Raw genomic sequence first — 114,949 nt, 5'->3', positions numbered from 1 at the left:
GGTCTGCACGACGTGGCCCATGGCCTGCTCGCCGTAGTAGGACTGCCAGTTGGTGTTCGACACGAACGACGCGGCGGTGTTGAACGCCTGGTCCGGGTCGATCGCCGAGAAACCGAGCGACCCGGGCAGATGACCCTGGAGCCGCTGGAGCAGGTAGAGGAACAGGACGCTGACGGCGGAGAAGGCGAGGACACCGCGCAGATAGGCGGGCCAGCGCATCTCCGTGTCCGGGTCGGCGCCGATGCCCTTGTAGATCCACTTCTCGACGCGCAGGTGCTTGTCGGAGGAGTAGACCCGGGCCATGTAGTCGCCGAGGGGACGGTAGGCGAGTGCCAGTGCGGCCATGAGAGCGAGCAGCTGGAGCACGCCGGCGAGGACGGGGCTCATATCGGCGCTCAGAACCTCTCCGGGAAGACGAGGGCGAGGACGAGATAGCCCAGCAGGGCGACGGCCACGACCAGGCCGACGATGTTCTCGGCGGTCACAGCTTCGTCACCCCCTTGGCGACGAGGGCCACCAGCGCGAACACCGCGATCGTGGTGACGACGAAGGCCACGTCGGCCATCGTGAGCTCCTAGAAGAGGTGCGAATCGAACGGACGCTTAGAGGAGAACTCCTCTCCGGCCGGATTCGGCCACCGTTGACGCCTCCCATACGGGGCACGGCGCGCCTTTGACGCATCCCTGACGAGCCGCCGCGGAACCCTTGGCCGAAGGCCCGCGGAACCCCTGGTCGAAGGCTCGCGGACGGTGACGTGCCAAGGTGTCGGGACCGGACCGAGTGTCGGCGATCCCCTCACCCCCACCCCCGGGCTTACCCTCCGCCCGTGTTCAACGTGACGGGGATCCTGAAGCGGCTGGTGATCGGCCGGGCGATGCGCAGCGAGGAACTGCGCGAGACACTGCTGCCGAAACGGCTGGCTCTGCCGATCTTCGCCTCCGACCCTCTGTCGTCCGTGGCGTACGCGACGCAGGAGATCCTGCTCGTGCTCACCCTCGGCGGGCTGGCGTACCTGCACTTCACGCCCTGGATCGCGGGCGCGGTGGTGGCTCTGATGACGGTCGTCGTGCTGTCGTACCGGCAGGTGGTGCACGCCTATCCGAGCGGCGGCGGCTCCTTCGAGGTGGCCTCGACGAACCTGGGCCCCTCGGCGGGACTGGTCGTCGCCGCCTCACTCCTGGTCGACTACGTGATGACGGTCGCCGTCTCCGTCGCCTCCGGCGTCGACAACATCATCTCGGCCCTCCCCGGACTCGCCCACCAGCGCGTCCCGATGGCACTCGTCTTCGTCACCCTCCTCGCGGCCGTCAACCTGCGCGGCATGCGCGAGTCGGGGCGGGCCTTCGCCGCACCGACCTATCTGTTCATCGGCGGCGTGCTGATCATGGTGGTCACCGGACTGATCCGGTACGCCCTCGGGGACCCGCCGGTCGCCGAGAGCGCCGCCTACGGCATCACGCCGGACCCCGCCGACGCGCACCTGACGGGCCTGGCCCTGCTGATGCTGGTGCTGCGCGCGTTCTCCTCCGGCTGTACGGCGCTGACCGGCGTGGAGGCGATCTCCAACGGCGTGCCGGCGTTCCGCAAGCCCAAGTCGCGCAACGCGGCCACCACGCTGGCGGCCATGGGGGGTCTCGCGATCGCGATGTTCGTCGGCGTCACCACGCTGGCGCTGGTCTCGAAGGTGCACATCACGGACGACTCGTGCCGGCTGACGGGACTGGACGGTGACTGCGCCTCCTACATTCAGCGCACGGTCATCGCGCAGATCGCGGCGGCGGTGTTCGGCGGCGAACACAGCTTCGGCTTCTACTTCATCCAGGCCGTGACGGCCCTCGTCCTGATCCTCGCCGCGAACACCGCCTTCAACGGCTTCCCGCTGCTGTCCTCGATCCTCGCCCAACACCGCTATCTGCCACGCCAGTTGCACAACCGGGGCGACCGACTGGCCTTCTCCAACGGCATCCTGGCCCTCGCGATCGTCGCGGGCCTGCTGCTGTGGGGCTACCAGGCGAACGTGACCAGCCTCATCCACCTGTACATCCTCGGTGTGTTCACCTCCTTCACGCTCTCCCAGCTCGGCATGGTGCGGCACTGGAACCGTGAGCTGCGTGGCACGCCCGACGCGGCCACGCGGCGCCGTCACCACACGGCGCGCGTGATCAACGCGGTGGGCGCGGTCGTCACCGGACTCGTCCTCCTCGTCGTCCTGACCACCAAATTCACCGAGGGCGCCTGGCTGGCCGTCCTCGCGGCGGCCGTGCTGTGGTTGACGATGCGCGCGATCAGGCGCCACTACGACGCCACGGCGGCGGAGCTGGCGGTGACCGACCCCCGCGCCGAACTCGTACCGCCCAGCCGGGTGCTCGCGATCGTGCTCGTGTCCACCCTCCACAAGCCGACGCTGCGGGCGCTCGCCTACGCACACGCCATCCACGCCCACGGGCTGGAGGCGCTGACGGTCTCCGTCGACCCGGACGCGACGGCCGAACTGCGCAGGCGCTGGGAGGAGTACGGCATCGACGTACCGCTGAAGATCGTCGACTCCCCCTACCGCGAGATCACCAAGCCGGTCGTCGCGTACGTCCGCGCGGTACGCCGCGACAGCCCGCGCGACATCGTCGCCGTCTTCATCCCCGAGTACGTCGTCGGCCACTGGTGGGAGAACCTCCTCCACAACCAGTCCGCCCTGTGGCTCAAGAGCCGGCTGCTCTTCACCCCGGGCGTGATGGTGACGAGCGTGCCCTGGCAGCTCACCTCCTCGGCTCACCGCGACCGGCCGGCGGCCAGGGCCCCGGGTTCCGTCCGCCGGGGAGAGCCACAGGCCCCTCCGCAGGCGAGGCGCCGCTAGCCGAGGGCGGTCCCCCCTTGGCGCCCCCGTGATGCGCGACCAGCCGGTCTTAACGCAAGCTTGACGCGTAGGGCCCCTGGACGCGTGGGCCCGTGGATCACTCTCTGCATACGCTGATGGCGCCGTCTCCTCGATGGCCGGAACCGATCGAAGAGACGTACGTCAGGAGAGTCACCGATGGCCAGCACCGAGCCCGCCCCGCCGAGTCGTTTGCGGGCGTGGATGCTGGAAGGCCTGTCCGACATGGGCAAGGGCAAGGGCCGCCAGCTGCCGCGGCCGGCCACCGAGCCCGCGCCCGTGCACAAGGGGCAGCGCTGGTGGCGGGTCATGTGCCTGACCGGCGTCGACTACTTCTCCACTCTCGGCTACCAGCCCGGCATCGCCGCCCTCGCGGCCGGACTGCTGTCCCCCATCGCGACCATCGTGCTCGTCATCGTCACTCTGGCGGGGGCGCTGCCCGTCTACCGCCGGGTCGCGGAGGAGAGCCCGCACGGCGAGGGCTCCATCGCGATGCTGGAACGCCTGCTCTCCTTCTGGAAGGGCAAGCTGTTCGTCCTCACCCTGCTCGGCTTCGCCGCCACCGACTTCCTGATCACCATCACCCTCTCGGCGGCCGACGCCTCCACCCACCTGGTAGAGAACCCCCATCTGAACAGCGCGCTGCACGACAAGCAGATGGTGATCACCCTGTTCCTGGTGGCCCTGCTGGGCGCGGTCTTCCTCAAGGGCTTCCTGGAGGCGATCGGCGTCGCGGTGGTCCTGGTGGCCATCTACCTCGGGCTCAACGTCGTGGTCGCGGCGTCCGGAGTCTGGCAGGTGATCACCCACGAGTACGTCGTCACCGACTGGACCACCGCCCTGACCGCCGAACACGGGAACGTCTTCGCGATGATCGGGGTGTCCCTCCTGGTCTTCCCCAAGCTCGCGCTCGGCCTGTCCGGCTTCGAGACCGGCGTGGCGGTCATGCCGCACGTGGAGGGCGACCCCGGCGACACCGAACAGAAGCCGGCCGGCCGTATCCGCGGCGCGAAGAAACTGCTCACGACGTCCGCCGTGATCATGAGCGTCTTCCTGATCGTGACGAGCTTCATCACCACCGTGCTGATCCCGGAGAAGGAGTTCGAGCCGGGCGGCCAGGCCAACGGCCGCGCACTCGCCTACCTGGCGCACGAGTACCTCGGCAACGCCTTCGGCACCGTCTACGACGTCTCCACGATCGCCATCCTGTGGTTCGCCGGCGCCTCCGCCATGGCCGGACTGCTCAACCTCATGCCGCGCTATCTCCCGCGCTACGGCATGGCCCCGCACTGGGCACGCGCCGTCCGCCCCATGGTGATCGTCTTCACCCTGGTCGCGTTCCTGGTGACCTGGATCTTCGACGCCGACGTCGACGCGCAGGGCGGCGCGTACGCCACCGGTGTCCTCGTCCTGATCAGCTCCGCCGCCATCGCCGTCACCATCGCCGCCCGCAAGGCCCGCCAGAAACACTGGACCACCGCCTTCGCCGTCATCTCGGCGGTCTTCCTCTACACGACCGTCGTGAACGTCATCGAACGCCCCGACGGTGTGAAGATCGGCGCCTGCTTCATCGCCGGCATCATGCTCGTCTCCTTCCTCTCCCGGCTCGCCCGCGCGTTCGAACTGCGCGTGACCAGCATGACCATGGACAACATGGCCGAGCGGTTCGTACGGGACATCGCGAGCCGGCGGATCCGCTTCATCGCCAACGAGCCCGACAAGCGCGACATCACCGAGTACCGCGAGAAGATCGAGCAGATCCGCGCCGACCACGACCTCCCGCCCCAGGAGGACTTCGTCTTCCTGGAGGTCACCGTCGGCGACCCCTCCGAGTTCGAGTCCGTCATGAACGTACGCGGCGAAGTGCTGCACGGCCGCTACCGCGTCATCACCCTGGAATCCGCCTCCATCCCCAACGCCCTCGCCGCCCTGCTGCTCTACGTCCGCGACACCACGGGCGGCATCCCGCACATCTACTTCGAGTGGACCGAGGGCAGCCCCTTCACCAACTTCCTGCGCTTCTTCCTCTTCGGCCAGGGCGAGGTCGCCCCGGTCACCCGGGAGGTCCTGCGCGAAGCCGAGCCCGACCGCGCACGACGGCCACGGGTACACGTCGGCTGACTCCGCTCGCGCGGTCAGGCCCGGCCGGCCCCGCCCCCGGCCGGCCCTGTGCGGCGGCCGGCCCTGTGCGGCGGCCGACACTCCGGGAGCGGGTGAGAGGCCGGTAATAAAGCCGGCCGCGGACCGCTCACCAGGTCGCGCGCCTCCGGCGGCTTGGCAGACTGGTCGCGTGCCCCACCATCTGCTGCTCGCCGAGGACGACCGTGCCATCCGCCATGCCCTGGAAAGGGCGCTCACGCTGGAGGGCTACGAGGTGACGGCCGTGGCCGACGGGGTGGAAGCACTGGCCCAGGCCCACCGCACCCCACCGGACGTCCTCGTCCTCGACGTCATGATGCCCGGCATCGACGGCCTCCAGGTGTGCCGCGTGCTGCGCGCCGAGGGCGACCGCACTCCGATCCTGATGCTCACCGCGCTCGTCGAGACCGCGGACCGAATCGCCGGCCTGGACGCGGGCGCCGACGACTACGTCGTCAAGCCGTTCGACGTCGAGGAGGTCTTCGCCCGGCTGCGGGCGCTGCTCCGCCGCACCGGGAACGGCACCCTCGACGACACCCCCGCACCGGCGCCGCGGGAACCCCGGACCTCCGGCGCGCAGATCTCCGCCGCCGGACTGCGCATGGACGTCCAGGCACGCCGGGTCTGGCGCGGACAGCGCGAGCTGGAACTGACCCGGACCGAATTCGAACTCCTCGAACTCCTCGTCCGCAACGCCGGCATCGTCCTGGACCACTCCACCATCTACGACCGGATCTGGGGCTACGACTTCGGGCCCGGCTCCAAGAACCTCGCGGTGTACGTCGGCTATCTGCGGCGCAAGCTCGACGAGCCGGGGGCACCGGCACTCATCCACACCGTTCGGGGCGTGGGGTACGTCCTGAGGGAGGACTGAGTGCCACCACCCCTCCCCGGCCCGGCCGAACCCCCGGGGACGCCGCGGGCACGGACTGCTCGGGTGACCCGGTTCGCGGCGACACCCCGCCGGCTGCGCCGGGTGTCCTCCCTGCGCGCCACCTTCACCGTGTCCTTCGCCGCCGTCGCCGCCGCCGTCACGGTCCTGGTCGGGTTCCTGAGCTACGACGCCGCCGCCCGGCTGGTGCGCGTCGACCAGCAGACGGTCTTCGCCGAGGTCGTGCAGGACCTGCGCGACCAGGTCCGTGAACACCCGCTCCAGCCGCAGGACTTCGCCTCCCCCGACACCGACCACGACGGACCCCTCGACGACATCATCCGGCCCAGCCGCACCGACATCCAGGTGCTCGGGCCCGGAGGCGCGATGGTCGACCGCGGCAGTCCGCCCCTGCCCGTCAACGGTCACGACCGGGCGATCGCCGACGACGGCACGGCGGGCGAACTGGAGGAGCACAAGGACGTCGACGTCGACGGCGACCGCTACCGGATCGCGACCGTCGCGCTCGGCGGCGGACGGGGCGCGGTGCAGATCGCCCAGCAGTTCAGCGACACGGAGGACCTGCTCCGGGAGCTCCAGCAGCGGACCGTGCTGCTCGTCGGGGCCGTCGTGGTCGCCGCGGGGCTGTTCGGCTGGTGGCTGGCCCGGCGCATCACCCGGCGCCTGGTGCGGCTCGCCGGGGCCGCCGAGGACGTGGCGCGCACCGGTCGCCTCGGCATCCAGGTGCCGGTCACCGGCTACGACGAGGTGGCCCGGCTCGGCCGGTCCTTCGACCGGATGCTCGGCCGCCTCGCCCAGTCGGAGGAGGACCAGCGCCGCCTCGTCCAGGATGCGGGACACGAGCTCCGTACGCCACTGACCTCCCTGCGGACGAACATCTCGATGCTCCGCCGGATCGACGAGCTGCCGCCCGACGCCCGCGAGGAACTCGTCGCCGACCTGGCCCTGGAGTCCCGGGAGCTGACCGATCTGGTCAACGAACTGGTGGCCCTCGCGGCCGGCCAGTCCGACACCGAGCCCGTGCGGCAACTCGACCTCGCCGAACTCGCCGAGGACGTCGCGATCGTCGCGCGCCGTCGCACCGGCCGGGAGATCACGGTCCACGTCACCGGGGACACCGCGGTCGACGGCCGGCCGACCGCCCTCCAGCGCGCGGTCTCCAACCTCGTGGAGAACGCCGCCAAGTTCGACCGGGGCGGCAAGTCCCCGATCGAGGTCGTGGTGGCGGGTCCCGCCCCGCGGACCGGCGCGGGGCAATCCGGTGATCCCGGCGGTGGTACGGACATGAGTGCCCGGCCCGGGCCGGTCCGCGTCGAGGTGCTCGACCGCGGACCCGGCATCGGCGACGACGACCTCGTGCGGGTCTTCGACCGCTTCTACCGCGCCGCCGACGCCCGCAGCCTGCCCGGCTCGGGCCTCGGCCTGTCCATCGTCCGCGAGGTCGCCACGGCCCACGGCGGCACACCCTTCGCGTTCCACCGCGAGGGCGGCGGCACGGTGATCGGCTTCACGGTGGGTCGCTGACCTCGCATGCGGGGTCCGGTCCGGTGCCGGTCCGGTGCCGGTCCGGTGCCGGTCCGGTGCCGGTCCGGTGCCGGTCCGGTGGGTGGGTCGGGGCCGTGCCGGTACATCCCAGTCCGTCGCCGCTGGATCAGACGTGAGTGCATGAGGGAGCCGCTGCTCGATCCGAACGTAAGCGACGGACATCAGGGATGTACCGGCACGGCCCCTCGCGCGCGCTGCCGGCTGCGGGTGCGATATCCGCTTCTCAGCTCCGGCCGGGGCAAGATCCGCCGGAGGGGCTGGATCTTGCTCCGGCCGTGCAAGATCCAGCCCCTCCGGCGTTTGAGGAGCGGGGTCTGGGGCGGAGCCCCAGGGGTGGGACGGGTAAGGGCGGAGGGGGCGAAAACAACACCCCGCTACACCCGGAGCGCCGCCAACTGTTCCTCGAACGGGACCACCTTGAAGCCGTCCTCCCGGACGGACGCGGCCGACCGGACGGGAGCAGCCGAGCCGGACGAACCCTGGGCCGGGACAGCCGACGAGGACTGGGCCGGCACCGGGGGCCTTGCCGGGGCCGGTGCAGTGGACGCGCCCGTCAGGGCGGACATCAGTGCCGCCAGTTCACCCGCCGCCCGCTCGATCCGCTCGGCAAGCCCCTCCGCCCCCCAGTCCTCCGAAGCCGCGTACACCCCGGTGGGGACGATCACCGCCCGCAGATACGCGAACAGCGGCCGCAGCGCGTGTTCGAGGACGAGCGAGTGCCGCCCGGTCCCCCCGGTCGCCGCGATCAGCACGGGCTTGCCCGCCAGCGCGTCCTTGTCGAGCACGTCGAAGAAGGACTTGAACAGTCCGCTGTACGAGGCGGAGAACACCGGCGTGACGACGATCAGCCCGTCCGCCGAGGTCACGTCGTCGATCGCGGCGGACAGCGCCGGCCCGGGGAAGCCGTTGGTGAGGTTGTGCGCGATCTCGACGGCGAGATCGCGCAGTTCGACGACGCGCAGGTCCACGGGACCGGACGCCCGGCCGGCGGTCGCCGCCGCCAGCCGGTCGGCCAGCAGCCGCGTGGACGACGGAACGCTCAGCCCCGCCGAGACGACGACGAGCTTCATGCGACGGTCACCTCTTCCTTGGCGGCGGCCACCCGGGCCGCGTGGGTCGGCGCGTCCGGCACATCGGCCGGCCGCCCCTTGGCGAACTCCTCGCGCAGCACCGGCACGACCTGCTCACCGAGGAGGTCGAGCTGCTCCAGGACGGTCTTGAGCGGCAGCCCGGCGTGGTCCATCAGGAACAGCTGGCGCTGGTAGTCACCGGCGTACTCGCGGAACGCCAGCGTCTTCTCGATGACCTGCTGCGGCGAGCCGACGGTCAGCGGTGTCTGCTCGGTGAAGTCCTCCAGCGACGGCCCGTGTCCGTAGACCGGCGCGTTGTCGAAGTACGGCCGGAACTCCCGTACGGCGTCCTGCGAGTTGGGCCGCATGAAGACCTGGCCGCCGAGACCGACGATCGCCTGCTCGGCCGTACCGTGCCCGTAGTGCGCGTACCGCTCGCGGTAGAGCTCGACCATCTTCTTGGTGTGGTCGGCGGGCCAGAAGATGTTGTTGTGAAAGAAGCCGTCGCCGTAGTAGGCGGCCTGTTCGGCGATCTCCGGCGAGCGGATGGAGCCGTGCCAGACGAACGGCGCGACACCGTCCAGCGGTCGCGGCGTCGACGTGAACGACTGGAGCGGCGTACGGAACTTGCCCTCCCACGTCACCACGTCCTCGCGCCACAGGCGGTGCAGCAGCGCGTAGTTCTCGACGGCGAGGTTGATGCCCTGCCGGATGTCCTGACCGAACCAGGGATAGACGGGCCCGGTGTTGCCGCGGCCCATCATCAGGTCCACGCGGCCGTCCGCGAGGTGCTGGAGCATCGCGTAGTCCTCGGCGATCTTCACCGGGTCGTTGGTGGTGATGAGCGTCGTGGACGTGGACAGGACGAGCTTCTCGGTGCGTGCCGCGATGAAGCCGAGCAGGGTGGTCGGGGACGACGGGACGAACGGCGGGTTGTGGTGCTCGCCGGTCGCGAAGACGTCGAGGCCGACCTCTTCCGCCTTCTGCGCGATGGCGACCATGGCCTTGATGCGCTCGTGCTCGCTCGGCTCCCGGCCCGTGGTCGGGTCCGGAGTCACATCGCCGACGCTGAAGATCCCGAACTGCATGGTCGCTCACCCTCCATGTTGTTGACTGTTCAACTATACCTCCGAACCATCACCTCGCCCCAGGTATTCCGCGACTGTCAGTACCCCGCCCTACGATCCCCCCATGGCCGCCCCACGCCGTGACACCCGAGGCATCGTCGACGCCGCGGAGCTCTTCGCGCGCGTCCACTTCTGCCGCCACGAGCCCGCCGAACCACTGCGCCCCTACCTGGAGCACTACTGGCTGATCGACTGGGACCTCACTCAGCCGTACGCCTCGCACGTGGTCCCCCACCCGTCGGCCAACATCGTCTTCCAGCGGTACGCGGGACAGGACCCCTTCGGCGAGGTCGCCGGCATCGGACTCGACCTGTTCACCCAGAAACTGGAGGGGCGGGGCCGGGTGTGCGGAATCCAGTTCCGCCCCGGCGGCTTCCGCCCCTTCGCGCCGGACCGCCCCCTGTCGTCCCTCACCGGGCAGCGGCTCCGCCTCCCGGAGGTCCTCCCCGACTCCGGGAGCGCCGTCGCGGCCGTCCTCGACCCGGACGACGAGCAGGCCCGGGTGGCCGCCCTCGACACCTTCCTCCTGGACCTGGACCCGCGGCCGGACCCGCAGGCCGCCCTCGCGACGGCCCTGGTCGACCGCATCCGCACCGACCGCGCGATCCGCCACGTCGGCGAGTTCGCCGAGGCACAGGGCATGACGGTCCGCGCCCTGCAACGCCTCTTCTCCGCGTACGTCGGCGTCGGCCCGAAGTGGATCATCCTGCGCTACCGCATCCACGAAGCCCTGGAACGCGCCGAGACCGCCGAAACGGTGAACTGGGCGGCCCTCGCCGCCGACCTCGGCTACGCCGACCAGGCCCACCTGGTCCGGGACTTCACAGCGACGGTCGGCGTCCCCCCGACGGCCTACGCGAGCGGCCACCAGCCTTCCTGACCCCCTGGCGACCCCCTCGCTCGCCGAGCCCGTCACCTCTCCGGCAAAACACTTGACCGGACCGCACCTCATGCCCGACATTTATCTGCGTGACACAGACACTGCGCGACACACATGAATCCGGGCACCCGCCCGCCCATCCGCCCGCCCGCACCCGCTGGGCGATCCTCGGCGTCGTCCTCGCCGCCGACGTCCTGGACCTCCTCGACGGCACCATCACGAACATCGCCGCCCCGACCATCGCCCACGACCTGGGCGGCGGCACCGCCCTCATCCAGTGGCTCGGCGCGTCCTACGCCCTCGCGCTCGGCGTCCTCCTCGTCCTCGGCGGACGGCTCGGCGACAAATACGGCCGCCGACGCCTCTTCCTGACCGGCCTCGCCGGCTTCACAGCGGCCTCGGTCGCCTGCGGCCTCGCACCGACGCCGGAAACCCTCGTCGCCGCCCGCCTCGCCCAGGGCGCCTTCGGCGCGCTCGTCATTCCGCAGGGTTTCGGCATCCTCGGCGCGACCTGGCCCCGGAACGAGATCGGCAAGGCGTACAGCCTGTTCGGACCGGTGATGGGCCTGTCCGCCGTCGGCGGCCCGATCCTCGCCGGACTCCTCATCGACGCCGACCTCGCCGGCCTCGGCTGGCGCTCGATGTTCCTCATCAACATCGCCCTCGGCGGCGCCGCGCTCCTCGCCGCCGCCCGGCTGCTCCCCCGCGACACCGGCGACCGCACGACCACCGTCGACGCCCCCGGTTCCGCCCTCCTCGGCGCCACCATGCTCGCCGTGCTCACCGGCCTCATCCAGGGCTCGGCCCACGGCTGGACCGCGCTCCCCGTCCTCCTCCTGATCGCCGGCCTCGCGCTCTTCGCGGCGTTCTGCCACCGCCAGCGCACCGCGCCCAGCCCCCTGATCCGGCCCTCCCTCCTGCACAACCGCGGCTTCACCTCAGGACTCCTCCTCGGCGTCGTCTTCTTCGCCGCGGTCGCCGGTCTCCTCTACGTCGTCTCCCTCTTCCTCCAGCAGGGCCTCGGCCGCTCCCCCGCGGCTGCCGCCCTCGCCCTGATGCCCCTGTCGGCGGGCATCGTCATCGCCTCGATCGCCTGTTACCGCCTGATCGCCCGCCTGGGCCGCCGCCTCGTCCTCATCGGCTTCCTCGTCACGCTCGCCGGGACCGCCCACCTCCTCGCCCTGGTCACCACCTCCGGCACGGACACCGGAAGCTGGGCCCTGGTCCCCCCGCTGCTCGTCATCGGCCTGGGCATGGGCGCCTGCTTCGGCTCCCTCTACGACGTCACCATCGGCGACATCGCGCCCGAGGAGGCCGGCAGCGCGGGCGGCTCGCTCGGCGCGGTCCAGCAGCTCGCCAACGCGATCGGAGCCGCCGCCGTCACCACCGTCTACTTCCGGGCCGGCGGCGGCGAGACCCACGCCACCGCCGTGAGCCTCACCGTCGTCGCCGCCATCACCCTCCTGTGCTGCCCCCTCGTACGCCTGCTGCCGCTCAAGGCACCCGACGAACAGCACCACTAGGGAACGAGGACCAGCCGGCCCCGCAGCCCGCCCTCCGCGAGCCGCGCGTGCGCCTTGACGACCTCGTCGAGCGCGTACGTCTCGGCGACCCGGGTCGTCAGCGCCCCCTCGTCGACGAGCGCCACCAGCTCCGCGAGCCGGGCCCCATCGGCGGCGACCTCCACGGCACCGGTCCGCACTCCGCGCACGGACGCCGGGTGGGCCCCCGGGATGACTCCCATGAAGGCACCCCCGTCCCGGACCCACTCCAGCGCGTCCGCGCCCAGGATCGCCGCGTCCAGCACAGCGTCCACGCTCCCCGGAGCCACCGCGCCCGACACGAACCGGTCGGCACCCAGGGACCGTACGAGCTCCTCGTCGCCCTCCCGGGCCAACGCGGTCACCCGCACGCCGAGCCGGGCGGCGAGCTGCACGGCGTACCCGCCGACGGCCCCCGCGGCACCGGTGATCAGCAGGTTCTGCCCCGGCTCCAGCCCCAGCCCGTCCAGGGCCCGGTCCGCGGTCAGCGCGTTGAGCGGCAGGCTCGCCGCGTGCACAGCGTCGACCGAGCGGGGCGCCAAGGCCACCGCGTCGGCGTCGACGACCACGAGATCGGCGTGCGTGCCGAGGGTCTTGGCGGTCCCGTAAGCCAGCGCCACCACCTCGTCACCCACGTTCCACCCCGAGGCGACCCCGACCGCCTCCACCACACCCGCCACGTCCCAGCCGAGCCCCAGCCGCTTCCCCGCGCCCCCGAAGACACCGGCGCGCACCCCGGCGTCCACGGGGTTGACCCCGGCCGCCGCCACCTTGATCCGCACCTGCCGGGCCCCCGGCTCCGGCACGGCGACCTCGACGATCTCGACCGCTTCCGGTCCACCGAACGTCGTCACAACCGCTGCACGCATCCCAGCTCACCCCATCAGTAGGTCATCCACGGGTCTCTTTCCCGCTGCAACAACCCTAGGAAGAGTTACTATCCATTGGTAAGTAGGCACCTGAAGGTGCGTACGTCACCCGGAGGTGAGTCATGGCGACCACGACAGCGGCCCAGCGGCGCCAGCAGGCCCGTGTCGAGTACGACGCGTTCATCAAGAGCTGCCCCACCAACCAGCTCCTGGACCGCATCAGCGACAAGTGGGTCAGCCTGATCGTGAGCGCGCTCGCCGACGCGGGCGGACCGATGCGCTACAGCGACCTCGGCCGCAAGATCGCCGGCGTCAGCCCCAAGATGCTGACGCAGACGCTGCGTTCACTGGAGCGCGACGGCATCGTCTCCCGCACGGTCACCCCGTCCGTCCCGGTCCGCGTCGACTACGAACTCACGCCGCTGGGCGGCAATCTGAGCTGCCTGCTCACCGCCGTCAAGGACTGGGCGGAACACCACATCGAGGAGGTCGTCGAGGCCCGCGAGCGCTACGACGCCTCGTCCGAGGCCGCCTGAAACTCCCCGGACCGCAGCCGCGCGACCTGCTCGGCACTGAAGTCGACCGTGCGCCGCATGTGCCCGATGATCAGGGCGACCTCAGCGTCGTCGAGCCCGTCGAACAGGCCGTACCAGCCGCCGCCCAGCCGCTCCCACATCCGGCCGAACTCGGCGATCTTCTCCGGCACCGTCGCCACCAGCACCCGCCGCCGGTCCACCACATCGCGCTCCCGCACGACATAGCCCGCCTTCTCCAGCCGGTCCACCAGCCGCGTGGCCGACCCGGTCGTCAGCCCCGTCATCTCGGCGATCCGCCCGGTGGTCACCGGCCCCGCCTCCAGGCTCAGCAGATTCACACACTGCACATCCGTCGGATGCAGCCCGACATGGTCGGCGAGGGCCTGGTTGAACAGCGCGTACGAGGCCATGTACCGCCGCGACACGACCGCCAGCTCCCCCAGCAGCCGCTCCCGCGCTTCCTCAGCCATACCGGCCCCTTCCACCACACCAACGGAAATCGTACGTGCGCCGCCCGGCGACCAACCAGGACCCCGGGAAACCAACGCCCCCACCATCCCCCGGCACAGGCACCCACCCCACCTCCTTTCACCCCCACCCGACTCACCCCGGGGCTCCGCCCCAGCCCCCGCTCCTCAAACGCCGGAGGGGCTGGATCTTGCACGGGAGGGGCCGTGCCGGTACATCCCGAATGTCCGTCGCTTACGTCCGGATCGAGCAGCGGCTCCCGTTCAGAACTGACGTCTGATCCAACGGCGACGGACGGGGATGTACCGGCACGGCCCCGACCCACCCACCGGCCCGGACCCGCACCCCACCCCCACCCACCGGCCCGGACCCGCACCCCACCCCCACCCCCGGACCCGGACCCGCACCCGCACCGGCACCCGCACCCGCACCCGCACCCGGAACGCCAGCGCGAGCACCCCCGCACCCGGGGCTAGAACGCGTAAGAATCCCCGGTGTCCAGCGCCAGCACCCGCTGCCGGTCATTCGCGTGGTTCCGGTCCACCGACCCCCCACCCCACACCGTGTCCACCGCCATCGACACCTCCGAAGGCACCCCCCGCAGCCGCACCCTCACCCGGATCTCCTCCCCCAGCCCATCCGCGGGCAACGCCCCCGTACGGCACACCACCGTCCGCTCCCCCGCCCGCGCGCACCGGGCAGGCAACCGCTGCACATCGTGCAGCGGGGCCGACCACCGCAGCCGCACCGTCGCGTCGCCGACGGGATTCGGCCCATGGTTCCGCGGCGTCAGCCGGACATCGACCCGCCCGCCGGCCACGGTCACGTACCCGTGATAGGCGAGATCGGCCTCGGGCCCCACGACGGCCCCGGCCGCGGGACCGCCACCCACCAGCACAGCCCCCAGACTCAGCACACCCACCGCACACAGCATCCGCATGAGGCCATTTCCTTCGCTCGCTCGCCACCCGGAATGATCATCGGGTCATGGACCCGCATCAGGGGATGTATCCCACCCCTGACGCCCCGCAGGCGCCTGCCAACAGGTGACGCACCATCACGCCGGAGCGCGAGCAACGAGCCCACCCCCGCATGCCACAGTGACCGCATGCCGATCGCCCGCTCCGCCGCCCTCTTCGTCCTCGCCGCGTTCCTCGAGATCGGCGGCGCCTGGCTGGTCTGGCAGGGCGTACGCGAACAGCGCGGCTGGCTCTGGATCGGCTCCGGCGTGATGGCCCTCGGCCTGTACGGCTTCGTCGCCACCCTCCAACCGGACGCCGAGTTCGGCCGCATCCTCGCCGCGTACGGCGGCGTCTTCGTGGCCGGCTCCCTCGCCTGGGGCGTGGTCGCGGACGGCTACCGCCCCGACCGCTGGGACATCACCGGCGCGCTGATCTGCCTGGCCGGCATGGCCGTGATCATGTACGCCCCGCGCGGAAACTGACCGGCCACCGCCCTCGCGCGGAACCTGCCCCTCCCACCGCCGGCAAGCCCACCGCCGGACGACCCACCGCCGCGACACCTCGCCCCCACCCACCGGCGCCTCACCGCCCGCACACCCGTCCCCGCCCCCACCTATCCTTGCCGGAGAAGCCCCAGCCACCGCCAAGGAGCAGCCGTATGACCCCCGCCGCCGCGTCCCGTATCGCCGTCGTCACCGGTGCAAGCAGCGGAATCGGCGCCGCGACGGCCCGGCAGCTCGCGGCCGAGGGCTACCGCGTCGTCGTCACCGCCCGCCGCAAGGACCGCATCGAGGCACTGGCGGCGGAGATCACCGCGGCGGGCGGCCAGGCCACCGCGTACGCCCTGGACGTCACGGACCGCACCGCGGTCGACGAGTTCGCGTCGGCGTTCAAGACGATCGGCGTGCTGGTCAACAACGCGGGCGGCGCGCTCGGCGCCGACCCGATCGCGACGGGCGACCCGGCCCAGTGGCGCCAGATGTACGAGACGAACGTCATCGGCACCCTGAACATCACCCAGGCCCTCCTCCCGGCACTCACGGCCAGCGGCGACGGCACGGTCGTCGTCCTCTCCTCCACGGCGGGCCACGGCACGTACGAGGGCGGCGGTGGCTACGTCGCCGCCAAGCACGCCGAGCACGTCCTCGCGGAGACCCTGCGCCTGGAGATCGTCGGCACGCCCGTCCGGGTCATCGAGGTCGCCCCCGGCATGGTCAAGACCGACGAGTTCGCCCTGACCCGCTTCGGCGGCGACACCGAGAAGGCCGCCAAGGTCTACGCGGGCGTCGCCCAGCCCCTCACCGCCGACGACGTCGCCGAGACCATCACGTGGGCCGTCACCCGCCCGGCCCACGTCAACATCGACCTGCTCGTGGTCCGCCCCCGGGCCCAGGCGTCGAACACGAAGGTCCACAGGGAACTGTGATGACCGACCCGGCGTCACCCGAGGAACAACTCCCCACAGACGACGGGGAACAGGCCCGCCTCGCCCTGGAGAAGAAGCGCGAACGGTACGTCTGGTACTACCTCGCGTACTTCCTCTTCGGCATCCACATCATCGCCTTCGTCATGATCTACGCGGTCCTGCACGCGAAGTGACCCACCGGTCGGGGACCAACCCGAGCAACTCGGCGCATAACTCACAAGGGTGAACCGAATCGATCACCCGCACGTCGTCCGAACTCCCGACCTAGGCTCGCGCCACAACATCAAATGCGACGGCCCCCGGCCGGGACTGCCATCCCGGCCGAGGACCTGACCACCCAGGAAGATCGGACCTTCCCTGTGGCTGAACCTGACACTAGCGCTCGCCCGAAAACCCCCACCGGCCAACGTACGAGAGGGAGGCCTCAGGCCTCCGATGTGGAACTCCTGCTCAGTAGCCTCCGCGGCGTTCCGCAGGGCACCCCGTCGGTACCGGATGTGCTGGCCCTCCGAAAAGCAGGCCGGCGCGCAGTTGTCTTCTACTGCCGCATCTCCTTCGACCGGCACAGAGCAGATGGCCACGGCGTCGAGGACCAGGCAAGGCACTGCGCACGCATCGCTGCGCAGCATCACATGATCGCCGTCCACCGCTACGTCGACAACGACAAGACGGCTTCCAAGGCCGGCGTGCACCGACCTGAATTCGAAGCGATGCTCGCCGCCTTGGACTGCGGGGCGACGGCCGATGGATACCCGGTCGACGGCGTCGTGTGTGTCTCCGACGACCGGCTCTACCGGGACGTACACACCTTCGAGCGCTTCCTGGCATCCTTCACGGCTCACCCCACTCGCGCATACGCCGATGAACTGGGCGTGTACGACCTCTACGGCGAAGCCGGAACTCAGCGCGCCCTGTTGGGGGTTGCGGCATCACGCGCCGAGAGCAAGAAGCAGCAACAGCGGGCGACATTGAACCATCGTGCCCGCGCGGAGCGAGGAGAGCCTGTCGCATCGCGCCGCCCCTTCGGCTGGAACAGCGACAAAATTGCGCTGCACCCCAGGGAGTCGGAGGTGGTTCGCGACGGCGTGCGAAGCCTTCTCGCCGGGAAGACGCTCTCGGCCGTCACCCGGGACTTCGTCGCATCTGGCCATACCAGTTCAATGGGCAACCCATGGCAGCGTCAGACCGTCAAGCAAATTCTTCGCAATCCGCGCATCTGCGGATACCGCAAGCTCCACGGCAAGTTGATCTGCGGTCCCGACGGCAGCCCTGTGATCGGCCAATGGGATCCCATCGTGCCGCCGGAGGAGTGGAAGGCCGTAGCAGACCTGCTGGACCGAGAGCGTCACGCCGGCGGATGGAACAGGGCGGGCACGGCCTCGCGAGGCACCGGCAGGTATCTGCTCACCGGTCTCGCGCGATGCGGAAGACCGCTGGAGGACGGGCGGAGGTGTGACGCGACGATGCACGGCCACCCCACCAGCACGTCTTACGAGTATCGCTGCCGCCTCGCACTGGACGGAGGCTGCGGTCGCGTAAGCCGACAGGGCCCCGCAGTGGACGGACTGATCACTCAGTACGCCCTCGGGGCGCTGGCCCGACAGGCCAATCTTCGCGCGCGTCCCAGCGATACCTGGCCCGGCGAGATGAGACTGGAAGTCGTCCGGCAGCGAAGGGCGTTGCTTCAGGAACAGTGGCACGCGGAGGAGATCAGCGACGCGCTGTACTTCTCGGAACTGGCCTCAGGGGAAGTCGAGTTCAAGCGGCTCGTCAACGACCGGAAAGCCTGGACCGTCAGGCAACCGTCCGATGTACAGCGCTACGGCGACGCAGAGGCTGTCTGGGCCACGAGAAGTCCGGCCGAGAAGCGCGAGATCCTCTTCGGCCTGTTCGAGTCCGTGATCATTCTGCCGGGCAGGAGGGGTTCGCATCGCTTCGACCCCTCCACGGTCGTCCCCGTATGGCAGGAAGCGGACCCGGTCGTGCCGCACGCGTGACCACAACAATTCGGTGATGAAGGGGCCCCGACGTGCCACATGTCGGGGCCCCTTCCATCGGCTGACACAGCGTCCTAGGCCCGATTCCGCGCCTCAACCCTTCACGCAGACGACCTGCTTCAGCTTCGCCACGACCTCCACGAGGTCGCGCTGCTGCTCGATGACCTTCTCGATCGGCTTGTAGGCACCCGGGATCTCGTCCACGACGCCGGAGTCCTTGCGGCACTCCACGCCCTGCGTCTGGTCCTCCAGGTCCTTCGTCGAGAAGCGCCGCTTCGCCGCGTTGCGGCTCATGCGCCGACCCGCGCCGTGCGAGGCCGAGTTGAAGGACTTCTCGTTGCCGAGTCCCTTCACGATGTACGACCCCGTCCCCATCGAGCCCGGAATGATGCCGAACTCTCCGGCCCGCGCGCTGATGGCTCCCTTGCGCGTGACGAGCAGGTCCATGCCGTCGTAGCGCTCGATGTTCACGTAGTTGTGGTGGCAGCTGACCTCGGGCTCGAAGGCCGGCTTCGCCTTCTTGAACTCCTTGCTGACCACGTCCTTCAGGAGCGCCATCATGAGCGCGCGGTTGTGCTTCGCGTACTCCTGGGCCCAGAACAGGTCGTTGCGGTACGCCGCCATCTGGGGCGTGTCCGCGACGAAGACGGCGAGGTCACGGTCGACGAGGCCCTGGTTGTGCGGGAGCTTCTGGGCGACGCCGATGTGGTGCTCGGCCAGTTCCTTGCCGATGTTCCGCGAACCGGAGTGCAGCATCAACCAGACAGAACCAGACGTATCGACGCAAACCTCAACGAAGTGATTCCCTCCGCCCAGCGTTCCCATCTGCTTGACGGCCCGCTCCTGACGGAACTTGACCGCCTCCGCGACCCCGTCGAACCGTCCCCAGAAGTCGTCCCACCCGGCGGTGGCCAGGCCGTGGAAGCGGCCCGGGGCGACCGGGGAGTCGTGCATCCCCCGTCCGACCGGAATCGCCTCCTCGATCTTCGACCGGAGTCGCGAGAGGTCGCCCGGCAGGTCGTTGGCCGTGAGCGAGGTCTTGACCGCGGACATTCCGCAGCCGATGTCGACACCCACCGCCGCCGGGCACACCGCGTCCCGCATCGCGATGACGGAGCCGACCGTCGCGCCCTTGCCGTAGTGGACGTCCGGCATGACGGCGAGCCCCTTGATCCAGGGCAGGGTCGCCACGTTCTGGAGCTGGCGGAGTGCGACATCCTCGACCGACGCGGGGTCGGCCCACATGCGGATGGGAACCTTGGCGCCCGGCACCTCTACGTACGACATATCGTCCTCGATCCCCAGAAAAGCAACAGAAGTCTTAAATCGCAAAACCGGCGCCTAGGTCGACGTATGGGACAACGGACCGGCGTCCACGGCTCTGCGTGCGATACACATTGTCTCCAGGGGCCGCCCCCGTGCGGCAACCGAATAACCACAGGACACCCGGGCCGAAGCGCCGTCGGGAACCGTCGAGAGGAGCCTGACCGTGCAGCGGAAGGCGTACGTATCAGGCGCCGCTGTGCTCCTCGCGGCATTGCTGGCGGGCTGCACGGGCGGTTCGGACGAGGGCGGTTCGCCTCCGGACTCCAAGAGCGGCAACGTCGGCACGACGGCTCCGGCGGCCCAGCCGGGCAAGTACCGCACCCTCCCGCAGGCGTGCACGGCGGCCGATCACGACACCCTCGACGCACTGCTGCCCGGCATCCGGCAGAGCGCGGACGAGAAGCAGCAGGAGAAGCTGTACGAGGGTGAGGCCACGGTCACGTACAACACGGACCGGCGGGACGGCTGCAACTGGAAGGTGGAGTCCACCTCCGCCACCGATCACCTCTTCGTCGACTTCGAGCGCGTGGTCTCGTACGACACCGCGGTGAGCGACGACGACAAGGCCGAGGAGCTCTACACCGTCAAGGAGACGGCGGCAGACCTCCCCGAGCCGTCCGCGTCGGCCTCCGCCTCGAGCGACGACGTCAGTCCGAGCCCGAGCGACAGCACCGGCGCCCCGGCCGGCGACGGAGGCGGCAGCGACGAGGGCGACGGCAAGGGCGACGGCTCCGGCAGCCCTTCCGTCTCCGCCTCCCCGTCGGGAACGCCCACCGCTCTGCAGCCCCGCGTCCTCGACGGTCTCGGCGACCAGGCGTTCCTCGACGACAAGCTGAGCACCGGTTCGTCGACGGCTCAGCAGCGCACGGTGACTGTGGTGTTCCGCACGTCCAACGTGATCGTGACGATCGAATACGCCGAGCAGCCGACGGCTTCCACGGACACCCCGGACAGCGAAGAAATGCAGGACAGGGCGCGGAAGCTGGCCCAGGAGCTGGCCGACAAGCTCAACGACTAGCGGCCCCGCGGCACCTGCGGGCACCCCGGCGCAAACCCCCCGAACGGGAACCGCTCGGGTGCCCCACCGCGTACCGTGGCCCCTCGGACCCGACCGGTCGCACGTTCCATGTGCGGCCGTACCACGAGCGCCACGAGTGAAGGAACCATGCACCGACCAGTACAGCGAGTAGGCCGAGCACCGCGACTCACCCGCATCCTTGTCAGCGCAGCCGCCGTCCCGGTGATGCTCGTCGCCGCGGGCTGTTCCTCGGACTCCGACTCCGGCGACGACGCGCAGAAGAGCGCGAGCGTGACGCCGGACGCGAAGGTGTCCGAGAGCGCCTCGGCCGATGCCATCCAGCCCGCCGCGTACGCGACGCTTCCCGATCCCTGCTCGGTGCTGTCGAAGAAGACACTGGGCGAACTGGTCCCCAAGGGCAGCAAGTCGGGCAAGAAGGGCAGTTCGGACGACGCGGCGCAGCGCGGCAACTGCAACTGGAGCAGCCTCGACAACAACGGTGTGAAGGGCTCTCAGTTCCGCTGGCTGAACGTGGCGCTGCTGCGTTTCGATTCGGACACGCGTGGCTCGGGCGAAGAGCAGGCGCACGCGTACTTCGAGAAGCAGGTCACGGGCGCGCAGTCGGTCAAGGGCGCGAAGGGCGCCAAGTCCGAGCCGGTCGCCGGGACGGGCGACGAGGCGACGGCCGTGCGGTACGACCTGAAGAAGAAGGAGGGCTCCTTCAAGCAGCAGACGATCGTGACGCGCGTCGAGAACGTGGTCGTGACGCTCGATTACAACGGTGCCGGTCTCGCGGGTGAGAAGACCCCGGACGCCGCCGACCTGCTGAAGGACGCCAAGAAGGCGGCGAAGGAGGCGGTGGCCGCGGTGACCGCCGCCAACGGGGACGGCGGCGCGAGCGCGTCCGCTTCGGAGCCGTCCTCTTCGTCGAAGGCGTCGTCCGGCTCGAAGGCGCCGTCCAAGAGCGCCTCCAAGAGCGCTTCGCCGTCGAAGTCCGCGACGAAGAAGGACTGACCCGCCCCCGTCCGTTTTCGGGGCTCAACTCGTATCTTTGGCGGGACAGTTGCAGGGGCCCGGTCCTCTCGGGGGCCGGGCTCGTCCCATACCGCGCATCCGTACGCCACACACATGTGCCACTCTGTTGCGCGCAACAACACGCAAGCGGAGGGGAGTGCAGGTGGCCGCGCCCATACAGCTGACACGGATGCACAAGATTCTCATCGGCGTGGTCGTCGCCGGTGCGGTCGTCATCGCCGGGATCGGCTTCGCCGGTTCGTACGCGGCGGTCCGTGAGCTGGCGATCCAGAAGGGGTTCGGGAACTTCAGTTACGTCTTCCCGATCGGCATCGACGCGGGTATCTGCGTCCTGCTCGCCCTCGACCTGCTGCTGACGTGGATCCGTATCCCGTTCCCCCTGCTGCGCCAGACCGCGTGGGTGCTGACGGCGGCGACGATCGCCTTCAACGGCGCGGCGGCCTGGCCGGACCCGCTGGGCGTGGGTATGCACGCCGTCATCCCGATCCTGTTCGTGGTCTCGGTCGAGGCGGCCCGGCACGCGATCGGCCGCATCGCCGACATCACGGCCGACAAGCACATGGAGGGGGTCCGCCTCACCCGCTGGCTGCTCTCTCCGCTCCCGACGTTCCTGCTGTGGCGCCGGATGAAGCTGTGGGAGCTGCGCTCCTACGAGCAGGTCATCAAGCTGGAGCAGGAGCGCCTGGTCTACCAGGCGCGGCTGCGTTCCCGTTTCGGCCGCGCGTGGCGTCGCAAGGCCCCGGTGGAGTCGCTGATGCCGCTGCGCCTGGCGCGCTACGGCGTCCCGCTCGCGGAGACGGCTCCGTCCGGTCTGGCGGCGGCGGGCATCGAGCCCGCCGTGCTCCCGCCGGCACCCACACCGGTGGCGGTGCAGGCGTCCGTCCCGGCTCCCGCCGCTCCCGCGGCGCCCGAGCACCTGGAGCTGGAGTCGAACGGCGGCGGCGGACGGCAGCAGTCGCTCGAGGGCGGTCAGCAGGGTCAGTACCAGGATCAGTACGAGGGTCAGTACGAGGACCGGCGCCAGGCCCAGTACCAGGGCGGCCCGTACCAGGGGCAGGCGGAGGAGCCGGTCAGGAGCCCGTGGTTCGCCGCCCCCGATCCCCAGGAGATCCCGTACGACGGCGGCTACGACCCGTCGTTCGCGCAGGAGGAGCAGTACCAGCAGTGGTACGCCGAGCAGGAGTCGCAGGCGTACGAGCCCGGTCCGGAGGAGACCGGCACTTTCCCTATCCCGGCGGGTCCCGGCCGCACGCGGCAGCTGGGTGAGGGCGGCGGTCCGGAGCAGCTGCCCATTCCTTCCCCGCGGGAGGAGCAGTCGCCGCTCGCCGACGAGAAGTCCCGCGAGGAGAGCTTCTACCAGGTGTTCCGCCAGTCGATAATGCCCGGCCAGGGTCTGCCGACGAAGGGTGAGTTCGGCGGCAACGTCGAGGCCACGTTCGGCGTGACGCTCACGGACAGCGAGCTGCGGCGCTACATGAACCGCTTCCAGAACCGTTTCAACACGGAGCTGGAGGAGGACCACATCGCGTAGGCACGCCGACGCGTGAGCGTCTGAGCGTGTACGAGGAAGGGGCGCCCGGTGGTCACCGGGCGCCCCTTCCTCGTACGGCTGTGCTGTGTGCGGTTACGCGCCGAGCAGCTTGCGCACCCGGTCCTGTCCGACGGCGAGCAGCAGCGTGGGCAGGCGCGGCCCGGTGTCGCGGCCGACGAGCAGGTGGTAGAGCAGCGCGAAGAAGGTGCGCTGGGCGACCTTGATCTCGGCGGGGAGTTCCTTGGCGGTGGCGTCGGCGGGGAAGCCGGCCTGGACCTTGGGAACGCCGTAGACGAGGTGGGTGAGGCCGTCCAGGGACCAGTTCTCCTCCAGTCCGTCGAGGAGCAGGCGCAGCGACTCGCGGCCCTGGTCGTCGAGGGACTTCAGGAGGTCGACGTCGGGCTCGTCGCGGACGACGGTGCGTTCCTCGGCCGGTACCTGGGTGTTGATCCAGGTCTCGGCCTTGTCGAGCCGGGGCCGGACCTCGTCCAGGGAGGCGAGCGGGTTCTCGGGGTCGAGTTCGCTCAGGATGCGCAGGGTCTGGTCCTCGGCGCCAGCGGTGATGTCGGCGATGGAGGCGAGCGTGCGGTACGCCATCGGGCGGGGGGTCCTGGGCAGTTCCCCGGCGGCGGTGCCGACGGCGCGGGCGTACGCGGCGGCGTCCGCGGGCAGCACGGAGCCCTCGGTGACCTTGCCGGCGAGCTTGTCCCACTCGTCGTAGAGCCGCTGGATCTCCTGGTCGAAGGCGATCTTGAACGACTGGTTCGGGCGGCGGCGGGCGTACAGCCAGCGCAGCAGCTGCGGTTCCATGATCTGGAGCGCGTCGGCCGGGGTGGGGACCCCGCCCTTGCTGCTGGACATCTTGGCCATGCCGGAGATGCCGACGAAGGCGTACATCGGTCCGATGGGCTGCTTGCCGCCGAAGATCCCGACGATCTGGCCGCCGACCTGGAAGGACGATCCCGGGGAGGAGTGGTCGACGCCGCTCGGCTCGAAGACGACGCCTTCGTAGGCCCAGCGCATGGGCCAGTCGACCTTCCAGACCAGCTTGCCGCGGTTGAACTCGCTGAGCCGGACGGTCTCGGAGAAGCCGCAGGCGGAGCAGGTGTACGACAGCTCCGTCGTCGCGTCGTCGTAGGCCGTGACGGTGGTCAGGTCCTTCTCGCACTGCCCGCAGTAGGGCTTGTACGGGTAGTACCCGGAGGTGGAGCTGCCGTCGTCCTCGGCGGCGGCGCCCGATCCCTCGGCGGCTTCGAGTTCGGCCTCGTCGACCGGCTTCTGGCCCTGCTGCTTCTTGGCGGGGGCCTTCTTGGTCCGGTACTGGTCGAGGATCGCGTCGATGTCGCCGCGGTGCTTCATCGCGAACAGGACCTGCTCGCGGTAGGTGCCCGCGGTGTACTGCTCCGTCTGGCTGATTCCGTCGTACTCGACGCCGAGCTCGGCCAGTGCCCCGGTCATGGCGGCCTTGAAGTGCTCGGCCCAGTTCGGGTAGGCCGAACCGGCGGGGGCCGGGACGGAGGTCAGCGGCTTGCCGATGTGCTCGGCCCAGGAGTCGTCGACGCCCGGGATGCCGAGCGGAACCTTGCGGTAGCGGTCGTAGTCGTCCCAGGAGATCAGGTGGCGCACGGTGTACCCGCGGCGGCGGATCTCGTCGGCGACGAGGTGCGGGGTCATGACCTCGCGGAGGTTGCCGAGGTGGATCGGGCCGGAGGGGGAGAGGCCGGACGCGACGACAACGGGTTTGCCCGGGGCCCGACGCTCCGACTCCTCGATGACCTCATCCGCGTAACGGGAGACCCAGTCGGTGGTCTCGGTGCTCTGAGCCACGATGCGCACGTCCTTCTTTCTCATACGCCGGTACAGCTGACGCGACCATTCTCCCAGCTCGGCCCTCAACCGCGAAAACGGCTTTTCACCGCGTGGGATACTGGCTTTCCTTGTACTCAGCATCTCCGGAACCCGAGCAGAACGGCAGCCACTCCATGGCCTCGGTCACGTCCCTCACCGCTTCCGTCCATCAGCGCCTCGCGGACGCCCTCTCGGCAGCTCTGCCGGAGGCCGGTTCCGCGGATCCGCTGCTGCGCCGAAGCGACCGGGCCGACTTCCAGGCCAACGGGATCCTGGCCCTCGCGAAGACGGCGAAGGCGAACCCGCGCGAGCTGGCGACGCAGGTCGTGGACCGGGTCGAGTCGGGTGAGGTGATCAAGGACATCGAGGTCTCCGGACCCGGCTTCCTGAACATCACGATCACCGACCGGGCGATCGTCTCGAACCTGGCGGAGCGGTACGCGGACGGTGAGCGCCTCGGGGTGCCCCTCGCGAAGAACCCGGGCACGACGGTGATCGACTACGCGCAGCCGAACGTGGCCAAGGAGATGCACGTCGGTCATCTGCGGTCCGCGGTGATCGGTGACGCGGTCGTGCAGATCCTGGAGTTCACCGGTGAGTCCGTCGTGCGCCGGCACCACATCGGCGACTGGGGCACCCAGTTCGGCATGCTCATCCAGTATCTGATCGAGCACCCGCACGAGTTGGACCACAAGGGCGGCGAGGTCTCCGGCGAGGAGGCCATGTCGAACCTGAACCGTCTCTACAAGGCGGCGCGCTCCCACTTCGACTCCGACGAGGAGTTCAAGACGCGGGCGCGGCGCCGGGTGGTGGACCTCCAGGCGGGCGAGCCCGAGACGCTGGCCATGTGGCAGAAGTTCGTGGACGAGTCGAAGATCTACTTCTACTCGGTCTTCGACAAGCTGGACATGGAGATCCGCGACGCCGACGTGGTGGGCGAGTCCGGCTACAACGCCATGCTGGACGAGACGTGCCGGCTCCTGGAGGAGTCGGGCGTGGCGGTCCGCTCGGACGGCGCGCTCTGCGTGTTCTTCGACGACGTGAAGGGCCCGGACGGCAACCCGGTCCCGCTGATCGTGAAGAAGTCGGACGGCGGCTACGGCTACGCGGCCACCGACCTGTCCGCGATCCGCGACCGTGTCTTCAACCTGAAGGCCGACAGTCTGATCTACGTCGTGGACGTGCGGCAGTCCCTGCACTTCAAGATGGTCTTCGAGACCGCGCGCAGGGCCGGCTGGCTGAACGACGACGTCAAGGCGCACCAGTTGGCCTTCGGCACGGTGCTGGGCAAGGACGGCAAGCCGTTCAAGACCCGTGAGGGCGAGACGATCCGGCTGGTGGATCTGCTGGACGAGGCGATCGAGCGGGCGACGGCCGTCGTGCGGGAGAAGGCCGAGAAGGTGGGCCTGAGCGAGCAGGAGATCGAGGAGAACGGCCGGTACGTCGGTATCGGCGCCGTGAAGTACGCGGACCTCTCCACCTCCGCCGTCCGGGACTACAAGTTCGACCTGGACCAGATGGTGTCGCTGAGCGGCGACACGTCGGTGTACCTCCAGTACGCGTACGCCCGGATCCGGTCGATCTTCGGCAAGGCCGGCGACCGCACGCCGCTGGCCCACCCGGAGCTGGAACTGGCGTCGGCGGAGCGGGCGCTCGGTCTGCACCTGGACCGGTTCGGGGAGACGCTGGACGAGGTGGCCGCCGAGTACGCCCCGCACAAGCTGGCGGCGTACCTGTACCAACTGGCCTCGCTCTACACGACGTTCTACGACCAGTGCCCGGTCATCAAGCCGGCCCCGGCGCAGGAGGTCGCGGAGAACCGCCTCTTCCTCTGCGACCTCACGGCCCGCACGCTCCACCAGGGCATGTCCCTGCTGGGCATCAGGACGCCCGAGCGGCTCTGAGCATGTGCTCGTGAACGCGGCCCACGCCTCGCCGGAGGTGTGGGCCGCTTTCCTGTGTGCGCCCGGGTACCGCGCCAGGGGCGTTGTCAGTGCCGGCCCCTACAGTCACCGGCATGGCGACACTTCCCAATCCGCTTCCGCGGCTTACGGCAGACCCGAGCGGGCGCGTGCTCGGGCTCGAACTCCCGCCCGGGAGACTGATCGACGCTGGTGGTACCTCCCACGTCCTTGAGGCAGTGGGGGAGGACGACGGCCCGTGGCGCGAGCCGCTGCTGTGGCATGCAGAGGACGGTTCGGCTCCCGGAGCCTGGGCGGCGCTGGCCGCCCCCGCCCGGGCGTCCGGTCTGCTGCCGGTGCTGGTCGACGTGGGCGGCTCGCAGAACGGCCCGCAGGACTGGGAGTTGATGCCCGACGAGGTGTCGTACCCCGGGGACCACGACGCCGACGAGGTGCTGGCCGAGTTCTGGGAGGAGTACGCGGCGGACGAACTCGACGCGGACCAGGACTACCCCGGCAAGGACAGGGTGGTCGAGGTCTTCGGGGAGCAGCCGGCCCTGGACGAGACGATCGCGCCGTACGGGCCTCTCTGGCCGGGCCTGGCAGCGGCCATCGCGCCGGAAGCGGATCCGGACGCGCGCGCCGCCGAGATCGCCGACTCCCTCGCGGGCCACGGCTCGTGGCTGAAGCAGCCCCGGCTCGCGCTGGTTCCGGCGCGCCGCAGTGCCGACATCCCGGCGGCGCTCGGCTGGTCGGGCCCGCTGAACTACGAGAGTGACGTGGCGCGTCTGTGCGCCGTGCTCCGCTCCTGGGAGGACCGCTTCGGCATACGTGTGGTGGCCCTCACCTTCGACCAGTTGGTGCTGTCCGTGGCGGCCCCGCCGGCCACCATGGCGGAGGCCGAGGCGGTCGCGGCGGAGCACTTCGCCTTCTGCCCGGACAACATCACCCAGGGCCACCACACGACCTTGCGGGCATACGCCGAGCAGGAGGTGCTGGACGAGCGGGTGTGGTCGTTCTGGTGGGACTGACCGGCGTCGGGGCGTACCCCCGGCGGGGATCTGCCGGGGTCAGCCGCGCAGCCCTGTTCCCAGGCGGCGCAGCCCTTCCGCGATCTCGCCCGGCGTCTGTGTGACGAAGCACAGGCGCAGCGTCGATGTCTCCGGGGTGCCCGCGTAGAAGGGCGCGCCGGGCACGTACGCGACGCCCTGCTCCACCACTGGACGGAGCAGGGCCGTGGTGTCGTACGGCTCGGGCAGGCGGGCCCAGAGGAACATGCCGCCCTCCGGCCGGGTCCACGTCGACCCGGCCGGGAGGGCCGCGCCGATTCCGGCGAGCATGGCGTCGCGCCGCTCGCGGTAGACGGCCGCGACGCGTGCCACGTGGGCGTCCAGGTCGCGGTCGGCCAGATAGCGGGCGGCGGCGAGCTGGTTGACGGTCGGGGTGTGCAGATCGGCGGCCTGCTTGGCGACGGCGCACGCGCGCCGCAGTGCCGCGGGCGCCCGCAGCCAGCCCAGCCGCATGCCGGGCGCCATCACCTTGGAGAAGGAGCCGAGCAGCACGGTCCGGTCCCCGGCACCGTCGTAGGAGGCGATCCACGGGACCCGCTCGCCCTCGAAGCGCAGTTCTCCGTACGGGTCGTCCTCGACGACCCACAGTCCGCGTGCGGCGGCGACGCGGGCGATGGCGGCCCGCCGCTCGCCCGGCAGGGTGCGCCCGGTCGGATTCTGGAAGGTGGGCACGGTGTAGAGCAGCTTCGGCCGTTCCCGGTCGACCAGTTCGTCGAGCGCCTCGGGGTCGATGCCGTCGTCGTCGCCAGGCACGGGCAGCACCCGCGCTCCCGCGAAGGCGAACGCCTGAAGTGCCGCCAGATAGCAGGGGCTTTCGACCAGGACGGTGTCGCCGGGTTCGAGCAGGGCGGTGGCGAGCAGCGACAGCGCCTGCTGCGAGCCGGTGGTGACGAGGACGTCGTCCGGTCCGGTCGGCAGTCCGCGCGCGCTCGTCCGTTCGGCGAGGGCCGCCCGCAGCGCCGGTTCGCCCTCGGTCGTCGAGTACTGCAGGGCCCGTTCGGGCTCCTCGGCGAGAACGTCGCGGTACGCCGCCGCGATGCCGTCGGCGTCGAACAGTTCCGGGGCGGGCAGTCCGCCCGCGAAGTTGATCACCTCGGGGCGTGCCGTGACCGCGAGGATGTCCCGTACCGGCGAGCCGCCGATCGCGGTGGCCCGGGCGGCGAGCGGGGGCACGGGTGCGGTCGCGGTCGCGGCCGCGGAGTCGGTGACGGTCACGGTGACGGCTCCTTGTCGTTGCGGGCGGCGGCCCCGGCGCGCCGGGGCCGGCTCGTGCCCGCACCCTAGGCCGGTGTGTGCCCTCTACACCCGTCAATTCCGGGATGCGGACGGCAGATCGGCGCGGCGCGCGCGTCTAGGGCTTGACGCCCGTGGCGACGTACACGTTGATGTCGGCGTCCGTGACGTCGTTGATGTCGCGGTAGCGGACCTTCTCGATGTCGTCGAGCGTGGCCAGAAGGGCGGGGTCGGCGGCCTCCGGGACCGGGGCGTTGCCGTCGGGCCGCCAGTGGTGGGCGGGGACGACTCCGGGTTCGTCCAGTACCAGGCCGTTCTCGGTGAAGTAGCGCTCCACCTCCGCCTTCGAGCGCAGCACGAAAGTGAATCCCCGCTCGGTGTACGTCCGTTGGACGGCGCGGACGTTCTCGGCGTTCAGGTCCTCGGTGAGGTGGCTGAGGACGAGCCGGCTGCCGGACGGCAGCGCGTCCACGAGTCCGCGCACGATCGGGTACGCCTCGGCGTCCTCGACGAAGTGCAGGATCGCGACCAGCACGAGGGCGACCGGCTGGTCGAGGTCGAGGGTCTTGGCGGCCTGTTCGAGGATCTGCCCGGGCTGCTCGAGGTCCGCGTCGATGTAGTCCGTACGCCCCTCGGGCCCGCTGGTGAGCAGGGCGCGCGCGTGGGCGAGGACCACCGGGTCGTTGTCGACGTACACGACTCGCGCGTCCGGGGTGATCCGCTGGGCGATCTGGTGGACGTTCTCCTGCGTGGGCAGTCCGGTTCCGATGTCCAGGAACTGCCGGATGCCGTCCTCCGCGGTCAGTGTGGTCACGGCGCGGCGCAGGAAGTCGCGGTTGTGCCGGACGTCGAGGTAGCCGCGCGGGTTCGCGGCGAGTGCGGCGGCGGCCGCGTTCCGGTCGACCGGGTAGTTGTCCTTGCCGCCGAGGAAGACGTCGTAGACGCGGGCGGGGTGCGCCTTGGTGGTGTCGATCCTGCTTCTCAGCTCCGCGGGGTCCTGGCCGAGGGCGTCACCGGACATGAAACATCTCCCTGGAGAGTCGCGTCATTCAACGGGCAACAACCTAACTCCTGGCGGGACTTGATGGTGCCGTCACCCGGGGGGAGGGGCCGTCCGCCACTCGCTGTCGCCCAGTGGATAGTCGTACGCGGGCCGCCCCACGTTCCCGCTGGTCCGGAACGGCTTGCCGTGGTCGTCGACGCGCACGGTGCCGCTCTTCGTCCCGCTGGACCAGTCGAGTTCCAGGCACCACCTCACGTTGTGCGCCTGCGCGTCCGCGAACACGTAGAAGACCTCGGGGTCGGACTCGCTGACCTTGTAGGGGAAGTTCCGCTGTCCGCCCTTGACCGCGATCGCCGGCCGTCCCGCGTCGAGGTCCACGGTGAACGACTTCGTCTCCACCCCGCCGCCGCAGCCCACGCCCATCGCGTAGTCGTTCCAGGCGAGCGGCGCGCTCTTGCCCAGCACCCGCACGTGCAGCGCCTTCAGGACGACGGTCGCCTTCCCGGTGCCCTGCACGGTGAGCGCGAGCATCTGCTCCCCGCTCGCGACGCCGCCGAGCGCGGTGACCCAGCCGCGCGCGTCCGACTCGTTCGGCGGCGGGGGCACCTGCGGGGCGGGCCGGTCCACCAGATAGTGCTGGCTGCACGGGTCCTCGAACCTGTACGGGTCGACGGCGACGGCCGGTGCGCCGGCGCCGTCGCCTGCCGCGCCCTCTCCGACCGCTCGGTCAGCGGCGGCCCCGCCCCGGTCGACGGATCCACCTACGGACGGGACGGACGTCTCGGGGCCGGCACCGCGCGAGGCGGAGGCGGAGACCGAGGCCGAACCGTGGCGCGCGTCCGGGGTTCCGCCGGTCTCCCGCGGGCCCGTGGCGGTCGGGAGGCCGAGGGACACGGCCTCGCCCTCGGCGTCGTCGTCACCGCTGCCGGAGCCGAGCCGCACGGCCAGCGTGCCGGCCACGACCGCCGTCGCGACGACGGCACCCACCGCGGCGAGGACCACGGTCCGCCGGTTCCGCGGCCTGCTCCGTCGCACCGGCGCGGGACCGGGGGCCTCGCCCCCGGCCGACCGGCCGCCTTCCGCCGGACCGTCCGCCCCGCCGTCCGACGGACGACCGCTCGCACCCTCGGCCCCGGTCTCCGGGCCGACGGCGGCCTCCGCGGCTCCCGGGCCGGACCCGGCCCCTGGTGCTTTCGCCCCGGTCGGCGCCGCCTCCGGCCCGGCACCCCCGCCCGCGGGGCTCCCCGCCGCCGAGGCGGTATCCGGTCCCGGCCCTTTCCTCCCCCGCAGCGCGTCCGCCAGGACCCACCGCCGGTGCAGCTCCACCAACTCGTCCGGAGTGGCCCGGCAGGCGCGCGCGAGCCGCTCGACGGGCGCGTAGTCCGCCGGTACGGCATCCCCGTTGACGTACCGGTGCAGTGTGGACGTACTCACGTGCAGCCGTTTGGCGAGCGCCCCGTAGCTGAGACCGGAGCGCTCCTTCAACTCCCGGAGCAGTCCCGCGAACTCGTCCCCCGCCACCGTTCCTCCATCCCCCGTGTCCCGGACCGCGTTCCAGGGGGATGCCGTTCCCCCAGGTCAGACCCTGTGCCGGCGTTCCGGCGTCCCGTATCCCCCGCCGGGTGTGGCGGCCGGGACGGATCACCGCACAAGCTGTGGTCATCCAAGCACGCCGCTCTCCTCGACCGGTCGAGCGGCCGTTCCACCGGCGACACCACAGGGGGAATCACCCATGTCCGCACGCACCGCACGCACTCGTCTGCTCGCCGCCTCCACGATCGCGCTCACCGCGTTCGCCCTCACGGCGTGCGGCACCGGAAGCGGCGTCCGCGACGAGGGGCCGTCCGCCGCGGCCCGCTCCTCGGCACGGCCGAGCGACCCGGCCGCCGACGGAGGCGCGACGGCGAAGCCCGCGGGCACCGGCACGACCACGGGTTCGACGAACGGTTCGAAGGGCACCGGCACCACCACCGGCTCCTCGGGCGGCTCCACCGGAAAGAACGGCGCGGGCTCGACGGGCGGTTCGGGAGACTCCGCCGGGAAAACCGGTGCCGGCACCGGCACCAGGAATGTGGCGTGCGACGGCGCCACCACCCGTACGTCCGCGACGGTGGTCTCGCGCCCGCTCAACCATCTGCTGCTCACCGTCACCAACACGGGTGCGAAGAACTGCGACCTGACGGGCTATCCGATCGCCCGCTTCGGCGAGGCCCAGTCCGTGCCGCCGGTCGCCGAGGAGACCCATCCGCAGGCGGTCGTCACCCTCGCTCCCGGCGAGTCCGGCTACGCGGGCGTGCTGCTGTCGGCGGCGGACGGCAGCGGCGGCAACGGCTACACGGCCAGGACCCTGGAGATCGGCTTCGCCGCCGAGGGCAGGACCGCCCGCCCCGCCCTCCCCGCGAAGGGCGTGTACGTCGACGACAAGCTCACGGTGACGTACTGGCAGCAGGGCCTGGACGACGCGCTCGCGTACTGAGCGAGCGGCCTCGGAGGCGCAGGCGTTGTGTCGCGGACCGGCTGGCCGGGCGCGCGGGCACGGTCACCGAGCTGCTCATCGCGCTCGGGGAGCAGCGCTCGCTGCGGACGGACCGGGGTCCGGTGACCGGGGAGATCCGCCACGAGGTGCGGGGCATCGTGCTGTCGCGGCGCACGGTGGGCCTGGACGAGTGGGTCGACGCTCTGGCCCGGTCGCCGGCCGAAGCGGCGGCCTCGAACGCCCGGGCCCGGGAGGCCGTCGAACGCTCCCCGGCCTGACCGGCTCGGCCACCGCACCCCGGCGGCCGATACGACGCACCACCCGGCCGACTCCCGGTGCCGGGACCGGCACCCCCGGACCTTCCGGGTCGGCGGCTAGCGCAGGTTCCGGGCGACCTCGGTGGCCCAGTACGTGAGGATGTTCTGCGCGCCGGCCCGCTTGATGCCGGTCAGCGTCTCCAGGATCGCCTTCTCCCGGTCGATCCAGCCCTTCTCCGCGGCGGCCTCGATCATCGAGTACTCACCGGAGATCTGGTACGCGGCGACCGGCACGTCCACCGCGTCGGCGACACGGGCGAGGATGTCGAGGTAGGGGCCCGCCGGCTTCACCATGACCATGTCGGCGCCCTCCTCCAGGTCGAGCGCCAACTCCCGCATGGACTCCCGCGCGTTGGCCGGGTCCTGCTGGTACGTCTTGCGGTCGCCCTTCAGCGAGGAGCCGACGGCCTCCCGGAAGGGGCCGAAGAAGGCGGAGGAGTACTTGACGGTGTAGGCCAGGATGGCCACGTCCTCGCGGCCGATCTGGTCGAGGGCGTCCCGGATGACGCCGATCTGGCCGTCCATCATCCCGCTGGGACCCACGATGTGGGCGCCCGCGTCGGCCTGCACCTGGGCCATCTCGGCGTACCGCTCAAGGGTCGCGTCGTTGTCGACCCGCCCCTGCTCGTCGAGCACACCGCAGTGCCCGTGGTCGGTGGTCTCGTCGAGACACAGGTCGGACATCACGAGCAGCTCGTCGCCGACCTCGGCGCGCACGTCGCGCAGGGCGACCTGGAGAATCCCGTCGGGGTCGGTGCCGGGCGTCCCGACGGCGTCCTTCTTCGCTTCCTCGGGAACCCCGAACAGCATGATTCCGGAGACCCCGGCCTCCAGCGCCTCCACGGCCGCCTTCTTCAGGCTGTCCCGCGTGTGCTGCACGACCCCGGGCATCGAGCTGATCGGCACCGGCTCGCTCACACCCTCGCGGACGAACGCCGGGAGGATGAAGTCGGCCGGGTGCAGCCGGGTCTCGGCGACCATCCGGCGCAGGGCGGGGGTGGTGCGCAGCCGCCGCGGACGCGTACCGGGGAAGGATCCGTACTTCGTCATGGCATCTACGCTACGCCCGCCTCAGGGGCACCTATGCCGACGCTTTGTCGGGGACACCGTCCCGGAAAGAGCCCCTCGGGCGCTTGAGGAGCGGGGCCTGGGGCGGAGCCCCGGAGACAACGGACGGGCAGGGGCGGAGGGGGCGAGAAACACCCCGCCCGCCCCCCACCCGGCGTCAGGTGGTGCGTCGTCGGCGCGAGCCCGGCCGGCGCTCGCTGGGCCGGGTCACGGGATCCCCCGCGTCCAGCGCGGCGGCGCGCCGCCGCAGCCCGAAGTCCGCCAGCGCCTCCGCCAGCTTGTGCACGGAGGGCTCCGGAGCCATCACGTCGACCCGCAGCCCGTGCTCCTCGGCCGTCTTGGCGGTCGCGGGACCGATACAGGCGATCACCGTCACGTTGTGCGGCTTGCCGGCGATGCCCACCAGGTTCCGCACGGTCGACGACGAGGTGAAGAGCACCGCGTCGAAGCCGCCGCCCTTGATCGCCTCGCGGGTGTCGGCCGGCGGCGGCGACGCGCGCACGGTGCGGTACGCCGTGACGTCGTCGACCTCCCAGCCCAGCTCGATGAGCCCGGCGACGAGGGTCTCCGTGGCGATGTCGGCACGCGGCAGGAAAACCCGGTCGATCGGGTCGAAGACCGGGTCGTAGGGCGGCCAGTCCTCCAGGAGACCGGCCGCGGACTGCTCCCCGCTCGGCACCAGGTCCGGCTTCACGCCGAAGGCGATGAGCGCCTTCGCGGTCGACTCGCCGACGGCCGCGACCTTGATGCCCGCGAAGGCACGGGCGTCGAGCCCGTACTCCTCGAACTTCTCCCGTACGGCCTTGACCGCGTTCACCGAGGTGAAGGCGATCCACTCGTAGCGGCCGGTCACCAGGCCCTTGACCGCGCGCTCCATCTGCTGGGGTGTGCGCGGAGGTTCGACGGCGATCGTCGGCACCTCGTGCGGCACGGCCCCGTACGACCGCAGCTGGTCGGAGAGCGAAGCCGCCTGCTCCTTCGTCCGCGGCACGAGCACCTTCCAGCCGAACAGCGGCTTGGACTCGAACCAGGACAACTGGTCGCGCTGGGCGGCGGCGGAACGCTCACCGACCACGGCTATGACCGGGCGGCCACCGTCCGGGGACGGCAGCACCTTCGCCTGCTTCAGCGTCTGCGCGATCGTGCCGAGCGTCGCCGACCAGGTGCGCTGCCGGGTCGTGGTACCGGCGATCGTCACCGCCATCGGGGTGTCGGGCTTGCGGCCGGAGGCCACGAGCTCGCCCGCGGCCGCGGCCACGGAGTCGAGGGTCGCCGACACGACGACGGTGCCGTCGGAGGCGCCGACCTCGGTCCAGCAGCGGTCCGAGGCGGTCCGCGCGTCGACGAACCGTACGTCCGCGCCCTGCGCGTCCCGCAGTGGCACACCCGCGTAGGCGGGCACCCCGACGGCGGCGGCGATGCCGGGCACGACCTCGAACGGAACGCCCGCGCGGGCGCAGGCCAGCATCTCCTCGGCGGCGTAGGTGTCGAGCCCGGGGTCACCGGACACCGCACGTACGACCCGCTTGCCGCCCCGTGCGGCCGTCATGACAAGATTGGCTGCGTCCCTCGACGCGGGGTCACCAACGGTTGTTGACGTGCTGTCAACAACCGTCAGCTGAGGCGTGCCTGTGCTCTGGTACGTATCCGGCGAAGTGTCCGGATCCGTGTTCAGAACAGCGACGCCTTGTCTGGCGTGAACGCGTACCACGTCGAGCACATCGTGCTCGGCGACGAGGACGTCCGCGTTCGCCAGCGCCTCTACGGCGCGCAGTGTCAGCAGCCCTGGATCTCCGGGTCCGGCACCCAGGAAGGTGACGTGCCCGTGGTCCGGACCGGCGGGAAATTTGGTGGGGCTCACAGTGCTCGCTCCCCCATCAGACCGGCCGCGCCCTTGGCAAGCATCTCGGCGGCGAGTTCACGGCCGAGCGACATCGCTTCGTCATGTGTCTCGGGCACGGGACCGGTGGTGGACAGCTGCACCAGCGTCGAGCCGTCGGTCGTGCCGACGACGCCGCGCAGGCGCATCTCCTTGACAATCTGCCCGTCGGCCAGCAGGTCGGCCAGCGCGCCCACGGGTGCGCTGCAGCCGGCCTCCAGGGCGGCAAGCAGAGATCGCTCGGCTGTCACGGCGACCCGGGTGAACGGGTCGTCGAGCTCTCCGAGCGCGGCGACGAGGTCCGCGTTGTCCGCGGCACACTCGATCGCGAGGGCCCCCTGGCCGGGGGCGGGCAAAACGGTGTCGACCGGCAGGAAGTCGGTGACCTCGTCGATGCGGCCGATCCGGTTGAGTCCGGCGGCGGCGAGAACGACGGCGTCGAGCTCCCCGGAGCGGACGTACCCGATGCGGGTGTCGACGTTCCCACGGATGGCGACCGTCTCGATCGTCATCCCGTGACTGCGCGCGTACGCGTTCAGCTGGGCCATGCGCCGCGGCGAGCCGGTGCCCACGCGTGCGCCGTCCGGCAGCTCCGCGAAGGTCAGCCCGTCGCGGGCGACGAGTACGTCGCGCACGTCCTCGCGCACCGGCACGGCGGCCAGCGCGAGGTCCTCGGGCTGCGCGGTCGGCAGATCCTTGAGGGAGTGCACGGCGAAGTCGACCTCCCCGCGCACCAGTGCCTCCCGCAGCGCGGTCACGAAGACGCCCGTGCCGCCGATCTGCGCGAGGTTCTCGCGGGAGATGTCGCCGTACGTCGTGATCTCAACGAGCTCGACGGGCCGTCCGGTCACCTGGCTCACGGCATCCGCCACCTGCCCGGACTGGGCCATGGCGAGTTTGCTGCGCCTGGTCCCGAGCCTCAAAGCCTGCTCACTCATGCTCGCCCTCGGTTCTTGGCGTTCTCGGTGTTGTTCTCGGCCCGCGAGACGGCGGCGACCGTCTCCGGGTCCAGGTCGAACAGGGTCCGCAACGCGTCCGCGTACCCGGCACCGCCGGGTTCGGCGGCCAGTTGCTTGACCCGTACGGTCGGCGCGTGCAGCAGCTTGTCGACGACGCGCCGCACGGTCTGGCTGATCTCGCCGCGCTGCTTGTCGTCGAGGTCCGGCAGCCGTCCGTCCAGCCGCGCGATCTCGTTCGCGACGACATCGGCGGCCATGGCGCGCAGCGCCACGACTGTGGGGGTGATGTGCGCGGCCCGCTGGGCGGCACCGAACGCGGCCACCTCGTCGGAGACGATCCGGCGCACCTGGTCCACGTCCGCGGCCATCGGCGCGTCCGCGGAGGCGTCGGCCAGCGACTCGAGGTCGACGAGCCGCACACCGAGCAGCCGGTGCACGGCCGCGTCGATGTCACGGGGCATCGCGAGGTCGAGCAGCGCGAGCACCGGCGCGGGGCGCGGGGCCTCGGCGACGGGTTCGGGCCTGCGGCGCTCGGGGATGCGGCCGATGGTGGCGACGGTCGCGGCCAGCGCGGTGATGACGTCGGCGTCGGCGTCGGGCGCACGACGGCTGTCGCGGCGCTCGACGGTCCCGGTGCCCTTGTCCACCCAGGCCGCGTGCTGCTCCAGGGTGGCCGCGTCCATGCCGGCGACGGCCGCCTCGCCCATGACGGAGAAGCCGGTGTTGCCCTGCACGGCGGACAGGTCGAGCGGGCAGCCGTCCTCGGTTCCGAGACCGGTCGACGCGAGGTGCCCGGCCGGACCGGCCGACGCCTCGTCGCGTACGGCCGCGGGCGTTCCCGTACGTCCTTCGACGGCGGCCGCGACCGACTCGGCCGTCAGGACGATCCCGGTCGCTCCGGTGCAGGACACGGCGATGTCGGCACGTGTCAGCTCGACCGGTACCGAGTCCATCGGTACCGCGCGGGCCACCACGTCCGTGTCGTCGCCGCCGGTGAGGATCTCGGCGAGGCGCTCGGCGCGGTCCTGGGTGCGGTTGGCGATCACGATCTCGCCGACGCCGACGCGCGCGAGTGTCGCGGCGGCCAGCGAGGACATCGAGCCGGCGCCGATGACGAGGGCCTTCTTGTCCTTGGCCCAGGCCTCGACCGCCCGCCCGGCGGACAGCTGCTCCAGGCCGAAGGTGACCAGGGACTGTCCGGCGCGGTCGATTCCGGTCTCGGAGTGGGCGCGCTTGCCGACCCGCAGGGCCTGCTGGAACAGATCGTTGAGGAGCCGGCCCGCGGTGTGCAGCTCCTGCGCGATGGCGAGCGCGTCCTTGATCTGGCCGAGGATCTGGCCCTCGCCGACGACCATCGAGTCCAGGCCGCAGGCCACCGAGAAGAGGTGGTGGACGGCCCGGTCCTCGTAGTGCACGTACAGGTGGGGGGTGAGCTCCTCGAGCCCGACCCCGCTGTGCTGGGCGAGCAGCGTGGACAGCTCGGCGACACCCGCGTGGAACTTGTCCACGTCGGCGTACAGCTCGATGCGGTTGCAGGTGGCGAGCACCGCGCCCTCGGCGGCCGGCTCTGCGGCGAGAGTGTCCTGGAGCAGCTTGACCTGCGCGTCCGGGGACAGCGCGGCCCGCTCCAGAACGCTGACCGGAGCGCTGCGGTGGCTCAGCCCGACGACGAGGAGACTCATGCCGGCATCACGGCGGGAACATCCCCGTCGGGCCCTTTGCGGTTGTTCTCCTGCGCGGCGGTGGCGACGGCATCGGCCTGCGCCTCGGCCTCCTCGCCGGCCTTGCGCTGCTCGTGGAAGGCGAGGATCTGCAGCTCGATGGAGAGATCGACCTTGCGCACGTCGACACCGTCCGGGACGGTCAGGACGGTCGGCGCGAAGTTCAGGATGGAGGTGACTCCGGCGGCCACCAGGCGGTCGCAGACCTGCTGGGCGGCTCCGGCCGGGGTGGCGATGACACCGATCGAGACACCGTTCTCGTCGATGATCTTTTCCAGGTCGTCCGTGTGCTGGACCGGGATTCCGGCGACGGGCTTGCCGGCCATCGCGGGATCCGCGTCTATGAGCGCGGCGACACGGAATCCGCGCGAGGCGAACCCTCCGTAATTGGCCAGTGCCGCACCGAGGTTACCGATACCGACGATCACTACCGGCCAGTCCTGGGTCAGACCCAGTTCACGGGAGATCTGGTACACGAGATACTCGACGTCGTACCCCACACCGCGCGTCCCGTAGGAGCCGAGGTAGGAGAAGTCCTTGCGCAGCTTCGCGGAGTTGACCCCCGCCGCGGCCGCGAGTTCCTCGGATGAGACCGTGGGTACCGAGCGCTCCGACAGTGCGGTGAGGGCTCGGAGGTACAGCGGAAGCCGGGCGACGGTGGCCTCGGGAATCCCTCGGCTGCGGGTCGCCGGTCGGTGAGTTCGGCCAGTTGCCACGGTGCTCCTGCGGGTAGAGCGGGGCTTTAGGCGGTCACACGTACCTAGACCGCCCCGTCGAATGCAGGCTATGTCTTTGTGAACGCGTGCACAAAGACGGTGTCCGATTTGCCCGGCCAACGTGACCGGGGTCACGCATGCCCGGCGCGCACGTATGCAACCGGCGCACGGACGGCTTCGTTCCGCACTTGAAGGGGGCAAAACCGCACACTCTCCTCAACGAATCCCGCCCCCGAGACCAATCGCCGTCGATCCTAGGCGACGTTCCCGACCACTTGGACTACTCGGTCAGGTCACAAGTCGGGGCACATCACGGGCGCGGCCGGCGTCCCCGCACGGGATTCACCGGGCGAGGGCTTTGCGAAGGCGTTCCTCGTTCACGCGCCAGAAGGTGTGCTGGGCGCCGTCCACCAGCACGACAGGGATCTGTTCCCAGTACTGGCGGTGCAGTTCCTCGTCCTCGGTGATGTCCTTCTTCTCCCAGGGGACCCCGAGATCGGCACACACCTTCTCGATCACTTCCTGTGCGTCATCACACAGATGACACCCGGGCTTCCCGATCAACGTCACCAGGCGCTCCTCGGGCGCCCTGCTCTGCGTACGGCGGTCGCTGCGCCGGAACATGGGGCTCATACGCGCCATTCTCCCGCCCCGGACGCTCTGGCGGGCACGCTCCGCGCTTTGTGCGGCAACCGGCCCGCGCGCAGGGCCGACGCGCCGCGGCCACCACGCGTCGGATCGGTTGTTTAACGGCACGGTCGCGGAGAGTTCACAGCGTCGAATCCTGTCGACTCCGGAAGCACCGAACAGACTGGCTATGCTCACGACATGGCCGCTCTCGGATGGCTCACTCCCCGTAGGCGCTCCGCCACGGCGCGGAGCGTGTTGGCAGGCGAGGCCTCTGCGGAGGCAGCGCGCAAGTCCTCGCAGGAACTGGAAGAACTGGCACCGCCGGACGCCCCGGAGGTACCCGACTTCCCGGTGCTCGGCGACGACAAGGCCGCAGCCTTCTTCGATCTCGACAACACCGTGATGCAAGGTGCCGCCCTCTTCCACTTCGGACGGGGCCTGTACAAGCGGAAGTTCTTCGAGACCCGCGACCTGGCCCGGTTCGCCTGGCAGCAGGCGTGGTTCAGGCTGGCCGGCATCGAGGACCCGGAGCACATGCAGGACGCGCGCGACTCCGCGCTGTCGATCGTGAAGGGCCATCGAGTCTCCGAACTGATGTCGATCGGCGAGGAGATCTACGACGAGTACATGGCCGAGCGGATCTGGCCCGGCACCCGCGCCCTCGCCCAGGCGCACCTGGACGCCGGACAGAAGGTGTGGCTCGTCACAGCGGCGCCGGTGGAGATCGCCACGGTGATCGCGCGGCGGCTCGGTCTCACGGGCGCCCTGGGCACGGTCGCGGAATCGGTGGACGGGGTCTACACCGGCAAGCTGGTCGGCGAACCGCTGCACGGTCCGGCCAAGGCGGAGGCCGTACGGGCGCTGGCGTCCGCGGAGAGCCTGGACCTGGCCCGCTGCGCGGCGTACAGCGACTCGCACAACGACATTCCGATGCTCTCGCTGGTCGGGCACCCGTACGCGATCAACCCGGACGCGAAACTGCGCAAGCACGCGCGGGACTTCGACTGGCGGCTGCGCGACTACCGCACGGCGCGCAAGGCCGCGAAGGTCGGGATTCCCGCCGCGGCCGGGGTCGGTGCGGTGGCCGGCGGCACGGCCGCCGCGATCGCCCTGCACCGCCGCCGCCGCTGAGCCTCGTCCTCCGGTGCGCCCTGCCGGTGCGCCCTGCCGGTGCACCCTGCCGGTGCGTCGTGGGTCGGGGCCGTGCCGGTACATCCCGGTCCGTCGCCGCTGGATCAGACGTGAGTTCTCAACGGGAGCCGCTGCTCGATCCGAACGTAAGCGACGGACATCAGGGATGTACCGGCACGGCCCCTCCCGTGCGTGGACGGGTGCGGGTGCGTTTTCCCTTTTCCGTCCCGGCCGGCGAGAGTTTCAGCCCCTCCGGCGCTTGAGGAGCGGGGTCCGGGGCCGGAGCCCCGGGGTCGGGACGGGCAGGGGCGGAGGGGGCGAAAACCTGTCCGGACCTGGGACGGGAGCGCTCCTCCGCGAGGCAATCACGTGGTCCTACCCACACCGTGGGCGGCCCAGTCATGTTCACCGCAGGCGGGCACAACACGCCCTGTACTCAGACGGAACACGAACCGACTCGATCAACAAGCGGTCACCGTCCGGTACTTGAACAGGCAGCGAACCGCATCAGAAGCGACGTAATCGATGATTTTAGCAACTGGGTGTAGTGCTGCCTGTACGAAGCGTTATTCTCCTCAGACGCAAACCGGTACCCCTCCGTCGCTACGACGGGTGAAAGGTCCCGCACTGCACGTGATGGAAGCTCTGCCTCTGGGAGTCCCGTGTACTCACACGTCGGGGTTGACGCCTCGGGCCTGGCTACGCTGCGCGCAACGGTCCTGGACCGTCTGCGCGGCTTCGTCCCCACCGCGTACGCCGTCCCCGCTTTCGCCCTCCCCGCGCCCGTCGGCCCTTGCTACGCACTGGCCGACGGCAACGCGGCGGTCGGCAGGCGGGGCCGCTCAGGCTCGGCCACCACCGCACGCCGTCCGGCCGCGGACAGTGACAGCGCCCGGATGATGGATCTCGTGGAGCGCGCCCAGGCCGGCGAGGCCGACGCCTTCGGACGGCTCTACGACCAGTACAGCGACACCGTGTACCGCTACATCTACTACCGGGTGGGAGGTAAGGCGACTGCCGAGGACCTCACCAGTGAGACCTTTCTGCGCGCGCTGCGGCGGATCGGCACGTTCACCTGGCAGGGGCGTGACTTCGGCGCCTGGCTCGTGACCATCGCCCGGAATCTGGTCGCCGACCACTTCAAGTCCAGCCGTTTCCGGCTGGAGGTGACCACCGGAGAGATGCTCGACGCCAACGAGGTCGAGCGCTCACCCGAGGACTCCGTCCTGGAGTCGCTCTCCAACGCCGCGCTCCTTGACGCCGTGCGCCGGCTCAACCCTCAGCAGCAGGAGTGTGTGACGCTCCGCTTCCTCCAGGGGCTCTCGGTCGCCGAGACCGCCCGGGTGATGGGCAAGAACGAGGGGGCGATCAAGACCCTCCAGTACCGAGCCGTCCGCACCCTGGCCCGGCTCCTGCCGGACGACGTCCGCTGAACCCGCTTCGACCCGCAGTGATCCCGCACGTTCAGCGACACTCAACTCACCTTCCGTAAAAGTCTGTTGACTTCGCGGTCCGATCATCCGCCGTCCGTAACCCAAGTGCCGTGACGCTCGTTGTGCGGGATACAGGCTCCCTGTGGTCACGCCTTGGCCATCGCCGATCACCCGATCGTGCGGACACGGCCAGGGGGTGCAACCCTCAGGACCCCCTGGGGAGCCGACCGTCATGACGAGAGGAGGTGCCGCCAGTGATCGCGAACGTATCGGCACACCGGCGGGCGAACGCCTTCGCCCAGGCCCTGGAGGAGTCCGACCAGGGCACGGCGGCCGAGCAGCCCGATGGGTCGGCACCGTCCCGGGCTGCTACGGAACAGACCGAGCAAGGGCTGCTGTTGGCCCTAGCCACCGGTCTCGGCGAGCTGCCCAAACCGGAGCTGGACCCCGAGGTCAAGATCGTGCAGCGAGCCCAGCTCGTCGCCGCGATGGAGGCCATGCTGCTGGAAGGCACCGCCGCCGGAGGCGATGGTTGGGACCGTGCCGTGCCCGAGCAGCGGTCCCATCGGGCCAAGGGCACGCACCGGGCGACCGGACTGGGGAAGCTGCGGCCCCGGTCCCGGCTGTCCAAGGGGCTCGCCGCGGGCGGGCTCACCGTCGGTGTGGCCGCCGGAGCCTTCGGCGGTGTGGCCGCCGCGAGCTCCGACGCCCTGCCCGGCGACTCGCTCTATGGGCTCAAGCGCGGCATGGAGGACATCAAGCTGGGGCTGGCCCACGGCGACAGTGACCGGGGCGAGCTCTACCTCGACCAGGCCTCGAACCGCCTGAGCGAGGCCCGCCGGCTGATGGAGCGCGGCCGTTCGGGACAGCTCGACCACGAGTCCCTGGGCGAGGTCCGCCGTGCCCTGTCCGGCATGCAGCACGACGCCTCCGAGGGTCACCGCCTGCTGCACGAGGCATACGAACGGGACGGCTCACTGGGCCCCATCCAGGCCCTGTCCGCCTTCTCCCAGTCGCACCGCGAGGCCTGGGGCGCGCTGCGCGACCGGCTGCCCGTACAGCTCGGCGACGTCAGTGACCAGGTCTCGTCGGTCTTCGAGGCCATAGACGAAGAGGTCGGCCCGCTGCGCTCGCTGCTGCCCAGGACGCCCGCCCCCGAGGGCACCGGACGTCACCGGGGCAGAAGCGAGGAGTCCACCGGCTCGCCCGGCCAGGACACCCCGGCACCCAGCGCCACCAGCGGCTCCGCGAACGGAAGCCACAGCAGCGGCAAGCCCAAGCCCTCCAGCTCGGGCAGCAGCAGCGACGGCCTGCTCGGCGGCAACACCGGCGGCCTGCTCGACCCGCCGCAGGACGACACCAGCACCGCCCCGTCGTCCGACAGCAGCGGCAAGGGCAACGCGACGAGCGAACCCGACGTCACGCTCCCGCCCCTGCTGCCCGGTCTCCTGCCGGGCCTCGGCATCGACACGGAGGACAGCAACTAACCCCGCCACCCGGCCACGTCGATGGGGGCGCCCTTCTCGGGAAGGGCGCCCCCATCGACGTACAGGCATATCAGGACATGATCAGCAGAACCGTAACTGCATGATCAGAAGAACACGGACCTGCGCTGCACCAGCAGCTTGTACAGGGTGTGCTGGATCTGCTCCCTGACCTGGTCGGTCAGGTTGAACATCAGCATCGGGTCCTCGGCCGCCTCCGACGGATAGCCGTCCGTGCGGATCGGCTCGCCGAACTGGATCGTCCACTTGGTGGGAAGCGGGATCGCGCCGAGCGGACCCAGCCACGGGAACGTCGGGGTGATCGGGAAGTAGGGGAACCCCAGCAGCCGCGCGAGGGTCTTCGCGTTGCCGATCATCGGGTAGATCTCCTCCGCGCCGACGATCGAGCACGGAATGATCGGGGTGCCCGCGCGCAGCGCCGTCGAGACGAAGCCGCCCCGGCCGAAGCGCTGGAGCTTGTAGCGCTCGCTGAAGGGCTTGCCGATGCCCTTGAAGCCCTCCGGCATCACGCCGACCAGTTCGCCGCGTTCCAGGAGCCGCTCGGCGTCCTCCGCGCAGGCCAGCGTGTGGCCGGCCTTGCGGGCCAGCTCGTTCACGACCGGCAGCATGAAGACCAGGTCGGCGGCGAGCAGGCGGAGGTGACGGTTCGCGGGGTGGTTGTCGTGGACGGCGACCTGCATCATCAGGCCGTCCAGCGGAAGGGTGCCCGAGTGGTTGGCGACGATCAGGGCGCCACCCTCCGACGGGATGTTCTCGACGCCCTTCACCTCGACGCGGAAGTACTTCTCGTAGAGCGGCCGGATCAGCGACATCAGGACCTGGTCGGTCAGCTCCTGGTCGTACCCGAAGTCGTCGATCTCGTAGTCGCCCGTGAGCCTGCGGCGCAGGAAGGCCAGGCCTCCCGCGATGCGCTGCTCCAGGCCGCTACCGCCCTGCTGGGGCTGCTGGGGCGGATGTTCCTCATGCGTCACGGGAACATCATCCTGCGGGACGGTCCGCCCGGGCAGGGGCTGGACCTCGCGTACGACTACGGGCTCGCCCTTGCGCCGGTTCCCCGCTGCCCGGCGCCGCGCCGGGCGCTGCACAGCAGCCCCGCGCGACCGGTCGTCGTCGAACGGAATGACCTTGGCGTCCGCCATTGTTGATGCGCTCCTCAGTTGGCGCTCTGCGTCGGGGTGTGGCCGCCGCCCAGAAGAGGCAGGGCGGCGATCCGGTCCACGGCCCCCGCAAGGGCCTCCGGGGGCAGGAGTCCGGGCCCCCGGCTGTGGGCGAAGTCCGCGAAGGTCTCCGCCGTCGTGTACTTCGGCTGGTAGCCCAGGGTTTCGCGCATCTGGATCGTCGCGACCACCCTGCCGTGCGTGAGCAGCCGCAGCTGCTCCGGCGAGAAGTCCGTCACACCCAGGGTACGCACGGCCGTGCCGGCCCAGCTGAGGGCCGGCAGCAGCAGCGGGACCGTGGGCCGGCCCAGGCGCCGCGCGCACTGCGAGAGCAGCAGGACGCCGTCGCCGGCGATGTTGAACGTGCCGCTGTTGAGCGTGCCCCGCTGCGGATCGTGCGAGGCGAGCCGGAGCACCTCGATGACGTCGCTCTCGTGGACGAACTGGAGCCGCGGGTCGTAGCCGAACACGGTCGGCAGGACCGGCAGCGAGAAGTACGAGGCGAGCGGCGAGTCCGCGCTCGGGCCGAGGATGTTGGCGAACCGCAGCACGCACACGGCGACATCGGGCCTGCGGCGCGCGAAGCCGCGCACGTACCCCTCGACCTCCACCGTGTCCTTCGCGAAGCCGCCGCTGGGCAACGACTTGGGCGAGGTCGTCTCGGTGAAGACGGCGGGGTCGCGGGGCGCCGAGCCGTAGACGTTCGTACTGGACTTCACGACGAGCCGCTTGACCGTCGGAGACTTCTGACAGGCGCCGAGCAGCTGCATGGTGCCGATGACGTTGGTCTCCTTGACCGTGGTCCGGCTGCCGGAGCCCAGCGCCGTGCCCGTCACGTCCATGTGCACGACCGTGTCGACGGAGTACTCGGCGAGCACCCGCGCGATCGTCGGCTGCCGGATGTCGGCCTGCACGAAGTCGGCGCCGCCGATGTGGTGCTCGGGCGGCACCGCGTCCACGGCGATCACCCGGTCCACCTGCGGGTCACGCTGGATCCGTCGTACGAACCGGCCCCCCAGCTGTCGGGCCACCCCGGTCACGAGCACGACCTTCCCCAAGATCAGCGCCTTCCTTCCAGAACTGGACGTAGCTCCGCTCGTACCTGCCGCGTTCCCCGTGTGCGGCCAACTTAGCGGGTTGATGTTGCGCTGTGATGACCGCCCGATGCACGAAGTGACGACAGCCGCAGACGTACGACCAGACCAAGCCATTCGGCCCACAGACGTACGCGGCGCGTGTGGCTGAATCTATTCGATGTTCGAGCGGCTTTTCGGGGTCCTGCCTCTCGGATGCGGCCGCGGCCGAGACCTCGCGCCGGCCCGGTGGCCACCCGGACGGCCCCTGGCTCCGGCTCGGGTGCCGCTGCTCCCTCGCCCGCACGGAGGCCACCGCGGCCCGGTTCTTCGTCGGCGCCCAGCGGCTTTCGGCCTTCTCCCGGGGGCCGGTCCTCGGCCGGCCTTCCGAGTGGCCCTCTCGCGGCCAGGTATGCCTGTGGCCCCCCACCTTCGAGGTGGGGGGCCACAGTACGCGTTTCCGCGGCGCCGCTTACTTCTTGTTGCGACGCTGAACGCGAGTGCGCTTGAGCAGCTTGCGGTGCTTCTTCTTCGCCATCCGCTTGCGCCGCTTCTTGATAACAGAGCCCACGACTACCCTCGCTCACTTCTCTTTACTCGGTGCTGGGCTGCATGGGCCCACACGACCTATGAGGGGCCAGCCTACCCGTCCGAGAGCCGAGGTCGTAATCGAGGTGTTTCCGGGAGATCGCGAACGGTCTCCCGGAATCGCCGTCAGGCGGTCTCCACCCCCACATAGCTCTCACGGAGGTACTCGTGAACCGCTTGCTCCGGCACCCGGAAGGACCTCCCCACCCGGATCGCCGGCAGATGACCGCTGTGCACCAAGCGGTACACGGTCATCTTCGACACTCGCATCACCGAGGCGACTTCCGCCACGGTAAGGAACTGAACCTCGTTCAGAGGCCTCTCGCCTGCAGCCATGACACACCTGAACCTTCCGCACTCGACGGTCACCGGCTTCCCCTTCCGGTGACTCTTCGTCGTTGCGTGCTCACTCCCCAATGTAGGGGCGGGTGATGCGAGTGGGGAAGAGGGGATGCCATCGGCCGCCTACTGTGACAGACACGCTCGATTGAGTACATAGCGAGTAAGCGGTCGGTAGTAATCAGACCGCACAGCGTCATCAAGCGGAACGACGACGGACACCCGCCCCTCTGCCTCTCCGACGAACAGCGCGGGATCGTCCGTATCGGCGAGACCGATGGCCTCGAACCCCAGCTGACCTGCTCCGCAGACCCATCCGTGGTCTCCGATGACCAGCTCCGGGAGGGGTCCTCCGGCCTCGGCCGCGGCCGCCAGAACGGTCCGAACCGGCAGCGGCGAGTGGGTGTGTGCGCCGGTCGCACGACCGGCGGCCCCGGCCCCGGGTTCGCGCACCAGCGCGACGCCTTGTACGTAGTCGAGGTTGTACGTGCGTAGACCGAACCGGGTCGTTATGTCGACAGAGCTACCCTGCGCGGGGGTGAGGACGGTACATCCCGCCGCCGACAGCGCGTCCGCGAGAGCGGCGTAGAAGGTGATCAGCCGGTGCGGATGACCCGTACCGAGAAGCACAGGGTGACGACGGCGGGCGGCTTCACCGAGCCGTTCCGCGAAGGCGTCGAGCGCCGTCAGGGTCAGCTCCGGGTCGATCACATCATGCCCCGAAGTGTGCGAGGGATCGGCCGAAACTCCGCACTTGTCGGCCATCAACTCGATCAAGTCCCGCTGCCGCCAGGTCCATTCGGGATCAAGTCCGAGCAACAGACGGGGGTCGCGGGCAGCGAAGAGCCGATAGCTGCGCAGACTCTCCTCGCGCGAGGTGGCCACGGGCCCGGCCAGCCGGGCGGCCAGCAGATGTGCACGCAAAGCTCCGGTGCTCAACACGTCAGCGATGCTGACGCATCCGTCGACACCGCATGCACAAAAAGCAGGAAAAGCCCCACACTTGGCCTAATAGGCCATCGTGACGCCAGTGGCAGGGCAGAGGCACGAGGGTCCGCAACCATCTTTGGAACTCCCGGTCTCCCAACACACGTGCCCCAGGAGCCCGTTACCGTGGCGCCGCCCTCGGTCAGGGAGAAATCCCGTTCCCGCCCAGGCCCGAGGCGGGAACGCAGGCCTACGGCAACATCCCCCGCAGCGGGAACACGGCCCTGCGCGTGGCCACGATCGCCTGATCGAGACGGTCCGCCGGGTCGTACCCCGCCTCCCAGTCCTTCCAGGAAACCGGCCACCGTCCGTCCGTCATCCGCATCGGCGCCAACTGCCGGGTGCGGGCGAAGACATGCTGCCGCCAGCTCTCCGGGATCACCGTCTCGGGCTCGATGGGACGGCCCGCCGCGACGGCCACGAGATGCGTCCACGAGCGCGGCACCACCTCCACCACCGCGTACCCGCCGCCGCCCAGCGCCACCCAGCGCCCGTCGGCGTACTCGTGCGCCAGGTCGTGACAGGCGACCTGTACGGCCCGCTGCGCGTCGAGCGATACGGCGAGATGCGCGAGCGGGTCCTCGAAGTGGGTGTCCGCGCCGTGCTGGGTGACCAGCACCTGAGGCCGGAAGTCGGCGATCAGCTCGGGCACCACGGCATGGAAGGCCCGCAGCCAGCCCGCGTCCCCGGTACCGGCCGGCAGCGCGACATTGACCGCCGAGCCCTCGGCGCTGTCGGCCCCCGTCTCCTCGGGCCATCCGGTCTGCGGGAACAGCGTCCGCGGATGCTCGTGCAGGGAGATCGTGAGAACCCGCGGGTCCTCCCAGAAGGCCGCCTGGACGCCGTCACCGTGGTGCACATCGACGTCGATGTACGCGACCCGCTCGGCGCCCAGCTCCAGGAGGCGGGCGATGGCCAGCGAGGCGTCGTTGTAGATGCAGAACCCGGAAGCGCCGCCGGGCATCGCATGGTGCAGCCCGCCCGCGAAGTTCACCGCGTGCAGCGCCTCCCCGCGCCACACCGCCTCCGCCGCCCCCACGGACTGCCCGGCGATCATCGCGGACACCTCGTGCATCCCGGCGAACGCGGGATCGTCCATCGTCCCGAGACCGTACGACGGGTCGGCCGACGCGGGATCGGCGGACGCGGCCCGGACCGCCTCCACATAGTCCTCGCGGTGCACCAGTCGCAGGGTCGACGCCCCCGCCGGCTTCGCCGAGACGACGTCGACGTCCCGGTCGAGCCCGAAGGCGTCCACGAGTCGCCGGGTCAGGGCCAGCCGGACCGGATCCATGGGATGGTCCGGACCGAAGTCATACCCCGTTACTGCCTCGTCCCACATCAGCTGTGCGCGGCCGCTCATGCACGTCACCGTATCGGTCCGGTTGAGGATCGAACGAGCGGGCGTACCCCAAGGTCGCGAGGACCAGCACCATCGGTACGACCATGGCTCCGCGGTAGCTCCACGCGTCGCCCAGCGCGCCCACCAACGGCGAGCCGATCAGGAACCCGACGTAGTTGAAGATGTTCAGCCGCGCGATCGCCGTGTCCGACGCCCCCGGGAAGAGCCTCCCGGCGGCCGCGAAGGTCTGCGGCACGATCACACACAGCCCGAGCCCCACCAGCGTGAAGCCCAGCATGCCCACCCAGGCCCCCGGCGCGACCGCCACCACCCCGAACCCGAGCGCGGCGACCACGGCACCCAGCCGCACCACCGCCACGGCCCCGAACCGCCGCACCCCGAAGTCCCCGACGGCCCGCCCCACCAGCGTCATCACCATGTAGACGTTGTACGGAACGGTCGACAGCTGCTCCGAACTGCCCAGCACGTCCTTCAGATACTTCGCGCTCCAGTTGGAGACCGTCGAATCCCCGATGTAGGCGAACGTCATCACCAGGCACAGCGGAAGCAGCAGCTTGAAGACGAGAGGCCCGGCACCGGCACCGTCCTCGGTCGCCGCGTCCTTCCCGTCCGGGGCCGCGCCACCGTCGACGTACCACCGGCTCGCCACGAGAGCGAGCGGAAGCAGCACCAGCACGACCGGCAGGTACGACACGAAGAGCGGCAGATGCCAGTGCGCCCCGGCCCAGGCGAGCGAGGCACCCACGATCCCGCCCAGGCTGTACGCGGCATGGAAGCCGAGCATGATGCTGCGCCCGTACGACCGCTGGAGACTCACCCCGAGCATGTTCATCGAGGCGTCGAGAGCGCCGACCGCGAGGCCGAAGGCACCGAGGGCGACCGCCACCTCCACGAGCTGGTCACCGGCCCCGACACCGAGCAGGGCGAGCAGCACGACGGGCTGCGACCACCGCAGGACGCTGCTGGGGGGTATCCGCTTGACCAGGTGCTCGGTGGCGACGCTACCCACCCCGGCGAGGATCGGGACGGCCGCCAGGAACGCCGGCAGCAGCGCGTCGGAGATCCCGTAGCGGTCCTGGATGGCCGGGATGCGCGTCACGAGCAACGCGAAGGCGGCACCCTGAGCGAAGAAGCTGAACGCCAAAGAGGCCCTACCGCGCCGCAGCACATCTGTCATGGCGGCGAGCGTAGGGCCCCGGCTTACCGGTGGGTAGATCCAGCCGAAGGTGAATTTTGCTCAGCTCTTCGGAAGGAGACCGTTCAGTCGTCCGATCCGGCACCGGCGGCGAGCTCCCGCTCGAGCATCTTCTCCATCGGGACGACCGCGAAGCGCCCGCTGAGCAGGAAGGCGAGGACCATCGAGGCGATCATGACGACCGTGCCCAGCCAGACCATGGTGTCGATCGGCAGCGTGTAGGCACCCACGACCCGCGCGACGCACTCACCGAGCAGCACCGCGCCCCACACGAGGGAGAAGGTCCGCTCGGCCTTCCGGAACCCCTCCGAGCCGGCCACCAGCCGGTCCCAGGCCGCGCTCCTGGCCGGGTCCCCCTTCACGAGGAACGGCTTCATCGCCTGCGTCATCATCGGCCGCCCGAGCCGCACGGACACCAGGACACCGAGACCCACCGCGCTGCTGACCCCGCTGTCCTTGGCCAGCATCAGCCGCGGGTCACCGGCGACGAGGCTGAGGGCGAGTCCGACCACGTTGACGAAGAGGATCAGCCCGGCCAGGGCGTTGACCTTGCGCTCCTTCACCACGCTCCACACGGTCCGCACCGCCGGTACGACGCTGCTCCAGCCGAGCGCCGCCATCGTGCTCATACCGAACCCGTTCTTGAGCAGGTAGTACGACCCGACGGGCACCGCCACATCCACGATCAGCGGCAGGAAGCTCGGCCGGGGACCGGCGGTCTCCGCGGTGGACGCCGTCCCGGCGACCGCCGCGGCAGCGCGGTCGGTCTCTCCGGTGCTGAACTCGGTGGCGGTGATGCTCATGATCGGGTCCCTCCGTCGTCACTGTGTACGTCCCGTTTCGATGTACTCAGCTTCGCGGTCGGACCCCACCCGCCGACAGAAACGATCGTCCGGAGCTCGGCATGACATATGTCAGCCCCCGCCGATGGGTGCCGTCATACCAGCAGGTCAGCCAACTCCCCCATGTCGGAGAAGAGTTGAGTGGCACCGACCAGCCTGTCGGCCGGCGTCATCGCCGTGAACCCGTACACGTCCATCCCGGCCGCGTCGGCCGCCCGCACCCCCAGCGGACTGTCCTCGACGACGGCACACTTCTCCGGCCGTACACCCATGCGCTCGGCCGCGTGGAGGAACAGATCGGGTGCCGGCTTGCCCCGCCCCACGTCCTGCGAACTGAAGATCCGCTCGTCGTCGAACCAGCGGTCGAGCCCGGTCGTCCGATGCCCGACCCGGATCCGCCCATGACTCCCGGAGGAGGCCACGCAGTACGGCACTCCGTCCGCGGCCAGCTTCTCCAGCACCTGCCCGGCACCGGGAACGGGCTTCAGTTCCCGCTCGAAGGCGGCGAAGACCCGGGCGTGGAACACGTCGTCGAAGTCGTCCGGCAGCCGCTGCCCCGTGCGTTCCAGGACCATGTCGTGGATGCGGTGCATGGCGGAGCCCATGTAGTCACGCAAGGAGTCCTCGTACGAGGTGGGATGCCCCAGCTCGGTGAGATAGGCGGCCAGAAGGGTGTTGGAGATCGGCTCGCTGTCCACGAGGACGCCGTCGTTATCGAAAATAATCAGGTCGTAGCGCATAACAAAGACCCTAAACGCAGAAAACCCCCGTGACCGGTTTCCCGGTACGGGGGTTTTCTTCAAAATTTGTTCGGCGGCGTCCTACTCTCCCACAGGGTCCCCCCTGCAGTACCATCGGCGCTGTGAGGCTTAGCTTCCGGGTTCGGAATGTAACCGGGCGTTTCCCTCACGCTATGACCACCGAAACACTATGAAACTGTCAACCGGAGCCGTGGCATAGCTACGACGGTTGTTCGTGGTTTCAGAACCAACACAGTGGACGCGAGCAACTGAGGACAAGCCCTCGGCCTATTAGTACCAGTCACCTCCAGCGGTTGCCCGCCTTCCAGATCTGGCCTATCAACCCAGTCGTCTACTGGGAGCCTTAACCCCTCAAGGGGGTGGGAATACTCATCTCGAAGCAGGCTTCCCGCTTAGATGCTTTCAGCGGTTATCCCTCCCGAACGTAGCCAACCAGCCATGCCCTTGGCAGGACAACTGGCACACCAGAGGTTCGTCCGTCCCGGTCCTCTCGTACTAGGGACAGCCCTTCTCAATATTCCTACGCGCACAGCGGATAGGGACCGAACTGTCTCACGACGTTCTAAACCCAGCTCGCGTACCGCTTTAATGGGCGAACAGCCCAACCCTTGGGACCGACTCCAGCCCCAGGATGCGACGAGCCGACATCGAGGTGCCAAACCATCCCGTCGATATGGACTCTTGGGGAAGATCAGCCTGTTATCCCCGGGGTACCTTTTATCCGTTGAGCGACGGCGCTTCCACAAGCCACCGCCGGATCACTAGTCCCGACTTTCGTCCCTGCTCGACCCGTCGGTCTCACAGTCAAGCTCCCTTGTGCACTTACACTCAACACCTGATTACCAACCAGGCTGAGGGAACCTTTGGGCGCCTCCGTTACTCTTTAGGAGGCAACCGCCCCAGTTAAACTACCCATCAGACACTGTCCCTGATCCGGATCACGGACCCAGGTTAGACATCCAGCACGACCAGAGTGGTATTTCAACGGCGACTCCACACGGGCTGGCGCCCGCACTTCACAGTCTCCCACCTATCCTACACAAGCCGAACCGAACACCAATATCAAACTGTAGTAAAGGTCCCGGGGTCTTTCCGTCCTGCTGCGCGAAACGAGCATCTTTACTCGTAGTGCAATTTCACCGGGCCTATGGTTGAGACAGTCGAGAAGTCGTTACGCCATTCGTGCAGGTCGGAACTTACCCGACAAGGAATTTCGCTACCTTAGGATGGTTATAGTTACCACCGCCGTTTACTGGCGCTTAAGTTCTCAGCTTCGCCACCCCGAAGAGTGACTAACCGGTCCCCTTAACGTTCCAGCACCGGGCAGGCGTCAGTCCGTATACATCGCCTTACGGCTTCGCACGGACCTGTGTTTTTAGTAAACAGTCGCTTCTCGCTGGTCTCTGCGGCCACCCCCAGCTCACCGAGTAAATCGGATCACCAGTGATGGCCCCCCTTCTCCCGAAGTTACGGGGGCATTTTGCCGAGTTCCTTAACCATAGTTCACCCGAACGCCTCGGTATTCTCTACCTGACCACCTGAGTCGGTTTAGGGTACGGGCCGCCATGAAACTCGCTAGAGGCTTTTCTCGACAGCATAGGATCATCCACTTCACCACAATCGGCTCGGCATCAGGTCTCAGCCTTGATGTGTGACGGATTTGCCTATCACACGGCCTACACCCTTACCCCGGGACAACCACCGCCCGGGATGGACTACCTTCCTGCGTCACCCCATCACTCACCTACTGCAGGTCTGGTCCGTCGGCTCCACCACTCCCCTTTGCCCGAAGGCTCCGGGGCGGCTTCACGGACTTAGCATCGCCTGGTTCAATGTTTGACGCTTCACAGCGGGTACCGGAATATCAACCGGTTATCCATCGACTACGCCTGTCGGCCTCGCCTTAGGTCCCGACTTACCCTGGGCAGATCAGCTTGACCCAGGAACCCTTAGTCAATCGGCGCACACGTTTCTCACGTGTGTATCGCTACTCATGCCTGCATTCTCACTCGTGAACCGTCCACCACTGCCTTCCGGCGCGGCTTCACCCGGCACACGACGCTCCCCTACCCATCACAGCGGGCGTTGGCCCTATTGCTGCAATGACACGACTTCGGCGGTACGCTTGAGCCCCGCTACATTGTCGGCGCGGAATCACTAGACCAGTGAGCTATTACGCACTCTTTCAAGGGTGGCTGCTTCTAAGCCAACCTCCTGGTTGTCTGTGCGACTCCACATCCTTTCCCACTTAGCGTACGCTTAGGGGCCTTAGTCGATGCTCTGGGCTGTTTCCCTCTCGACCATGGAGCTTATCCCCCACAGTCTCACTGCCGCGCTCTCACTTACCGGCATTCGGAGTTTGGCTAAGGTCAGTAACCCGGTAGGGCCCATCGCCTATCCAGTGCTCTACCTCCGGCAAGAAACACACGACGCTGCACCTAAATGCATTTCGGGGAGAACCAGCTATCACGGAGTTTGATTGGCCTTTCACCCCTAACCACAGGTCATCCCCCAGGTTTTCAACCCTGGTGGGTTCGGTCCTCCACGACCTCTTACAGCCGCTTCAACCTGCCCATGGCTAGATCACTCCGCTTCGGGTCTTGAGCGCGCTACTGAATCGCCCTATTCGGACTCGCTTTCGCTACGGCTTCCCCACACGGGTTAACCTCGCAACGCACCGCAAACTCGCAGGCTCATTCTTCAAAAGGCACGCAGTCACGACGCATTGAGTAAACTCAATGCGCGACGCTCCCACGGCTTGTAGGCACACGGTTTCAGGTACTATTTCACTCCGCTCCCGCGGTACTTTTCACCATTCCCTCACGGTACTATCCGCTATCGGTCACCAGGGAATATTTAGGCTTAGCGGGTGGTCCCGCCAGATTCACACGGGATTTCTCGGGCCCCGTGCTACTTGGGTGTCTCTCAAACGAGCCGTTGATGTTTCGACTACGGGGGTCTTACCCTCTACGCCGGACCTTTCGCATGTCCTTCGCCTACATCAACGGTTTCTGACTCGCCTCACAGCCGGCAGACTGTGAAAGAGAGATCCCACAACCCCTTGCATGCAACCCCTGCCGGGTCTCACACATACAAGGTTTGGCCTCATCCGGTTTCGCTCGCCACTACTCCCGGAATCACGGTTGTTTTCTCTTCCTGCGGGTACTGAGATGTTTCACTTCCCCGCGTTCCCTCCACACTGCCTATGTGTTCAGCAGTGGGTGACAGCCCATGACGACTGCCGGGTTTCCCCATTCGGAAACCCCCGGATCAAAGCCTGGTTGACGGCTCCCCGGGGACTATCGTGGCCTCCCACGTCCTTCATCGGTTCCTGGTGCCAAGGCATCCACCGTGCGCCCTTAAAAACTTGGCCACAGATGCTCGCGTCCACTGTGCAGTTCTCAAACAACGACCAACCACCCATCACCCCGAACCAGTAGTTCGAGTGCACTGGGGCCGGCACTGAAGGCAGCCAACATTCGGCCGTACCTTCAGACACCCAACAGCGTGCCCGACACCCTCGCCACTCATGATCAGCTTTCCACGCTCCGAAGAACAGTACTTGCAGCCCGAGATGACTGAGAGTGCCGAATAATCAACGTTCCACCCATGAGCAACCAGCACCGGACATTCGCCGGTGTTCTGGCCTCTGACCTCACCCCGGAGGGATCGGTAAGAAGTGCTCCTTAGAAAGGAGGTGATCCAGCCGCACCTTCCGGTACGGCTACCTTGTTACGACTTCGTCCCAATCGCCAGTCCCACCTTCGACAGCTCCCTCCCACAAGGGGTTGGGCCACCGGCTTCGGGTGTTACCGACTTTCGTGACGTGACGGGCGGTGTGTACAAGGCCCGGGAACGTATTCACCGCAGCAATGCTGATCTGCGATTACTAGCAACTCCGACTTCATGGGGTCGAGTTGCAGACCCCAATCCGAACTGAGACAGGCTTTTTGAGATTCGCTCCGCCTCGCGGCTTCGCAGCTCTTTGTACCTGCCATTGTAGCACGTGTGCAGCCCAAGACATAAGGGGCATGATGACTTGACGTCGTCCCCACCTTCCTCCGAGTTGACCCCGGCAGTCTCCTGTGAGTCCCCATCACCCCGAAGGGCATGCTGGCAACACAGAACAAGGGTTGCGCTCGTTGCGGGACTTAACCCAACATCTCACGACACGAGCTGACGACAGCCATGCACCACCTGTACACCGACCACAAGGGGGGCACTATCTCTAATGCTTTCCGGTGTATGTCAAGCCTTGGTAAGGTTCTTCGCGTTGCGTCGAATTAAGCCACATGCTCCGCTGCTTGTGCGGGCCCCCGTCAATTCCTTTGAGTTTTAGCCTTGCGGCCGTACTCCCCAGGCGGGGAACTTAATGCGTTAGCTGCGGCACCGACGACGTGGAATGTCGCCAACACCTAGTTCCCACCGTTTACGGCGTGGACTACCAGGGTATCTAATCCTGTTCGCTCCCCACGCTTTCGCTCCTCAGCGTCAGTAATGGCCCAGAGATCCGCCTTCGCCACCGGTGTTCCTCCTGATATCTGCGCATTTCACCGCTACACCAGGAATTCCGATCTCCCCTACCACACTCTAGCCTGCCCGTATCGACTGCAGACCCGGGGTTAAGCCCCGGGCTTTCACAACCGACGTGACAAGCCGCCTACGAGCTCTTTACGCCCAATAATTCCGGACAACGCTTGCGCCCTACGTATTACCGCGGCTGCTGGCACGTAGTTAGCCGGCGCTTCTTCTGCAGGTACCGTCACTTTCGCTTCTTCCCTGCTGAAAGAGGTTTACAACCCGAAGGCCGTCATCCCTCACGCGGCGTCGCTGCATCAGGCTTTCGCCCATTGTGCAATATTCCCCACTGCTGCCTCCCGTAGGAGTCTGGGCCGTGTCTCAGTCCCAGTGTGGCCGGTCGCCCTCTCAGGCCGGCTACCCGTCGTCGCCTTGGTGAGCCACTACCTCACCAACAAGCTGATAGGCCGCGGGCTCATCCTTCACCGCCGGAGCTTTTAACCCCCACCCATGCAGGCAGGAGTGTTATCCGGTATTAGACCCCGTTTCCAGGGCTTGTCCCAGAGTGAAGGGCAGATTGCCCACGTGTTACTCACCCGTTCGCCACTAATCCACCCCGAAGGGCTTCATCGTTCGACTTGCATGTGTTAAGCACGCCGCCAGCGTTCGTCCTGAGCCAGGATCAAACTCTCCGTGAATGTTTACCGGTAATCCGGTGAAACATCATGAGAGCGGAACAACCGGTCGGAATAGGACCGGCGTTCACAGCGTCCTCGCTGATGCGCCTGCCCCCAAGGGGACAGGACTTTTTCAAAGGAACCTCGTCCCGACCGATCGGCCGGAGACGGGGTATCAACATATCTGGCGTTGATTTTTGGCACGCTGTTGAGTTCTCAAGGAACGGACGCTTCCTTTGTACTCACCCTCTCGGGCTTTCCTCCGGGCGCTTCCCTTCGGTCTTGCGTTTCCGACTCTATCAGACCGTTTCCGTATCCGATTTCCTCGGTGCTTTCCAGGTTCTCGCTTTCGCGTTTCCCTTTCCGGCGAGTCCGACTCTATCAGATCCTTTCGGGCCTGACTCCCAGTCAGCGGGGCTTTGTCTTCGCGGCTGTTGGGCCGTTCCGACGAGTGAGACATTAGCGGATTCCTGGCTCCCGAGCTAATCGGGGTGGCGTCCTTTCGAACGCGGAATCCTCATTTCGCAAACACGCATGAAAACGAGCCGGCGACGAGTCGTCGATCGTTGAATGGTGGTGCGGAATGGCTGTCCGGGGACCGACCGGAGTCGGCGCTCACGTCGGACAACTCGGAGAACACTACGGACGCGCCGGAGTCGTGTCAACTCCGGTCCGGACGGGACACCCGAGGCGTACGCTGACTGCCATGACTACGCGTACGTGCACCCAGCAGTGGTGGGCCGCCTGACGGCGGCCGTACTCACGTATGTACCCAACGGCCGCCGCCCTCGGCGGCCGTTTTTGTGTCTCCCTCCCGGGGAGCCGGCCGGTGGGCGCGGCGGCCTCGACCAGGAGGTGGAGAGATGACGCGGATCTTCAGCGGGGTCAAGCCGACCGGGCATCTGACGCTGGGCAACTATCTGGGAGCCGTGCGGCGCTGGGCCGGTGTCGATCAGCACCGGGCCGACGCCCTGTTCTGCATCGTCGATCTGCACGCGCTGACCGTGGACCACGATCCGGGGCGGGTGCGCAGGCTCAGCAGGCAGGCGGCGACCTTGTTGCTGGCCTCCGGGCTCGATCCGGAGCTGTGCACCGTGTTCGTACAGAGTCATGTGGACGAGCACGCGCGGCTGTCGTACGTACTGGAGTGCGTCGCGACGGACGGGGAGATGCGGCGGATGATCCAGTACAAGGAGAAGGCCGCGCTCGAACGGCGGCGCGGTGGGAGCGTGCGGCTGTCGTTGCTGACGTATCCCGTGCTGATGGCGGCCGACATCCTGGCGTACGGGAGCGACGAGGTGCCGGTTGGGGACGACCAGACGCAGCATGTCGAGCTGACCCGGGATCTGGCGGTGCGGTTCAACCAGCGGTACGGGCACACGTTCGTGGTTCCTCGGGCGACGCGTCCGGAGGTCGCGGCACGGGTCATGAACCTGCAGGAGCCGACGTCGAAGATGGGGAAGAGCGACGACGTCGGACCGGGTGTCGTCTATTTGCTCGATGAACCGGATGCCGTACGGAAGAAGATCATGCGGGCCGTGACGGACAGCGGCCAAGACATCGAGTACGACCGGGAGAAGCGGCCCGGGATCTCGAATCTGCTGGAGATCCTCGCGGCGTGTGAGGGTGGGAACCCCGAGGCCTTGAGCGGTGTATATGAGTCGTACGGCGCTTTGAAGAAGGACACCGCCGAGGCCGTGATCGAGCTCCTCAGGCCCGTACAGGAGAGGCACAAGCAGTTGTGCGCGGATCCTGCGTATGTGGAGGGGGTGTTGCGGGACGGTGCGGCGAAGGCCAGAGAGATGGCGCGGCCGAGGGTGGACGCGGCGTACGGGGCGATCGGGTTGCTGCCGGCGGCTGACTGAGAGCTGAGGGTCGACGGCCCTCAGGCTGTTGGTCTCAGGCTGCCGGCTGTCGGCGGGCAGGTGCCCTCGGCAGCGAGCCGCCCTCGGCATCGGGGCGGGTCGCTGCCGAGGACGTTCGCTCGGTGCCGGGGCGGGTTGCTCCGTGCCGGGGGCCGGGCGGCTCCGTCAGCTGTTGCCGGAGGCGAGTTCGCGGCTGCGGTCGCGGGCTGCTTCCAGCGCGGCGATGAGTGCGGCGCGTACGCCGTGGTTCTCGAGTTCGCGGATGGCGTTGATCGTGGTGCCGGCGGGGGACGTGACGTTCTCCCGGAGCTTCACGGGGTGCTCGCCGCTGTCGCGGAGCATCACGGCGGCGCCGATCGCGGACTGGACGATCAGGTCGTGGGCCTTGTCGCGGGGCAGGCCGAGCAGAATGCCCGCGTCCGTCATGGCTTCGACCAGGTAGAAGAAGTACGCCGGTCCAGAGCCGGAGAGGGCGGTGCAGGCGTCCTGCTGCGACTCGGGGACGAGGAGGGTCTTGCCGACGGCGCCGAAAAGGGCCTCGGCGTGCGCGATGTGCTCGGCGGTGGCGTGGCTGCCGGGGGAGATGACGGACATGGCCTCGTCGACGAGGGCGGGGGTGTTCGTCATGACACGGACGACGGGGGTGCCGGTGGCCAGGCGTTCCTCGAAGAAGGAGGTGGGGATGCCTGCCGCGCCGCTGATGACCAGGCGGTCGGCGGGGATGTGCGGGGCGAGTTCGTCGAGGAGGGTGCCCATGTCCTGGGGCTTGACGGTGAGGATCAGGGTGTCGGCGGTCTTGGCCGCTTCCGCGTTGCTGACCGGGGTCACTCCGTGGCGTTCCTGGAGTTCCTTGGCCCGCTCCGGTCGGCGGGCTGTCACCAGGAGGTCGGCGGGGGCCCAACCGCCTCGGATCATTCCGCTGAGCAGGGCTTCGCCGATCTTGCCGGTGCCGAGGACTGCGACTTTCTGAGTCATGGTTGCGGGTGCCCTCCGAGGGTTGGGTCGTCCACGTTCATCCTCCCACCGGGGTCATGGGGGCGGGTGGGCTGTCCGGTGGGCGGACGGCATCCGCCCACCGGTCCCGCCGGGCGTCCGCCGGGACCGCCGGGCGTCCGCCGGGACCGCCGGGACCCCCAGGCGCGGGACCCCCGGGGCGCGGGACCCCCGGGGCGCGGGACCCCCGGGGCGCGGGACCCTACGGCGTCCTGCGTCGCAGGGTCGCCGCTCCGAGTCCCAGGACCAGCAGCGCGCTCCCGGCCACGATCAGGGCGTCGCGTACGAAGGTCGCGGTCATGTCGGTGTGCCTGAGGACCTCGTTCATGCCGTCGACCGCGTAGGACATGGGCAGGACGTCGGAGATGGCCTCCAGGACGGGGTGCATGTTGGAGCGGGGGGTGAACAGGCCGCAGAGGAGGAGCTGGGGGAAGATCACGGCCGGCATGAACTGGACGGCCTGGAACTCGGAGGCGGCGAAGGCCGAGACGAAGAGGCCGAGGGCCGTTCCGAGGAGGGCGTCGAGGAGGGCGACCAGCAGGAGCAGCCAGGGGGAGCCCGTGGCGTCGAGTCCGAGGAGCCAGACCGCGAGTCCGGTGGCCAGGGCCGACTGGATGACGGCGAGCACGCCGAAGGCGAGGGCGTAGCCGGCGATCAGGTCGCCCTTGCCGAGGGGCATGGCGAGGAGGCGTTCGAGAGTGCCCGAGGTGCGCTCGCGCAGGGTGGCGATGGAGGTCACCAGGAACATCGTGATCAGCGGGAAGATCCCGAGGAGGGACGCGCCGATGGAGTCGAAGGTGCGGGGGCTGCCGTCGAAGACATAGCGGAGCAGGAAGAGCATCACGCAGGGGACGAGGATCATCAGCGCGATGGTGCGCGGGTCGTGACGGAGCTGACGCAGGACGCGGGTCGCGGTGGCCATGGTGCGGGAGGCGTTGAGCGCGCTCGGGCGTGACGCCGGTCCCGTCTGCCCGGATGCGCCGAGGCCCGCGGGTGCGGCCGCCGGAGTGGGGCTCGTGGATGCGGTCGGGCTCATCGTGCGGTCTCCTCGCGGGGGTGGGCGCCGGCGGACCGGGGTTCGGGGTCGGTGAGGGTCGGCGGTCGAGGTGTGCTGCTCGGCGTGGACTGCGCGGCCGCGACCGCCTCGTCGACGAGATGGAGGAAGGCGGCCTCGACGGTGTCGGAGCCGGTCCGTTCGCGGAGGGCGTCCGGGGTGTCGTCGGCGAGGATCCCGCCCTCGCGCATCAGGAGGAGCCGGTGGCAGCGCTCGGCCTCGTCCATGACGTGGGAGGAGATCAGGAGGGTCGCGTCGCGTTCTTCGGCGATGGCGTGGAAGAGGCTCCACAGATCGCGGCGCAGGACCGGGTCGAGGCCGACGGTCGGTTCGTCGAGGACCAGGAGTTCAGGGGTGCCGAGGAGGGCGACGGCGAGGGAGACACGGCTGCGCTGGCCGCCCGAGAGGTTGCCGGCGAGGGAGTCGGCGTGGGAGGCGAGGTCGACGTCGGCGACGGCGCGGGTGACATCGGCGTGGCGGCGTTCGGCGGCGGCCCGGCCCGGGTCGAGGATCGCGGCGAAGTAGTCGAGGTTCTGCCGGACGGTCAGGTCGTCGTAGACGGAGGGGGCCTGGGTGACGTAGCCGATGCGGGAGCGGAGGGCGCCGTCACCGGCCGGGAGGCCGAGGACCTGGAGGGTGCCGCCGACCCTGGCCTGGGTGCCGACGATCGCGCGCATCAGGGTGGATTTGCCGCAGCCGGAAGGGCCGAGCAGACCGGTGATCTGGCCGCGCGGGACCGTGAAGCCGAGTCCGTTCAGGACGGTGCGGGTGCCGCGGACGACGGTGAGGCCTTCGGCACGGACGGCGGTCTGGGAAGGGGGCACGGGTGTTCCTGTGGGGTCGGGCGGACGTGGACGAATAATCATCACTCGATGAATATTCCTCCCGTGCGGTGCGGCGGTCAAGAGCCGCGGCGTGCCGGTCGAACGACCGGAGCACCGTGCGGCGCAGGCGCGCGTCGGCGCGAACGGAACGGCTCCGTCCGCGGTGTCGCCGAACGATGCGCTCCCGCGTTCGCGTGACGGTTGCCCCGAGGGGCTGTGCGATCAACCGGCTTACCTGACAATGGATTTCAATGTGCGATACGGCTTCCTGCCGTACCGCCAGGTCCGCCGTGCCCTCCCCCGGCGCGGCACCCACGCATCTCCCACTGTCGACCGGAGGTGCTGTCGTGATGCGCAAAGCCGATCTGTTCGCGTCCCTCGTCGTCTTTCTGGTGGCGCTGCCCCTGTGTGTCGGGGTCGCCATAGCGTCCGGTGTGCCCGCCGAGCTGGGGCTGGTGACCGGGATCGTCGGTGGGCTGGTCGCCGGGATGCTGCCCGGGAGCAGCCTCCAGGTGAGCGGGCCCGCGGCCGGGCTGACCGTGCTGGTGTACGAGGCTGTGCAGTCGTTCGGGGTCCGGGTGCTGGGTGTCCTGGTGCTCGCCGCCGGGCTGGTGCAGCTCGGCCTCGGGGCGTTACGGCTCGGGCGATGGTTCCGGGCCGTGTCCGTGGCCGTGGTGCAGGGAATGCTCGCCGGGATCGGGCTCGTGCTGATCGTGGGCCAGGTGTACGCGATGGCCGACGCGACGGCGCCCTCCGGCGCGCTCGGGAAGATCGCCGGGCTGGGCTCGCTGGCCGGTGCCGCGGATCCGGTGGCACTGGCGATCGGCGGCGCCACCGTGGCCGTACTCCTGCTCTGGCCGCGGTGGCGGCGGGGCGCGCGGGTGGTTCCTGCGCCCCTGCTGGCGGTGGCGCTCGCCTCGGCCGTGACCGGGGCGTTCGATCTGGCGGTGCGACGGGTCGAGGTGCGGGGGCTGCTCGATGCCGTACGGCCGCCGTCCCTCACGGACCTGGGCCGGCTCACGGAAGTGGGCGTGATCGGGACGGTACTGGCGTTCGCGCTGATCGCCTCGGCGGAGTCGTTGTTCAGTGCGGCGGCGGTGGACCGGCTGCATCGCGGGCCGCGCACCGATTACGACCGCGAGCTCATCGCGCAGGGCGCCGGGAACGCCGTGTGCGGGATGCTCGGGGCGCTGCCGATGACCGCGGTGATCGTGCGGAGTGCGGCGAACGTGCAGGCCGGGGCGCGGACCAAGGTGTCGCGGGTGCTGCACGGGGTGTGGCTGCTGCTGTTCACGGCCGTGGTGCCCGCGGTGCTCGGGCTGATTCCGGTGGCCGCGCTCGCGGGGCTGCTGGTGCACGCGGGGTGCAAGCTCGTGCCGGTGCGGGAGGTGCGGACGCTGTGGCGTGGGCATCGCGGTGAGGTGGTCGTGCTGGTCGTGACCGCGGTGTCGATCGTGGTCGGGAACCTCTTCGAGGGTGTGCTGGTCGGGCTGGCGCTCGCGGTGGCCAAGACCGCCTGGGACATCAGTCATGTGCACGTGGAGACCGAGGACCGGGGCGCCGCGGGCATGGTCGTACGGGTGGTCGGCAACGCCACCTTCCTCCGGCTGCCGAAGCTGTTGGACGCTTTGGAGGCGTTGCCGCACGACCGTGACGTACGGCTGGAGCTGGGCGGTCTGCGGCATGTCGATCACGCGTGTGCGGCGGCCCTCGAGGGGTGGGCCGCCGGGCGGGATCACGAACGGGTCGCCACCAGCAGTTCCACGACGTAGGTCTCCTCCACGACCCCTTCCGGGAACGCCTCGAGGAGGTGGTTCCGTTCCTCGGCGAAGAACGCTCCGGTGGTCTCCTCGCCGAGGACCAGGAACGGGGAGTGGCTGCCGATGTTGGCGACGCGGGTGTCGATCGGGATACGCCGGCTCCAGCGGACCTGCCGATGGCCGAAGGAGAGGCGGCCACTGGGGTCGGCGGTGAGCGCGTGGGTGGCGCGAGCGACGCTGTCGTTCTTCTCGGCCTCGTGGTCCCAGTCGAGGAAACGCTCGGCGCGCCGGGCCGCCGCCGCGATCCACGGGACATCGAGCGCCTCGGTGTTCCACCACAGGGCCAGCGCCCCGCCGGGGCGCAGCACCCGCAGCGCCTCCGGCACCGAATGGCTCGGGTCGGTCCAGTGCCAGGACTGGGCGTAGGTGAGGAAGTCCGCAGAGGCGGAGGCGAGGGGCAGGGCGTTGCCGCTGCCCCGGACGATCGGGATGCGGGGGTGGGCGCGACGGAACTCGGCTGCCATGCCGGGGCCGGGTTCCACGGCGAGGACATTCGCGCCGCGGGCGTCCAGGAGTCCGGTCGAGATCCCGGTGCCCGCTCCCACGTCGACGACCCTGGCGCCGGCCAGGGAGCGGGCCGCGAGGGCTTCGACGGCGTCGAAGAGGGCCGGCGGATACGACGGACGGTTCGCGGCGTACTGCGCCGCGGCCGCGTTGAAGGAGTGGGCCCGGGCGGCGTGCGGTGAGGCAGGAGAGGAGGGAAGGGTCATGAGTTCATGGTCGGGCGTGGCGAGGGAGCTGGGGTAGGGGCTTTCCCTGACCTCTTGGGATCCCGGCCGGGCTCATCCTCGGGTGCGAAGCGTGGTTCGTCCCCGGCTCGTCACCGGTACGGGACCTGGTCCACCACCGGCTCGTCACCGGTACGGGACCTGCTTCGCCGCCGACTCGTCACCGGGGCGGCGGCCTGGTTCGCCGCCGACTCGTCACCAGTGCGGGATCTACTTCGCCGCCGACTCGTCACCGGGGCGGCGGCCTGGTTCGCCACCGACTCGTCACCAGTGCGGGATCTACTTCGCCACCGACTCGTCACCGGGGCGGCGGCCTGGTTCGCCACCGACTCGTCACCAGTGCGGGATCTACTTCGCCACCGACTCGTCACCGGGGCGGCGGCCTGGTTCGCCACCGACTCGTCACCAGTGCGGGATCTACTTCGCCACCGGGGCGCGATCCGGCTGCGGTCAGGTCCGGCGGCTCTTCCGCGACGGGTTGCCGGTGCGGCGCGTGGTGCGGCGCGTGTACTGCTCCTTCGCCGCCTCGTACTCCTCGCGGTGGAGCTTCTCGCCCGGGGCCTCGGTGAGGGAGCGGACGGAGTAGGCGAGGAGGGAGCCGACGAAACCGATGGCCAGCAGACCGCGAAGGGAGGCCTGGCGGTCGGGGTCGGGGCGCTTGGCGAAGGTCTCCGAGGTGTGGCGGAACGCGAGGGCGCTGCACACCGCGAACATCACCACGACCATCACGGTCACGGGCCTCCCGACATCCGCGATGGCCAGGCCCTGGTACGCGAAGCGGAGCACGAAGCAGGCGGCCACGGCGGCGGCGAGGGAGCCGACGGCCGCGCCGATGCGGCGGCCGGTGTAGCCGCCGTCGTGCTGCACCCAGGTCGTTCCGAAGAAACGCAGGGGCTCGGGCTGGGGCCCCGCGGGGGTGCCGGTTCCGGTGTCGGTCTCGTCGCTCACGCGACGATTATCGCTCCGGTCCCGGCTCCGGCGACCGCCGCGGGTGCCCTTGGGCGGGGGCGTCGGTCAGGAACACGCCGGGGCGACGTAGCCGTCGCTGCCCGTTTGGACGTATGCGTCGGAGACGAACTGCCCGTTCGAGATGTTGTCCCAGGTCTTGCTCGTCCCGTAGGTGCCGGTGACGGACTCTCCCGGGCACTGGCAGTAGATCGGAACACGCGAGCCGGCCGGCAGGGTACGGACAATGCTGAAGTGGGTGCCCGGACCACTGCGGACGTTCAGCTCGACGCCCGGCGCGACGGGATAGGTACGCAGCGCCGCCGACGCCTCGGACGTAGCCCCCGCCACCATCAGAAGCGCGGCAGTGGCCCCTCCGACCAGCATGGCCCGTCTGCCTGACACGATCTTCACAATCGTTCCCCTTTTGTCGTCAGGAGCAGCGCGGCGCGACGTAGCCGTCGCTGCCCGTCTTCACGTACGCGTCCGAAACGAACTGCGCGTTGGCGATGTTGTCCCAGATCGTCGAGGTGCCGTACGGACCGGTTACGGACTCTCCCGGGCACTGGCAGCGGATCGGAATGCTCGAGCCGGCCGACAGCGTACGGACGATCGGGTAATGGGTGCCCGGGCCGCTGCGGACGTTGACGTTGTGGCCCGGTGCGAGCGGGTACGTGCGCAGTGCCTGGGCGGCCAGCGGCTCCGCGTCCGCCGCGCTGGTGATGGCGATGTCTTCCGTGGCCATATCGATCTCCCCCGTTGATTGGTTCACGCCAAATTCATGCCGCGCGCCGAGGCTAGCAAGCCGTCGAGGTTTCGCACGAAGGATCGACTAGGCTCTGCGCGTCGCGCAGCGGACGGACCCACGGGGGTGAGTGATGCCGCCACAGCGCAGCACCGGTACGAACTCGGAAGCGGAACATCCGCGCTATGCCGGGCAGTACCTGCTGGAGGCGGAACTCGGCTCCGGTGGCATGGGGATCGTGCATCTGGCGCGCTCCGCCTCCGGGTTGCGGCTCGCCGTCAAGATCGTCCATGCCCAGTTCTCTCAAGACCCCGAGTTCCGGGGGCGGTTCCGTCAGGAAATCGCGGCCGCCCGCCGGGTCAGCGGCGCCTTCACCGCGCCCGTGGTGGACGCCGATCCCGAGGCCGAACACCCGTGGATGGCAACCCTGTTCATCCCCGGCCCGACCCTTGCCGAGCACGTGAAGCGGAACGGTGCGCTGTCGTCGGCCCGGCTGCGTCACCTGATGGCCGGACTCGCCGAGGCCCTGCGGGACATCCACCGGGCCGGTGTCGTCCACCGCGATCTCAAGCCCAGCAACGTACTGCTGGCCGACGACGGGCCGAAAGTCATCGACTTCGGCATCTCGCGCCCCGCCGACAGTGAACTGCGTACGGAGACCGGGAAGTTGATCGGCACCCCGCCGTTCATGGCGCCGGAGCAGTTCAGCAGGCCACGGCATGTCGGGCCGGCCGCCGACGTGTTCGCTCTCGGTTCGGTGATCGTCCACGCGGCCACCGGGAGCGGGCCGTTCGACTCGGACAGTCCCTATCTGGTCGCCTATCAAGTCGTCCACGACGAGCCGGACCTGACCGGTGTGCCGGATGACATGGTCGACCTCGTCTCGCGCTGCCTCGCCAAGGAGCCCGAGGAACGGCCCACCCCGGACGAGCTGATGACCGCGCTGCGCTCGGCGTCGGCCTCGTACGACACCCGGGCCTTCATCCCCGAACAGCGCGTCGGGAACGGGGAGTCGGCGCCACCGGCTCGGAAGTCGCGTCCGTGGCCGGGGCGTGAACGGCCGGAGGGCGCCGAGGACCGCACCCACGTGGCCGCCCGGAAGAGAGGCGGGCGGCGTCGGCGCCTGCCCGTCACCCTGGCCCTGGCGGGACTCGCCGCCGCCGCCGTCGCCGTCGGTGCCTTCGCGCGGTTCGGCGGGACGGAGACCCAGGCGGAGAAGCGGCAGCCGTCGAAGAGCAGCGTGTTCGAGCCGTGGGACGTGAAGCCGGACGCCGGCGGCGTGAAAGCAGCCGGGCAGCCGCAATGCACGTACGGCTCGCACCGGTTGTACTGCATCCGGCCCGGCGTACTGGCCACCGGTGTCGATCCCGCGAACGGCAAAGTGCTGTGGTCCCGGCCCGACCCGGGATGGCGGAGCGGAGACGTGACGAGCCCGCCGGTCCTGTCCGGTGGTCTGCTGCATGTCCTCAGCCGGGGCGGACAACGGCTGACGGCACTGGATCCCGCCACAGGAAAGACCCGCTGGGACCGCGACACCACGCGCTACGGCGGCGGGATCGCCCACATCGGTGCGGTCGTCCTGCTCACCGGACGGAACTCCGAAGTCACCGCGCTCGACGCGGCGACCGGCGAGAAGCTGTGGCAACACGCCCTTCCGGGACAGGCGTTGCCGAGATTCTCGTCCTACGGGGACGGCGTCGCGTACGCCGTCTCGTCGAACGGAGGGCCGACCCTGGTGGCGGCGGTCGATCCTGAGACCGGTGCCATGAGCTGGCAAAGGCGCCTGGATCACGGGCTGAGCCTCGTGCACGCGCGTGCCGGCGTCCTCTGGTTCACTGCCACCGACTCGCACCAGTACACGGACGCCGTCGTCCGGTACGACGTCGCTGACCGGACCGTCAAGCGCACCGCACTGCGCCTGCCCCTGCCGGGAGCACAGGCTGCCGTCCATGGGGACACGGCTTATCTGCTGGCCGACGGCGGCGCGCTGGTGGCCGTGGACACCCGGACCTCGGCACAGTCGTGGCGGGTGGAAACATCCGTCAGCTGGGCGTCGGCTCCCACCGTGGCCGACGACCGCCTCTACCTGAGCGCCGCGGACGGACGGCTCCTCGCGATCGACACCGTGCATGGAGCGCTGCTCGGTCAGACCAAAGCGCGCCTGGGCGGCAAACAGGGTTCGTTGGCCGACGTGCTCCCGGCCCCCCTCACCGCCGGCAACCACATCTACGCCACGGCCCCCGACGGCTCCCTCTTCGCGGTCGACGGGCGGGATCCCTCGGGCTGGTGACACGCGGAGGGGCCGCCCCGGCAGGAGCGGCCCCTTCACGGACTTCTGACGCGTGACCGTCGGCCCGGTGTCCGGGCCGGTGATCAGCCCAGCTTCGAGACGTCCCGCACCGCGCCCTTGTCCGCACTCGTCGCCATCGCGGCGTACGCGCGGAGGGCGGCCGAGACCTTGCGCTCACGGTTCACCGGTGCGTAGACGCCGTTCAGGGCGTCGCGGCGGGTGGCCAACTCGTCGTCGGACACGAGCAGTTCGATCGAGCGGTTCGGGATGTCGATGCGGATGCGGTCGCCGTCCTGGACGAGGGCGATCGTGCCGCCGGACGCGGCCTCCGGGGAGGCGTGGCCGATCGACAGGCCCGAAGTGCCGCCGGAGAAGCGGCCGTCGGTGATCAGGGCGCAGGTCTTGCCGAGGCCGCGGCCCTTGAGGAAGGACGTCGGGTAGAGCATCTCCTGCATACCGGGGCCGCCCTTGGGGCCCTCGTAGCGGATGACCACGACGTCGCCGTGCGTGATCTCCTTCTTGAGGATCTTGTCGACGGCCTCGTCCTGGGACTCGCAGACGACCGCCGGGCCCTCGAAGGTCCAGATGGACTCGTCGACGCCGGCCGTCTTCACGACGCAGCCGTCGACGGCCAGGTTGCCCTTGAGGACCGCGAGGCCGCCGTCCTTGGAGTAGGCGTGCTCGGCGGAGCGGATGCAGCCGTTCTCGGCGTCCTCGTCGAGGGCTTCCCAGCGCTCGGACTGGGAGAAGGCCTCGGAGGAGCGGACGCAGCCGGGGGCCGCGTGCCACAGCTCGATCGCCTCGGGGGACGGGGAGCCGGCGCGCACGTCCCACGTCTTCATCCAGTCGGAGAGGGACGGGCTGTGGACGGTGTGGACGTCCTCGTTGAGCAGGCCCGCGCGGTGCAGTTCGCCGAGCAGGGCGGGGATGCCGCCGGCGCGGTGCACGTCCTCCATGTAGTACGTGCGGTCCTTGGCGACGTTCGGGGCCACCTTGGCGAGGCACGGCACCCGGCGCGAGACCTCGTTGATCTCGTCCAGACCGAAGGGGACGCCCGCCTCCTGGGCCGCGGCCAGCAGGTGCAGGATCGTGTTGGTGGAGCCACCCATGGCGATGTCGAGGGCCATGGCGTTCTCGAACGCCGCGTGCGTGGCGATGTTGCGCGGCAGGACCGACTCGTCGTCCTGGTCGTAGTAGCGGCGCGTGATGTCGACGACCGTGCGGGCCGCGTCCTCGTACAGGCCCTTGCGGGCGGTGTGGGTGGCGAGGACCGAGCCGTTGCCGGGCAGGCTCAGGCCGATGGCCTCGGTCAGGCAGTTCATCGAGTTGGCGGTGAACATGCCGGAACAGGAACCGCAGGTCGGACAGGCGTTCTCCTCGATACGGAGGATGTCCTCGTCCGAGATCTTGTCGTTCACGGCGTCGGAGATCGCGTCGACCAGGTCGAGCGTGCGGACCGTGCCGTCGACCAGGGTGGCGCGGCCGGACTCCATGGGGCCGCCGGAGACGAAGACCGTCGGGATGTTCAGGCGCAGGGCGGCCATGAGCATGCCGGGCGTGATCTTGTCGCAGTTCGAGATGCAGATCAGGGCGTCGGCGCAGTGCGCCTCGACCATGTACTCCACCGAGTCCGCGATCAGGTCGCGGGAGGGCAGGGAGTACAGCATGCCGCCGTGGCCCATCGCGATGCCGTCGTCGACGGCGATCGTGTTGAACTCACGGGCGATGCCGCCGGCCGCCGTGATGGCCTCGCTGACGATCCGGCCGACGGGCTGCAGGTGGGTGTGCCCCGGCACGAACTCCGTGAAGGAGTTGGCGACGGCGATGATCGGCTTCCGTCCGATGTCCGCGCCGGGTACACCGGAGGCGCGCATAAGGGCGCGTGCGCCCGCCATGTTGCGGCCGTGGGTGACTGTGCGGGACCTCAGCTCGGGCATCGTCGCTCGCTCCTTCGGGGAGGCATGAGGAGGGTTATGACTGAAGTCGAGCGTACGCCGGTGCTCCAGGATCCGGACAGGCCGTCCGTATCCCGGGACATACGTCTCGAACAGCGGCCACCTTCGCATGGCATACCAGCACGTCAGCGACGTACTGACGGGGTGGAGCCGCCTCGCCGGCGGGTCCTCTCGCTCATGGGTTCGTCAGGTGTCCCTGCACCACCGGCGCCACCCTGGCCACGATGCGCTCCAGGTCCACCGAGGCGAGCGGCTCGACCTTGATCACATAGCGCAGCATCGCGACCCCTACCAGCTGGGCCGCCGCCAGCTCCACGCGCAGCTCCGCGTCCGGGACGTCGAGCCGGGCCGCGACGCGTCGCAGCAGCTGGGCTGCGACGAGGCGGCGGAAGACGGCGGCCGCGGTGTCGTTGTTCACCGCCGAGCGGACGATCGCCAGCAGCGGGGTGCGGCTCGTGGGGTTCTCCCAGACGCCGAGGAAGAAGCGGGTCAGGCGTTCCCCGACGCCGTCGAGAGGGCCCTCGACGATCGTGTCGGGGGCGCCGAGCGCGGGGGCCATGGCTCCCTCGACGGCCGCCTCGAAGACCTGTTCCTTGGTGCCGAAGTAGTGGTGGACGAGCGCGGAGTCCACGCCGGCGGACTTGGCGATGCCGCGGACCGACGTCTTCTCGTACCCGCGCTCGGAGAACTCCTCGCGGGCCGCCTCCAGGATGCGGTCGCGGGTGGCGGGGCCGGACTCCGTCTGCGTACGCGTGGGGCGTCCCCGGCCGCGGCGGGGGGCGGCGTCCGTCATCCCCGGGGCACCTTCACGGCGGACGCGAGGTGGAGCCGGGTGAAGGCGAGGGCCTCCGCCAGGTCGGCCTCGCGCTCGGCGCTGGACATCGCGCGGCGGGTGTTGACCTCGATGACGACATGGCCGTCGAAACCGGACTGCGCGAGACGGTCGAGGAGTTCGGCGCAGGGCTGGGTGCCGCGGCCCGGGACCAGGTGCTCGTCCTTGTTGGAACCGTTGCCGTCGGCGAGGTGGACGTGACCGAGGCGGTCGCCCATGCGGTCGATCATCTGCAGGGCGTCGGTGCGGGCGGTCGCGGTGTGGCTGAGGTCGATCGTGAAGTGCCGGTAGTCGTCCTTCGTCACGTCCCAGTCGGGGGCGTACGCGAGCATCTCGCGGTCGCGGTAGCGCCACGGGTACATGTTCTCGACGGCGAACCGGACGTCCGTCTCGTCGGCCATGCGCCAGATCCCGGTGACGAAGTCACGGGCGTACTGACGCTGCCAGCGGAACGGGGGATGGACGACCACGGTGCTCGCGCCGAGTTTCTCGGCGGCCGCCCTGGCGCGCTGGAGCTTGATCCAGGGGTCGGTGGACCAGACCCGCTGGGTGATCAGCAGACAGGGGGCGTGGACGGCGAGGATCGGCATCCGGTGGTAGTCGCTGAGGCGGCGCAGCGCGTCGATGTCCTGGCTGACCGGGTCGGTCCACACCATGACCTCGACACCGTCGTAGCCGAGGCGCGCGGCGATCTCGAAGGCCGTCGCCGTCGACTCCGGGTACACGGACGCCGTGGACAGCGCGACCTTCGCATCCGGGATGCGCACCACTGGTTCTGCCACGAGGGACAGCGTACGGGGTGCCTCCGGCGGTTGGGCGAGGGGCGGCGAGCTTGGCCGGGAGGCTCCTGCGGGCCCCCGTCGGGGGTTTGTTGGCCTCCGGCCGGAGGGCGGTCCGGCCTCCGACCAGGAGCGAATCGGCCTCCGGCCCGGAGTGCGGCGGGGGTCGGCCCGGAGGGCTCGGGGCCCCGGGCGGGGGTGCTCTCGTGATGGACGCCACGGCGCCGGCCGGATGGTCCCGTGACGGACGCCACGGGCACCGGCGGTGCTTTCGTGATCGACGCCACGGACACCGGCGGTGAGCCTCGGTGATCGACGCCACGGACAGCGGCGGTCTCCGTCATCGACGCCCATGGGCCCGGCGGGACGCTCCTGACGTGATCGGTGCCAGGACACCCCTGGGTGCTCCCGGCGTGATCGACGGGTCGTACACGCCCCGTCGCCGTGGGTGGGACGGGCGTCGGGCGGCCGTCCACCGTGCGGGGCAGGTCGCGCCGTTCCCCGCGCCCCTTTGCGGCGCCTTCCCCCGAGCCCGGTCCCGGGCGTCGCCGGTTCGGGCGCCCCCTGGCCCATACCGACGCATGCCTGTGGACGACTGCCCCTCGTCCGTGGCCGGTCGCGCCGTTCCCCGCGCCCGTTTGCGGCGCCCCTTTGCGGCGCCTTCCCCCAAGCCCGGTCACCGTCGTCGCGGGGTCGGGTGCACCCTCGCCGTGCCTGGGGAAGCCCCCTTCGGGAGCCTCTCCCGCTCCCCTTCTGTTCTGCTGTTTCCTACTCCGATGCCATCTGGTCCAGGCGGCGCAGGATGACGCCCTCGCGCAGGGCCCAGGGGCAGATCTCCAGGGTTTCCACGCCGAAGAGGTCCATGGCGCCCTCGGCGACCAGGGCGCCGGCGAGGAGTTGGCTGGAGCGGCCCGGGGAGACGCCCGGAAGTTCGGCGCGTTCGTCGGCCGTCATGGACGTGAGGCGGGGGACCCAGTCCTCCAGGGACCGGCGCTTGAGCTCGCGCTGGACGTACAGGCCGTCCGTGGAGCGCGCGGCCCCGGCGATGCGGGCGAGCTGCTTGAACGTCTTCGAGGTGGCGACCACGTGGTCCGGGGCGCCGAAACGGCTGAACTCACCGACCGTCCGGGCGATCTGGGCCCGCACATGGCGGCGCAGGGCCCGCACGTCCGCGGGGTCCGCCGGATCGGTGGGCAGCCAGCCCGCGGTCAGCCGGCCGGCGCCGAGCGGCAGCGACACGGCCGCGTCCGGCTCCTCGTCCATGCCGTACGCGATCTCCAGGGAGCCGCCGCCGATGTCGAGGACGAGCAGCTTGCCCGCCGACCAGCCGAACCAGCGGCGGGCCGCCAGGAAGGTGAGCCGGGCCTCCTCCGCGCCGGTGAGGACCTGCAGCTCGACATCGGTCTCGGCGTGCACCCGGGCAAGCACCTCGTCGGCGTTGCTGGCCTCGCGTACGGCCGAGGTCGCGAACGGCAGCAGGGCCTCGACACCCTTGTCCTCGGCGGCCTCCAGGGCGTCCTGGACGGTCTCGATCAGTTTGTCGACGCCTTCGGGGCCGATCGCCCCGCTCTCGTCGAGCAGTTGGGCAAGCCGCAAATCGGCCTTGTGCGAATGCGCGGGCAGCGGGCGGGCGCCGGGGTGGGCGTCCACCACCAGCAGATGCACCGTGTTCGAACCCACGTCGAGGACACCGAGTCTCATGTACGGAACGCTACTGCCCACACGGCGATTCACGTGGGGCGGGGCGAAGGCACACGTCGAACGGTGCTCCGCGGACAGTGGACGAGGCGTCCCCGGAACGGGCAGAAGCGACTTACCCTGGACGCGTGCCAAAGACGAAAAAGGCGAAGCCTGACAAATCGGCCACGGGTCCTTCGCAGGCGAAGGCCACGGAGCCCAAGAAGTCCGTGAAGAAGAGCGACGAGAAGGGGCTCGACTTCGCTCGCGCATGGGTGGAGTTTCCTGACCCGGCCGATGACGAGCAGGTCTTCCGGTGCGATCTGACATGGCTGACCTCCCGCTGGAACTGCATCTTCGGGAGCGGCTGCCAGGGCATCCAGGCGGGCCGCGCCGACGACGGCTGCTGCACGCTGGGCGCCCATTTCTCCGACGAGGACGACGAGAAGCGGGTGGCGGGGCACGTGGCCCGGCTCACGCCGGAGATCTGGCAGAACCATGACGTGGGCGTGGAGACGGGCTGGGTGTCGCAGGACGAGGACGGCGACCGCCAGACCCGCCCGTACGAGGGCTCCTGCATCTTCCAGAACCGTCCCGGCTTCGCCGGTGGCGCGGGCTGCTCGCTGCACATCCTGGCCGTCAAGGAGGGGCGCGAGCCGCTGGAGACCAAGCCGGACGTCTGCTGGCAGCTGCCCGTGCGCCGCACGTACGAGTGGATCGACCGGCCCGACGACACCCGGGTGCTCCAGGTCTCCATCGGCGAGTACGACCGCCGCGGCTGGGGCCCGGGCGGCCACGACCTGCATTGGTGGTGCACGTCGGCGACCTCGGCACACGGCGCCGGCGACCCGGTGTACGTCTCGTACCGTCCGGAGCTCGTCGAGCTGATGGGCAAGGCGGGATACGACCGCCTGGTCGAGCTGTGCGAGGAACGGCTGGCCTCGCAGCTGCCGCTGCTGGCACCGCACCCCGCGGATCCGGTCGGCTGAGCCCGGAGGGACCCGCACCCCCGCACGACCCCCTTGCGGCCACTGGCCCGGGCCCTACGAGGGGTCCGGGTCGCCGCTGTCGCCCGGCGGCGACGTCGAGCCGCCCGGGTCCGAGGAGGCCGAGTCGGTGGGAGTGGGCGTCGGCGTCGGATCGCTCGGAGTGGGGGACGGGTCCGGACTGGTCGGCGGCTGGGTGGAACCCGGCCCCGAGGGGCTGGGATGGCTCGGGGTGGGGGCGGGGTCGTGGCCACCGGGGTGGGACGGGCCCGCCTTTCCGTACCCGGCGATGGTGACCACCGCGCCCGCCGGGGAGATCGACACCCGCGCGCTCCAGTGGCCCACCGGCTCGCGAAGATGATCGACGTACACCTTGATCGTCAACGACTCGCCCGGATCGAGGGTCCCCGAGGACTGGCTGAGGTAGAGCCAGGACGCGCCGGTGCGCGCCGACCAGTGGACCGGTGAGCTGCCGGACGCGGTCAGCTTGACCAGGGTCGTGTCGCCGTCGGTGCCGGCCGCTACCGACAGGTGCCCCGCGTTCTGTCCCGGAGTGCTTCCGGGTGCGCTGACGACCTCCACGGAGACATCCGGCGAACGGCTGCCCTTGGTGAACCGGGCGTCCGGTCCGGCGCTGGCGTTGCCGGCGTTCTCGTAACCGCCCGCGCGCCCGTCGTCCAGACCGTCGGGGTCCTGGGCCTCGCTCGTGGTGGCCGGGCGGCCGTCCACACCCTCGCCGACCAGGGGCGCCCCCCGGTACGCCGCCCAGAGGGCGAGAACGGGCGCGGCGACGACGGTGGCGACGATCGTGGTCGTGACGGCACGCGCGCGAAGCCGGTCCCTCCGGGCGGCGTGGTCCTTGGGGTCCATCGGGAAACCGCGCCGGTCGAAGCGTGGGGCGCTGCCCCGCGCGCGCGGGGCGTGCGCCATGGCGACGCGCAGGGCCGCGTGCGGGGCCTCCAGGACGGGGAGCGCCGCGGGCGTGACGCTGGTGCCGGGCCAGGCGCCGGGGACCGCGCGCTCGGCGGTGCGGCGGCAGCGCGGGCAGTCGTCGACGTGCCGGACCAGCTCGCCGCGGAGGGTGGTGCTCAGCACGAGCTGGTTGTCGCCGGTGAGCCGGGCCACGCTGGGACAGGCGCCGGTCTCGACCACGGCGAGGGCCGCGCGGGTGCGTTCGACCTCGCAGGCGGCGGAGGCGAGCAGCTCGCGCGCGATGGCGAGGTCCATGCCCAGGACGGCGGCGACCTCGTGGACGGCGAGCTGGTGGCGTACGGCGAGTTCGAGCGCCTCGCGCTGCTCGGGGGTGGTACCGGCGGCCTCCGGCCAGGCCAGCAGGCCGAGTTCGTGCCGGCGGTGGGTCTGGACCTCCTCGGAGACCGGGGCGGCGCTCAGGGCCTCGGCCGCGCGCCGGTCGGCGGCGGCCTTGTGGGCTCCCTTTTGTGCGGCTTCCTTGTGGGTGCTCCAGGAGGCGCCCCCGGGGTCGCTCTTGTGCGGGGCGGACCGCCCGGAGGCGTGCGTCGCCTGCCGCCTGCGCCGCGCTTCCGTGAGCTTGCGCAGGCAGGACCAGCGGGCCAGCGCGTAGAGCCAGGCCCTGCGGTCGGCGGCGGACTCGGGGCCGCGCGGGCCGCGCCGCTCGGCCAGCGCGAGGGCGTCGCCCAGGGCGGCGGTGGCCGCGTCGTGGTCGCACAGCACGGACAGGCAGTAGGTGAACAGGCCGTCCAGGTAGGGCTCGTAACGCGCGGGGGGACGCTGGGGCAGGGTGCGGGGGTTCGCGGCACGGGGCACGGCCGCCCGCTTGCGCGCGGCTCCGTGCGCCCGGTGTGCGCCGGTGGTGTGCGTGGAGGTCTCCGAACTGCTGCTCATCACCCGTGCGACCGTAGGTGCCCGGGGGCGGCCCCTTCCTCCCCCTTGAGCACATTTAATCCGTACGGGTGAAACGATCCCTCATAAGGGGACAGGAACCCCCGACCCCTGGCCTGGGCCGTCACGGGTGGCGATGGCAGGCGATGGCAGATGGGGTCGCGAAGGCTCCCCGGAGGGCTCGGTCGCACGGGGGTGGGAAGGGGGCACGGGGGCTCGGGAACGGGCTGCGGCGGCTCAGGACGGGCCGCGGAGGCCCGGGGAAGAGGCCACGGCCGCAGGGGGCCGAAGTGCGGCGACCCGAGTCGGGCGGGGGCCGGAACGGGGCCTGGGGCCGGGCCCGGGGCCGGGGTGCACCGGTGCGTGCCGGGTTGTCAGTGGCTGCGGCTACGGTTCGGTCATGGCTGCCCGTACGAAAACCGCGAAGGACCGGCCGTCCTACCGCTGCACCGAGTGCGGCTGGCAGACGGCCAAGTGGCTCGGCCGCTGCCCCGAATGCCAGGCCTGGGGGACGGTCGAGGAGTACGGCACGCCCGCTGTCCGGACCACGGCACCGGGGCGGGTCACCACGTCCGCCGTGCCCATCGGACAGGTCGACGGCCGGCAGGCCACCGCCCGCAGCACCGGCGTGCCCGAGCTGGACCGCGTCCTCGGCGGCGGTCTCGTGCCCGGAGCGGTCGTCCTCGTCGCGGGCGAGCCCGGCGTCGGCAAATCCACGCTCCTCCTGGACGTGGCGGCCAAGTCCGCGAGCGACGAGCACCGCACGTTGTACGTGACGGGCGAGGAGTCGGCGAGCCAGGTGCGGCTCCGCGCGGACCGCATCAAGGCGATCGACGACCACCTCTATCTCGCCGCGGAGACCGATCTGGCGGCCGTCCTCGGCCACTTGGACGCGGTGAAGCCGTCCCTGCTCATCCTGGACTCGGTCCAGACCATCGCCTCCCCGGAGATCGACGGCGCGCCCGGCGGCATGGCGCAGGTCCGTGAGGTCGCGGGCGCGCTCATCCGTGCCTCCAAGGAGCGCGGCATGTCCACCCTGCTTGTGGGCCATGTCACCAAGGACGGCGCGATCGCCGGACCCCGGCTGCTCGAACACCTCGTGGACGTCGTCCTGTCGTTCGAGGGCGACCGGCATGCGCGGCTGAGGCTGGTCCGAGGCGTCAAGAACCGGTACGGGACGACGGACGAGGTCGGCTGCTTCGAGCTGCACGACGAGGGCATCACCGGCCTCACCGACCCGTCGGGGCTCTTCCTGACGCGCCGCACCGAGCCCGTCCCCGGCACCTGCCTGACCGTCACCCTCGAAGGCCGCCGCCCTCTGGTCGCCGAGGTGCAGGCGCTCACGGTGGACTCGCAGATCCCCTCCCCGCGCCGTACGACGTCCGGCCTGGAGACCTCCCGCGTCTCGATGATGCTCGCCGTTCTGGAGCAGCGCGGGCGGATCAGCGCACTCGGGAAGCGGGACATCTACTCGGCGACGGTCGGCGGCGTGAAGCTCTCCGAGCCCGCCGCGGACCTCGCCATCGCGCTCGCCCTGGCGTCCGCGGCGAGCGACACCCCGCTGCCCAAGAACCTCGTGGCGATCGGCGAAGTGGGGCTCGCGGGCGAGGTCAGACGGGTCACGGGCGTCCAGCGCAGGCTGGCCGAAGCACACCGTCTGGGCTTCACCCACGCTCTCGTACCGACCGATCCCGGCAAGGTCCCCGCCGGCATGAAGGTCCTGGAAGTGGCCGACATCGGCGCGGCCCTGAGCGTCCTTCCGCGCTCGCGTCGTAGAGAGGCCCCACGGGAAGAGGAGCAGCGCCGGTAGACTTTGCCCTGGTCTCGCCCGTCCGTACGAACCGAGCGCGACCGGAAACCCGCGACCGGAGGAGTGCAGTGGCAGCCAACGACCGGGCAGCAGCTCCCGGAAAATCCGGTGGGAGCTCCGGTGCCGATGGCCTGATGCGCGCCGCACTCAGCGCCGTGGCACCCGGCACGGCCCTGCGCGACGGGCTTGAACGAATTCTCCGCGGCAACACCGGCGGACTCATCGTGCTCGGCTCGGACAAGACCGTCGAAGCGATGTGCACGGGCGGTTTTGTCCTGGATGTCGAGTTCACCGCGACCCGTCTGCGTGAGCTGTGCAAGCTCGACGGCGGCATCGTGCTCGACAAGGACATCACCAAGATCCTTCGGGCGGGCGTGCAGCTCGTGCCCGACCCGACGATCCCGACGGAGGAGACGGGCACGCGGCACCGCACCGCGGACCGGGTGAGCAAGCAGGTCGGCTACCCCATCGTCTCGGTCTCCCAGTCGATGCGCCTGATCGCCCTGTACGTCGACGGTCAGCGCCGCGTCCTGGAGGACTCCGCCGCGATCCTCTCCCGCGCCAACCAGGCCCTCGCCACGCTGGAGCGCTACAAGCTCCGCCTGGACGAGGTCGCGGGAACGTTGTCAGCGCTGGAGATCGAGGATCTCGTCACGGTCCGGGACGTCTCCGCGGTCGCCCAGCGTCTGGAGATGGTGCGCCGCATCGCCACCGAGATCGCCGAGTACGTCGTCGAACTGGGCACCGACGGGCGTCTGCTGACCCTCCAGCTCGACGAGCTGATCGCCGGCGTCGAGCCCGATCGCGAGCTGGTCGTCCGGGACTACGTGCCCGAGCCGACCGCCAAGCGTTCCCGCACGGTCGACGAGGCGCTGTCCGAGCTGGACGCGCTCAGCCACGCGGAGCTCCTCGAACTTTCCACAGTGGCACGGGCGTTGGGTTACACCGGCTCCCCCGAGGCGCTCGACTCCGCGGTCTCCCCGCGTGGTTTCCGCCTCCTCGCCAAGGTGCCGCGGCTGCCGGGCGCGATCATCGACCGGCTCGTGGAGCACTTCGGCGGGCTCCAGAAGCTGCTCGCCGCGAGCGTGGACGACCTGCAGACGGTCGACGGCGTGGGCGAGGCCCGGGCGCGCAGCGTCCGCGAGGGCCTGTCCCGGCTGGCGGAGTCGTCGATCCTGGAGCGTTACGTCTAGAGGCTGTCGTCCGGATCACGCCGCGGACGCGCGGCGCGGTCCTGGATCTCGGCATGGCCCTTGCACGCCCGAGGGGCGGCCCGGCCCACCCCTCGGGACCCTCAGTCCTTGGACAGGACGAACGACGTCTGCGCCTTCGTCAGACCCGGCGCCTTCGCCTCGACCAGGTAGGTACCGGCGGGAGCCGAACCCGGCGGGGGCGTCGCGCACTCGGGGGCAGAGGCCTTGCGGTCCCACTTCACCGTGTAGGTGACCTGATTGCCGGCCGATACGCGGTAGAGGACGCCCGCGGCACTCTTCGGGCAGTCGTCCGAGGCCCAGATGTCGTCGTCGCTGCCCGCCTGAGTGATCGTCAGAACGGTGTTCTTCGGGCCGAGATCGACCTTGCAGTCACTGCCCGAGGAGTTCTTGGCGATGAGCTCGATCGTGGGCTGCTCACCGGGGGCGTACGTGTTGCGGGCACTCTTGAGCGTCAACTTCACCTTGCCCGCAGTGCAGTTGGGGAGAGTGGAACCGGCCGGGAGCTGATCGGCCGATCCGCCACCGGTGCCCGCCCCTTCGCCGGAACCGCCGCCGGTGCTCGCGCCGGAGCCCGCGGAACCGCCGCCGGAGCCTTCGCCGGACCCCCCGTCGGTTCCGCCGCTGTCGCCGGAACCCCCGTCACCGCCGCCACTGCCGCTCGACTCGTCGCGGCCGCCGGGGTGTTGGCTGATCGCGGGACCCGAGCCGGAGGGACCCGGCGTGATCGAGGGCGCGGGGTTCTTTCCGTTCGACCCACCGGAGTTGTTGTTCCCGCCCCCGCCGCCGGTACTGACCACCCAGACCGTGAGCAGCGCCAACAGCGCTACTACGGACAGCAGAACGGCCCTCCGACGCCAATAGATGGTGGAGGGGAGCGGCCCGACCGGATTGCGCAGAGATCCCACGGCGCAAACTGTACGAGAGATCCGCCGCGCCGCTGGCCCCACCCGCCGCCCTGGTCGCAACTTTTCCGGATCATCATCCCGGCAGACAGCCTTCCCGGCGCCTCGACGGACGCCGAGGGCGGTCTTTCACCACCGCCCGCCCCGGCGTCGTCCCCGCATCCCCGCCACCGCATGGCAGGATCGATATCGCCATGACTGCACCCACCAAGCCCACCAAGCCCACCCGGAACGCTTCCGGCGAGGACCTCCACACCCCCGTCATCGCCTGGTTCGACGAGCACGCCCGCGATCTGCCCTGGCGGCACCCCGATGCCGGCCCCTGGGCGGTGATGGTCAGCGAGTTCATGCTCCAGCAGACCCCGGTCAACCGCGTGCTGCCCGTGTACGAGCAGTGGCTGGCCCGCTGGCCGCGCCCCGCCGATCTGGCGAAGGACGCGCCCGGGGAAGCCGTCCGGGCCTGGGGGCGGCTCGGTTACCCGCGCCGCGCCCTGCGTCTGCACGGCGCCGCGGTGGCCATAACGGAGCGGCACGGCGGCGACGTACCGACGGAGCACGCCCAGCTGCTGGCGCTGCCCGGCATCGGCGAGTACACGGCGGCGGCCGTCGCGTCGTTCGCGTACGGCCAGCGGCATCCCGTCCTGGACACGAACGTCCGCCGGGTGTTCGCCCGTGCCGTCACCGGCGTGCGGTACCCGCCGAACGCCACCACCGCCGCCGAGCGCAAGCTCGCCCGTGCCCTGCTTCCCGAGAGCGAGAGCACGGCGTCGCGCTGGGCCGCCGCCTCGATGGAGCTCGGCGCGCTGATCTGCACGGCGAAGAACGAGACGTGTCACCGCTGCCCGATCGCCGCGCAGTGCGCGTGGCGGCTGGCCGGCAAGCCGGAGCACGACGGACCGCCGCGCAGGGGGCAGACGTACGCGGGCACGGACCGTCAGGTGCGCGGCAAACTGCTGGCCGTCCTGCGGGAGGCCCATGCGCCGGTTCCGCAGTCCGCGCTGGACCGCGTGTGGGACGAACCGGTCCAGCGGGCCCGGGCGCTCGACGGACTGGTCGCCGACGGGCTGGTGGAGCCGCTCCCCGGCGGTCTGTATCGGCTGCCGATGACATAGCGGAGGCACCGAACCGGCATCAACCCGGACGTACGACCCCTCTGCCTTACCCCGCGCCTACAACCGTTACACAACCGACGGACAGCCGAGTGCTGGCCGCAGGCTGGCTCGGACAACCCCGTGACAACGCCTCCGTAGCTTCATTGCCGTACCGCAGGAAGGGCCGCAACGAGCGGTCGCGGAGCGGCGGTTCGCAGGCAATGGACAACCGGCAGCAGGCAGGTCGGAAACGGGGATGGAGGCGGTTGATCATGGCGCACGGCGAGGTGCTCGAATTCGAGGAGTACGTCCGCACTCGACAGGACGCGCTGCTGCGCAGTGCCCGCCGCCTGGTCCCCGACCCGGTCGACGCCCAGGACCTGCTCCAGACCGCGCTCGTCCGGACGTACGGCCGCTGGGACGGTATCGCCGACAAGCGGCTGGCCGATGCCTACCTGCGCCGCGTCATGATCAACACCCGCACCGAGTGGTGGCGCGCCCGCAAGCTCGAAGAGGTGCCCACCGAGCAGCTGCCGGACGCGAGCGTGGAGGACGCCACCGAGCAGCACGCGGACCGCGCGCTGCTGATGGACATCATGAAGGTGCTGGCACCCAAGCAGCGCAGTGTCGTGGTGCTGCGACACTGGGAGCAGATGTCCACGGAGGAGACGGCCGCCGCACTCGGCATGTCGGCCGGAACGGTCAAGAGCACGCTGCACCGGGCGCTGGCCCGGCTCCGCGAGGAGCTGGAGAGCCGCGACCTGGACGCTCGCGCGCTCGAACGTGAGGAGCGGGAGCGTTGCGCGGCCTAGGAGTTCGGGCCAGAACGGCCCTGAAGGCGGGGAGTTCGGCGGCGGCCGGGCTCACCGCCCTCGGCCTTTTCATGACCGCGTGCGCCACCGGCGGCACCGGCGCCCGCGACGAGGGCCCGGCGGGCAGTGACGCGGTCGCCAAGAGCGGTACCACCCCGGTCGTCTCCGGCTCGCCCACCCGGGCGCCCAAGCGCGCGGACGCGGTCCGGATCGTCAAGGCAGACCCGGAGGTCAGCGCGGCGGTCAAGCGCGACCTGAAGCCGTGCGTCGCCGACGAGTACCCGGTCGACGTGTCGTACGGGGACCTGACCGGCGGATCGTCGAACGACATCGTGATCAACGTGATGACCTGTGCCGACGCCGTGGGCGTCGGCTCGTACGTCTATCGCGAGGAGAACGGCAGGTACCAGAATGTCTTCCAGGCCGAGGAGCCGCCGGTCTACGCCGAGATAGACCGCGGCGATCTGGTGGTCACCCAGCAGCTGTACGCGAAGGGCGACCCGGTGTCGTACCCGTCCAGCGAGGAAGTGATCACCTACAGCTGGTCCACGACGCGCTTCGTCGAGCAGTCCCGGATCCACAACGACTACAGCAACGCGGTGGGCGGCGCGAGCTCGCCCGCCCCCGACGCGAACTGAGAGCGGACGGAACAGCCGGATGGCAGAGCAGACCCACGTCCTGTTCGTCGAGGACGACGACGTCATCCGCGAGGCCACGCAACTCGCCCTGGAACGCGACGGCTTCGCGGTCACGGCCATGCCCGACGGGCTCTCGGGCCTGGAGGCGTTCCGCGCCGACCGCCCCGACATCGCCCTGCTGGACGTGATGGTCCCCGGGCTCGACGGCGTCTCGCTGTGCCGCCGTATCCGCGACGAGTCGGCCGTGCCGGTCATCATGCTGTCCGCGCGCGCGGACTCGATCGACGTCGTGCTCGGCCTGGAGGCCGGCGCCGACGACTATGTGACCAAGCCCTTCGACGGTGCCGTGCTGGTCGCCCGGATCCGCGCGGTGCTGCGACGCTTCGGGCACGCGAACGGCGGGCAGGGAGCGGGGGCCGAGGGGGCCGGATCGCTGGACGGCGGGATGCTCGCCTTCGGTGACCTGGAGATCGACACCGAGGGCATGGAGGTACGCAGGAACGGTACGCCGGTGGCCCTGACACCCACCGAGATGCGGCTGCTCCTGGAGTTCTCCGCGGCGCCCGGGACGGTACTGAGCCGCGACAAGCTGCTCGAACGGGTGTGGGACTACGGCTGGGGCGGGGACACCCGGGTCGTCGACGTCCATGTGCAGCGGCTGCGTACGAAGATCGGCCAGGACCGTATCGAGACGGTCCGCGGCTTCGGCTACAAGTTGAAGGCCTGAGCAGGGGTATGCGGGGGATATTTCAGCGCTCGGCTCCGGGGAAACCCCCGGTTCCGGGGCAGGGACCGGTTCCGGGGCAGCGACCGATTCCGGGGAGACGCCAGGACGCGGGCGGTGGCACGACCACGGGGCCGCGCGACGCCATCGCCACCAGGAGAGACGCCGGCAGGGGCAGAGGCAGAGGCAGAGGCCTCAGTATCGGCATCGACCGGGGCACGGATTCGGGTACGAGCATTCGTACGGGCATCCGATGGAAGCTCAGCACGGCGATCGCCCTGGTCGGCGCGCTGGTCGCGATCGCGCTGAGCCTGGTCGTGCACAACGCCGCCCGTGTCTCGATGCTGGACAACTCGCGCGACCTCGCCGACGAGCGCATCCAGCTCGCCCAGCGCATGTACGGACCGGGCCGGACGCCACCCTTCGGGGCCACGATCGACGATCCCTCCATTCCGGCGGACCTGCTGGCGAAGGTCTCGGAGGGACGGCGGGCGACCTATGTCACCGCGGGCGCGAACGGTGTGCCGGACATCTGGGCCGCCGTACCGCTCAGGAACGGCCAGGTGCTGTCCTGGCACGAGCGGTTCACGGACCGCAACGCGGACGTGATGAAGGACCTCGACCAGGCGCTGATCATCGGCTCCATCGCGGTCGTCTTCGGTGGCAGCGCCCTCGGTGTGCTGATCGGCGGCCAGCTCTCGCGTCGCCTGCGCAAGGCGGCGTCCGCCGCGAACCGGGTCGCCAAGGGCGAGACCGACGTCCGGGTCCGGGACGCGATCGGCGGTGTCGTGCTCGACGAGACCGACGACCTCGCGCGCGCCGTGGACGCCATGGCCGACGCGCTCCAGCAGCGCATCGAGGCCGAGCGCCGGGTGACCGCCGACATCGCCCATGAACTGCGCACACCGGTGACCGGGCTGCTCACGGCTGCCGAGCTCCTGCCGCCCGGCCGCCCCACCGAGCTCGTACGGGACCGGGCGCAGGCCATGCGCACGCTCGTCGAGGACGTGCTGGAGGTCGCCCGGCTCGACGGCGCCTCCGAGCGGGCCGAGCTGCAGGACATCATGCTCGGCGAGTTCGTGAGCCGGCGGGTGGCCGCCAAGGGCGCGGACGTCGAGGTGCGCGTGGTGCACGAGTCGGAGGTCACGACGGACCCGCGCCGCCTGGAGCGCGTCCTGCTCAACCTTCTCGCGAACGCCGCCCGGCACGGCAGGCCGCCGATCGAGGTCACCGTCGAGGGGCGCGTCATCCGCGTCCGCGACCACGGTCCCGGCTTCCCCGAGAAGCTCCTCGCCGAGGGGCCGAGCCGGTTCCGCACCGGCAGCGCCGACCGCGCGGGCGACGGACACGGGCTCGGCCTCACCATCGCCGCGGGCCAGGCCCGGGTGCTCGGCGCGCGGCTGACCTTCCGCAACGTACGGCCCGCCGGGGCCCCGGACGACGTACCGGCCGAGGGCGCGGTCGCCGTCCTGTGGCTGCCGGAGCACGCGCCGACGAGCACGGGGAGCTACCCGATCCTGCCGCCGTCCGGGAAGTAGCCGGGGGCACGCGCCTTGTCCCAGGGGCTGTTCCGACGGCGCCCCTAGCGGCTCCAGTCCTGGTCCGGGTCGAGGCCGCCCTCGCGGCGCTGGGTGAAGGAGAACCAGTTCCCCGAGTCGTCGCGGAACAGCGCTTCGGTGCCGTACGGGCGCTCCTGCGGCTCCTGGAGGAACTCCACGCCGCGGTCCTTGAGCTTCTTGTAGTCGCCGTGGATGTCGTCGGTGCTCAGCACGCCCGCGCCGAGCGCGCCCTTGGCGACCAGCTTCTTCATCATCTCGGCGGACTCGGGGTCCATGGCGGGCGGTCCGGGCACCATGAGGGTCAGCTCGACCTCGGGCTGCTGCGGGGCACCGACGGTGAGCCAGCGCATACCGCCCTCGCCCATCGTCATGTCCGTACGGACCTCGAGCCCGAGCTTCTCGGTGTAGAACTCCTTCGCCCGGTCCTGGTCGAGAACCCAGACGGTCGAAATGGCGAGTCCTTTGATCATGGTCTGCTCCAGGTGTGCGGGTCACGCGGGGTGCCCGGTCGTGCCGGGCCGTCGTCCTCGGTGCGTGCCCTGCCACGGTAGGCAGCCGCCGCGTCAGGACGCTTCTTCGGAATTGCGCTCCCCGGCCCCGCCACCGGCACGGGATCCGGCATCGACGCGGGATCCGGCATCGGCGCGGGTTGTCGCCTCGGCAGGGGCCGCGGCTTCGGCACGGGTTGCCGCCTCGGAACGGGTCGCGGCCTCGGAACCGGCGTCCGCACGCGCGCCCGGACCCGTCCGGAAGCCGCCGGCCCAGAGCATCGCGTAGCAGCCGGGAATGAGCGCGGCACCGCGCCCCACATGTTGCGCCCGGTACTCGCTCGGCGTCAGCCCGGTCCATGTCTTGAAGCGCGCCGAGAAGGTGCCGAGGCTGCTGAAGCCGACCAGATGGCAGATCTCGGTCACCGAGAGATTCGCCGTCCGCAGCAGATCCTCCGCCCGGTCGATGCGCCGGTGCGTCAGATACTGGCCCGGTGTCTCGCCGTACGCCGCCTTGAAGGCCCGGATGAAGTGATACCGCGAATACCCGGCACGCGCGGCCAGCGCGTCGAGATCGGTGCCGGGCTCGGCCCAGTCCCGATCCATGACGTCCTTGGCCAGCCGCAGCTGCCGCATTCGGTCCACGTTCCGATGGTGGCACGCGCCACTGACAGTCACGTGGAACGGAAGAGGGAACGGAGACGGCACGAGGGACGGCACGGGAGAAGGCCCCCGGGGCGGACAACGCCGGGGGCCTTCTGTCGAGGAACTCAGGGGCGGACGGGAGAGGTGAGACCTCCGGTCGGGTCAGACCGGCTCGGCGAGCGAGGCCTGAGGAGCCTCGTCCCGCACCTCGTCCTCGCCGGGCTTGGGAGCGCCCGCTCCGGCGCCCTTCAGCGGGACTTCCTTCACGAAGACCGCCGCGACCAGCGCGAGCACGGCCACCACGGAGCCCAGCAGGAACGCGGAGTGCGTACCGGAGGACACCGCGTGCTGGTACGCCTCCCGGGCCGCGGCCGGCAGCTTCGCCAGGCTGGCCGCGTCGAGCTGCGCGGACTTCTCGGTCAGCTTGGAGCCGATCGCACCGGCCCGCTCGGACATGACGTCCTGCACCCGGTGGTTGAACAGCGCGCCCATGATGGCGACGCCGAACGACGAGCCGAGCGTACGGAAGAGAGTGGTGGACGAGGACGCGACGCCCATGTCCTTCATCTCGACGCTGTTCTGCGCGACGAGCATCGTGACCTGCATCAGGCAGCCCATGCCCGCGCCGAGCACCGCCATGTACAGCCCGGAGGTGAGCCGGGTCGTCTCGGTGTCCATCAGCGAGAGCAGGAACAGACCGACGATCATCAGCACGCTGCCGACGAGCGGGAAGATCTTGTAGCGGCCGCTGTTGGTGGTGACGCGTCCGGCGACCATCGACACGGCCAGCATCGCGCCGAGCATGGGCAGGAGCAGCAGGCCGGAGTTGGTGGCGGACGCGCCCTGCACGGACTGCTGGTACAGCGGCAGGAAGAGCACGGCGCCGAACATCACGAAGCCGGTGATGAAGCCGATGGTCGACATCAGCGTGAAGTTGCGGCTGCGGAAGATGTGCAGCGGCATGACCGGCGCGGCGGCCTTGGTCTGCCAGAACACGAAGCCGACGAGGGAGGCGACGCCGATCCCGGTCAGCTCCATGATCCGCGCGGAGCTCCAGGCGTACTCGGTGCCGCCCCAGGTGGTGACGAGGACGATGGCGGAGATACCGAGGGCCAGCAACCCGGCGCCCAGGTAGTCGATCTTCGCCTCGACACGCTTCTTCGGCAGGTGCAGTACGACACTGACCGCGATGAGCGCGACGACGCCGAGCGGAAGATTGATGTAGAAGGACCAGCGCCAGCCCCAGTGGTCGGTGATGGTGCCGCCGACCAGCGGGCCGAGGATCATGGCGAAGGCCATCACGCCGGCCATCATGCCCTGGTACTTGCCGCGCTCGCGGGGCGGAATGAGGTCACCGATGATCGCCATGACGCCGACCATCAGACCACCGGCGCCGAGACCCTGGATGGCGCGGAAGCCGATGAGCTGGCCCATGTCCTGGGCCATGCCGCTGAGCGCGGAACCGATCAGGAAGATCACGATCGAGGTCATGAAGGCGCCCTTGCGCCCGTACATGTCGCCGAGCTTGCCCCAGATCGGGGTGGAGGCCGCGGTGGCGAGGGTGTAGCCGGTGACCACCCAGGACAGGTGCTCCAAGCCGCCCAGCTCGCCGACGATCGTCGGCATCGCCGTGCCCACGATCATGTTGTCGAGCATCGCGAGCAGCATCGCGATCATGAGCGCCATGAGGACGACCCGCACGCTGCGCTGCCGCTTCTCGCCGTCGACCGCCGGTTGGCCCTCGGCCGGTTTCCCGGCATGCTCGGCGGCCGGTTCGGCCGCCTTCGTCTTGTCCGCCATCTTTCCCACTCCCCTGAGTACCTCTGCCGCCGTCGTCCGGCTACTTACTTGCCGACCGGCAAGCTGACTACACTCAGGGAAAATAGCCTCGCAACTAGCCGGGCGTCAAGTAAGTAAGACTAGTTTTGCCAGCCGGTCGACAGGTAAGTTTTCAGGGAGTGCGAGGCATACGAGGATGGGCGGCACGATGGACGGCACCAAGCGGCAGCGCCGGGGCGACACGCGGCAGCGCATCCAGGACGTGGCCCTCGAACTTTTCTCCGAGCAGGGCTACGAGAAGACCTCGCTGCGCGAGATCGCCGAGCACCTCGATGTCACCAAAGCGGCGCTCTACTACCACTTCAAGACCAAGGAAGAGATCCTCATCAGCCTCTTCGAGGATCTGACGAGGCCGCTCGACGAGCTGATCGAGTGGGGCAAGCAGCAGCCGCACAGCCTGGAGACCAAGCAGGAGGTGCTGCGCCGCTACAGCGACGCCCTCGGCGGCGCGTCCCCGCTCTTCCGCTTCATGCAGGAGAACCAGGCGACGGTGCGCGAGCTGAGCATCGGCGAGACCTTCAAGGACCGCATGATCAGCATGCTGGAGATCATCAAGGAGCCCGAGTCGCCGCTGACCGACCAGGTCCGCTGCATCAGCGCGCTCTTCACGATGCACGCCGGCATGTTCGTCCTCAAGGACGTCGAAGGCGACCCCGAGGACAAGCGCAAGGCTGTCCTGGAGGTCGCCATCGATCTGGTGACACAGGCCCACGGGGGCGGAGCGGCCCACGGAGGCGGAGCTTCGTAGCGCCACTTCCGACGCCGGGGCTCCGCCTCGGGCTCCGCACCTGGGCTCCGCGCCGGGTCACCGGCGCGGGCGGGCGGATCAGACCTTGACGCCCTTGGCGCGCAGGAACGAGGCCGGGTCGATCGCCGAACCGTAGTTGGCGGTCGTACGGATCTCGAAGTGCAGGTGCGGGCCACTGGAGTTGCCGGTGTTGCCGGACAGGGCGATGTGCTGACCGGTGGCGACGACCTGGCCTATCTTCACGTCGATGCGCGACAGGTGGGCGTACTGCGAGTACGTGCCGTTGGCGTGCTTGATGACGATGGCGTTGCCGTACGCCGGACCGTCACCGGCGCCGTTGCCGCCGGCCTTGACCACGGTGCCACCGTGCGCGGCGACGACGTTGGTGCCCTGCGGCACGGCGAAGTCCTGGCCGGAGTGCTTGTGGGACCACATGCCGCCGGCCTGGTTGAAGGAGGCGGACAGGGTGTACTTCGCCACCGGGTCGACCCAGGAAGCGGCCTTCTTGGCGGCGGTCTTCTTGGCGGTCGCCTTCGCTGCGGCGGCCTTCTTGACGGCAGCGGCCTTCTGCACGGCGGCGGCCTTCGCCTGAGCGGCCGCCTGCGTCTGCACGGCGTTGGCCGCGGTGACGGTACCGCTGCTGCTGAGGCCGGTTTCGGCGGCGGTCGCGACCCCTGCGCCCAGAACGACCGAGGCGCCCAGACCGACGGCGAGAACGGCCGCCCGAGTGCGGACCATGGACGTAAGGGACTTGCGGGACGTGACGCGCTTCGACATGAATACCTCGTGGAGACGGGGACAGGGACTGAACGACCACTCCGGTGCACTGGCGGCCACCGAGCGGGCCATTCATTGGTAACCCGCACCCCCAGGGGCACTCAAACAGCCCATCTACGACGTGAGCTAGTACTTCACCGCAAAACTTGATGAACCTTGACACCTCGGACATCCCGCACGGGATCTTGCCGTTTTTGCCCAAGAAACCAGGTTTAGCCCCACTTCGGGCCAGCACATCCCTTGCTAAACCTGCCCTCGGCCCAGCCGTCCCCACGAGGTGTACATCGACCTTCGAGCCCTGGGCCGAAGGTCCTTTTTGTCCGATTTGGCGTATCCACTATTCAACCTAGTACCGGACAAACCGCCTGTGCGTCATGTCACCGGGCCCCCGGATTCAGAGGTCCCTGAATGTGACGCGGGCTACGCTGCGGCCCCTGTTTTGAAGGGCCTTGGGAAGCCGGCGGGCCCTCCCCGGCCGCCCGAATCCCCGCCCCGACGTCCTCATGGCACGGACGGGCCCGGACCGCGCCTCCGTGACCGCTCCACGCGGGGGCCGTCCGTCCACCACGCGGCCGTCCGTCGCAAGGCAGGGCCGCCCCCTTGAACCCCCGGACGAAGGGCCGCCTCCCTGACGAAGGGCCGCCTCCCTGACGAAGGGCCGCCTCCCTGACGAAGGGCCGCCTCCCTGACGAAGGGCCGCCTCCCTGACGAGGGGCCGTCTGACGGCTCCCTGCCGGGGACGCGCGCGGGCCGGGATCTGTCGGCGATCGCCCGGGGCGGCGCGATGTCGCGCCCTGCTGTGTGGATCAGCTGTCAGAACATACGGTTGTCCTTCAGGCTCAACGTTCTCCCGGGGGATCGTCATGGACCCAGTAGCCGTCGGCACCCGCCTGGCCTCCAGCGTGGCCGCGCCTCTCGTCAGAAAGCTCTTCGTGACGGAGGGACCGGGAGCCGGGCTCGTGGACAAGCCCGTACGCATCTCGGCGTTCGTCTCCTTCAAGGGCGAGAAGCGGGTCATCGGCGAGAAGGAACTGGCCACTCTTTCCGCCGAGTTGGTCGGCCGGGCAGTGCGGGCCGGAGAACGTCCGATCCCCGCCGACGAGGAGCGGGCCGTCGTCCACGCCCTCGCCACGACCCTGCACGGCCTGGGCGACCTCACCATGACGGACATCCAAGCCGTGGAACTCGGCCACCGCGCGCTCGCCCTGCACCTGCGCGCGGCGAGCGGGAACCCCGACCGTGACCTGTCGTTCGACGCGACCCTGTTCTACGAGGGGCTGCTCGACACGGCCTGCCTCCACATCCTGCACTTCTTCACCCAGCGCTCGACCTTTGCCGCCCGCACCCTCGTGGAACACAGCCGCAGGCAGCGCGAACTCATCGCCAAGGTGGACGAGTTGATCGCCCGCACCCCCATGGCGGGCGGCACCGACCAGGCCTTCGAGCAGCGCTATCTCGCCCATGTCGCCACCAAGCACAGCCACCTCACCATCTACGGCATCGACCTCGTCAACTCCCCGGAACGCTGGCCGCTGGACGCCGCCTACCTCAGCCTCCAGGCCGTACGACCCGTCGGGGACGAGGAGACCGCTTCCTCGGGCGGTGTGCTCATCGCGGCGGCGGCCACCTCCCTGCCCGCCGAACAGGCCTTGTCGGAACAGGACTTGGTACTCCTGCGCGGCGTGGCCGGTTCCGGCAAGACCACGCTCGTGCAGTGGCTCGCGGTGACCGCGGCACGCGGAGAGCGGGGAGACCGCATCCCCTTCGTTCTCCCTCTCCGCACCCTCGTCCGCCGCCCGGACGGCCTTCCGTCCCCCGACGCCTTCCTCTCCGCCGTCCGCGTTCCCTTCCACGCGACCCAGCCGGGCGCCTGGACCGACCGGGTCCTCGGTCAGGGCCGCGGCCTGCTGCTCGTCGACGGCCTCGACGAGATCCCCGAACGCGACCGTGAACGCACCCGCCGCTGGCTGCGCGAACTCATCGACACCTATCCCGGCAACCAGTGGCTGGTCACGTCCCGGCCCTCGGCCGTACGGGAGGACTGGCTCGCGCCCGACGGATTCACCGAGCTCGTCCTGTCGCCGATGACCGGCGACGACGTGGCCGCTTTCATCCGCCGCTGGCATGCCGCGGCCCGTCCGGACGCCTCGGACACGGACCGCCTCGACGGCTACGAGCGTTCCCTCCTCGACGCCGTCCGGACCAAGCCGGACCTCGGCCGACTGGCCACCAATCCCCTGATGTGCGGCCTGATCTGCGCGCTGCACCGCGACCGGCGCGGCTATCTGCCGCACGGCAGGCAGGAGTTGTACGACGCCGCGCTCTCCATGCTGCTGTCGCGCCGCGACGAGGAGCGCGACATGTTCCCGGAAAGCGGTCACGACGGCATCCATCTCACGGAGCTTCCGCAGATCCAGCTTCTGCAACGCCTGGCCTACTGGCTCATCCGCAACGGCCGGGTGGAGATGGACCGCGATCGCGCCGAACGCATCGTCGCCGATGTGCTGCCCTCCCTCCCGGCCGCCGCTCACCAGGGCGACGCCGCGCAGGTACTGCGTCACCTCATGATCCGCAGCGGCCTCCTCCGTGAACCGACCCTCGGCACCGTCGAGTTCGTCCACCGCACCTTCCAGGACTACCTGGGTGCCAAGGCCGCGGTGGAGGACGGGGACTTCGGACTGCTGGTGCGCAACGCCGGGGAATCCCAGTGGGCGGACGTGATCCGGATGTCCGTCGCCCATGCCCGCCCACGGGAACGGGCCGACTTGCTGGGCGCCATGACCGACTCGGCGACCCGGCTCGACAGGGCGTCCGCGACCCGCGTACGGCTTCTCGCCCTCGCCTCGCTGGAGCACGCCACGCAACTCGCGCCCGAGGTACGGGCCGCCGTGGAGGGCGACGCCGCCGCACTCATCCCGCCGAGGACGTCCGAGGAGGCTCGCGCCCTGGCCGAGGCCGGCCCCCTCGTCCTCGAACTGCTGCCCGGACCGGAGGGTCTGACCGAGGACGAGGCCCGAGGAGTCGTGGTCACCGCCTCCCTGATCGGCACCGACGCGGCCGTCCCCGTACTGGCACGCTTCCGCTCGCACCCCGCCCTGTCCGTCCGGGCGCAGCTCACCTGGGGATGGCACCGGTTCGACACCGAGCGCTACGCGTCCGAGGTGGTCGCCCATCTGGACCCCGCCGGCCTGTACTTCACCGCGCACTCGACCGCCCAGCTCCGCGTGCTGCGCGACCTGGGCGGCCGGTCCATGCTGCAGATCGTCGGAGACTTCGGCTCGGCGGAGCTGCGCTCCTGCCTGCCGCCCGACCAGGTGACACATCTGGTGCTGCGCTACAACAACCGTCTGCGGGACCTGGACTTCCTGACGGCTCAGCCGCGACTGGAGCAGCTGAACCTCGATCAGTGCGAGGAGGTCGACGGCCTCGAACCGCTCAGGGAGCTGCCGCTGCGGGCACTGTCCCTGCTGTCCCACAAAGGACGGGCCCCGTCGCCCCGCGGTCTGGACGCGCTGAGGTCGCTGCGCGAGCTGAACGTCGGACACCGGCTCACGGGCGAATCGCTGAGCGACACGCTGCCCCTGGACTCACCCCTGGAGGTCCTCTCCTTCGGGCTGGACGTGCTCCGCGACACCGGGATGCGGGGACTGCGTCACTGGGAGTCCCTGCACACCCTCTGGCTGAGCCGGGTGCCCGGCGAGCTCTCCCCCGCCGACTGGTCCGAGGTCGCCGCGCTGCCGGAGCTCAGAGAGCTGCGGATCCACCGGGCCGCCCTGGGTTCCCTCGGGTCGGCACCGCCGCTGCCGGGCGTCGAGCACCTGGAACTCAGAAAGCTGCTGGGGAACGAGGACCTGTCCTGGCTCCGGTCCGTGGTGCCGAATCTGCGGACGGTCAATTTCGTCCTCAATTCGGACACCGGCACCGCACCGGAGCATCTCTCGGGTCAATTGCCGGGCGAACACACGACGACGAGGACCCACAACATTCTGTGACTCCTCCCCCTCCTGAAAAAAGGGGCTGCCCCGGGACCGAAGTCCCGGGGCAGCCCCTTTTCAGGCGGACCCGGAGGTCACGCCTCCTTGCTCAGGTTGGGACCGGCACCACCGGCGGCCTGCTCGATCGGCGGGACGTCGGGCAGCGCCGACTTCTCCTCACCGCGGAAGGTGAAGGCCTTGGTCTCGCCCTCGCCCTCCGTGTCGACGACCACGATGTGGCCGGGACGGAGCTCGCCGAAGAGGATCTTCTCGGAGAGGACGTCCTCGATCTCGCGCTGGATGGTCCGGCGCAGCGGCCGGGCGCCCAGGACGGGGTCGTAGCCCTTCTTCGCGAGGAGGGACTTGGCGCTCGGGCTGAGCTCGATGCCCATGTCCCGGTCCTTCAGACGCTCGTCCACCTTCGCGACCATGAGGTCGACGATCTGGATGATGTCTTCCTCGGTCAGCTGGTGGAAGACCACCGTGTCGTCGACACGGTTCAGGAACTCGGGGCGGAAGTGCTGCTTCAGCTCCTCGTTGACCTTGGCCTTCATCCGGTCGTAGTTGGACTTGACGTCGCCCACGGCCGCGAAGCCGAGGTTGAAGCCCTTGGAGATGTCCCGGGTGCCGAGGTTGGTCGTCATGATGATGACCGTGTTCTTGAAGTCCACGACCCGGCCCTGGGAGTCGGTCAGGCGACCGTCCTCCAGGATCTGCAGCAGCGAGTTGAAAATGTCCGGGTGGGCCTTCTCGACCTCGTCGAAGAGGACGACGGAGAACGGCTTGCGGCGGACCTTCTCGGTCAGCTGGCCGCCCTCTTCGTAGCCCACGTAGCCGGGGGGCGAACCGAAGAGACGCGAGACCGTGTGCTTCTCGCTGAACTCCGACATGTCGAGGGAGATCAGCGCGTCCTCGTCACCGAAGAGGAACTCCGCGAGGGTCTTCGACAGCTCCGTCTTACCGACACCCGAGGGGCCGGCGAAGATGAAGGAACCACCGGGACGCTTCGGGTCCTTCAGACCCGCTCGCGTACGACGGATCGCCTGCGAGAGCGCCTTGATGGCGTCCTTCTGGCCGATGACCCGCTTGTGGAGCTCGTCCTCCATGCGCAGCAGACGCGAGGACTCCTCCTCGGTCAGCTTGAAGACCGGGATGCCGGTGGCGGTGGCCAGGACCTCGGCGATGAGCTCGCCGTCGACCTCGGCCACGACGTCCATGTCGCCGGCCTTCCACTCCTTCTCGCGCTTGGCCTTCGCCGCCAGCAGCTGCTTCTCCTTGTCGCGGAGAGAGGCCGCCTTCTCGAAGTCCTGGGAGTCGATGGCCGACTCCTTGTCGCGGCGCACGCCCGCGATCTTCTCGTCGAACTCACGGAGGTCCGGCGGTGCGGTCATCCGGCGGATGCGCATCCGGGAGCCCGCCTCGTCGATCAGGTCGATCGCCTTGTCGGGGAGGAAGCGGTCCGAGATGTACCGGTCGGCGAGCGTCGCCGCCTGCACCAGTGCCTCGTCCGTGATGGAGACACGGTGGTGGGCCTCGTACCGGTCGCGCAGACCCTTGAGGATCTCGATCGTGTGGGGGAGGGAAGGCTCCGCCACCTGGATCGGCTGGAAGCGGCGCTCGAGGGCCGCGTCCTTCTCGAGGTGCTTGCGGTACTCGTCCAGCGTGGTGGCGCCGATGGTCTGCAGCTCACCACGGGCCAGCATCGGCTTCAGGATCGAGGCCGCGTCGATGGCGCCCTCGGCGGCACCCGCACCGACCAGCGTGTGGAGCTCGTCGATGAACAGGATGATGTCGCCGCGGGTGCGGATCTCCTTGAGGACCTTCTTCAGGCGCTCCTCGAAGTCACCGCGGTAGCGGGAGCCGGCGACCAGTGCGCCGAGGTCGAGGGTGTAGAGGTGCTTGTCCTTGAGGGTCTCGGGCACCTCGCCCTTGACGATGGCCTGGGCGAGGCCCTCGACGACGGCGGTCTTGCCGACGCCGGGCTCACCGATCAGCACCGGGTTGTTCTTCGTACGGCGGGACAGCACCTGCATGACCCGCTCGATCTCCTTCTCGCGCCCGATGACCGGGTCGAGCTTGGACTCACGAGCGGCCTGGGTGAGGTTCCGGCCGAACTGGTCGAGGACCAGGGACGTGGAGGGGGTGCCCTCGGCAGGACCACCGGCGGTGGCGGTCTCCTTGCCCTGGTAGCCGGAGAGCAGCTGGATCACCTGCTGCCGCACCCGGTTGAGGTCTGCGCCCAGCTTGACCAGGACCTGGGCGGCGACGCCCTCGCCCTCACGGATCAGGCCGAGCAGGATGTGCTCCGTGCCGATGTAGTTGTGGCCCAGCTGAAGGGCCTCGCGGAGCGACAGCTCCAGGACCTTCTTGGCACGGGGGGTGAAGGGGATGTGGCCCGAGGGCGCCTGCTGGCCCTGGCCGATGATCTCCTCCACCTGCTGGCGGACCGCCTCGAGCGAAATCCCGAGGCTCTCCAGGGCCTTAGCGGCGACACCCTCACCCTCGTGGATCAGGCCCAGGAGGATGTGCTCGGTGCCGATGTAGTTGTGGTTGAGCATCCGGGCTTCTTCCTGAGCCAGGACGACAACCCGCCGCGCGCGGTCGGTGAACCTCTCGAACATCGTTAATCGCTCCTCAGAGCGGTCAGGCAGTAAGGGGACGCTCCCCTCCCTGTCCTTCCGCAGCTTAGTCCCGCAAGCGGGGACCGCTCATTCCAACTGCCGACACCGTCCTTGGCCTCCTGACCCCGAACGCCGACATCTGCTCCAACCTGATGGTGCGAGACGATGTTCCCGCAGGCCAGGCAGATACCCTCTCCCGCTGTACGCCGATGGCGAACGTGAGATGCCCGAGCCGTGCGTGTCGCCCCTCCCACTAGGGATGTCTTACCCGTGCGCACTGACAGTCCATGCCGCGCGCACCGGTTCCCTCCGCTACGGGCGAACACTCTTGCCCGGCCGAAGGCCCTCGCACGCCCATTTTCCAGGAACTCTGCGCGTTCACGGAAACGCCCAGCGTAACTCCGGGGCTCTTCCGGCGGTTGCTCCTTGCATGGTTCCCACCGTCTCTCTCCCCCGCCGGCCGTTCGATCCGGGAGATCCGGTCGATCCGGTGCATCAGTGGTACGAGAACGAACTGGGCTGGGCGGCAGTGCCCGGGTCGCCGGTACGGCTCGTCACGGGGCTGCGCTTCGACGTCCTGGAGGTGCCGGCGGAGGCGGGATTCGCGGCGCTGCGGCAGCTGGGGCCCGCGTCTCCGGTGGCGTTGCACGGGGAGCGGATGCAGCTGCTGGTGGCCGCGGGAAGCGCGGAGGAGCTGCCGGGGCTGCTCGACTGGCTGGAGTGGGGCGCTCTGGCGCTGGATCTCACGGCGATCGGCGCGGGCGGAAGCATCGAGGCTCCCCAGCCGCCGGATCCCGGCGTCCCGGTGGTGCCGTGCTCCGGGGCTCCGATGTCACCGGGTCCCCGCGCACCGCTGCCGACCGGACAGGAGGCCCGGACAGAGGACCGAGGCCAAGCCGGGACAGAGGCCCGGACAGAGGGCCACCCGCAAGCCCGTCCCGTGGACCGGCCGACGGCCGGTCCGGAAACACAGAGGGGCCCGCGAGGGGCCGCCCGCTGGCTGCGGCCCCCGGAGCCCGGCTGCGCGGTGGAGCCGGCATTGCCGACGCTGTCGGCGCTGGGCGGCGGGGCCGTCGGCGGGGGCGGTGGGGGCGCCCCCGATCTCGTACGACTCGTGCAGACGATGGCGACGCAATGCCATCGGGTAAGGCTGCGGCGCGCCTGCGCTCAGCCGTTGGCCTTCTCGTAAGCCTCACGAATGGACGCGGGAACTCGGCCGCGGTCGTTGACCTCGTAGCCGTTCTCCTTCGCCCAGGCACGGATCTGCGCGGTGTCCTGGCTGCCGCCGGAAGCGACACGGGCCTTTCCGCGTCCACCCGAAGCACGGCCTCCGGTACGACGGCCACCCTTCACGTAGGGCTCGAGAAGGCCACGGAGCTTGTCCGCATTGGCTGTCGTGAGATCGATTTCGTACGTCTTGCCGTCCAACGCGAACGTCACGGTCTCGTCCGCCTCGCCACCGTCGAGGTCGTCGACAAGAAGGACCTGAACCTTCTGCGCCACCGGATTTCCTTTCATCGATAACTTCAGGGCAAGGAGGGCCCGCGGCGTCCGCCGTTTCGCCGTCCCTTGTTATATGCAGTACTGCAGTACGTCGGAAAGCAAACCGCTTTTGCTGGAAAAACACAAACCCCTGGCAGAGACTCAGTGACCACTGCCCGCCCGGAAACGTGCGCGTTTCGGACATAGGGAACGTGGGCAACGCACTCCGGCGGAATAGCCGGTGGCGATCACAGATGCAGAAGCATCCGGCTGTTGCCCAAGGTGTTCGGTTTCACTCGTTCGAGACCGAGGAACTCCGCCACGCCCTCGTCATAGGAACGCAGGAGCTCGGCGTAGACATCGGTGTCGACGGGTGTCTCGCCGATCTCCACGAAGCCGTGCTTCGCGAAGAAGGCGACTTCGAAGGTCAGGCAGAAAACCCGTCGAACGCCGAGCCAGCGAGCGGTCTGCAGCAACTTCTCCAGCAACTGATGCCCGACGCCCAGGCCCTTGACCGCGGGGTTCACCGCGAGAGTGCGGACTTCCGCGAGGTCTTCCCACATCACGTGCAGGGCGCCACAGCCGACCACCTCGGCGTTGTCGTCGCGTTCCGCGACCCAGAACTCCTGGATGTCCTCGTAAAGCGTGACCGTGGCTTTGTCGAGCAGGATACGGCGGCGCACGTTCGCGTCAAGGAGTCCGCGTACGGCCGCGACATCGCTGGTCCTGGCCCGCCGGACGGTGATGGCTTTTGCGGTGACTTCGGGATGCTGTGCCGGAAGCTCTGCTGGAACCTCTGCGGGATGCTCTGCTGGCATGAGCGGACGCTATCGCTCTGAGCCGTCCCCGTCCCCGGCGGGGTTCTCCTCGGAGCGCGGGGGCTCCGGTGGCCTTTCGACGGGTTCGGCGGCTTGTGGTTCGGGCCCTTGCACCATGCGTACGGCATCCCTGAGCGCGACCCGCTGTTCCTCGCTCATCATCCCGAAGAAGGCGACGAGAGCGGCTGCCGGGTTGTCGCTCTGCGACCAGGCGTCGTTCATCAGCGCCGCCGAGTAGGCGGCACGAGTGGAGACCGCCTCATATCGATAGGCCCGGCCTTCCGCCTCGCGACGGACCCAGCCCTTCTGATGGAGATTGTCCAAAACGGTCATCACCGTGGTGTACGCGATGGACCGTTCCTGTTGAAGGTCTTCCAGGACTTCCCGAACGGTCACCGGGCGGTTCCACTTCCACACCCGCGTCATGACCGCGTCTTCGAGTTCTCCCAATGGGCGAGGCACAGCTCAGAACAATAGTGGGAGATGACCAACAAAAAGGGCGTACGACTCGAAGAACGTATGAAACGCATGAAACGTCTGAGTCGTACGCCGGTGGGAGCGCGGTTCGGTCGGGGCGGCCGTACGCCCGGCGGTACGGGGCGGCCGTACGCCGAAGGGGGCGCGGTCGGGGCTCCGCGCGGGGCGGCCCTGTGGGCTCAGGCCCCGGCATCCTTGGGGCCCGAGGCCTGGTGGGCGCCCTCCACGCGCGCGAGGGCGGCGTCGACGACCGCGTCCTCCTTGGCCTTGTTGGCGCCGCCCTGGCTCTTCACGATCGTCACGATGAGCCCGATGAAGAACACGGCCATCACGACGGGGGGCACGAGCGCGGAGACATAGTCCATGCCCCCAGAGTAGCTAGCCCGCCGCGAGCTGCTGCGGGGGGTTCGCCGGAGGCGGCCCGGGCTTGCGCCTCGGCGGGAAGACCTCGCCCGGGGTGGGGATGGGCCGGTCCGGGCGGGGCGGCTGGGACTGCGGCTTCGGCTCGGGCTTCTTGTCGGGCTCGTCGGCGGCCCGGCCCCCGGGCAGGGCCAGCAGCCGGGTGCGGGACGCCGGCACCGAGAGGACCGAGCGGCCCGCGAGACGGGCGCGCACGTCCTGCTCGGCGAGGATCCGGCAGCGGTCCAGGAGAGCCGCCGCGGTGGGGTTTCCGCGCAGCGCGCGGAGCGCGGCGAGATCGTCGGGGTTCGGCCGGTAGCCGGCCGCGAGGACCTCCTCCAGAAGGACGAGGTAGCCGGCCGCGGTACCCGGCAGCGCGGCCCGGTAGCGGGCCAGGTCGGCCACCAGGAAGGCCCGGAGCCTGGCTCCCTCGCGGGCCGCCTCGTCGACGGACTCGGCGAGGCGGAGGCAGTCCTGGACGTCCTCGGCCGAGGCGGGACTGGGGTGCAGGGCGAGGGCGAGGGCACGGCGGAGCACACGCAGCTCCTCCGCACCGAACGCCATGCCGCCGTGGGATCCGTAGGGCGTGGGCATGCGGCGACGATACGCGCTAATCAGACAAAATCCGCATAGCGGGCTAAATGTGGCGCGTCATGCTTTCGCGGATGACGGAGGAATTCGGAATCGGATCCCGGACGCGGATCCCGGACGCGGATCCCGGACGCGGATCAAGGCTCTCCCCGCCGGAGTCGGGACGGAGAGCCTCGCGAACGTGTCTCTCTTCGACACCGGCTCCACAAAGTGCGAAGGGGTGAGACACGTCGGAGGCACTCCGAGGGGCGCGGACGGCGCCGGTCCTCGGAGTGCGCTCCGGGAGCTCACATGCGCGAGACGTTCCGCTCGTACACCAGGCGCAGCCCGATCAGCGTGAGCCACGGCTCGTGCTCGTCGATCACCGAGGACTCGCCGAGGACCATGGGCGCCAGCCCGCCCGTGGCGATGACGGTGACGTCCTCGGGGTCGTCGGCGAGCTCGCGCGCCATACGGGTCACGACTCCGTCGACCTGGCCGGCGAACCCGTAGATGATGCCGGACTGCATCGCCTCGACGGTGTTCTTGCCGATCACCGCGCGCGGCCGGGCCACCTCGATCTTCCGCAGCTGCGCGCCCTTGACGCCGAGCGCCTCGACGGAGATCTCGATGCCGGGAGCGATGACACCGCCGATGTACTCGCCCCGCGCGCTGACCGCGTCGAACGTGGTCGCCGTACCGAAGTCGACGACGATCGCCGGTCCCCCGTACAGCTCGACGGCCGCCACGGCGTTGATGATCCGGTCGGCGCCGACCTCCTTGGGGTTGTCCGTGAGGATCGGCACGCCCGTCTTGACGCCGGGCTCGACGAGGACGGCGGGGACATCGCCGTAGTAGCGCCGCGTCACCTCGCGCAGCTCGTGCAGCACGGACGGAACGGTGGCGCAGATCGCGATGCCGTCGATGCCGTCGCCGAGCTCCTCGCCGAGCAGCGGGTGCATGCCCATGAGGCCCTGGAGGAGGACGGCGAGCTCGTCGGCGGTGCGGCGCGAGTCGGTGGAGATGCGCCAGTGCTCGACGATCTCCTCCCCGTCGAAGAGGCCGAGGACCGTGTGGGTGTTGCCTACGTCGATGGTCAGCAGCATGGCCGGGGTTACTCCGCCGCTCGCAGGTCGAGGCCGATGTCCAGGATCGGTGCGGAGTGCGTGAGCGCGCCCACGGCCAGGAAGTCGACGCCCGTCCGCGCGTACGCGGCGGCGTTGTCGAGGGTGAGCCGCCCGGACGCCTCCAGGAGCGCCCGGCCCTCGACGACGCCCACCGCCTCCTCGCACTCCAGAGGCGTGAAGTTGTCCAGAAGGATCAGGTCGGCGCCCGCGTCGACGACCTCGCGCAGCTGGTGCAGGGTGTCGACCTCGACCTCGACCGGGACCTCCGGGAACATCTCCCGTACGGCCTTGAAGGCCTGCGCCACGCCGCCGGCGGCGACCACGTGGTTGTCCTTGACCAGCGCGGCGTCGGAGAGCGACATCCGGTGGTTGACGCCGCCCCCGCAGCGCACCGCGAACTTCTCCAGCGAGCGCAGGCCCGGCGTCGTCTTGCGGGTGTCCCGCACGCGGGCCTCGGTGCCCTCCAGGGCGTCCGCCCACGCGCGCGTGGCGGTCGCGATGCCGGACAGCCGGCACAGGAGGTTCAGCGCGCTGCGTTCGGCCGTCAGCAGGTCGCGGGTGCGCGTGGTGACGCTCAGCAGCTTCTGGCCGGCCTCGACGCGGTCACCGTCCTCGACGTGCCGCTCGACCTCGAACTCGTCGGTGCAGACCACGGAGAGGACGGCCTCGGCGACCCGCAGACCCGCGACGACGCCCGCGTCCCGGGCGGTGAAGTCGGCGGTGGAGACGGCGTCCTCGGGGATGGTCGCGACCGTCGTCACGTCCACACCGTGGTCGAGGTCCTCCTGGATCGCCACGTTCGCGACGTCCTCGACCTCGAGGGGGTCGAGACCGGCGTCGGCGAGGAGCTGGGCGAGAGCGGGATCGAGGCCGCACTCCAGGTACGCCTCGTCCGTGTCGGCGCCGCAGCCGCAGCCGTCGCCGCAGCCGCCGCTCTGGACGAGGGGAAGGTCGTGGGTGCTCACTTCGGTCACTGCTCCTGGGGACGGGACTGGGGCGCCGGGTGGGGCTGCCGGGAGGTCGGGGGGAAGTCTGCGGTATCGGTGGTGCGAACGGCGAGGGTCCGGTCGGGATTCAGCCGTACGACGATGTGGCGGCGCCACCGGTCGTCGTCCCGGTCGGCGTGGTCCTCGCGCCAGTGGCAGCCCCGGGTCTCCTCGCGGAGGCGGGCGGCGGCGACCAGGACACGGGCCACGCACAGCAGGTTGGTCGCCTCCCAGGTGTCGACGCCGGGCTCGGAGGTCTTGCCGTTCTCGTCGAGGGCGTCACGCGCGTCGGTGTGCAGCCGCTGGAGCTGGTCGGCGGCGGTCGCGAGGGAGTCGGCGGAGCGCAGCACACCGGCCCCCACGGTCATGATCCGCTGGATCGCGAAGCGGGCCTCGGGTGCGAGCAGCGGGTGCGCGGGCGTCTCGGGGTGCGGCACGGGTTCGGGCACGCGCGCGTGGAGACCGTCCTCGGCATGACTCGCCGCGATGTCGGCGGCGATGCGCTCGGCGTAGACCAGGCCTTCCAGGAGCGAGTTGGAGGCGAGCCGGTTGGCGCCGTGGACGCCCGTGCAGGCGACCTCGCCGCACGCGTACAGGCCGGGGACCGTGGTGCGGCCCCGCGCGTCGGTCCGCACGCCTCCGGAGGCGTAGTGCGCGGCCGGGGCGACCGGGACGGGCTCGGTCACCGGGTCGATGCCGTGGGTGCGGCAGGCGGCGAGGATCGTCGGGAAGCGGTGCTCCCACATTTCGGCGCCGAAATGCCGGGCGTCGAGGAACATGTGCTCGGCGTCCTGCTCCTGCATGCGGCGCGTGATGCCCTTGGCGACGATGTCCCGGGGCGCCAGCTCGGCCAGCTCGTGCTGGCCCACCATGAAGCGCACGCCGTCACCGTCGACCAGGTGGGCTCCCTCGCCGCGCACCGCCTCGGAGACGAGCGGCTGCTGGCCCTCCGCGTCCGGTCCGAGGAAGAGCACGGTCGGGTGGAACTGGACGAATTCGAGGTCGGAGACCTCGGCGCCCGCGCGCAGGGCGAGGGCCACGCCGTCGCCGGTGGAGACGGACGGGTTGGTGGTCGCGGAGTAGACCTGGCCCATGCCGCCGGTCGCGAGGACCACGGCGGGGGCGTGCACGGCGCCCACTCCGTCGTGCTGGCCCTCTCCCATGACGTGCAGGGTCACGCCCGCGGTGCGGCCGTCGGCGTCCGTGAGGAGGTCGAGGACGAGCGCGTTCTCGACCGTGCGCAGGCCACGCGCGCGTACCGCCTCGACGAGGGCCCGGGAGATCTCGGCGCCCGTCGCGTCGCCGCCCGCGTGCGCGATGCGGCGGCGGTGGTGGCCGCCCTCGCGGGTGAGTTCGAGCCGGCCCTCGGCGGACTCGTCGAAGTGCGCGCCGGTCGCGATGAGGCGGCGGACGGCGTCGGGGCCCTCGGTGACGAGGATGCGCACGGCCTCCTCGTCGCACAGGCCCGCGCCCGCCACCAGGGTGTCGTCCAGGTGCTGCTCGGGGGTGTCGCCCTCGCCGAGGGCCGCGGCGATGCCGCCCTGCGCCCAGCGCGTCGAGCCGTCGTCCAGGCGGGCCTTGGTGACGACGACGGTCCTCAGCCCGGCGGCCTCGCAGCGCAGGGCCGCGGTGAGTCCGGCGACGCCGGAGCCGACGACCACGACGTCCGCGGTGAGGGCCCAGCCGGGGGCGGGGGCGTGCAGTCGTATGCCGGTGCCAGTGGCAGTACCTGAACCTGTGCCTTTGCCGGTCACGAGGCGGCTCCGAAGGTGAGGGGGATGTTGTCGATCAGCCGGGTCGTCCCGACCCGGGCGGCGACGGCGAGGACCGCCTCGCCGGTGAAGTCGTCCGGGATCTCCGTGAAGTCGGAGGGGTCGACGAGGGCCAGATAGTCCAGGGCCAGCGGCGGTCGCATGCGGGCCGCCTCGTCGAGGACCAGCCGGGCGGCCGCGCGGACACCGGCGGGACCGCCGGGGACGGCCTTGGCGACGGCGTGCGCGTCGGCGGCGGCCCGGGACTCGCCGATGGCGCTGAGGGCTTCGGCACGCGCGCGCGTGGCGGGCACCTCGAGGGCCCGCGCGCGCAGCGCTTCCTGCGCGGCGTGCCGGTCGCGGCCCGCGAACAGGGCCTGCGAGAGGGCGAGCGCGGTGCGCCGCTCCTCGGCCGAGAGGTAGCGGTTGCGGCTGGAGAGGGCGAGTCCGTCCTCCTCGCGCACGGTCGGGACCCCGGCGATCTCCACCCCGAAGTTCAGGTCGCGTGCCATGCGCCGGATCAGGGCCAGCTGCTGGGCGTCCTTCTGGCCGAAGAGCGCCACGTCGGGCCGGGTGAGGTGCAGCAGCTTGCCGACGACGGTGAGCATGCCGTCGAAGTGGCCGGGGCGAACGGAGCCTTCCAGGCGCCCGCCCATCGGTCCCGCGGAGATCCGGACCTGGGGCTCGCCGCCGGGGTAGACCTCGTCGACGGAGGGGGCGAACACGACGTCCGCTCCCGCCAGTTCGGCGATCTTCAGGTCGGCGTCGAGGGTGCGCGGATAGCGGTCGAGGTCCTCGCCCTGGCCGAACTGGAGGGGGTTCACGAAGACGGTCACGACCACCTCGCCTCCGTCACCCGCGATCTCGCGCGCGGTGCGGATCAAGGTGGCGTGGCCCTCGTGCAGGGCGCCCATCGTCATCACGACGGCGCGGCGGCCCGCGCGGGCCCGCGCGTGCAGTTCGTCGGCGGTGCGCAGCAGAACGGTGGTCATCGGGCGTCTCCCTCGGTCCCCTGGGTCCCGTCCGTCCCGTTGGCGAGTACCCCCAGGAGGTCCTCGGCGAGCTCCGGCTTGAGCAGTCCGTGGGCGAGCGCGCGGTCGGCGGTCGCGCGGGCCATCGCCAGATAGCCGGCGACGGTCCCCGGGGCGTGCTCGCGCAGCTCGGCGATGTGCGCGGCGACCGTGCCCGCGTCTCCGCGCGCGACGGGTCCGGTCAGGGCCGCGTCGCCCGACCTGAGCGCGTTGTCCAGAGCCGCGCCGAGCAGTGGGCCCAGCATCCGGTCGGGGGCTTCCACTCCGGCGGTGCGCAGCAGCTCCATCGACTCGGCGACCAGGGTCACCAGGTGGTTGGCGCCGAGCGCGAGGGCCGCGTGGTAGAGCGGCCGGGACTCCTCGGCGATCCACTCGGGCTCGCCGCCCATCTCGATCACCAGGGCCTCGGCGGCCAGCCGCAGCTGTTCGGGCGCGGTGACCCCGAAGGAGCATCCGGCGAGCCGCTGGACGTCCACGGCGGTGCCCGTGAACGTCATCGCGGGGTGCAGTGCGAGGGGCAGCGCGCCGGCCCTGAGCGCCGGGTCGAGCACCCGCGTGCCGTACCGCCCCGAGGTGTGCACCAGCAGCTGGCCGGGCCGGACGGACCCCGTGTCGGCGAGCCCCTCGACGAGCCCGGGCAGGGCGTCGTCCGGGACGGTCAGCAGCACGAGGTCGGCGCGCTCCAGGACCTGTGCCGGAGACACCAGCGGCACGTCGGGCAGGAGCTGTGCGGCACGCCGCCTGGAGGCGTCGGAGACGCCGGAGACGGCCACCGGTCGATGTCCGGCGAGCTGGAGTGCCGCGGCGAGCGCGGGGCCGACGCGGCCGGCGCCGACGACGCCGACGGTGAGCCGCGCGGGGCGGTCCTTGGGGTCTGGCTGGGGGAATGTACTCACTCGACGGCGGCCTTCCGTTCCAGTCCGCTCGGGGTACCGGACGATTTCTCGTCATGTTAACGCGATTGGTTCGAGGGCTGTTCGGCCATCCACAGGCTGTGGGTTTCCGCCGGCCGCGGGGACCGGACGAGCGCCGACCGCGTGAACGGGATTTCCGCAGGTCACCGGCGCGCGGAAATCGGGGTGACCGGCCGGGCGGGCTCGGGACATCATCCTGGGATGAGCGATACGGCGGCAGAGAGCGGTACGGAGCCTGCGGAGCAGGCCGGGGAGGAGACGGCACCGCTGTCTCCCGAGGAGCGATTCGAGCGGCGCGCCGCGGCCTGGAAGGCGGCGGAGCGGGTGCTCTGGAGGCCCGGCTACCAGCAGACGCTCCGCGAGCGCCTGACGTGGCTGAGCGAGGCCGCCGAAAGCGTGTGCGACCTCGACGGGCGGGTCGACATGTACGGGGACGGCCTCGTCGAGACCCTGGAGGAACGGGTCGCCGAGTTGCTGGGCATGGAGGCGGCCGTCTTCTTCCCGACCGGCACCATGGCCCAGCAGGTCGCCCTGCGCTGCTGGGCGGGCCGTACCGGCGACGCGACCGTGGCACTGCACCCCCTCAATCACCCCGAGGTCCATGAGCGGCATGCCTTCAGCCAGGTCAGCGGACTGCGCCCGGTGCATGTGACGGACGCTCCCCGGCTGCCGACCGCCGAGGAGGTACGGGACTTCCCCGAGCCGTTCGGAGCGCTCCTTCTGGAGCTGCCCCTCCGCGACGCCGGTTTCGTCCTGCCCTCGTGGGAGGAGCTCACCGAGGTCGTGGAGGCCGCCCGGGAGCGCGACGCGGTGGTCCACTTCGACGGGGCCCGGCTGTGGGAGTGCACCCCGCACTTCGGCCGTCCGCTGGACGAGATCGCGGGCCTCGCGGACAGCGTGTACGTGTCGTTCTACAAGTCGCTCGGCGGCTTCGGGGGTGCGGCGGTCGCGGGCCCCAGGACGCTCGTCGACGAGGCGAAGACCTGGCGGCACCGCTACGGCGGCATGATCATCCAGCAGTTCCCGACCGTCCTGTCCGCGCTGATCGGCCTGGAGCGGGAGCTGCCCCGGCTGCCCGAGTACGTCGCCCACGCGCGCGTGGTGGCCGGTGCCCTGCGCGAGGGCTTCACGGAGGCCGGTGTCCCCTGGGTCCGCGTCCACCCGGAGGAGCCGCATACCCACCAGTTCCAGATCTGGCTACCCTACGAGCCGGACGTCCTCGGGGACGCGGGACTGCGGCAGACCGAGGAGACGAGGACAGGCCTCTTCGCCCAGGGCTGGGCCCGGGGCGGCCCCGGACTCGCGTACACCGAGATCACGGTGGCCGGGCCCGGGCTGGAGTGGACGGCGGACGACGTGAAGGCGGCGGTCCGGGCGTTCGTGGAACGGCTGCCGGGCGGGATCACCGAGTAGCCGTGCGGAGCGAGGCGGCGGCATCGTCGGCGGAGCGACGGCGGAACGCACCGGCCGGGGCGACCGGTCGCCCGTCCCGCGGCGGCGGGACCTCGGCGGGGCCGGATGCGGGTCTCAGCGGACCGGGTGCCGGCGCGGTCCGTGCAGCCACCGGCCCAGGGCGGCGCGTATCCGGCCGTGGGACGGATGCCCGGCCACGACGGCCCGGAACCGCCGGTAGTCACGCAGTCCCCGCAGGGCCTCCCGGTCGTGGGTGCCGGGGGCCGGAGGGGCCGCTTCCCCGTGCTGAGAGGCCCGGTAGGTGTCCAGGAGGTACTGCTGGGTGATGCTCATGACGGATCGCCTCTCGGGACGAGGGATGGGATCCGAAGGCCCCGCGCGGACTGCCCCGGTCGTCCAAGATTGCGCCTGATCACAACGGCTGTCGCCTCGATTGACGGCCGCCGTCAATCGACGGCGGCCGTTGTCGGTGGCGAGGTGCACCATGGGGGCATGAGCGTGCACATCGACATCAGCGGGCTGCGGCCGGAGCGGGTCGCCGTCGTGCCGTCGCCGCTGGCCGAGCTGGGGATGGCGCTGCACGCGCTGGCGGAGCCGGGGCACCACCCCGGGCTCCAGGGCTGGGTGACGGGCGTGACCGCCCGGCTCGATCCCCATCTCGCGGACCGGATGTGCGAGGCGGACTTCCTGTGGCGTACGACGTTCTCGGACCTGTTCCTGCCCTGTGCGGGCATCCCGGGCGGGGCCGCGCTGCCGGGGGCGACGCTCGCCGAGGACCTGGATCTGCTGGACAAGCTCACGGACGAGCAGTTCGTGGACGCGGCCCTGGAGTTCACCTGCGCGCTCGCGTACAGCTCCGAAGGGCCGCACGCCCTCTCCGATCCCGAGGTGCAGCGGCGTGCCGTGGATCTGGCCGCCTCGCGCGGGCCGCAGCAGACGCGGTTCACGGAGCGGCTGCTGGTGGACCCGCCGGGCGTGCGGGCCTGGCTGAGGCAGTTCCTGGAGGACTGTGACGAGGCCTTCTTCGCCGAGACCTGGTCCCGCCTGCGCCACCCGCTCGCCGCGGAGGCCCGTCACAAGACGGATCTGCTCCGGCACAAGGGCCTGCCCGAGGCGCTGGCCTCCGTATCCTCCGCCCTGTCCCTCGACGAGACGGCGCGGCGCATCACCGTCGACAAACTGACCGAGGGGCTCACGGTCACGGCGGACGGCGGCCTGCTCCTCGTCCCCACCAGCCTCGGCCGCCCGCACCTGATGGTGCTGCACCGGTACCGGTGGCAGCCGGTGCTGCACTACCCGGTCAGCTCCCCCGAGCTCGCCACCCCGCCCTCGGTCGAGCAGCTCACCCTGCGGATGGCGGCCCTGTCCCACCCGGTCCGGATGCGCATCTGCCGCCATCTGGCCAGGAGCGCGTACACCACGGGCGAGCTGGCCCAGGTGCACGGCATGACCGCACCGGAGATATCCCGGCACCTGAGCGTGCTCAAGAAGGCGGGCCTGATCACCACACGGCGCCGCGGACGGTATGTGCTGCACCAGCTCGACGTCAGCGTGGTGGCCCGGCTGGGCAGCGATTTCCTCGAGGGCATCCTGCGTTAGAGCGTCTCGACGCGGTGCCGTGGCGGATGTGCCGTGGCGGATGTCGCGGACCCTGCGTGGTCCGGACGACACCCGCCGGTTCAGTCGAAGCGGATGTGGCGCGCGCTCGTCCACGCCCGCCGCAGACGTCCGCGCACGGCCCCGTCGCGGTTCGGCGTGAGGGTCAGCCCCGCGAGGACGGCGATGCGGTCGGCGGTCTTGGCGACCGTCGTGTGGTCGGTCCACAGATGTTCGGCGAACTCCGGCTCGCGCAGCCGCTCCAGACAACGGTCGAGCTGGCCCACGGCCCAGCTCTCGCGCCGCAGCGGGGCGTCCTTGCCGGCGACGTACCGCAGGAGCCGCCCGAAACCGCGCTCGCGCAGCCGCCCCAGTACGGTCTCGCGCTGGGCCAGCAGCGTGAAGTGCCGCACGTCGTGGCCCAGTTCGCCCAGCCGGCCGACCGTCTCCGCGAAGTACCGGGGGTCCGTGACCGTCATGGGAGCGATGACCACGCCGCCGTGCGCGGCCAGCGCGAGGTCGAGCACCTCGACCACGCCCTGCCGCCAGGACACCAAGTCCTGGAAGTCGCCGCGAAGTTCGGGCGGAAGCATGCGGCGCAGGCCGAAGCCGGCGTGTTCCGGATCGCAGATGACGCTGCCGGGCAGCCGTCGCTGGATCTCGTGTGCGGTCTGTGTCTTGCCGCCCCCGAAGGGGCCGTTGATCCACAGGAGCATGCGCAGACCCTAGTGGGCGCCGGTCACGCCCCGGTCACGCCCCGTCCGCCGACCGCGCCTCGGAGCGCGTCAGCCGTGGCCGCCCGCCCGGACGAGCCCCGTCTCGTAGGCGAGCACGACCACCTGGACCCGGTCACGCAGCCCCAGCTTCGTGAGAATGCGCCCGACATGGGTCTTCACGGTGGCCTCGGAGAGGACGAGACGGGCCGCGATCTCGCCGTTGGACAGTCCCTGCGCGACGAGGATCATGACCTCGCGCTCGCGCTCGGTGAGCCGTTCCAGCCCCTTGTGCCGGGGCTCCTTGCCGGCGTTGGGCAGCAGCGGCGCGAACCGGTCGAGCAGGCGCCGGGTGGTGGACGGCGCGACGACGGCGTCACCGCTGTGCACGGACCGGATGGCGGCGAGCAGCTCGCCCGGCGGCACGTCCTTGAGCATGAAGCCGGAGGCGCCCGCCTTCAGCCCGGAGAAGGCGTACTCGTCGAGGTCGAAGGTGGTGAGGATCAGCACCTTCGGCGGGTTCGGGTCCGAACAGATGCGGCGGGTGGTCTCCACGCCGTCCAGCTTCGGCATGCGTACGTCCATCAGCACCACGTCCACCGCGGTGGCACGCAGTACCTGGAGGGCCTCGACACCGTCGCCCGCCTCGGCCACGACCTCCATGTCCGGCTGGGCGTCGAGCACCATCCGGAAACCGGTGCGCAGCAGCACCTGGTCGTCGACGAGCATCACGCGGATCGCCATCGGGGTCCTTTCACTTCGTAGGGATCATTCGTAAGGATCAGGTGTGTACAGGTGTCAGTGGGCCGGTTTGAGCGGCAGCAGGGCGCTGATGCGGAAGCCTCCACCGGGCCGCGGCCCCGCGTCCAGCGTGCCGCCGACCATGCCGACTCGCTCGCGCATGCCGATGAGGCCGTGGCCCTGCCCGTCGGCGCCGCCGTCCTCGTACAGCTCGTGGGGAGCGCCCTTGCCGTCGTCCTCGACGAGCAGTCCGAGGCCGTCGTCGAAGTAGACCAGGCGGACGCTCGCACCCGCGTTCGGTCCCCCGTGCTTGCGGGTGTTGGTGAGCGCCTCCTGCACGATGCGGTACGCCGTGAGCTCCACACCGCTGGGCAGCGGACGCGGGGTGCCCTCCACCTTGAAGTCGACGGGGAGACCGGAGGTACGGCACTGCGCGATGAGGTCGTCGAGCTGCTCGACGTCGGGCTGCGGCACGTACTCGCCGCTCTCCTGGTGCTCGCCCGTGCGCAGGACTCCGAGCAGGCGGCGCATCTCGGCGAGGGCCTGGCGGCCGGTCCCCGAGATGGTCTCCAGGGCCTTCTTGGCCTGGTCCGGGGCGGTGTCCATGACGTACGCGGCGCCGTCGGCCTGGACCACCATCACCGAGACGTTGTGCGCGACGACGTCGTGCAGCTCGCGCGCGATCCGGGCTCGCTCGGCGGCGACCGCGACCTTGGCCTGTGCCTCGCGCTCCTTCTCCAGGCGGGCGGCGCGCTCCTCCAGCTGCGCGAGGTACGCGCGGCGGGTGCGGATCGAGTCGCCGAGCACCCAGGCGAGCGCGAACGGAACCGTCTGGAAGATCGCTATGAGGACGCCGCCCAGTCCGCCCGACTCGGTCGCGGGCCAGCGGAGCTGTGCGAGCGTGCCCGCGCACAGGCCGCCGATCAGCGCGAACCGGGAGGCCCAGCGGGCGCCGTCCGCGGCGACGGTGTAGATGATCACCAGCATCGCGAAGTCCGCGGTCATCACCTCCACGTCCAGAACCAGCTGGAGGAAGCCCAGGGCCGCGGCCAGGATCAGCATCTTCTCCGGCATGCGGCGGCGCAGCGCGACGACCAGGCACAGGAAGGAGGCGATCGTCAGGGACTCGGCGAACGACCCGTGGTGGTCCTCGGCCCCGTCGACAGTCGCGATGTTCACGCCGGTGACGCCGAGCAGGGCGACGGCCCAGAAGCTGTCGACCCATGTCGGGTACCTGCGGAGAAAGTCATAGAGGCGCTGCACGTAACCCAGAGTAGGGAAGCGTGCAGTGGGCAGGGGTCAGCCGGAGGATCGATCCGGGACCGCCCCTCGTACTCCCCAAGGTGGATGCCCACCACTCCGCGACGCCCGGGGACGGTCGTCCTGACCCCGCCGCGGACGCGGGGTGCGGCCCGTATGTCCTCCGCGGCCCCCGCCGGCCCGGCACCGTCCGCACCCTGCGGCCCGACCGGGACGACACCCCCTGGGACACGCCCTAGCCTGGCCCGGTGAGACGTGAGGCGGCGGGCGAGTGGCGAGGGTGGCGCGAGGCGACGGAGGAGGCGCTGTACGGCCCCTCCGGCTTCTATCGCAGGCCCGAGGGGCCCGCCGGGCACTTCCGGACCTCGGTGCACGCGTCCCCGCTGTTCGCCGGCGCCGTGGCGCGGCTGCTGTGCCGGGTCGACGCGGCGCTCGGCCGCCCGGACGTGCTGGACTTCGTCGACATGGCGGCGGGCCGCGGCGAGCTGGTGACCGGCGTCCTCGCCGCCCTCCCGGCCGAGGTGGCCTCCCGCGCGCGCGGGTACGCGGTCGAACGCGCCGGCCGGCCGGCCGGCCTCGACGACCGGATCGCCTGGCTCACCGAGCCTCCGAAGGGGATCACCGGGCTGCTGTTCGCCAACGAGTGGCTGGACAACGTGCCCGTCGACGTCGCCGAGGCCGGCCCGGACGGGGCGCCGCGTCTGGTCCTCGTCCGCGGCGACGGGGCCGAACGCCTCGGGGAGGCCGTCACCGGGGCCGAGGCGGAGTGGCTGGAGCGCTGGTGGTGGCCCGGCGCACGGCTCGCCCGCACACCCGCACCGGGAGCGGGACAGGTCCCCACGCCCCCACAAGGAGCTCCGTTTCCACAGGGAGCGCACGCGGCCCCCGAGGAGCCCCCCGCGCCCGCCGAAGGCGCCCGTGCCGAGATCGGGCTGCCCCGGGACATCGCCTGGGCCTCCGCCGTGTCCGCACTCGACCGGGGTCTCGCCGTCGCCGCCGACTACGCGCACTTCGCGGGCGGACGGCCGCCCTTCGGGACACTCACCGGTTTCCGGGAAGGGCGCGAGACGGTTCCGGTGCCGGACGGGTCGTGCGACATCACCGCGCACGTGGCGCTCGACGCGTGCGCGCTGCCCGGGGGTCGCGTGACGACCCAGCGCGCGGCGCTGCGCGCGCTGGGTGTGACCGGCGCCCGTCCCCCGCTCGCGCTGGCGTCCACGGACCCCGCCGCCTATGTGCGCGCCCTCGCGGGCGCCGGCGCGGCCGCGGAACTCACCGCGCCGGGCGGCCTGGGCGACTTCGGCTGGCTGCTCCAGCCCGTGGGCCTCCCTGAAGTGCTCCCGGACACCGCGGCCGGCGAGAGCGCGCTCCTTCGCGGCGCCCTACTTGTCGATGTCCCCGACGACGAAGAACAGTGACCCCAGGATCGCCACCATGTCCGCGACCAGCGTCCCCGGCAGCAGTTCGGCGAGCGCCTGGATGTTGTTGTACGAGGCGGAGCGCAGCTTCAGCCGGTACGGGGTCTTCTCGCCCTTGCTGACGAGGTAGTAGCCGTTGATGCCGAGGGGGTTCTCGGTCCAGGCGTACGTGTGCCCCTCGGGCGCCTTCAGGACCTTGGGCAGGCGCTGGTTGATCGGCCCGGGCGGCAGCTCGGCGAGCCGGTCGAGACAGGCGTCCGCGAGATCGAGGGAGACGTGCGTCTGCTCCAGGAGACACTCGAAGCGGGCCAGGCAGTCGCCCTCCTGGCGAGTGACGACCTTCAGCGTGTCCTGGAGCTCGCCGTACGCGAGGTAGGGCTCGTCACGGCGCAGGTCGAAGTCGACGCCGGAGGCACGCGCGACGGGGCCGCTCACGCCGTACGCGTGCACGGCCTCCGGTGAAAGAACGCCCACATCGCGCGTACGCCCCCGGAAGATCTCGTTGCCGAGCACCAGGTCGTCGTACACGCCCATGCGCGAGCGCAGCGCGGCGACGCAGGCACGCGCGCGGGTGGCCCATCCGGCCGGAAGGTCCTCCTTGAGACCGCCGACGCGGTTGAACATGTAGTGCATGCGCCCGCCGGAGATCTCCTCCATGACGTGCTGGAGCTCCTCGCGCTCCGTGAAGGCGTAGAAGATCGGGGTGATCCCGCCCAGCTCCAGGGGATAGGAGCCGAGGAACATCAGGTGGTTGAGGACACGGTTGAGCTCCGCGAGGAGCGTGCGCGTCCACACCGCGCGCGCGGGGACCTCCATGCCGAGCATCCGCTCCACGGCGAGGACGACACCCAGCTCGTTCGAGAACGCCGACAGCCAGTCGTGACGGTTGGCGAGCATGATGATCTGGCGGTAGTCGCGCGCCTCGAAGAGCTTCTCCGCGCCGCGGTGCATATAGCCGATGACCGGCTCCGCGTGCTGGATCCGCTCGCCGTCGAGCACGAGCCGCAGCCTCAGCACTCCATGGGTCGAAGGGTGCTGCGGGCCGATGTTGAGCACCATGTCGGTGCTCTCGGCAGCGCCACCGATACCGACCATGGTCTCCGTCGTAGGAGTCATGGACACAGTCTCTCGTACGTACGCTTGCCGCATGGAGACGGGGAGCACGCAGACCGCCGAGAACGCGATGCCGGAGCCGGTCTGGACCGGGCTGCCTCCGGGGCTGCTGCGCATGCGGCGGCTGCTGCTCGTGGTGTGGCTGGGACTCCTGACGGTCGCCGTCGGGCTGCTCCTCGGGCTGTTCGCCGGTCCGGGCTGGGCGGCCTTCGCCCTGCTGCCGCTCGCCCTGATGGTGTGGGGCTGGCCCATGCTGGGGCGCAACTGGCGCTCCTGGCGGTACGCGGAACGCGCGGACGACCTGCTGATCAGCCGGGGTGTGCT

General features: G+C 70.2%; 99 protein-coding genes and 3 rRNA genes (2 of these 102 only partly in view). 39 read left to right on the top strand and 63 right to left on the bottom strand.

Features of this window, described 5'->3' with window-relative positions; genetic code table 11:
• Together kdpA and kdpF are read right to left on the bottom strand one after the other, a co-directional pair.
• Nucleotides 1-387: the 5' end (the start) of a potassium-transporting ATPase subunit KdpA gene (gene kdpA / locus OG788_RS25940; protein WP_406373769.1), read on the bottom strand. 1,278 nt of this gene lie to the left of the window's left edge; the window shows 387 of its 1,665 coding nt (coding positions 1-387); its start codon is at nucleotides 385-387; its stop codon lies off the left edge, out of view.
• An 8-nt stretch (nucleotides 388-395) separates the two neighbouring features.
• Nucleotides 396-485, bottom strand: coding sequence for a K(+)-transporting ATPase subunit F (gene kdpF / locus OG788_RS25935; protein WP_033264828.1), 90 nt, complete (start codon nucleotides 483-485; stop codon nucleotides 396-398).
• A 389-nt stretch (nucleotides 486-874) separates the two neighbouring features.
• Here kdpF and OG788_RS25930 point away from each other — a divergent pair, with 389 nt between their 5' ends.
• The 4 genes from OG788_RS25930 (at nucleotide 875) to OG788_RS25915 (ending at nucleotide 7,424) form a co-directional block, all read left to right on the top strand.
• Nucleotides 875-2,851 carry an APC family permease gene (locus OG788_RS25930; protein WP_406376844.1) on the top strand — a complete coding sequence of 659 codons (1,977 nt, stop codon included), beginning with the start codon at nucleotides 875-877 and terminating at the stop codon, nucleotides 2,849-2,851.
• A 177-nt stretch (nucleotides 2,852-3,028) separates the two neighbouring features.
• Nucleotides 3,029-4,990 (top strand): amino acid transporter, encoded by a 1,962-nt coding sequence (locus tag OG788_RS25925; protein ID WP_406373767.1) that lies wholly within the window; start codon nucleotides 3,029-3,031, stop codon nucleotides 4,988-4,990.
• 181 nt (nucleotides 4,991-5,171) lie between these two features.
• Nucleotides 5,172-5,882: a response regulator transcription factor gene (locus tag OG788_RS25920; protein WP_406376843.1), complete on the top strand. Its 711-nt coding sequence runs from the start codon at nucleotides 5,172-5,174 to the stop codon at nucleotides 5,880-5,882.
• A gap of 63 nt (nucleotides 5,883-5,945) precedes the next feature.
• Nucleotides 5,946-7,424 (top strand): sensor histidine kinase, encoded by a 1,479-nt coding sequence (locus OG788_RS25915; protein WP_406373765.1) that lies wholly within the window; start codon nucleotides 5,946-5,948, stop codon nucleotides 7,422-7,424.
• Nucleotides 7,425-7,819: 395 nt separating this feature from the next.
• On the opposite strand, the gene OG788_RS25910 is transcribed toward OG788_RS25915, so the two are convergent.
• Together OG788_RS25910 and OG788_RS25905 are read right to left on the bottom strand one after the other, a co-directional pair.
• Nucleotides 7,820-8,515 carry an FMN reductase gene (locus tag OG788_RS25910; protein WP_406373763.1) on the bottom strand — a complete coding sequence of 232 codons (696 nt, stop codon included), beginning with the start codon at nucleotides 8,513-8,515 and terminating at the stop codon, nucleotides 7,820-7,822.
• Nucleotides 8,512-9,603 (bottom strand): LLM class flavin-dependent oxidoreductase, encoded by a 1,092-nt coding sequence (locus OG788_RS25905; RefSeq protein WP_351556795.1) that lies wholly within the window; start codon nucleotides 9,601-9,603, stop codon nucleotides 8,512-8,514. The genes OG788_RS25910 and OG788_RS25905 overlap by 4 nt, the downstream gene beginning before the upstream one ends.
• A 103-nt stretch (nucleotides 9,604-9,706) precedes the next feature.
• Between OG788_RS25905 and OG788_RS25900 the strand changes: the two genes are divergently transcribed.
• Together OG788_RS25900 and OG788_RS25895 are read left to right on the top strand one after the other, a co-directional pair.
• The gene (locus OG788_RS25900; RefSeq protein WP_406373761.1) at nucleotides 9,707-10,522 is read left to right on the top strand and encodes a DUF6597 domain-containing transcriptional factor; all 816 of its coding nucleotides are present in this window, start codon (nucleotides 9,707-9,709) and stop codon (nucleotides 10,520-10,522) included.
• Between the two features lie 89 nt (nucleotides 10,523-10,611).
• Nucleotides 10,612-12,045 carry an MFS transporter gene (locus OG788_RS25895; RefSeq protein ID WP_406373759.1) on the top strand — a complete coding sequence of 478 codons (1,434 nt, stop codon included), beginning with the start codon at nucleotides 10,612-10,614 and terminating at the stop codon, nucleotides 12,043-12,045.
• Here OG788_RS25895 and OG788_RS25890 read toward each other — a convergent pair.
• A complete protein-coding gene (locus OG788_RS25890) occupies nucleotides 12,042-12,932 on the bottom strand; it encodes an NADP-dependent oxidoreductase (RefSeq protein ID WP_406373757.1) in 891 nt (296 codons plus the stop codon). The genes OG788_RS25895 and OG788_RS25890 overlap by 4 nt on opposite strands.
• A 122-nt stretch (nucleotides 12,933-13,054) precedes the next feature.
• Here OG788_RS25890 and OG788_RS25885 point away from each other — a divergent pair, with 122 nt between their 5' ends.
• A complete protein-coding gene (locus OG788_RS25885) occupies nucleotides 13,055-13,468 on the top strand; it encodes a helix-turn-helix domain-containing protein (protein ID WP_351556807.1) in 414 nt (137 codons plus the stop codon).
• Here the strand turns inward: OG788_RS25885 and OG788_RS25880 are convergent.
• Together OG788_RS25880 and OG788_RS25875 are read right to left on the bottom strand one after the other, a co-directional pair.
• Nucleotides 13,441-13,938, bottom strand: coding sequence for a MarR family winged helix-turn-helix transcriptional regulator (locus OG788_RS25880; RefSeq protein ID WP_406373755.1), 498 nt, complete (start codon nucleotides 13,936-13,938; stop codon nucleotides 13,441-13,443). The genes OG788_RS25885 and OG788_RS25880 overlap by 28 nt on opposite strands.
• Before the next feature lie 470 nt (nucleotides 13,939-14,408).
• A complete protein-coding gene (locus tag OG788_RS25875; RefSeq protein WP_406373753.1) occupies nucleotides 14,409-14,876 on the bottom strand; it encodes a hypothetical protein in 468 nt (155 codons plus the stop codon).
• 168 nt (nucleotides 14,877-15,044) lie between these two features.
• Between OG788_RS25875 and OG788_RS25870 the strand changes: the two genes are divergently transcribed.
• The 4 genes from OG788_RS25870 to OG788_RS25855 all read left to right on the top strand — a co-directional run bounded on the left by OG788_RS25870 (nucleotide 15,045) and on the right by OG788_RS25855 (nucleotide 18,321).
• Nucleotides 15,045-15,380, top strand: a complete 336-nt coding sequence (locus tag OG788_RS25870; protein WP_406373751.1) for a YnfA family protein — start codon at nucleotides 15,045-15,047, stop codon at nucleotides 15,378-15,380.
• A gap of 176 nt (nucleotides 15,381-15,556) precedes the next feature.
• Nucleotides 15,557-16,324, top strand: a complete 768-nt coding sequence (locus tag OG788_RS25865; protein ID WP_406373749.1) for an SDR family NAD(P)-dependent oxidoreductase — start codon at nucleotides 15,557-15,559, stop codon at nucleotides 16,322-16,324.
• Nucleotides 16,324-16,497, top strand: coding sequence for a hypothetical protein (locus tag OG788_RS25860; protein WP_351556821.1), 174 nt, complete (start codon nucleotides 16,324-16,326; stop codon nucleotides 16,495-16,497). Before OG788_RS25865 ends, OG788_RS25860 begins: the two co-directional genes overlap by 1 nt.
• Nucleotides 16,498-16,761: 264 nt before the next feature.
• A complete protein-coding gene (locus OG788_RS25855) occupies nucleotides 16,762-18,321 on the top strand; it encodes a recombinase family protein (RefSeq protein WP_406373747.1) in 1,560 nt (519 codons plus the stop codon).
• 93 nt (nucleotides 18,322-18,414) lie between these two features.
• On the opposite strand, the gene OG788_RS25850 is transcribed toward OG788_RS25855, so the two are convergent.
• Nucleotides 18,415-19,608: an RtcB family protein gene (locus OG788_RS25850; protein WP_406373745.1), complete on the bottom strand. Its 1,194-nt coding sequence runs from the start codon at nucleotides 19,606-19,608 to the stop codon at nucleotides 18,415-18,417.
• 202 nt (nucleotides 19,609-19,810) lie between these two features.
• Between OG788_RS25850 and OG788_RS25845 the strand changes: the two genes are divergently transcribed.
• The 3 genes from OG788_RS25845 (at nucleotide 19,811) to OG788_RS25835 (ending at nucleotide 23,231) form a co-directional block, all read left to right on the top strand.
• Nucleotides 19,811-20,665 carry a DUF3558 domain-containing protein gene (locus OG788_RS25845; protein ID WP_406373743.1) on the top strand — a complete coding sequence of 285 codons (855 nt, stop codon included), beginning with the start codon at nucleotides 19,811-19,813 and terminating at the stop codon, nucleotides 20,663-20,665.
• Between the two features lie 147 nt (nucleotides 20,666-20,812).
• Nucleotides 20,813-21,679, top strand: coding sequence for a DUF3558 family protein (locus OG788_RS25840; RefSeq protein WP_406373742.1), 867 nt, complete (start codon nucleotides 20,813-20,815; stop codon nucleotides 21,677-21,679).
• Between the two features lie 163 nt (nucleotides 21,680-21,842).
• Nucleotides 21,843-23,231, top strand: a complete 1,389-nt coding sequence (locus OG788_RS25835; protein ID WP_406373740.1) for a DUF2637 domain-containing protein — start codon at nucleotides 21,843-21,845, stop codon at nucleotides 23,229-23,231.
• Between the two features lie 93 nt (nucleotides 23,232-23,324).
• On the opposite strand, the gene lysS is transcribed toward OG788_RS25835, so the two are convergent.
• Nucleotides 23,325-25,067 carry a lysine--tRNA ligase gene (gene lysS, locus OG788_RS25830; protein WP_406376842.1) on the bottom strand — a complete coding sequence of 581 codons (1,743 nt, stop codon included), beginning with the start codon at nucleotides 25,065-25,067 and terminating at the stop codon, nucleotides 23,325-23,327.
• Between the two features lie 146 nt (nucleotides 25,068-25,213).
• On the opposite strand from lysS, the gene argS reads away from it, so the two are divergent.
• Both argS and OG788_RS25820 read left to right on the top strand, forming a co-directional pair.
• Nucleotides 25,214-26,983: an arginine--tRNA ligase gene (gene argS / locus OG788_RS25825; RefSeq protein ID WP_406376841.1), complete on the top strand. Its 1,770-nt coding sequence runs from the start codon at nucleotides 25,214-25,216 to the stop codon at nucleotides 26,981-26,983.
• Between the two features lie 113 nt (nucleotides 26,984-27,096).
• On the top strand, nucleotides 27,097-28,011 hold the full coding sequence (locus OG788_RS25820; protein ID WP_406373738.1) for a DUF4253 domain-containing protein: 915 nt from the start codon (nucleotides 27,097-27,099) through the stop codon (nucleotides 28,009-28,011).
• 39 nt (nucleotides 28,012-28,050) lie between these two features.
• Here OG788_RS25820 and OG788_RS25815 read toward each other — a convergent pair whose 3' ends face one another.
• The 3 genes from OG788_RS25815 to OG788_RS25805 all read right to left on the bottom strand — a co-directional run bounded on the left by OG788_RS25815 (nucleotide 28,051) and on the right by OG788_RS25805 (nucleotide 31,807).
• Complete coding sequence (locus OG788_RS25815; RefSeq protein WP_406373736.1) at nucleotides 28,051-29,265, bottom strand: PLP-dependent aminotransferase family protein; 1,215 nt, start codon at nucleotides 29,263-29,265, stop codon at nucleotides 28,051-28,053.
• A gap of 136 nt (nucleotides 29,266-29,401) precedes the next feature.
• Nucleotides 29,402-30,304, bottom strand: coding sequence for an SAM-dependent methyltransferase (locus OG788_RS25810; protein WP_406373734.1), 903 nt, complete (start codon nucleotides 30,302-30,304; stop codon nucleotides 29,402-29,404).
• 72 nt (nucleotides 30,305-30,376) lie between these two features.
• Nucleotides 30,377-31,807 (bottom strand): helix-turn-helix domain-containing protein, encoded by a 1,431-nt coding sequence (locus OG788_RS25805; protein ID WP_406373732.1) that lies wholly within the window; start codon nucleotides 31,805-31,807, stop codon nucleotides 30,377-30,379.
• A gap of 211 nt (nucleotides 31,808-32,018) precedes the next feature.
• On the opposite strand from OG788_RS25805, the gene OG788_RS25800 reads away from it, so the two are divergent.
• Nucleotides 32,019-32,762 carry a DUF4232 domain-containing protein gene (locus tag OG788_RS25800; protein ID WP_406373730.1) on the top strand — a complete coding sequence of 248 codons (744 nt, stop codon included), beginning with the start codon at nucleotides 32,019-32,021 and terminating at the stop codon, nucleotides 32,760-32,762.
• A gap of 122 nt (nucleotides 32,763-32,884) precedes the next feature.
• Entirely contained in the window at nucleotides 32,885-33,040 is a 156-nt protein-coding gene (locus OG788_RS25795) for a hypothetical protein (protein ID WP_406373728.1), read from the top strand.
• Nucleotides 33,041-33,136: 96 nt separating this feature from the next.
• On the opposite strand, the gene hemB is transcribed toward OG788_RS25795, so the two are convergent.
• From hemB to OG788_RS25765, 6 genes are all read right to left on the bottom strand, one after another.
• On the bottom strand, nucleotides 33,137-34,129 hold the full coding sequence (gene hemB / locus OG788_RS25790) for a porphobilinogen synthase (protein ID WP_356754839.1): 993 nt from the start codon (nucleotides 34,127-34,129) through the stop codon (nucleotides 33,137-33,139).
• A gap of 175 nt (nucleotides 34,130-34,304) precedes the next feature.
• Complete coding sequence (locus OG788_RS25785; RefSeq protein WP_351553638.1) at nucleotides 34,305-36,008, bottom strand: bifunctional uroporphyrinogen-III C-methyltransferase/uroporphyrinogen-III synthase; 1,704 nt, start codon at nucleotides 36,006-36,008, stop codon at nucleotides 34,305-34,307.
• On the bottom strand, nucleotides 36,005-36,964 hold the full coding sequence (gene hemC / locus OG788_RS25780; protein ID WP_356754842.1) for a hydroxymethylbilane synthase: 960 nt from the start codon (nucleotides 36,962-36,964) through the stop codon (nucleotides 36,005-36,007). The genes OG788_RS25785 and hemC overlap by 4 nt, the downstream gene beginning before the upstream one ends.
• Complete coding sequence (locus tag OG788_RS25775; RefSeq protein ID WP_406373725.1) at nucleotides 36,961-38,667, bottom strand: glutamyl-tRNA reductase; 1,707 nt, start codon at nucleotides 38,665-38,667, stop codon at nucleotides 36,961-36,963. The genes hemC and OG788_RS25775 overlap by 4 nt, the downstream gene beginning before the upstream one ends.
• A complete protein-coding gene (locus OG788_RS25770; RefSeq protein WP_351553629.1) occupies nucleotides 38,664-39,422 on the bottom strand; it encodes a redox-sensing transcriptional repressor Rex in 759 nt (252 codons plus the stop codon). Before OG788_RS25770 ends, OG788_RS25775 begins: the two co-directional genes overlap by 4 nt.
• 342 nt (nucleotides 39,423-39,764) lie before the next feature.
• Nucleotides 39,765-40,064 (bottom strand): glutaredoxin family protein, encoded by a 300-nt coding sequence (locus OG788_RS25765; RefSeq protein WP_266761338.1) that lies wholly within the window; start codon nucleotides 40,062-40,064, stop codon nucleotides 39,765-39,767.
• A 186-nt stretch (nucleotides 40,065-40,250) separates the two neighbouring features.
• On the opposite strand from OG788_RS25765, the gene OG788_RS25760 reads away from it, so the two are divergent.
• The 3 genes from OG788_RS25760 (at nucleotide 40,251) to OG788_RS25750 (ending at nucleotide 44,103) form a co-directional block, all read left to right on the top strand.
• Nucleotides 40,251-41,183 carry an HAD family hydrolase gene (locus tag OG788_RS25760; RefSeq protein WP_406373723.1) on the top strand — a complete coding sequence of 311 codons (933 nt, stop codon included), beginning with the start codon at nucleotides 40,251-40,253 and terminating at the stop codon, nucleotides 41,181-41,183.
• 662 nt (nucleotides 41,184-41,845) lie between these two features.
• Nucleotides 41,846-42,616, top strand: coding sequence for an ECF subfamily RNA polymerase sigma factor, BldN family (locus tag OG788_RS25755; protein WP_037627370.1), 771 nt, complete (start codon nucleotides 41,846-41,848; stop codon nucleotides 42,614-42,616).
• Nucleotides 42,617-42,870: 254 nt separating this feature from the next.
• Entirely contained in the window at nucleotides 42,871-44,103 is a 1,233-nt protein-coding gene (locus OG788_RS25750; protein WP_351553620.1) for a DUF5667 domain-containing protein, read from the top strand.
• A 104-nt stretch (nucleotides 44,104-44,207) separates the two neighbouring features.
• On the opposite strand, the gene OG788_RS25745 is transcribed toward OG788_RS25750, so the two are convergent.
• The 12 genes from OG788_RS25745 to OG788_RS25690 all read right to left on the bottom strand — a co-directional run bounded on the left by OG788_RS25745 (nucleotide 44,208) and on the right by OG788_RS25690 (nucleotide 57,642).
• Nucleotides 44,208-45,260, bottom strand: coding sequence for a lysophospholipid acyltransferase family protein (locus tag OG788_RS25745; protein ID WP_351553617.1), 1,053 nt, complete (start codon nucleotides 45,258-45,260; stop codon nucleotides 44,208-44,210).
• Nucleotides 45,261-45,274: 14 nt separating this feature from the next.
• Nucleotides 45,275-46,336 (bottom strand): NAD-dependent epimerase/dehydratase family protein, encoded by a 1,062-nt coding sequence (locus tag OG788_RS25740; RefSeq protein ID WP_351553614.1) that lies wholly within the window; start codon nucleotides 46,334-46,336, stop codon nucleotides 45,275-45,277.
• Between the two features lie 487 nt (nucleotides 46,337-46,823).
• Nucleotides 46,824-46,922, bottom strand: coding sequence for a 30S ribosomal protein bS22 (locus tag OG788_RS25735; RefSeq protein ID WP_003948845.1), 99 nt, complete (start codon nucleotides 46,920-46,922; stop codon nucleotides 46,824-46,826).
• 143 nt (nucleotides 46,923-47,065) lie between these two features.
• Nucleotides 47,066-47,275 carry a helix-turn-helix domain-containing protein gene (locus OG788_RS25730; RefSeq protein ID WP_093781815.1) on the bottom strand — a complete coding sequence of 70 codons (210 nt, stop codon included), beginning with the start codon at nucleotides 47,273-47,275 and terminating at the stop codon, nucleotides 47,066-47,068.
• A 129-nt stretch (nucleotides 47,276-47,404) separates the two neighbouring features.
• On the bottom strand, nucleotides 47,405-48,220 hold the full coding sequence (locus OG788_RS25725) for a phosphatase (protein WP_406373720.1): 816 nt from the start codon (nucleotides 48,218-48,220) through the stop codon (nucleotides 47,405-47,407).
• 235 nt (nucleotides 48,221-48,455) lie between these two features.
• The gene (locus OG788_RS25720) at nucleotides 48,456-49,628 is read right to left on the bottom strand and encodes an acetoin utilization protein AcuC (RefSeq protein ID WP_406373718.1); all 1,173 of its coding nucleotides are present in this window, start codon (nucleotides 49,626-49,628) and stop codon (nucleotides 48,456-48,458) included.
• A complete protein-coding gene (locus OG788_RS25715; RefSeq protein ID WP_406373716.1) occupies nucleotides 49,579-50,805 on the bottom strand; it encodes an MFS transporter in 1,227 nt (408 codons plus the stop codon). Before OG788_RS25715 ends, OG788_RS25720 begins: the two co-directional genes overlap by 50 nt.
• Nucleotides 50,806-50,888: 83 nt before the next feature.
• Entirely contained in the window at nucleotides 50,889-51,626 is a 738-nt protein-coding gene (locus OG788_RS25710) for a VC0807 family protein (protein WP_406373714.1), read from the bottom strand.
• Nucleotides 51,627-51,760: 134 nt separating this feature from the next.
• Entirely contained in the window at nucleotides 51,761-52,405 is a 645-nt protein-coding gene (locus OG788_RS25705) for an HAD family hydrolase (protein ID WP_406373712.1), read from the bottom strand.
• A 68-nt stretch (nucleotides 52,406-52,473) separates the two neighbouring features.
• Nucleotides 52,474-52,590, bottom strand: a 5S ribosomal RNA gene (rrf, locus tag OG788_RS25700).
• An 86-nt stretch (nucleotides 52,591-52,676) separates the two neighbouring features.
• Nucleotides 52,677-55,799 (bottom strand): 23S ribosomal RNA (locus tag OG788_RS25695).
• Between the two features lie 317 nt (nucleotides 55,800-56,116).
• Nucleotides 56,117-57,642 (bottom strand): 16S ribosomal RNA (locus OG788_RS25690).
• Together the 16S, 23S and 5S rRNA genes form the textbook arrangement of a ribosomal RNA operon.
• 842 nt (nucleotides 57,643-58,484) lie before the next feature.
• Between OG788_RS25690 and trpS the strand changes: the two genes are divergently transcribed.
• Entirely contained in the window at nucleotides 58,485-59,486 is a 1,002-nt protein-coding gene (trpS, locus tag OG788_RS25685; RefSeq protein ID WP_406373710.1) for a tryptophan--tRNA ligase, read from the top strand.
• A 165-nt stretch (nucleotides 59,487-59,651) separates the two neighbouring features.
• On the opposite strand, the gene proC is transcribed toward trpS, so the two are convergent.
• The 3 genes from proC to OG788_RS25670 all read right to left on the bottom strand — a co-directional run bounded on the left by proC (nucleotide 59,652) and on the right by OG788_RS25670 (nucleotide 62,399).
• Complete coding sequence (gene proC, locus OG788_RS25680) at nucleotides 59,652-60,461, bottom strand: pyrroline-5-carboxylate reductase (RefSeq protein WP_406373709.1); 810 nt, start codon at nucleotides 60,459-60,461, stop codon at nucleotides 59,652-59,654.
• A gap of 220 nt (nucleotides 60,462-60,681) precedes the next feature.
• Nucleotides 60,682-61,515 carry an ABC transporter permease gene (locus OG788_RS25675; protein WP_406373707.1) on the bottom strand — a complete coding sequence of 278 codons (834 nt, stop codon included), beginning with the start codon at nucleotides 61,513-61,515 and terminating at the stop codon, nucleotides 60,682-60,684.
• Nucleotides 61,512-62,399, bottom strand: coding sequence for an ABC transporter ATP-binding protein (locus tag OG788_RS25670; RefSeq protein ID WP_406373705.1), 888 nt, complete (start codon nucleotides 62,397-62,399; stop codon nucleotides 61,512-61,514). Before OG788_RS25670 ends, OG788_RS25675 begins: the two co-directional genes overlap by 4 nt.
• A 308-nt stretch (nucleotides 62,400-62,707) precedes the next feature.
• On the opposite strand from OG788_RS25670, the gene OG788_RS25665 reads away from it, so the two are divergent.
• A complete protein-coding gene (locus OG788_RS25665; protein ID WP_406373703.1) occupies nucleotides 62,708-64,129 on the top strand; it encodes a SulP family inorganic anion transporter in 1,422 nt (473 codons plus the stop codon).
• Here the strand turns inward: OG788_RS25665 and OG788_RS25660 are convergent.
• The 4 genes from OG788_RS25660 to OG788_RS25645 all read right to left on the bottom strand — a co-directional run bounded on the left by OG788_RS25660 (nucleotide 64,093) and on the right by OG788_RS25645 (nucleotide 66,595).
• Nucleotides 64,093-64,887 carry a class I SAM-dependent methyltransferase gene (locus tag OG788_RS25660; RefSeq protein ID WP_406373702.1) on the bottom strand — a complete coding sequence of 265 codons (795 nt, stop codon included), beginning with the start codon at nucleotides 64,885-64,887 and terminating at the stop codon, nucleotides 64,093-64,095. The two genes, OG788_RS25665 and OG788_RS25660, sit on opposite strands and share 37 nt — an antisense overlap.
• A 468-nt stretch (nucleotides 64,888-65,355) precedes the next feature.
• Nucleotides 65,356-65,853 carry an EamA/RhaT family transporter gene (locus OG788_RS25655; protein ID WP_406373701.1) on the bottom strand — a complete coding sequence of 166 codons (498 nt, stop codon included), beginning with the start codon at nucleotides 65,851-65,853 and terminating at the stop codon, nucleotides 65,356-65,358.
• Nucleotides 65,854-65,919: 66 nt separating this feature from the next.
• A complete protein-coding gene (locus OG788_RS25650; RefSeq protein ID WP_406376840.1) occupies nucleotides 65,920-66,204 on the bottom strand; it encodes a peptidase in 285 nt (94 codons plus the stop codon).
• Between the two features lie 79 nt (nucleotides 66,205-66,283).
• Complete coding sequence (locus tag OG788_RS25645; RefSeq protein ID WP_406373699.1) at nucleotides 66,284-66,595, bottom strand: peptidase; 312 nt, start codon at nucleotides 66,593-66,595, stop codon at nucleotides 66,284-66,286.
• Nucleotides 66,596-66,728: 133 nt separating this feature from the next.
• Between OG788_RS25645 and OG788_RS25640 the strand changes: the two genes are divergently transcribed.
• The gene (locus tag OG788_RS25640) at nucleotides 66,729-68,885 is read left to right on the top strand and encodes a protein kinase domain-containing protein (RefSeq protein ID WP_406373697.1); all 2,157 of its coding nucleotides are present in this window, start codon (nucleotides 66,729-66,731) and stop codon (nucleotides 68,883-68,885) included.
• Nucleotides 68,886-68,968: 83 nt separating this feature from the next.
• Here the strand turns inward: OG788_RS25640 and ilvD are convergent, their stop codons facing one another.
• From ilvD to OG788_RS25620, 4 genes are all read right to left on the bottom strand, one after another.
• Nucleotides 68,969-70,822 (bottom strand): dihydroxy-acid dehydratase, encoded by a 1,854-nt coding sequence (gene ilvD, locus OG788_RS25635; protein WP_351542490.1) that lies wholly within the window; start codon nucleotides 70,820-70,822, stop codon nucleotides 68,969-68,971.
• 193 nt (nucleotides 70,823-71,015) lie between these two features.
• The gene (locus tag OG788_RS25630; RefSeq protein WP_406373695.1) at nucleotides 71,016-71,633 is read right to left on the bottom strand and encodes a TetR family transcriptional regulator; all 618 of its coding nucleotides are present in this window, start codon (nucleotides 71,631-71,633) and stop codon (nucleotides 71,016-71,018) included.
• On the bottom strand, nucleotides 71,630-72,454 hold the full coding sequence (locus tag OG788_RS25625) for a sugar phosphate isomerase/epimerase (RefSeq protein ID WP_351542492.1): 825 nt from the start codon (nucleotides 72,452-72,454) through the stop codon (nucleotides 71,630-71,632). The genes OG788_RS25630 and OG788_RS25625 overlap by 4 nt, the downstream gene beginning before the upstream one ends.
• Before the next feature lie 765 nt (nucleotides 72,455-73,219).
• A complete protein-coding gene (locus OG788_RS25620) occupies nucleotides 73,220-74,152 on the bottom strand; it encodes a Ppx/GppA phosphatase family protein (protein WP_351542493.1) in 933 nt (310 codons plus the stop codon).
• Between the two features lie 125 nt (nucleotides 74,153-74,277).
• On the opposite strand from OG788_RS25620, the gene OG788_RS25615 reads away from it, so the two are divergent.
• Entirely contained in the window at nucleotides 74,278-75,117 is an 840-nt protein-coding gene (locus OG788_RS25615) for a hypothetical protein (RefSeq protein ID WP_406373692.1), read from the top strand.
• A gap of 54 nt (nucleotides 75,118-75,171) precedes the next feature.
• Here OG788_RS25615 and OG788_RS25610 read toward each other — a convergent pair whose 3' ends face one another.
• Nucleotides 75,172-76,980, bottom strand: a complete 1,809-nt coding sequence (locus tag OG788_RS25610; RefSeq protein ID WP_406373690.1) for a BACON domain-containing protein — start codon at nucleotides 76,978-76,980, stop codon at nucleotides 75,172-75,174.
• A gap of 394 nt (nucleotides 76,981-77,374) precedes the next feature.
• On the opposite strand from OG788_RS25610, the gene radA reads away from it, so the two are divergent.
• Both radA and disA read left to right on the top strand, forming a co-directional pair.
• Entirely contained in the window at nucleotides 77,375-78,784 is a 1,410-nt protein-coding gene (radA, locus tag OG788_RS25605; RefSeq protein WP_266761296.1) for a DNA repair protein RadA, read from the top strand.
• A gap of 68 nt (nucleotides 78,785-78,852) precedes the next feature.
• On the top strand, nucleotides 78,853-79,977 hold the full coding sequence (disA, locus tag OG788_RS25600; RefSeq protein ID WP_351542496.1) for a DNA integrity scanning diadenylate cyclase DisA: 1,125 nt from the start codon (nucleotides 78,853-78,855) through the stop codon (nucleotides 79,975-79,977).
• 101 nt (nucleotides 79,978-80,078) lie between these two features.
• On the opposite strand, the gene OG788_RS25595 is transcribed toward disA, so the two are convergent.
• On the bottom strand, nucleotides 80,079-80,903 hold the full coding sequence (locus tag OG788_RS25595; protein WP_406373688.1) for a hypothetical protein: 825 nt from the start codon (nucleotides 80,901-80,903) through the stop codon (nucleotides 80,079-80,081).
• 191 nt (nucleotides 80,904-81,094) lie between these two features.
• Here OG788_RS25595 and OG788_RS25590 point away from each other — a divergent pair, with 191 nt between their 5' ends.
• From OG788_RS25590 to cseC, 5 genes are all read left to right on the top strand, one after another.
• Nucleotides 81,095-82,012, top strand: coding sequence for an A/G-specific adenine glycosylase (locus OG788_RS25590; RefSeq protein ID WP_406373686.1), 918 nt, complete (start codon nucleotides 81,095-81,097; stop codon nucleotides 82,010-82,012).
• 251 nt (nucleotides 82,013-82,263) lie between these two features.
• Nucleotides 82,264-82,803, top strand: a complete 540-nt coding sequence (locus OG788_RS25585; protein ID WP_266761288.1) for a SigE family RNA polymerase sigma factor — start codon at nucleotides 82,264-82,266, stop codon at nucleotides 82,801-82,803.
• Complete coding sequence (locus OG788_RS25580; RefSeq protein ID WP_406373684.1) at nucleotides 82,791-83,441, top strand: hypothetical protein; 651 nt, start codon at nucleotides 82,791-82,793, stop codon at nucleotides 83,439-83,441. The genes OG788_RS25585 and OG788_RS25580 overlap by 13 nt, the downstream gene beginning before the upstream one ends.
• A 19-nt stretch (nucleotides 83,442-83,460) precedes the next feature.
• Nucleotides 83,461-84,168, top strand: a complete 708-nt coding sequence (gene cseB / locus OG788_RS25575) for a two-component system response regulator CseB (protein WP_406373683.1) — start codon at nucleotides 83,461-83,463, stop codon at nucleotides 84,166-84,168.
• An 8-nt stretch (nucleotides 84,169-84,176) separates the two neighbouring features.
• On the top strand, nucleotides 84,177-85,703 hold the full coding sequence (gene cseC, locus OG788_RS25570) for a two-component system sensor histidine kinase CseC (RefSeq protein WP_406373682.1): 1,527 nt from the start codon (nucleotides 84,177-84,179) through the stop codon (nucleotides 85,701-85,703).
• 44 nt (nucleotides 85,704-85,747) lie between these two features.
• Here the strand turns inward: cseC and OG788_RS25565 are convergent, their stop codons facing one another.
• From OG788_RS25565 to OG788_RS25555, 3 genes are all read right to left on the bottom strand, one after another.
• Nucleotides 85,748-86,194, bottom strand: a complete 447-nt coding sequence (locus OG788_RS25565) for a VOC family protein (RefSeq protein WP_356751984.1) — start codon at nucleotides 86,192-86,194, stop codon at nucleotides 85,748-85,750.
• 93 nt (nucleotides 86,195-86,287) lie between these two features.
• Nucleotides 86,288-86,848: a helix-turn-helix transcriptional regulator gene (locus tag OG788_RS25560; protein ID WP_406376839.1), complete on the bottom strand. Its 561-nt coding sequence runs from the start codon at nucleotides 86,846-86,848 to the stop codon at nucleotides 86,288-86,290.
• Between the two features lie 171 nt (nucleotides 86,849-87,019).
• A complete protein-coding gene (locus tag OG788_RS25555) occupies nucleotides 87,020-88,657 on the bottom strand; it encodes an MDR family MFS transporter (protein WP_406373680.1) in 1,638 nt (545 codons plus the stop codon).
• Between the two features lie 187 nt (nucleotides 88,658-88,844).
• Here OG788_RS25555 and OG788_RS25550 point away from each other — a divergent pair, with 187 nt between their 5' ends.
• A complete protein-coding gene (locus tag OG788_RS25550) occupies nucleotides 88,845-89,444 on the top strand; it encodes a TetR/AcrR family transcriptional regulator (protein ID WP_266761279.1) in 600 nt (199 codons plus the stop codon).
• Between the two features lie 78 nt (nucleotides 89,445-89,522).
• Here the strand turns inward: OG788_RS25550 and OG788_RS25545 are convergent, their stop codons facing one another.
• Complete coding sequence (locus OG788_RS25545) at nucleotides 89,523-90,221, bottom strand: M23 family metallopeptidase (RefSeq protein WP_351542501.1); 699 nt, start codon at nucleotides 90,219-90,221, stop codon at nucleotides 89,523-89,525.
• Nucleotides 90,222-91,084: 863 nt separating this feature from the next.
• Here OG788_RS25545 and OG788_RS25540 point away from each other — a divergent pair.
• The gene (locus tag OG788_RS25540; protein WP_406373678.1) at nucleotides 91,085-94,213 is read left to right on the top strand and encodes an NACHT domain-containing protein; all 3,129 of its coding nucleotides are present in this window, start codon (nucleotides 91,085-91,087) and stop codon (nucleotides 94,211-94,213) included.
• 77 nt (nucleotides 94,214-94,290) lie between these two features.
• On the opposite strand, the gene OG788_RS25535 is transcribed toward OG788_RS25540, so the two are convergent.
• On the bottom strand, nucleotides 94,291-96,816 hold the full coding sequence (locus tag OG788_RS25535; protein ID WP_266761273.1) for an ATP-dependent Clp protease ATP-binding subunit: 2,526 nt from the start codon (nucleotides 96,814-96,816) through the stop codon (nucleotides 94,291-94,293).
• 430 nt (nucleotides 96,817-97,246) lie between these two features.
• Here OG788_RS25535 and OG788_RS25530 point away from each other — a divergent pair, with 430 nt between their 5' ends.
• Nucleotides 97,247-98,005, top strand: a complete 759-nt coding sequence (locus OG788_RS25530; protein ID WP_406373676.1) for an SCO3374 family protein — start codon at nucleotides 97,247-97,249, stop codon at nucleotides 98,003-98,005.
• On the opposite strand, the gene OG788_RS25525 is transcribed toward OG788_RS25530, so the two are convergent.
• The 10 genes from OG788_RS25525 to OG788_RS25480 form a co-directional block, all read right to left on the bottom strand.
• Nucleotides 97,984-98,319, bottom strand: coding sequence for an Lsr2 family protein (locus OG788_RS25525; RefSeq protein WP_010986119.1), 336 nt, complete (start codon nucleotides 98,317-98,319; stop codon nucleotides 97,984-97,986). The genes OG788_RS25530 and OG788_RS25525 overlap by 22 nt on opposite strands.
• Before the next feature lie 227 nt (nucleotides 98,320-98,546).
• Complete coding sequence (locus OG788_RS25520) at nucleotides 98,547-99,116, bottom strand: amino-acid N-acetyltransferase (RefSeq protein ID WP_351542504.1); 570 nt, start codon at nucleotides 99,114-99,116, stop codon at nucleotides 98,547-98,549.
• Nucleotides 99,117-99,125: 9 nt separating this feature from the next.
• Complete coding sequence (locus tag OG788_RS25515) at nucleotides 99,126-99,578, bottom strand: BlaI/MecI/CopY family transcriptional regulator (RefSeq protein ID WP_406373675.1); 453 nt, start codon at nucleotides 99,576-99,578, stop codon at nucleotides 99,126-99,128.
• A 194-nt stretch (nucleotides 99,579-99,772) separates the two neighbouring features.
• On the bottom strand, nucleotides 99,773-99,958 hold the full coding sequence (locus OG788_RS25510) for a hypothetical protein (RefSeq protein WP_266761265.1): 186 nt from the start codon (nucleotides 99,956-99,958) through the stop codon (nucleotides 99,773-99,775).
• A 13-nt stretch (nucleotides 99,959-99,971) separates the two neighbouring features.
• Complete coding sequence (locus OG788_RS25505; RefSeq protein ID WP_406376837.1) at nucleotides 99,972-100,556, bottom strand: hypothetical protein; 585 nt, start codon at nucleotides 100,554-100,556, stop codon at nucleotides 99,972-99,974.
• Between the two features lie 314 nt (nucleotides 100,557-100,870).
• Nucleotides 100,871-101,668, bottom strand: coding sequence for a type III pantothenate kinase (locus OG788_RS25500; protein WP_351542506.1), 798 nt, complete (start codon nucleotides 101,666-101,668; stop codon nucleotides 100,871-100,873).
• 8 nt (nucleotides 101,669-101,676) lie between these two features.
• Entirely contained in the window at nucleotides 101,677-102,654 is a 978-nt protein-coding gene (gene nadC / locus OG788_RS25495) for a carboxylating nicotinate-nucleotide diphosphorylase (RefSeq protein WP_351542507.1), read from the bottom strand.
• Nucleotides 102,655-102,659: 5 nt separating this feature from the next.
• Nucleotides 102,660-104,429 carry an L-aspartate oxidase gene (locus tag OG788_RS25490; protein ID WP_406373672.1) on the bottom strand — a complete coding sequence of 590 codons (1,770 nt, stop codon included), beginning with the start codon at nucleotides 104,427-104,429 and terminating at the stop codon, nucleotides 102,660-102,662.
• Nucleotides 104,426-105,418, bottom strand: a complete 993-nt coding sequence (gene panC / locus OG788_RS25485) for a pantoate--beta-alanine ligase (RefSeq protein ID WP_406373671.1) — start codon at nucleotides 105,416-105,418, stop codon at nucleotides 104,426-104,428. The genes OG788_RS25490 and panC overlap by 4 nt, the downstream gene beginning before the upstream one ends.
• Nucleotides 105,415-106,353, bottom strand: coding sequence for a DUF2520 domain-containing protein (locus OG788_RS25480; protein WP_351542510.1), 939 nt, complete (start codon nucleotides 106,351-106,353; stop codon nucleotides 105,415-105,417). Before OG788_RS25480 ends, panC begins: the two co-directional genes overlap by 4 nt.
• A 219-nt stretch (nucleotides 106,354-106,572) precedes the next feature.
• On the opposite strand from OG788_RS25480, the gene OG788_RS25475 reads away from it, so the two are divergent.
• The gene (locus OG788_RS25475) at nucleotides 106,573-107,784 is read left to right on the top strand and encodes a threonine aldolase family protein (protein ID WP_406373669.1); all 1,212 of its coding nucleotides are present in this window, start codon (nucleotides 106,573-106,575) and stop codon (nucleotides 107,782-107,784) included.
• A 114-nt stretch (nucleotides 107,785-107,898) separates the two neighbouring features.
• On the opposite strand, the gene OG788_RS25470 is transcribed toward OG788_RS25475, so the two are convergent.
• Nucleotides 107,899-108,117, bottom strand: a complete 219-nt coding sequence (locus OG788_RS25470) for a hypothetical protein (protein ID WP_351542512.1) — start codon at nucleotides 108,115-108,117, stop codon at nucleotides 107,899-107,901.
• A 159-nt stretch (nucleotides 108,118-108,276) separates the two neighbouring features.
• On the opposite strand from OG788_RS25470, the gene OG788_RS25465 reads away from it, so the two are divergent.
• Nucleotides 108,277-109,383 carry a DUF5937 family protein gene (locus OG788_RS25465; RefSeq protein WP_406373667.1) on the top strand — a complete coding sequence of 369 codons (1,107 nt, stop codon included), beginning with the start codon at nucleotides 108,277-108,279 and terminating at the stop codon, nucleotides 109,381-109,383.
• An 80-nt stretch (nucleotides 109,384-109,463) separates the two neighbouring features.
• Here OG788_RS25465 and OG788_RS25460 read toward each other — a convergent pair whose 3' ends face one another.
• The 3 genes from OG788_RS25460 to OG788_RS25450 form a co-directional block, all read right to left on the bottom strand.
• Nucleotides 109,464-110,096, bottom strand: coding sequence for an AAA family ATPase (locus tag OG788_RS25460; RefSeq protein WP_351542514.1), 633 nt, complete (start codon nucleotides 110,094-110,096; stop codon nucleotides 109,464-109,466).
• Nucleotides 110,097-110,165: 69 nt separating this feature from the next.
• Entirely contained in the window at nucleotides 110,166-110,837 is a 672-nt protein-coding gene (locus tag OG788_RS25455; protein WP_351542515.1) for a response regulator transcription factor, read from the bottom strand.
• A 54-nt stretch (nucleotides 110,838-110,891) separates the two neighbouring features.
• Entirely contained in the window at nucleotides 110,892-112,097 is a 1,206-nt protein-coding gene (locus OG788_RS25450) for a sensor histidine kinase (protein ID WP_406373664.1), read from the bottom strand.
• A gap of 245 nt (nucleotides 112,098-112,342) precedes the next feature.
• Here OG788_RS25450 and OG788_RS25445 point away from each other — a divergent pair, with 245 nt between their 5' ends.
• Nucleotides 112,343-113,512, top strand: coding sequence for an SAM-dependent methyltransferase (locus OG788_RS25445; RefSeq protein ID WP_406373663.1), 1,170 nt, complete (start codon nucleotides 112,343-112,345; stop codon nucleotides 113,510-113,512).
• On the opposite strand, the gene OG788_RS25440 is transcribed toward OG788_RS25445, so the two are convergent.
• Entirely contained in the window at nucleotides 113,477-114,628 is a 1,152-nt protein-coding gene (locus OG788_RS25440) for an NADH-quinone oxidoreductase subunit D (RefSeq protein ID WP_406373661.1), read from the bottom strand. The two genes, OG788_RS25445 and OG788_RS25440, sit on opposite strands and share 36 nt — an antisense overlap.
• 31 nt (nucleotides 114,629-114,659) lie before the next feature.
• Here OG788_RS25440 and OG788_RS25435 point away from each other — a divergent pair, with 31 nt between their 5' ends.
• Nucleotides 114,660-114,949 carry the 5' portion of a PH domain-containing protein gene (locus tag OG788_RS25435; RefSeq protein ID WP_406373660.1) on the top strand. It continues 214 nt past the right edge of the window, so the window shows 290 of its 504 coding nt (coding positions 1-290); the start codon lies at nucleotides 114,660-114,662; the stop codon falls past the right edge of the window.

It is taken from the genome of Streptomyces sp. NBC_00647 (assembly GCF_045207245.1).
Lineage (GTDB): Bacteria > Actinomycetota > Actinomycetes > Streptomycetales > Streptomycetaceae > Streptomyces.
Note: the sequence above shows the minus strand (reverse complement) of the source record. Positions and strands in the feature narration are given on the sequence as shown.

Coding starts and splice junctions, on each gene's coding strand:
- OG788_RS25930 (WP_406376844.1), top strand. CDS start 875: ATGCGCAGCGAGGAACTGCGCGAGACACTGCTGCCGAAACGGCTGGCT.
- OG788_RS25925 (WP_406373767.1), top strand. CDS start 3,029: ATGGCCAGCACCGAGCCCGCCCCGCCGAGTCGTTTGCGGGCGTGGATG.
- OG788_RS25910 (WP_406373763.1), bottom strand. CDS start 8,515: ATGAAGCTCGTCGTCGTCTCGGCGGGGCTGAGCGTTCCGTCGTCCACG.
- OG788_RS25905 (WP_351556795.1), bottom strand. CDS start 9,603: ATGCAGTTCGGGATCTTCAGCGTCGGCGATGTGACTCCGGACCCGACC.
- OG788_RS25900 (WP_406373761.1), top strand. CDS start 9,707: ATGGCCGCCCCACGCCGTGACACCCGAGGCATCGTCGACGCCGCGGAG.
- OG788_RS25890 (WP_406373757.1), bottom strand. CDS start 12,932: ATGCGTGCAGCGGTTGTGACGACGTTCGGTGGACCGGAAGCGGTCGAG.
- OG788_RS25885 (WP_351556807.1), top strand. CDS start 13,055: ATGGCGACCACGACAGCGGCCCAGCGGCGCCAGCAGGCCCGTGTCGAG.
- OG788_RS25880 (WP_406373755.1), bottom strand. CDS start 13,938: ATGGCTGAGGAAGCGCGGGAGCGGCTGCTGGGGGAGCTGGCGGTCGTG.
- OG788_RS25875 (WP_406373753.1), bottom strand. CDS start 14,876: ATGCGGATGCTGTGTGCGGTGGGTGTGCTGAGTCTGGGGGCTGTGCTG.
- OG788_RS25870 (WP_406373751.1), top strand. CDS start 15,045: ATGCCGATCGCCCGCTCCGCCGCCCTCTTCGTCCTCGCCGCGTTCCTC.
- OG788_RS25865 (WP_406373749.1), top strand. CDS start 15,557: ATGACCCCCGCCGCCGCGTCCCGTATCGCCGTCGTCACCGGTGCAAGC.
- OG788_RS25860 (WP_351556821.1), top strand. CDS start 16,324: ATGACCGACCCGGCGTCACCCGAGGAACAACTCCCCACAGACGACGGG.
- OG788_RS25850 (WP_406373745.1), bottom strand. CDS start 19,608: ATGTCGTACGTAGAGGTGCCGGGCGCCAAGGTTCCCATCCGCATGTGG.
- OG788_RS25840 (WP_406373742.1), top strand. CDS start 20,813: ATGCACCGACCAGTACAGCGAGTAGGCCGAGCACCGCGACTCACCCGC.
- argS (WP_406376841.1), top strand. CDS start 25,214: ATGGCCTCGGTCACGTCCCTCACCGCTTCCGTCCATCAGCGCCTCGCG.
- OG788_RS25820 (WP_406373738.1), top strand. CDS start 27,097: ATGGCGACACTTCCCAATCCGCTTCCGCGGCTTACGGCAGACCCGAGC.
- OG788_RS25810 (WP_406373734.1), bottom strand. CDS start 30,304: ATGTCCGGTGACGCCCTCGGCCAGGACCCCGCGGAGCTGAGAAGCAGG.
- OG788_RS25800 (WP_406373730.1), top strand. CDS start 32,019: ATGTCCGCACGCACCGCACGCACTCGTCTGCTCGCCGCCTCCACGATC.
- hemB (WP_356754839.1), bottom strand. CDS start 34,129: ATGACGAAGTACGGATCCTTCCCCGGTACGCGTCCGCGGCGGCTGCGC.
- hemC (WP_356754842.1), bottom strand. CDS start 36,964: ATGAGTGAGCAGGCTTTGAGGCTCGGGACCAGGCGCAGCAAACTCGCC.
- OG788_RS25775 (WP_406373725.1), bottom strand. CDS start 38,667: ATGAGTCTCCTCGTCGTCGGGCTGAGCCACCGCAGCGCTCCGGTCAGC.
- OG788_RS25765 (WP_266761338.1), bottom strand. CDS start 40,064: ATGGCGCGTATGAGCCCCATGTTCCGGCGCAGCGACCGCCGTACGCAG.
- OG788_RS25760 (WP_406373723.1), top strand. CDS start 40,251: ATGGCCGCTCTCGGATGGCTCACTCCCCGTAGGCGCTCCGCCACGGCG.
- OG788_RS25745 (WP_351553617.1), bottom strand. CDS start 45,260: ATGGCGGACGCCAAGGTCATTCCGTTCGACGACGACCGGTCGCGCGGG.
- OG788_RS25730 (WP_093781815.1), bottom strand. CDS start 47,275: ATGGCTGCAGGCGAGAGGCCTCTGAACGAGGTTCAGTTCCTTACCGTG.
- OG788_RS25720 (WP_406373718.1), bottom strand. CDS start 49,628: ATGAGCGGCCGCGCACAGCTGATGTGGGACGAGGCAGTAACGGGGTAT.
- OG788_RS25715 (WP_406373716.1), bottom strand. CDS start 50,805: ATGACAGATGTGCTGCGGCGCGGTAGGGCCTCTTTGGCGTTCAGCTTC.
- OG788_RS25710 (WP_406373714.1), bottom strand. CDS start 51,626: ATGAGCATCACCGCCACCGAGTTCAGCACCGGAGAGACCGACCGCGCT.
- OG788_RS25705 (WP_406373712.1), bottom strand. CDS start 52,405: ATGCGCTACGACCTGATTATTTTCGATAACGACGGCGTCCTCGTGGAC.
- trpS (WP_406373710.1), top strand. CDS start 58,485: ATGACGCGGATCTTCAGCGGGGTCAAGCCGACCGGGCATCTGACGCTG.
- proC (WP_406373709.1), bottom strand. CDS start 60,461: ATGACTCAGAAAGTCGCAGTCCTCGGCACCGGCAAGATCGGCGAAGCC.
- OG788_RS25675 (WP_406373707.1), bottom strand. CDS start 61,515: ATGAGCCCGACCGCATCCACGAGCCCCACTCCGGCGGCCGCACCCGCG.
- OG788_RS25670 (WP_406373705.1), bottom strand. CDS start 62,399: ATGATTATTCGTCCACGTCCGCCCGACCCCACAGGAACACCCGTGCCC.
- OG788_RS25665 (WP_406373703.1), top strand. CDS start 62,708: ATGCGCAAAGCCGATCTGTTCGCGTCCCTCGTCGTCTTTCTGGTGGCG.
- OG788_RS25660 (WP_406373702.1), bottom strand. CDS start 64,887: ATGACCCTTCCCTCCTCTCCTGCCTCACCGCACGCCGCCCGGGCCCAC.
- OG788_RS25650 (WP_406376840.1), bottom strand. CDS start 66,204: ATGGTGGCGGGGGCTACGTCCGAGGCGTCGGCGGCGCTGCGTACCTAT.
- OG788_RS25645 (WP_406373699.1), bottom strand. CDS start 66,595: ATGGCCACGGAAGACATCGCCATCACCAGCGCGGCGGACGCGGAGCCG.
- OG788_RS25640 (WP_406373697.1), top strand. CDS start 66,729: ATGCCGCCACAGCGCAGCACCGGTACGAACTCGGAAGCGGAACATCCG.
- ilvD (WP_351542490.1), bottom strand. CDS start 70,822: ATGCCCGAGCTGAGGTCCCGCACAGTCACCCACGGCCGCAACATGGCG.
- OG788_RS25630 (WP_406373695.1), bottom strand. CDS start 71,633: ATGACGGACGCCGCCCCCCGCCGCGGCCGGGGACGCCCCACGCGTACG.
- OG788_RS25620 (WP_351542493.1), bottom strand. CDS start 74,152: ATGAGACTCGGTGTCCTCGACGTGGGTTCGAACACGGTGCATCTGCTG.
- radA (WP_266761296.1), top strand. CDS start 77,375: ATGGCTGCCCGTACGAAAACCGCGAAGGACCGGCCGTCCTACCGCTGC.
- OG788_RS25590 (WP_406373686.1), top strand. CDS start 81,095: ATGACTGCACCCACCAAGCCCACCAAGCCCACCCGGAACGCTTCCGGC.
- OG788_RS25585 (WP_266761288.1), top strand. CDS start 82,264: ATGGCGCACGGCGAGGTGCTCGAATTCGAGGAGTACGTCCGCACTCGA.
- cseB (WP_406373683.1), top strand. CDS start 83,461: ATGGCAGAGCAGACCCACGTCCTGTTCGTCGAGGACGACGACGTCATC.
- cseC (WP_406373682.1), top strand. CDS start 84,177: ATGCGGGGGATATTTCAGCGCTCGGCTCCGGGGAAACCCCCGGTTCCG.
- OG788_RS25565 (WP_356751984.1), bottom strand. CDS start 86,194: ATGATCAAAGGACTCGCCATTTCGACCGTCTGGGTTCTCGACCAGGAC.
- OG788_RS25560 (WP_406376839.1), bottom strand. CDS start 86,848: ATGCGGCAGCTGCGGCTGGCCAAGGACGTCATGGATCGGGACTGGGCC.
- OG788_RS25555 (WP_406373680.1), bottom strand. CDS start 88,657: ATGGCGGACAAGACGAAGGCGGCCGAACCGGCCGCCGAGCATGCCGGG.
- OG788_RS25550 (WP_266761279.1), top strand. CDS start 88,845: ATGGACGGCACCAAGCGGCAGCGCCGGGGCGACACGCGGCAGCGCATC.
- OG788_RS25545 (WP_351542501.1), bottom strand. CDS start 90,221: ATGTCGAAGCGCGTCACGTCCCGCAAGTCCCTTACGTCCATGGTCCGC.
- OG788_RS25540 (WP_406373678.1), top strand. CDS start 91,085: ATGGACCCAGTAGCCGTCGGCACCCGCCTGGCCTCCAGCGTGGCCGCG.
- OG788_RS25535 (WP_266761273.1), bottom strand. CDS start 96,816: ATGTTCGAGAGGTTCACCGACCGCGCGCGGCGGGTTGTCGTCCTGGCT.
- OG788_RS25530 (WP_406373676.1), top strand. CDS start 97,247: ATGGTTCCCACCGTCTCTCTCCCCCGCCGGCCGTTCGATCCGGGAGAT.
- OG788_RS25520 (WP_351542504.1), bottom strand. CDS start 99,116: ATGCCAGCAGAGCATCCCGCAGAGGTTCCAGCAGAGCTTCCGGCACAG.
- OG788_RS25510 (WP_266761265.1), bottom strand. CDS start 99,958: ATGGACTATGTCTCCGCGCTCGTGCCCCCCGTCGTGATGGCCGTGTTC.
- OG788_RS25505 (WP_406376837.1), bottom strand. CDS start 100,556: ATGGCGTTCGGTGCGGAGGAGCTGCGTGTGCTCCGCCGTGCCCTCGCC.
- OG788_RS25500 (WP_351542506.1), bottom strand. CDS start 101,668: ATGCTGCTGACCATCGACGTAGGCAACACCCACACGGTCCTCGGCCTC.
- panC (WP_406373671.1), bottom strand. CDS start 105,418: ATGACCACCGTTCTGCTGCGCACCGCCGACGAACTGCACGCGCGGGCC.
- OG788_RS25475 (WP_406373669.1), top strand. CDS start 106,573: ATGAGCGATACGGCGGCAGAGAGCGGTACGGAGCCTGCGGAGCAGGCC.
- OG788_RS25470 (WP_351542512.1), bottom strand. CDS start 108,117: ATGAGCATCACCCAGCAGTACCTCCTGGACACCTACCGGGCCTCTCAG.
- OG788_RS25465 (WP_406373667.1), top strand. CDS start 108,277: ATGAGCGTGCACATCGACATCAGCGGGCTGCGGCCGGAGCGGGTCGCC.
- OG788_RS25460 (WP_351542514.1), bottom strand. CDS start 110,096: ATGCTCCTGTGGATCAACGGCCCCTTCGGGGGCGGCAAGACACAGACC.
- OG788_RS25455 (WP_351542515.1), bottom strand. CDS start 110,837: ATGGCGATCCGCGTGATGCTCGTCGACGACCAGGTGCTGCTGCGCACC.
- OG788_RS25440 (WP_406373661.1), bottom strand. CDS start 114,628: ATGACTCCTACGACGGAGACCATGGTCGGTATCGGTGGCGCTGCCGAG.